This window comes from Streptomyces sp. NPDC050416, assembly GCF_044458845.1.
Classification (GTDB): Bacteria; Actinomycetota; Actinomycetes; order Streptomycetales; family Streptomycetaceae; genus Streptomyces.
Genome location: NZ_JBITII010000019.1, coordinates 1 through 95,812, shown reverse-complemented (window position 1 = coordinate 95,812; position 95,812 = coordinate 1). Strand labels below are relative to the sequence as shown.

Here is a 95,812-nt window from a genome sequence, read left to right as displayed (position 1 = left end):
AGCTCACGCATCGGCGTCCACGGCCCGGGACGGCCCTCGGGATCCTTCAGGACGACATTGGCGGCGACCGCGTCGTGCCCCTCCCGGAACACGGTGGCGGTGACCTCGAACGTCTCTCCCACGACCGCCTTGGCCGGCCGGTTGCCGCTCTCCACGGCCGGCCGGACGTCCCGTACCGGGATACGGCCGATGGCCCGGGTCCTACTCATGGTCCTCACCTCCACCGTGCTCGAAAGCCGGGCCACGGGCCCGGTTCAGGGGACAAGATCTGCGGAAGGCGGCTACCGTCCCGCGGGGGAGCGCCGCTCCGCCGCCGGCGGTCGTCGCCGGACCGCGGTGGCCGGACGGGGCCGTTCGTTCTGTTCCTGCAGACGGGTGGCCTGTGATTCCTGCGCAAAGGCCACCTGCGGGTCCTGCGCATAGGCGACCTGGGTCTGCTCCTGCACAGAGGTGACCTGGTTCGTGCGCAGATACCGCTCGGCCGCGTCCGCCGCCTCCCGCGCGCAGCGCTTGCCCATCAGCACACAGAGCGTGTAGCCGGAGTCCTCGAACGTGGTCCGCACCGTGCGGTCGTTCGGTGCCGCGAGCATCACGCGTTCCCAGGCCCGGTACCGCCGCAACTGCCGGGCGACTTCGGCTTTGGCGGGTAGCAGCATGGCGCCGATCACCTTTCGGGCTTCGAGGGGCACGGTCTCCCGACGGTCGGACGGCGGCCGTACACAGCGGCACGGACCCGTAACGGCGATCGAGTTCTTCACACATGGTGCACGGGTGACGACGCAGCGTCTTGTTGGATCCTCAACAAAAAGCGGCTCAGCCCGGCCGCCCAGGCCCCAAGGCTTGCTCACTTGGGCTCTCAAACACCTCAACTGTGCGCTCGTGTTGCACGAACGGGCTAGCACCCTCAGGCTGATGGTGACTCAGAAGCGATACCTGCTCACGTTCCGTGTTCGGGGCTCGTCCCGCGGGACCGCGGGAGCGAGGAGGAGCTGAGCTTCGCGGTGAGGAGCCGACCGATGAAGACCGCAGTGCCCTGCTACTACCACCTCGACGTGGAAGTCAGCCCGGAACGGGTGGGACAGGTCAGCCGCATTCTGGCCGCTCACCTGAGGTTCTGGGACCTGGACAACCTGATCCAGCCCGTCTGCGGCGGTGCCGAGATGCTGCTCAAGGCCATCGACGAGCACGCCACGGACAAGAACACGTCGATCGAGATGTGGTGGAACGGCCAGCACCTGATCACCGCCATCGGGGACAACGACCGCGCCCTGCGCCCGGACCAGGAACTCCGTAGCTGCCTGGAGCACATCGCGGCGATGAGCGACGGCTGGGGCTGCTGCGCCACCGAGACCGGCAGCAAGGTCATCTGGTTCTCGCAGCGCGCCCGGGCCGGCGAACGCGTCCCGCTGGTGCCGACCGCGCCCGCCCCGCAGGAGAGCGAGGGCCTGGAGGTGCCCCGCGAGGTGCGCGTCGTGCAGTTGGCCGGCCCCGCCAGTACGCCGCGCGAGGTCCTGGAGGAGGCCCGGTGACGCGCCGGCAGACACGGACAGGGGTGTCCGCGTGGAGCGGACGCCCCTACCCGCTGGGTGCGGAGTACGACGGGGAGGGCACCAACTTCGCGCTCTTCAGCGAGGTCGCCGAACGCGTCGAGCTGGTCCTCGTCGACGACGACGGCACCCACACCCGGGTGCCGCTGACCGAGGTCGACGGCTTCGTCTGGCACGGCTACCTCCCCGGTGTCGGACCCGGCCAGCGCTACGGCTACCGCGTGCACGGGCCGTGGGCCCCCACCCTCGGCCACCGCTGCAACCCGGCGAAGCTGCTCCTGGACCCCTACGCACGCGCGGTCGACGGGCAGATCGACAACCACCCCTCGCTCTACGAGCGGAACCCGGACGGCCCCGACCCGGCTGACAGCGCCGGTCACACCATGCTCGGTGTGGTGACCGACCCGGCCTTCGACTGGGGCGACGACGCCCGGCCCTGCCGGCCCTATGCCGACACGGTGATCTACGAGGCGCACGTCAAGGGCCTGACCCGCACCCACCCCGAGGTGCCCGCCGAGCTGCGCGGCACCTACGCCGGACTCGCGCACCCCGCGGCCGTCGAGCACCTCACCTCGCTCGGCGTCACGGCGGTGGAGCTGATGCCGGTGCACCAGTTCGTCCACGACGGCGTGCTGCACGACCGCGGCCTGGCCAACTACTGGGGCTACAACACGATCGGCTTCTTCGCGCCGCACAACGGCTACGCCGCCCACGGCACCCGCGGCCAGCAGGTCGCCGAGTTCAAGTCGATGGTGAAGACCCTGCACGCCGCCGGGCTCGAAGTGATCCTCGACGTGGTCTACAACCACACCGCCGAGGGCAACGAGAAGGGCCCCACCCTGTCCTTCCGCGGCATCGACAACTCCTCGTACTACCGCCTGGTCGACGGCGACTGGGAGCACTACTACGACACCACCGGTACCGGCAACAGCCTGCTGATGCGCCACCCCTACGTACTCCAGCTGATCATGGACTCGCTGCGGTACTGGGTCACCGAGATGCACGTCGACGGCTTCCGGTTCGACCTCGCGGCCACCCTGGCCCGGCAGTTCCACGAGGTGGACAGGCTGTCGGCGTTCTTCGACCTGATCCAGCAGGACCCGGTGATCAGCCGCGTCAAACTGATCGCGGAGCCGTGGGACGTCGGCGAGGGCGGCTACCAGGTGGGCAACTTCCCGCCGCTGTGGTCGGAGTGGAACGGCATGTACCGCGACGCGGTGCGCGACTTCTGGCGCGGTGAGGACCACACGCTCGGCGAGTTCGCCTCCCGGCTCACCGGCTCCTCCGACCTGTACCAGCACAGCCGTCGCCGGCCCCGCGCCAGCGTCAACTTCGTGACCGCGCACGACGGGTTCACCCTGCGCGACCTCGTCTCCTACAACGACAAGCACAACGAGGACAACGGCGAGGACAACCAGGACGGCGAGAGCACCAACCGGTCCTGGAACTGCGGCGCCGAGGGCGCCACCCGCGACCCGGCCGTCCTGGAGCTGCGCGCCCGCCAGCAGCGCAACTTCCTCGCCACGCTGCTGCTCTCCCAGGGCATCCCGATGCTCTGCCACGGCGACGAGCTCGGGCGCACCCAGCGCGGCAACAACAACGCCTACTGCCAGGACAACGAGATCTCCTGGATCGACTGGCGGCTCACCGAGGAGCAGCGCGACCTGCTGGAGTTCACCCGGTACGTCATCCGGCTGCGCACCGGGCACCCCGTGCTGCGCCGGCGCCGCTTCTTCCTCGGCGAGACCATGACCCGCGCCGACCAGCCGCTGCCCGACCTGGTGTGGCTGGCGCCGGACGCCCAGGAGATGACCGACGACGACTGGCAGCGCGGCGACGCGCACTGCGTCGGGGTCTTCCTCAACGGCGACGCCATCGCCGAGCCCGACCCGTGCGGCCGCCCCGTGGTCGACGACTCGTTCCTCCTGCTGTTCAACAGCCACTGGGAGCCGGTCGACTTCCGCCTCCCGGACGCCGCCTACGGCGAACGCTGGACGGCGCTGATCGACACCGCGGCCCCGGAGGGCTCCCCCGACGAGGCGGAGCACAAGGCGGGCACGGTGCTGACGGTCGACGCACGCAGCCTGGTGCTGCTGTCGCGGCCGTCCCGCACCGAGGCCGGGTGACTGACCGACGAAGACCAGGGTTCAGCAGATCGGTCAGCGGCCCCGGCGCGCCGTCACCGTGAACTGCGCGCCGTCGTGGTCGCGCAGCACGGCTTCGTCGCTGCCCTTGGACAGCACGCTGCCGCCGTGCAGCTCCGCGGCCCGGGTGCAGGCCTCGACGTCGTCGACGCTGAAGTGGACCTGCCAGTGCGGCCGGATCGTCGGGTCGGGGGCCGCCTCCAGCGCCCCCGACTCGATCCGCGCCACCACGTCACCGCGGCTGCGCAGTACGACCTCCCCGCCCTCGTAGTGGACCTCGCAGCAGCCGGGGCTCTCCGAGGCCCAGTCGAGGACCTCGCCGTAGAAGATGGCGGCGTCGAAGGCGTCACGCGTGTGCAGCGTGATGAAGGCCGGCTGCGCGTTGCGCCAGGTCTCCCAGTCGGTGAACAGGTCGCCCTCCCAGATCCCGAAGGTCGCCCCGTCCCGGTCGGCCAGCAGCGCCGCCCGCCCCGGCGGCAGCGAGATCGGCCCGACCGCGACCGTGCCCATGCGTTCCTGCACCCGCGCCACCGCGTCGTCCGCGCTCCGCACGGCGAAGTAGGGCGTCCACGCGACCGCCATCTGCCACATGCTGGCCACCCCCGCGATCCCGGCCACCGGCGAGCCGTCCGCCAGCGCGATCCGGAAGCGGTCGCCGAGTTTGGCCGGCCGCCATTGCCAGCCCAGTACAGCCCCGTAGAACTCCTCGGTCGCCTTGACGTCCCTGCTGGTCAGACTCACCCAGCAGGGCGCGCCGAATACGGAGTGTGATGAGACGACGTCCTTGGTGCCGGAGGGGGTGGGCATGTCGTGGTTCATGGCAGTCGCGTCCTGATCTCTTCGGCCTGGCAGCCACCGGAGGAATGACACCAGTGTCCAACCGGAACCCCCGTGGGCGCCTGCCGAGTACCCCGGCGACGGCAGCAAAACGGTGTGGTGGACCGGCCCGGACCGCCCCGGTGGCACCGGGCGGGCCGAGTGACGACGATGGAGGCGTCGGACACTGCGTCAAGGCACTCAAGCACCCCACGAGGCCATGGGGACAGCGGCGCACCGGACCCGGAGGTGACCATGCCCACGGACGGGGGCTCGGAGCGGATCTTCGAGTTGCAGGAAGAAGTCCGGCAACTGAAGGAGGCGGTCGTCTCCCACGCGGTCGTGGACCAGGCGATCGGGATGGTCGTCGTACTCGGCCGGATCTCGCCCGACCAGGGCTGGGCCGTGCTGAAGGAGGTCTCCCAGCACACCAACATCAAGCTGCGCAACGTCGCGGAACTGATCCTCGTCTGGGGGCGCACGGGTGTGATGCCCCGGGAGATACGGGCCGAGCTGGAGGACGCCCTCGACCGCGCCGGGCCGACCCAGATCCCCGAAGCGCCGCCGGAGCAGTGACACTGCCCGGCGGCGCCGAGGTGAGGTCCGGCGGTCACCTGGCCTCGGTCAGCAGCTCCTCGCGAAGATGGGCGAAGCAACTGCTGAGCAGCCGGGAGACGTGCATCTGCGAGATGCCGAGCTGCTCCGCGATGCGGCTCTGCGTCATGCCCTTGAAGAACCGCAGGTAGAGGATGATCCGCTCGCGCTCCGGCAGCGCCTCCAGACAGGGCTTGACGGCCACGCGGTTGACGACCGTGTCGAAGGCCGGGTCGGGCCCGCCGATCGCGTCCCCGAGGGCGTAGCCGTCCGTGCCGGGCATCTCCGCCTCCAGCGACAGGGCGGAGAAGCACTCCAGCGCCTCCATGCCGGTGCGCACCTCGCCCTCGGTGAGATGGGCGTACTCGGCGATCTCGGCGACCGTGGGAGGGCGGCCGGGGGTGGTCTGCGACAGCTCCTTGGCGGCGTGCCGCACGCGGTTGCGCAGGTCCTGAACCCGGCGAGGGACGTGCAGCGTCCACATGTGGTCACGGAAGTGGCGCTTGATCTCGCCGGTGACCGTCGGCACGGCGTAGGCCTCGAAGGCGTTGCCGCGCGCCGGGTCGTAGTGGTCGACGGCCTTGACGAGACCGAGGGCCGCCACCTGGTAGAGGTCCTCCAGGGCCTCGCCACGGCCCCGGAAGCGGACGGCGATCCGCTCGGCCATGGGCAGCCAGGCCTCGACCAGCTCGTCTCGCAGGGCCTTGCGCTCGGGCCCCACGGGCAGCCGCACGAGACGTTCGAACGCCTCGGCGGTGTCGGGAGCGTCGTCGTGGGGGTGCGTTCTGGTGCTGCCGGCGATACGCATGGTGCGCACCTCCCTGAGCAGGTGCCGAAAGGACAGACACCGTGGGAAGCGCGGACTCGGACCTCACGGAGGGCACCGCGGGCCCGGGCGGCTCCCACGGACGTGCCTCCTGTCCGAAGCACTTCATCGCCCATTCCCGGGCGGGGAGACCATGAAACAATTCCGACAATACGCTCATTTGTGATCCCAGGCGTCCCTGAGGACGGCTGCCGTTTCGAGTGCATCCCTTGACCCCGCCTTGGACCGATTACCTCTGTCACAGAGCTAATCTCGGCCGCATGGAGCCGGAGACCTTCGCCGAAGAGCTGGCCGACGCGCTCGTCGGAGTCCAGCGGCTGATGCGACGGCGCCTGCGCCGCGAGATGCCCGACCCCCGGCTGCGCGGCGCCGAGGTGGAGCTGCTGCGCCTGGCCGTGACGCGGCCCGGCATCGGCATCTCCGACGCGGCCAAGGACCTCGGGCTGGCGGCCAACTCGGTGTCGACCCTGGTCAACCAGTTGGTGCGGGCGGGCTATCTGGTCCGCGGGACCGACCCGGCCGACCGCCGGGCCGCCCGGCTGCTGCCCACGCCGGCCGCCGGGACACGGCTGCGCGAGTGGCGCCGCCGCCGCGCCGACCTCGTACGACGCCATGTGTCGCGGCTGGACGAGGCGGACCGCCAGGCCCTGCACGCCGCGATCCCGGCCCTGCGCAAGCTGGCCGGCACCCTGCACGAGGAGGCCGAGGAGTCATGACGCGGGACACCGGACGACAACCGGCCGACGCCGTCGCCTGCACCGGGCTCGTCCACACCTTCGGCGCGACCCGGGCCGTGGACGGACTCGATCTCACGGTCCGGCAGGGCGAGGTCTTCGGGCTGCTCGGCCCCAACGGCGCCGGCAAGACCACTGCCATCCGCTGTCTCACCACCCTGCTGCCGGTACCGGCCGGCACGGTCCGCGTCTTCGGCCACGACGCCGCCGGCGAGCGCATGGCCGTACGCCGGCTGCTCGGATACGTGCCCCAGCAACTCTCGGCGGACGCCGGACTCACCGGGCGGGAGAACGTCGCGCTGTTCGCCCGGGTCTTCGACGTGCCCCGCCGGGAACGCGCCGAACGCGTCGCCCAGGCACTGGCCGCCGTCGACCTCACCGACCCCGCCGACCGGCTCGCCGCCACCTACTCCGGCGGCATGGTCCGCCGGCTCGAACTCGCCCAGGCCCTGGTCAGCGCCCCGCGGCTGCTGATCCTCGACGAGCCCACGATCGGCCTCGACCCGATCGCCCGCACCGGCGTCTGGGACCACATCGAAGCGGTCCGCGCGGCCACCGGCATGACCGTGCTCGTCACCACCCACTCCATGGACGAGGCCGACCAGTACTGCGACCGGGTCGCCCTGATGCACCGCGGCCGGATCCGCGCCCTCGGCACCCCCGCCGAGCTCAGGAAGGGACTCGGCGCCCGCCGCCGCGCCGCGGGCGCGGCCACGGACACGCTGCCCACGCTGGAGGACGTCTTCCGTGACGTGGCGGGCAGCGGTCTCGACGACGAGGCAGGAGATTTCCGCGATGTCCGAAGCACCCGCCGCACCGCACGCCGTGTCGGCTGACCCCGCCCGTGGCCCCGGCATCGATCTGCTGCTCAAGCCCCCGCTACCCCGCGCCGGATGGCGGCTCCTGCCCGCCCGCGTCGGCGCGATGTGCGCGGTCGAACTGCACAAGCTGCGCCACGACCGCACCGAGCTCTACACCCGGGCGGTCCAGCCGGCCCTCTGGCTGCTGATCTTCGGCCAGGCCTTCACCCGCATCAGGGCCATCCCGACCGGCGGCATCCCCTACATCGACTACCTGGCGCCCGGCATCATCGCCCAGTCCGCGATGTTCATCGCCATCTTCTACGGCATCCAGATCATCTGGGAGCGGGACGCCGGCATCCTCAACAAGCTCCTCGTCACGCCGACCCCGCGCTCCGCGCTGATCACCGGCAAGGCCTTCGCGGCGGGCGTCAAGTCGCTCGTCCAGGCGGTCGTGGTCCTCCTCATCGCCGCCCTGCTCGGCGTGGCGCTGACCTGGAACCCGCTGAAACTGCTCGCCGTCGCCGCGATCGTCGTCCTCGGCTCGGCCTTCGTCTCCTGCCTGTCGATGACCATCGCCGGCATCGTCCTCAGCCGCGATCGCCTGATGGGCTTCGGTCAGGCGATCACCATGCCGCTGTTCTTCGGCTCCAACGCCCTGTACCCGGTGTCCGTGATGCCGGGCTGGCTCCAGACGGTCAGCAAGGCCAACCCGCTCAGCTACGAGGTCGACGCCCTGCGCGGGCTCCTCCTGGGCACGCCCCACCACCTGGCCTCCGACTTCGCGGTGCTGCTCGTGGCCGCCGTCCTCGGCGTCACCGCCGCGTCGGCGCTGCTGGGCCGTCTGGCCCGTTGATCTTCACTCGGGGAAGTGATGTGCGGCACGCCGCGGCAAGCGCTTTCTCCGCTTGTTTCCGGATAACTGCTGGGCACGGCTTGATCACCGATGAAATGGGATGAACTGCCAGGCCACAGCGCATTCCGCTCATTTGACAGTGCGCTGAGACCACAGATAGGAAGCAGCTTCCAGAGGTCGAGAGGGGCAGCGTGTACGAGCCGAACGTGGTCGGGGACTGGCAGGAGTACGACGAGCATGCCGGTCTGCGCGTCCGCGTCCACCGTCTGGAACTGGCCGAGCCGCCCCGCGGCCGTGACGACGCCGCGGAGGGGCTGACGTACTTCAGCCTCCGCGTGACCGTCGAGAACCGCGGCAGCCGGCACCTCGGCATCCATCTCGAGGACGGCCAGATCGACGTGCGGATCGGCCCGGACGGGGAGAGTGCCTTCCTCGACTGGCGCAACTCGCAGTTCATCGAGGGCTTCGACGTGTACCCGCTGCGCCGGGCCACCGCCGTGCTGTACGCGGCGGGCGCCGAGGCGTCCCTGAGCCTCGTGGACGTCCAGGTCCAGCTTCGGGTCGAGGAGGAGTGGGCCGACCGCCGGCTGTGGTCGGGCGGCATCGGCGCGCACGAGGGGCCCGCCGGGGCCCAGCAGGGCGCCCTGCGCGACAGCCTGGCGCACCAGGTGAGCGCCTTCCTCCAGGAGCAGGCGGAGGAAGGCACCGCCTGACCCGGTGTCAGCGCGTCCCGGCGGTTAGGGGGCTTCTGATGGACCTCCGCGGCGTCGCGACGCCCGGCACGCCGAGAGCACGCACCGAACGCCGCTCCTTCATCCACGGAGATCCATCAGAAGCCCCCTAGTGCGGGATGCCGTCGATGATCTCGCGGGCACCCTGGCGCAGCAGGGCCACGGCGACCGAGGTGCCGAGCGTGGCCGGGTCGAGCCGGCCCGCCCACTCGTGGGCGTTCAGCCGGGTCTTGCCGTCCGGGGTGAACACACAGGCCCGCAGGGACAGTTCGCCGCTGCGGTCCACCTGCGCGAAGCCGGCGATCGGGCTGTTGCAGTGCCCTTGGAGCACATGCAGGAACATGCGCTCGGCGGTGGTCTCCCGGTGGGTGTCCGGGTCGCCGAGACCGCTCACCGCGTCGATCAGAGCGGCGTCGTCCTCCCGGCACTGGAGCGCCAGCACGCCCGCGCCGATGGGCGGCATCATCGTCTCGGTGGAGAGGATCTCGCTGATCACGTCCTGCCGGCCGATACGCTCCAGGCCGGAGACCGCGAGCAGCAGCGCGTCGGCCTCTCCGGCGGCGAGCTTCGCCAGGCGCCGGTTGGCGTTGCCCCGGAACGGCACGCACTCCAGGTGCGGGTGCGTGGCGGCCAGTTGGGCTACCCGGCGCACCGAGGAGGTGCCGATCCGCGTCCCGGCCGGCAGCTCGTCCAGGGTGAGGCCGCCCGGGTGGATCAGGGCGTCCCGGACGTCGTCCCGCTTGAGGAACGCGGCGAACACCGTCCCCGCCGGGAGCGGCCGGTCGGCGGGCACGTCCTTCACGCAGTGCACGGCGAGATCGGCCTCACCGGCGAGCAGTGCCGCGTCGACCTCCTTGGTGAACGCGCCCTTGCCCTCGACCTTGGACAGATCGCCCATCCACTTGTCGCCGGTGGTCTTCACCGGTACGACCTCGGTGCGCACTCCGGGATGGGCGGCGGCCAGCTCGGCCCGGACTCGCTCCACCTGGGCGAGCGCCATGGGGGAGTCGCGGGAGACGATGCGGATCAGTTCGGGGACGGACATGCCGACACGATAGACCCTCCCGGGGGCACGTACGTGCCGTACCTCCCCCGACCGCCCTTCGGCGTACGTCAGTTCGGAACGAGGGGCTCGCTCAGTTCGACCGCGCGCAGGGCCGCGGCCAGGGCCCGCTCGTCGCCCACGTCGAGGGCGGTGTCGGTGAGCTTGATGACGTGTTCGTCGCCGTGGGCGAGGGCCCGTTCCAGCACCTCCTCGGCCGTGCGGCCGGGCGCGGGGACGTGGGGGAGGGGCTCGGCGTGGGCGTACATGGCGGTGACCGCCGCGGACGCGGTCCACGCCGCGTGCAGGCTCGGTGCCCACAGCTCGCGCGGCAGGGAACCGAGGGTGCGCAGCACGGCGTTGGGCGCCGTCGCCGCGTGCACCAGCATGGTCTCCTCCCCGTGGCCGTGCGTGGCGTACCGGTGGGTCGCGGCCCGGACCAGCTCGGTCAGGCGTGCCCGTGCCGTGTCCGGGTCGGTCACGTCGCCCGCCCACAGCGGCAGCCGCCGTACGGCCGCGAGCCGGTCGGGAAAACCACCCCGGGGACCGGTGATCGGCGGCACGGCGTCCAGGGACCGCGCCGCATCCGGCGCGGCGGGCAGTGCGGCGACGCCGGACACGGGACGGTGCCGGGCCGCCCAGTAGCCCAGGCCGTGGGCGAGTTCGGCGAGCCGCGGCGCGTTCTCGCCGGCTTCCAGCGCCCGTACGGCGTGGCCGACGCGGATCACCGGATGCGTGGAACCGCCGTACAGCCCGGGCAGCAGGCGTGGCCACCAGGCCGCGAGGAGGTCACGCCACGGCAGTTCCGCCAGGGCGTGGCCGAAATACCCGATCCAGTCGGCGGCCCGGCGCGGATCCCCCAGTGCCTCACGCCAGTTGACGTCGGTCACGGGTGCCGCGGGGGTGGGGAAGTCCTCCAGCTTGGGCCGGTACAGGTCCAGCCAGCGGTGCACGGCGCCCGCCTGCCCGTGCGCGGCCAGCGCCTCCACGACCATGGGGGCGTGGTTGGTGAGCCGGCCGAGCCGCTCCGGCCCCGAGGCGTGGAGCCGTTCGAGGGCTTCTTCGAGTGTCCCTGTCGTGTCGTGGGCGTCCATGAGGAGACGCTATGCGGCCGCCCCGCGCCGGCGGATCGGACGCGGGGCGGAGACCGGACCCTGCCGGGGACCTAAGCCCCCGGCAGGAGCGAGCCCGGATCAGGCGTAGGGGTCGAAGGCGATGCCGGAGGGCTTGGCCGACGCGAGGTGGTTGGCGAAGTTGCCGTCCTTCAGGCCGAAGTTGGCGCTGCCGAAGTCGTAGGACGTGAGCTTGTCGCGCACTCCGGCGGGGTAGCCGTTCCAGCCGACCAGCGGCGGGTACTGCCAGGTGCCCTTGTGGTTCTCCGGCGGCTCGTCGTTCGCGTTCGCGAGACGGAAGCAGTGGGTGCTCACGCCGTCCTTGTGGTAGACGATCTTCGGGTGCGTGCCGTCGAAGCGGACCTGCGACGCCGCGTGCACGCTGAACGAACCGTGCGCGGACGTCGAGACGTACTTGACCTGGTTGTCCTGCACGAACACCGCGACGTGCTCGAAGTCGTGCCGGTGGCCTCCGAGGCCGCTGCCCGCCACCGCCTGGTCCTTCTCGAAGTAGAGGGCGTACAGGACGGCGCACCAGCCGTTGTTGCACTTATAGCGCGCGTAGCCGTTGGTGTTGTCCAGGTCCGCGGCGTCGCGGCAGTCGCCGTTGAGGGCGCCGGTCGGGTTGAGCCCGCCGTTGACGGTGCCGTCCGCACCGATGGCGGGCGTGGAGTAGCAGCCGTCGGTGTCGTAGTCGTAGGCGGGCTGGAACGTCTTCTCCAGCGACTCGGCGTTGGCGGGCAGCGCCCGCGGCGGGGCGGCGAAGGCCGTGGCGGGGAAGGCGAGGACGAGGGCGGCGGCGCCGGCCAGTCCGGTGAGCCATCTCCTGCGGGGTGCGAACGGGCGTGACGACACTGCGTCCTCCTCTTGGGCGCAGCCCAACGGCTGTGGGGGGAAAGGGAGGTTCAGCTTCCAGGCTGAACGCGTCCATGCCAAGAGGGAGGTGTGATCCGGTAGGTGAATCGCTGCCCAACAACCGGAGTCCCGGCGCGGTTTCAGACCATGTCGTCCGGGATGTCGGCCGCAGCTTCCTCGGGTGCGAGATCCGGCCGGAGCCGCAGCCAGGACGGCTGCCGCAGCAGGCCCTCCCGGGTGCGGGTGCTGTAGCGGACCTCGCCGACCAGCCGGGGCACGACCCAGTGGGCGCCCGGAGCGCGCGGTGCGGGGTCGAAGGGGCAGACGTCGGTCGCGGCGGCGCGCAGCAGCCCGGCGAGTTCCGTCCGTTCTGCCTCGCTCCAGCCCGTACCCACACTGCCGACGTAACGCAGTCGCCCCGCGGCACGCTGCCCGACCAGCACCGCGCCGGGCAGGCCGGTGAGCCGTCCCCTGCCGGGCTGCCAGCCGCCGACCAGGACGTCCTCGGTGCGCATGTTGCGGATCTTGATCCATGCCCGGGAGCGCACGCCCGGTTCGTACACCGAGTCCAGCCGTTTGCAGACCAGGCCCTCCATGCCGTGCTCGCGTGTGGCGGCCAGAGCCTCGGCGCCGTGGCCCACGATCGCGGCCGGGGTCGACCAGGAGGGTCCGGCGAGGCCGAGGTCCTCCAGCGCCGCGCGGCGCCGCGCGTAGGGCAGCCTGATCAGCGAGTGGTCCCGCAGATGCATCAGGTCGAACAGCACGAGATGGACCGGCACCTCCGCCGCCCGCCGGGCCGCCCTCGCGGGCGCGTGCGCCAGACCCATGCGGGACTGCAGCAACTGGAAGCTCGCCCGGCCCAGTTCGTCCAGGGCCAGGATCTCCCCGTCCAGCACGGCGGGTACGGGGCCCAAGGCGTTTCCCAGCGGTCGCAGTTCGGGATACGCGGCCGTGATGTCCTCCCCGGACCGGGCGCGCAGCAGCACGCTGCCGTCCCCAGGGAGGTAGACCACCACGCGCTGGCCGTCCTGCTTGGTCTCATAGGCCCAGCGCGCGTCCTGCGCGGCGGGCGGCAGGGTGCCGGGCGTGGCGAGCATGGGCGGGATCAGCGGCAGGTCCACGGGTGAGTTGTGGACGTCCCCGCGCCCGGTCACGCGCGTTTGCCGGGTCTTTCCCCTGAACGGCGTCGAGGCGGGCGGCGGCCGCACCGGCACGCCGCGGCGGGCGGGTGCTCGCCCTGGCTCCGCACGCTTCATTACTTGAGTTAGGCAACGAGATGGTAAAGTGGCCCGTATGGCCACACCATCGCTCCCCGATGTCCCCTCCTCGGAAGTGATCGAGATCGAGCGCGCGCTCACCCGTATCACGTACCTGAGCACCCGCGCCCGCCGGCACGACCGGCTGATGGCCCGCGCGGGCGTGCCGCTCGACCGTGCCGCCGTCGCGCTGCTGCGGCAGGTCGCCGACTCCGAGCCGCTGCGGCCGGGGGAGCTCGCCGCCCGGCTGGGAGTGGAGGCCTCACATGTCACGCGCACGGTGCAGCAGTTGCAGAAGTCCGGCTACGTCACCCGCGTGCCCGACCCCGACGACCGCCGCGCCCAGCGCATCGAGCTCACCGACACCGGCCGGGAGGCCATCGCCAAGGTCCGCGAGGCCGGGGTCCGCGGCATGCAGATGGCCCTGTCCGACTGGTCCCCCGAGGAGCTGCGGCAGCTCGCCACGCTCTTCCACCGCATGGTCGACGACTTCCTCGCCCACGCCGTCGACGAGGAGCCCGAGGACCGCTCCGCCCCGGTGAGCCGGGCCTGACCCCCGCGGGTCAGCGTGCGGCCGGGTCGTGCGGATCCGCACGCTCGGCGACCGCCGGTGCTGGCGGTGCGGGCGGCGGCGCACCCCGCCCACCAGGTCCTGGGTGCCTCGCGCAGCCGGTGCCCCGAGCAGGGGCGCGGCGACGCCGCCGACGCTCACCGTCAGCCCGAGCGCGCCCCCGCTCGCGGTGCCCACCCGCCGGGGCAGACAGTCCTGGCCCAGGGGGATGTGCGGCGAGAACGGCACATACAGGCCCGCCGACGCCGGCGCGACGAACAGGTACACCAGCGGCCCCGGCACCAGGACCAGACCGGCCACGGCGAGCACCGTCAGGGCGTGCGACCGGCGCACCACCGTCAGCCGGCCGTACCGCTCGGCCGGCCGCCCCCCCGGCCGGCGTGCCCACCGCACCACCGGCGTAGAGCACGAACCGCGCCGCCGTACCGGCCACCGACGGCATCGGCAGGACCCGGCGAACCGACCTCTCTACCGTCCAGTAATATCGCGCGGCAGGCCATCAGAGGAGAAAACCGTGTCCCGGTCCGAACGCTCGCCCCTGCTGCTCGCCGGCCTGCTGGCCACCGCGGGTATCGCCCACTTCGCCGCCCCACGCCCGTTCGACGCGACCATCCCGAGCGGACTGCCGGGCACGCCCAGGACCTGGACCTACGCCAGCGGAGCCGCCGAGCTCGCGCTGGCCGCGGGCCTGGCGCTGCCGCGTACCCGCAAGACGGCCGCGCTGGCCGCGGCGGCCTTCTTCGTCGGAGTGTTCCCCGCCAACGTGAAGATGGCGGCCGACTGGCGTCACCGCCCCGCGCCGCAGAAGGCCGCGGCCTTCGGACGCCTGCCGCTCCAGCTGCCTCTCGTGCTCTGGGCCCGCGGCGTCGCACGGAACGCCGAGGGCCGGTCATGACCGCCCGCGTGGAGGCCGGGGACACGGTCGAGGACTTCGCCCTGCCCGACGAGACCGGCACCGTCCGCAGCCTGTCCGGGCTGCTCGCCGAGGGGCCGGTCGTGCTCTTCTTCTACCCGGCCGCCCTGACCCCCGGCTGCACCGCCCAGGCCTGCCACTTCCGCGATCTCGCCGCCGAGTTCGCCGCCGTCGGCGCCCGCCCCGTCGGCATAAGCGGCGACACCGTCGAGCGCCAGCAGGAGTTCGCCGGACAGCACGGCCTCGGCATGCCCCTGCTGTCCGACGCCGACGGCACGGTCCGCGAGCGGTTCGGCGTGAAACGCGGCTTCTCCCTGGCCCCGACCAAGCGCACCACGTTCGTCATAGGGCAGGACCACACCGTCCTCGACGTCGTCCGCAGCGAACTGCGCATGAACGCGCACGCCGACCGGGCGCTGGCCGCCCTGCGCGCTCTCCGGAGCTGACACTGTCACGAAAGCTCCGTCGCGGTTGATACAGGGCGGCAAAGGGAGAATCCTGGATGATATGGAGGACGCCTCCGCTGCTGCGATCATCGACGCCCGCGGCACCGTGACGGGGTGGAGCGAGGGCGCACGGCGACTGACCGGCTACCCCGCCGAGGAGGCCGTGGGCCGGTCCGTACGGGAACTGCTCGCCGAGGACGTGCCGTCCGAGGCGCTGTCCGCGCGGTCGGGCACCGTCATGGTGCGGCACCACGACGGCTATCTGGTCGGGCTGCGCGTCGCGGCCTGCGCCGTGACCGGCGGGGACGGGGCACCGGACGGCTACGTGATCACCGCCGAACCGCCCGGCAGCGCCGAGACGTCCCTGGCCGGAAAAGCCTTCCAGCAGGCGTCCATGTCGATGTCCGTGTTCGACACCGACCAGCGCTATCTGCGGCTCAACGACGCCGCCTGCCAGGTGATGGGCGTGTCCGAGGAGACCCTGCTGGGGCGGCCCTTCCCGGAGACCGTCGAGGAGGCCGAGCACAGCCGGGGCTTCAACTGGCACCTCCGCCACGTGGTCGAGACCGGCCGCCCGCTCCGCTACGAGAGCTACACAGGCGCCCCGGCCCTGAACCGGGAGCACGCCTGGGTCACCGAGATGTGGCCGCTGCGCGACCATTCCGGCGAGCTCCTGGGCACCGCTCTCGCCGCGTTCGACAGCACCGAGCAGTACTGGGCGCGCCAGCGGCTGGCCCTGCTCAACGAGGCCGCGGCGGCCATCGGCACCACCCTGGACGTGGTGCGCACGGCCGAGGAGCTGATCGGGGTCGTGGTGCCCCGGTTCGCCGACTTCGCGAGCGTGGACCTGTTCGACTGGGTCCTCGGCGCGGAGGAATCGCCGACCGTGCCCCACGACGAGATCGTGCTGCGCCGCGTCGCCCACGGCTCCGTCACCGAGGGCACCCCGGAAGCCGCCGTCCACCTGGGAGAAGTGGACGCCTATCCGGGGTTCTCCCCCATCGCGCGGGCGATGCGGGAGGGCCGGGCGATCGTCAGCCAGGCGGGGGAGCCGTCCTTCATGCGCTGGGTCGCGGAGCGCAACACACGCGCCCCGCAGGGCAGCCCCTACCGCCGGGGCGTCCACTCGATGATGGCGGTGCCGCTCCGGGCCCGCGGCATCACCCTCGGCGTCGCGGTGGCCGTACGCATCCGGCAGGTGGACGACTACGTCCCCGACGACGCCGTGTTCGCCGAGGAACTCGCCAGCCGGGCCGCGGTCTGCGTCGACAACGCCCGCCGCTTCGCCCGTGAACGCACCACCGCGCTGGCCCTCCAGCACAGCCTGCTGCCGAAGGGGCTGCCCGGCCAGGCAGCCGTCCAGGTCGCCCACCGCTATCTGCCCTCCGGCTCGGCGGCCGGCATCGGGGGCGACTGGTTCGACGTGATCCCGCTGTCCGGCAGCCGGGTGGCGCTCGTCGTCGGTGACGTCGTGGGCCACGGAATCCCCTCCACGGCGACGATGGGCCGGCTGGTCACGGCCGTCCGCACCCTCGCCGACGTGGACCTGCCGCCGGACGAACTCCTCACCCACCTCGACGACCTGGTCACCCATCTCGCGTCGGACGACGACGGCGACGAGGTCGCCGAGCTCGGCGCGACCTGCCTGTACGCCGTCTACGACCCCGTCACACGCCGGCTGAACCTGGCCGCCGCCGGGCACCCCGCCCCCGCCCTGGTGCTGCCCGACGGGTCCGCCCGGCTGATCCCCATGAGCGCGGGGCCCCCGCTGGGCGTCGGGGGGCTGCCGTTCGAGGCGACGGAGCTCCAGCTGCCCGAGGGCTCCGTCGTCGCCCTCTACACCGACGGGCTCATCGAGGACCGCGACCGCGACGTCGACCACACCACGGACGAGCTGTGCCGCGCCCTGACGGTGCCCGCCGACTCGCTCGACGCCCTGTGCGACACCGTGCTGAAAGCCGTACTGCCGGAGGACCCCAGCGACGACGTGGCCCTGCTGCTGGCCCGCACCCGGGCGCTGGGCGCGGACCAGGTCGCCACCTGGGACGTGACGCCCGACCCCGCACAGGTGGCCGCCACCCGCCAGGCCGCCACCGAGCAGCTCACCGCGTGGGGGCTGGACGAGACGGCGTTCGTCACCGAACTCGTCGTCAGCGAACTGGTCACCAACGCCATCCGGTATGGCGCCGCGCCCATCCAGCTCCGGCTGATCCGCGACCAGACCCTCATCTGTGAGGTGTCCGACGGCAGTTCGACCTCCCCGCACCTGCGGCGGGCCCACCAGGACGACGAGGGCGGCCGCGGACTGCTGCTGGTCGCCCAGCTCACCCAGCGGTGGGGCAGCCGGCAGACCACCCGGGGCAAGACCATCTGGTGCGAACAGCCGCTCACGTCGCTGTTCTGATGTCGAGGGGACCGGCCATCGCCGGTCACTCCCCGGCCGCGTCCGAGGCGACCTGGGCGAGGGTGCGCCCGGACATGGCAGAACGCGCCCGGCGCGGATCGGGAGCGCCGTGCGTACGGGCGCCCCCGGCCCGCTTCACCAGCAGCCAGGCCTCCTCCCCGTCACCACTGCCGTCGCCGCGGAACCGGGTCAGGGCGTACTCGCCGCGCAGTTTCGTCCCGCTCAGACGGAACGTGGCGTGTCCCCGCTCCAGGGACTCCGCGAAGTCGACGGGCCGTCCCTTGCGGTCGTGGCTGAGGGGCTCGTACGTGCCGTGGTCCCAGACGATCACCGTGCCGCCGCCGTACTCGCCGCGGGGGATCACGCCCTCGAACTCCTCGTACTCCAGCGGATGGTCCTCCGTGGGCACGGCAAGCCGCTTGTCCTTCGGGTCGGCCGAGGGGCCCTTGGGGATCGACCAGGACTTCAGGACGTCGTCCACCTGCAGCCGGAAGTCGAAGTGCATGGTGCTCGCGTCGTGGATCTGCACCACGAACCTGGGGCGGTCCCCGGCGGACTCCCCGCTGCCCCGGGGCTCCGCGGTCCGGCCGAAGTCGCGCTTGCCGCGGTAGTCCCGCAGCCGGTCCCGCTCAGCCACCTGCGGCTCCTTCCTGCCTCGAGGGCAGACCTCCTCGCGGGCCCCGGGTACCCGTCAGAACTCCTCGTGCACCTCGGGGTCCCCGCCGACCCGCCGCTGCGCCCGGCCGGCGACGGCGGTCATCTCGTCCTCGCTCAGCTCGAAGCCGAACACGTCGAGGTTCTCGCGCTGCCGCTCGGGGTTCGCCGACTTCGGGATCGGCACCGCGCCCAGCTGCGTGTGCCAGCGCAGCACGACCTGCCCGGGCGTCACCCCGTGCGCCTCGGCGATCCGCGCCACGGAGGGGTCCTGAAGCAGGGACGTGCCCCGGCCCAGCGGGCTCCAGCTCTCGGTGAGGACGCCCTTGGCCGCGTGGAAGGCGCGCAGCTCCTCCTGCGGCAGGAACGGGTGCAGCTCGATCTGGTTGACGGAGGGCAGCACCCCGGTCTCCTTCTCCAGCCGCTCGATGTGCCCGGGCGTGAAGTTCGAGACGCCGATGGACCGCACCAGGCCCTCCTCGCGCAGCTTGATCATGGCCTTCCAGGAGTCGACGTACCGGTCCACGCGCGGCAGCGGCCAGTGGATCAGGTACAGGTCGACGTACTCCAGACCCAGACGGGCCCGGGACTCCTCGAAGGAGGCGAGCGTCTCCTCGTAGCCGTGGTGGCGGCCCGGGAGCTTCGTCGTCACGACGATCTCCTCGCGCGGCACCACGCCGGAGGCCACGGCCCGGCCGACCCCCGTCTCGTTGCGGTAGTTCATCGCCGTGTCGATCAGGCGGTAGCCCGCCTCCAGGGCCGAGAGCACCGCCTGCTGCGCCTCGTCGTCGCCGAGCGGCCAGGTGCCCAGGCCCAGGGTGGGGAGCGTCGTGCCGTCGTTGAGCGTGTGCGTCGGGATGCTGATCACCGTCGGACCTTCCCGTTGACTTGTGTGTTCTGCATGTCTCGTCTGGCTGTGTCGTCCCTCCAGCGTCACGGATAGGGTGAGCAATGATCAACCGGACGGGTGGGGATGAGGACGGCGGACGGCATGGGCAGCGCCGAGGAGAAGCCGGCGGCACGAGCGGGACGTCCCACCTCGCGGGACGTCGCCCGGCTCGCCGGCGTGTCGCACACCGCGGTGTCCTTCGTGTTCAACGGCCGCGCCGAGGGCAACCTCTCGCCCGCCACCCAGGAGCGCATCCGGCAGGCCGCGATCCAGCTCGGCTACCGGCCCGACCCCGTCGCCCGCGGTCTGCGCCGCAGCCGTACGGCCGTGATCGGCCTGGTCACCGACGAGATCGCCTCCTCACCGTTCGCCGGGCGGCTGCTGCGCGGCGCCATGGACACCGCCTGGGCCGGCCAGCACCTGGTCCTCACCGTCGACTCCGGCGGCGACCCGGCCAAGGAGGACGCGGCGGTCGCCGAACTCCTCGACCGGCGCGTCGACGGCATCGTCTACGCGGCCATGTCGCTGCGCCGCGTCCGCGTCCCCGAGGGCCTGCACCGCACCCACTCCGTGCTGGCCAACTGCCTGCCCGAGGACGGTTCGCTGCCCGCCGTCATTCCCGCCGAGCGCGCCGGCGGCCGTACGGCGGCCCGGCTGCTGCTGGAGCAGGGGCACCGGCGGGTCGCGTTCGTCGGCGGGCAGGACGACATCGCCTCGGCGGAGCGGCTGCGCGGTTTCCGCGACGCGCTGCGCGCCGAGGGCATCACCGTGCCCAGGGACCGGGTCGTCCGGACCGGAGGCGAGATCTCCGGCGGCTACGAGGGTGCCGTCCGCCTCCTCGACGGCACCTCGGCCGACCTCCGGCCCACCGGGATCTTCACCTACAACGACCGGGTCGCGGCGGGCGTCCTGCACGCCGCGACCCGGCTCGGGATCGCCGTACCCGGCGACCTGTCGGTGGTGGGCTACGACGACCAGGAGCACATGGCCGCGTACCTCACGCCGCCCCTCACCACCGTCGCGCTGCCCCACCGGGAGATGGGCGAGGCCGCCGCCCGGCTCCTGCTCGACTCCATCGTCACCGGCCGGACCCCGCCGGCCACCGTGCGGCGTCTGGCCTGCCCGGTGATCAGCCGTGCGTCGGTGGGACCAGCTCCCATCCGGTGACGGTCGCGTCGGACGGCACCGTCAACTCCCGTATGTCGTCGGGCCGCTCGTAGACGCGCTCGGTGACCATGGCCCGGTCCCCGGCGAACAGCTCGTACAGAGAGCCGTCGACGAGGACGCGGACCGTGAGCTCCTCGCCGGGCGGCGCAGGGACGACGACCGGCGCCCCGGCCTCCGCACGGGGCCAGTCGCCCCGGTCCAGGGTCACGGTGCCCTCGACCGGGTCCAGCCGGACCGTCAGCTCGGTGCCCGAGGCCGAGCGCAGCAGACTCACCGTGGTGTGACCGCGGGCGCTCACCGTCAGGTCGTAGGCCGCCGGCAGCGCGGCCCGGCCCGGCGCGGTGACGAACGGTTCGGCGGCACGCAGCCGGTGCAGCTCCGGGGCGGGGGTCACCCGCAGCGCCCCGTCCGGGTGGACGTCGACGACCCGGGGCGCGGTCAGGACGCCGGCCCAGCCGGCCTCGCCCTGCTCGCGGGCCTCCCACGACCAGCCCCACATCAGGACCCGGTCCGGCTCCTGGAGCACGGCGGGCGCGTAGAAGTCGCGGCCGTGGTCGAGCAGACCGCCCGCCCGGGCGGTAAAGCGCAGGTCCGCATCCAGACGTCCCGTCAGATAGCCGGTGGTCCACGGGTCGCCGTCCCACAGGGACACGACCAGCACCCACTCGCCGCCCCGCGTCGCGAACAGCTGCGGGCACTCCCAGCCGGTCGCCCGGTCGCCGAACACCGCGGCGGCGGCCGGGTCCCGGCCGTCCAGGAGCACACCCGCGAAGCGCCAGCCGGTCAGATCGTCGCAGTCGTACAGCAGGACCGACGGCGTGCCGTCGGCGTGCCCCGCGCCGACCACCGCCCACCGCCGGCCGCCCTGCCGGAAGACGAACGGGTCGCGGAACATCACCACGTCCAGACCCTCGGGCGGGCCCGTCACCACCGGCGCCGGCAGGGGAGTCCAGTCGGTCAGCGCGGGGTCGTCCGGATCCGCCGCCCGGGCCAGACAGATCGTGCCGAGCCCGCTGTGGTCATGGTCGACCCCGGTGTAGACGGCCGTCGGCACGCCCCCGTCGTCGACCACGCACCCGGACCAGCAGCCCGCCTCGTCCGGGCCGCCCGGGGTCGGAGTGAGGGCGATCGGATGGTGCTCCCAGCGGGCGAGGTCGGGGCTGGAGGCATGGCCCCAGTGGACGTTGGCGTGCACCGGGGCGTCGGGGTTGTGCTGGTAGAAGAGGTGGTAGCGGCCGCGCCAGCGGAACGGGCCGTTGGGGTCGTTCATCCAGTTGGCGGGCGGGCGGACCCGGAAACGCGGGGCGTGCGGGTCCTGCGGGGGAGCGGCGAGGCTCAACGGTTGACTCCTGCGGACGTGATGCCCTCACGCAGAGGACGCTGGCCGACGACGAACACGGCGACGGCGGGAATCATGGAGAGGACGACACCGGCGAGCACCACGGAGACGGAGCCGGTGCCGAGGTTGCCCTGGAGGGAGACCAGCCCCAGCGGCAACGTGTAGTTCTCGCCGGAGGTTTCGAGGATCAGCGGACGGAAGAACTCGTTCCAGTGGTAGTTGAAGGCCAGGACGCCGACGATCGCGAGGCCGGGCGCGGCCAGCGGGGCGTACACCGACCGGAACGTCCGCCAGGGGCCGGCACCGTCCAGCATCGCCGCCTCCCCCAGATCCTTGGGCATGCCCAGGAAGTACTGCCGCATCAGGAACGTGCCGAACGCCGTCGGGAAGGCCGGGATGATCAGCCCGAGCAGGGTGTCGGTCAGGCTCATCGACTTCAGGACCAGGAACACCGGCACGATCGTGACCTGCAAGGGCACCATCATCGTCGCCAGGACCAGGGCGAACAGCGGCTTCTTGAAGCGGAACTCCAGGCGGGCGAAGGCGTATCCGGCCAGCCCCGCCGTGATCATCTGGCCGACCGCGATCAGACCCGTGACCAGCGTGGAGTTGAGGGCGAGCAGCCACACGTCGATCTGGCCGAACACCCCCCGGTACGCCTCGGTCGACGGGTCGGAAGGGATGAGCTGCGGCGGCAGGTCGAACGCCTCGGCGGGCGTGCGCAGCGAGGTGGACACCGTCCACACCACCGGGCCGAGCGTGAGCAGGGCGCACACCGTCAGCCCGGCGATCCGCCCCCACGGCGCCAGCCCGTGGCGCGCACGGCTGAAGGACAGGGTTGCTTGGCTCAAGGGACTCACCCGGCTCACTGGTAGTGGACGAAACGCCGGCTGAGCCGGAACTGGAGGGCCGTGACCGCCATGATCAGCACGAACAGCAGCACACCTACCGCGGACGCCTCACCGAAGCGGAGCTGCTCGAACGCGGTCTCGTAGATCACCATCACGACCGTGCGGGTCGAGTCGCCGGGACCGCCGTTGGTCAGGACGTACGGCTGCTCGAAGACCTGGAGCGCGTTGATGATGCCGACCACGGAGGCGACCAGCAGCGTCGGCGACAGCAGCGGCAGCGTGACGGAGAGGTGCTTGCGCAGGCCGGTCGCGCCGTCCAGGGCGGCGGCCTCGTGGATCTCCTTCGGGATGTTGTTCAGACCGCCGACGAACAGCAGGAACGAGAAGCCGAACTGCTGCCAGACGTAGACCAGCACCACGGTGGCCATGGCCGCGTTCTCCGACGTCAGCCACGGCACCGGCGCGATCCCGACGAAGCCCAGCAGCCAGTTGATCACCCCGAAGTCCTGGTTGAACAGGTACTTCATCACCACCGAGATCGACGCGGCGGACAGCACCAGCGGGAAGAAGAACGCCGAGCGGAACACCGACCGCAGCCACCCGGGCATCCGCCCGGTCAGCGTCAGGGCGAGCGCCAGCGCGACGAGCAGTTGCAGCGCCACCGCGAGCACCATGAAGACGAGGGTGTTGCGGAAGGACACCAGCACGGTCTCGTCGCCGAACACCGCGCCGTAGTTGGAGCCGCCGGCGAAGCGCGGCGAGTCGATCACGTTCCAGTGGAAGAGGCTCAGCACCACCGAGCCGACGATGGGCACGACCGTGAAGACGACGATGCCGACGATCGTCGGGGCCAGGAACAGTGTGGCCAGCAGCCGGGTGCCGCGGTCGCGGGCCGAGGGGCGCGGCGCCTTCTCGGCGGGCGGGACCTCGGGCCGTTCGGCTCGGGCGGGCGGTATCCGGGTGTCCGTCATGCGTCACGCTCCATGGCCTTCTCCAGGTCGCCCTGCAACCGGCGCAGCGCGGGACGCACCGAGCGCGAGGAGGCCAGGGCCGTTCCGGTGTGCTTGAGCAGCAGTTGTTCGACCTCGGCGACCTGCGGCGGCGCCGGGATCGGTCCCGTGTCGGGGAACCGGTCGAGGGTGTCGTAGAAGACCTGCCAGTGCTCCGGGCCGGTCTCCTCGTAGCGGCCGGCGGTCAGCATCGAGCGGCGGGCCGGGGTGGTCTGGTTCGTCGTGAACAGCTGGGTCAGGGTGTCCTTGCGGGCCGCGTACTTGATGAACTCCCAGGCCTCTTCCTGCCGTTTGGAGGTGCGCAGCAGCGCGTAGCCCGCCGCGCCGTACTGCATGCGCTGGGTGCGCCAGCGCGGAAAGTACTGCACGTCGAACCCGTCCCGCTCCATCCCCGCCAGGTGCAGGCCGCCCGCCCAGAAACCGCCCGCCGGAGTGACACCGACCCGGCCGGTGGAGAACACGCCGATGAGGTTCTGGCCGTTGCCGCCCTCGGGGCGGGTGCACAGGCCGTCCCGCACGAGCGAGGCGAGATAGTCGTAGACCTCCTCCACCCGGTCGTGCGTGGCCTGCGGCGTCGTCCACCGGAAGCCGCCCCCGCGGCCCGCGCGTTGGCCGGCCGGGTAGAAGGAGTCCCACAGCCACTCGCCACCGGGCGCCTTGGACTCCGCGAGCAGATTGGTGTCGTTCGCGAACAGCCAGGGCACCACACCGCCCCACAGCCGGTTGGTCCAGAAGTAGGGCGTGAAGCGGGCGCCGCTCGCCTGCTTCATGTCCCGCAGCAGTGTCGTGAAGTCGTCGCGGGTCCAGTCGGCCGGCGGGTACTGCGCCCCGGCCCGCCGCAGCACCTGGCGGTTGAGGTACATGTCGGCCGCGTTGAACTCCACCGGCAGCTGGAAGAGGCTGCCCTCGTACATCATCGACTCCACCAGCGACGGATGGACGTCGGCGAAGTACTCCTTCAGCTCGGCCGCGTCCCGCTTCACCCACTTGTCCAGGGCCACGCCGAGCCGCTGCGCGAACAACTGCACGCCCTCGGTGGCCACGTACACCAGGTCCGGCGCGGTGCCCGCGGCCACCTGCGTGAGGATCTTCGCGAAGAAGTCCGACCAGTCCACGGCCTGCACCGCGTTGATCTGGAGCTTGATGTCGGGGTGCAGCTCGCGGAAGCCCTCGCGGAGCGTGCGGATGGCCTCCGGCCCGTAGGCGGGGCCCAGTGTGGCGACGACGAGGGAACCGTCGTCACGTCCGGGGATGTCGGCTCCGGTGAGCCGCTCCCAGCTCGCGGCGGTGCCGCCCAGGGCGGCGGCACCCGCGCCGTAGGCGCCGTACCGCAACAGCCTGCGGCGGGTGAGGTGCGAGTCGGTCATCGTGGGCCCTAACTCGTGTTAGTTGAGGACTGATGCCCCAGATGATGTGAGCGCCGTACAGACGTGTCAAGACCGCGCGACCGCTTGACCTTTAACGAGTTAGGTCCCACAGTCCTGAGGCACATGAGCCACCGTTTCCGACGAGAGGAACCAGGTGTGATGCGCGGGATCACGAGGAGAGCCCTGTTCGCCGGCTCGGCCGTGGGCACGGCCGGCGCGTTGCTGCCCGCCGCGGCGGGCACGGCGGAGGCCAGGCCACGCAACGGCTGCGCGAGCTACCGCGCGGCCTACCACTTCACCGTCCCCGAGCAGTGGAAGAACGACCCGCAGCGCCCGGTCTGGATCGACGGCGCGTACCACTACTACTACCTGCACAACGCCGACTACCTGTCCGGCGCGATCGGCACCGCCTGGCGGCTGGCCACCAGCACCGACCTGGTCTCCTTCACCGACCGGGGGATCGCCGTGCCCAAGGACACCACCCCCAACGGCGACGTCTGGTCGGGCTCCGCGGTGGTCGACACGGAGAACACGGCGGGCTTCGGGGCGGGCGCGGTCGTCGTCCTGGCCACCATGTCGCCGCACGACGGCCCGAGCGACCAGGCGCAGTACCTGTACTACTCCACCGACGGCGGCCGGACGTTCACCCCGCACGGCACCGACCCGGTGCTTGCCAACCCGGGCGTGCGCGACTTCCGCGACCCGAAGGTGATCCGCGACGAGGAACGCGGCCGGTGGGTCATGGCCCTCGCCGAGAACGACAAGGTGGGCTTCTACCACTCCGCCGACCTCAAGTCCTGGACGTACGTGGGCGGCTTCGTCAAGAGCGGCATCGGCGTGCTGGAGTGCCCGGACCTGTTCCGGATCCGCGCCGCGGACGGCACGGCCAAGTGGGTGCTCGGCGTGAGCGCCAACGGCAAGGGAGCCGGGCTGCCCAACACGTACGCGTACTGGACGGGCTCCTTCGACGGCAGCGCCTTCACGGCCGACGCCGAAGAGCCGCAGTGGCTCGACCACGGCTGGGACTGGTACGGGGCCGTCACCTTCGAGAAGCGGACGGCCAACGGCGCCCTCGACGAGCGGACGCGCTACGCGATCGGCTGGCTGAACAACTGGGACTACGCCCACATCACGCCCACCATCGACAGCGACGGCTTCAACGGCACCGACTCGATCGTCCGCGAGATCACGCTGAAGCGCGCGGCCGACGGCACGTACCACCTGGCGTCCCGGCCGGTCGCCGCGCTCGACCGGTATGTCTCCCGCACGGTGCGGCTCGGCGATCTGGCGGTCGAGGGCACCCGCGTGCTCGACTACCGGGGCACCGCCTACGAGCTGACCTGCGAGATCACCTGGGACCTGCTCACGGGTGCGGGAGTGCAGCTGCGGCGCTCCCCGGACGGCGTCCGGCACATCGACGCCGGCGTCCACCGCGACTACGCCTACCTCAACCGCCGCCCCAGCGTGTCACCCGACCTGTCGGGCCGATGGCAGGAGAGCCGGAGCCCCTTCGACCCGGCCCGGCGCACGGTGAGTCTGCGCATCCTGGTCGACCGCACATCCGTGGAGCTGTTTCTCGACGACGGCCGGTACGCGCACGCGTCGGCGGTCTTCCCGTACCTGCTCGACACCGGGCTCGCGCTGTTCACGGTCGACGGGAGGGCGGTGTTCCGGAACACGGTGATCCGGGAGTTCGAGGTGTGAGGGGCGCCGGCGCGGTGTCGCCCCGGGCGGGGATCGCTGTCACGATCTTCCGGTAGGCACGACCTTCCGGTAGGCACGACCACGCCCACGACCAGCGGAGTGCGCATGACGACGGACAGCCCGATGACGGACGAGGCGGTGCGGGACGCCGGGGTGGAGGTGAGGCCGGTCGCCGGGCACATCGGCGCCGAGATCGGCGGGGTCGACCTGGCCGCCGACCTGGACGACACCGTGATCGCCGCGATCAGGGCGGCGGTACTGCGGTGGAAGGTGGTGTTCTTCCGGGGGCAGCGGCTGGACCACGCCGGGCATGTGGCGTTCGCGCGCCGGTTCGGGGAACCGGTCGTGCTGCCGCGGCGCGGCAAGGCCTCGCCCCCGGACTTCCCCGAGATCGAGACGACCGCCGACCGGCTGGAGCTCGGCGGGCGGTTCGGCATGGAGCACGACGAGTGGCTGCGGCGCCGCCGCCACAGCCTGCTGCGCGGCTGGCACTGCGACCACGGCGCCCGTGTCGACCCGCCCGCCGCGACGATCCTGCGCGCCGAGACCGTGCCGCCCTACGGCGGCGACACCACCTGGTCGAATCTCGCGGCGGCCTACGCCGGACTCTCCGCGCCGCTGCGGGAGTTCGTCGACGGCCTGCGGGCCGAGCACCGGCTCGGCGTCGGATACCAGCCCCGCCCCGGCGACGACGCCTACGTCCGCCACCTGCTGGACCGCCAGGTCGCCTCGCTGCACCCCCTGGTGCGCGTCCACCCGGAGACGGGCGAGCGGATCCTCTACGTCAACGGCTACTACGTCGAGCAGATCGCCGGCCTCTCCCGGCCCGAGAGCGCCGCGATCCTGGACCTGCTGCTGGAGCAGGCGGTCCGGCCCGAGTACACGGTCCGGTTCCGCTGGGAGCCGGGCAGCGTGGCGTTCTGGGACAACCGCGCCACGATGCATCTGGCTCCCGGCGACACCGCACACCTCGACCACCCGCGGATCATGCACCGGGTGATGCTCGCCGGGGACGTGCCCGTCGGGGTGGACGGCAGGGCGTCGGAGCCGATCACGGGGACGGCACCCGGCCGCTGGTGACACGAACCGATCCGTGAGTCGCGATGAGTTTCGCGATGTCCCCCGGTCGTACTGTCGAACCCCTTACTCAGGAGGACACCGATGCGCAGCGTGACGTATTCGATGAACGTCTCACTGGACGGCTACATCGTCGGGCCGGACGGCGGCTTCGACTGGACGGAGCCCGACCCGGAGGTCTTCCGCTTCTGGATCGACGAGATCCGGGACGTCGGCGTCCACCTGATGGGACGACGGCTGTACGAGACGATGCTGTACTGGGAAACCGCCGACCAGGATCCCTCGCTCGGCGACGCGGAGCTGGAGTGGGCCGCGCTCTGGAATCCCCTCCCGAAGGTGGTGTTCTCCACCACGCTGTCGGCGGTGCAGGGCCGTGCCCGTCTGGCCTCCGGCGGCCTGGCGGAGGAGATCGAACGGCTGCGGGCCGAGCCGGGGGAGGGCGACATTGCGATCGGCGGCGCGACGCTCGCCGTCCAAGCGGCCGACTTGGACCTGATCGACGAGTACCGGGCCGTGGTCTACCCGGTGCTGGTCGGCGGTGGCATTCCGTTCTTTCCCCGGAGCGAGCGCCGGGTGGATCTCGAACTCGTCGAGACCCGCACCTTCAACTCGGGCGTCCTCTACCTCCGCCACCGCGTGGCGCGCTAGACGCCCGGTCGCCACCCCAGTGCCGGGCCGAGCTTCGTCGCCGTGTCGGTGAGGATCTGGACGTAGTCCTCGTACTCGAAGGTGAAGGGCAGCGCGAAGGCGACCTCGTCCACCTCGCGGAACGCCGCGTGCGCGTGCAGCCGCTCGGCGATCTCCTGCGAGGTCCCCACCAGGTCCGGCGCGAACAGCAGCCGCGCCGGGCCCTGCGGTGTCGCCGTACGGGGCGTGCGCTCGGCGGCGTACTTCTCGTACCGGGCGCGCTGCCCGTGCGAGGCGGAGTCCGTGGGGATGACGACGAGGCCCTGCGAGACGCGGGCGGCCTCGCCGTCGGGGTGGGCGGCGCGGAACGCCCGGATGTGGGAGAGCTGGATCTCGGCGAAGTCGTGGGGCCCGTCGGGGTCTTCTGCCTTCACGACGCTGCTGGTGAGGAGGTTCATGCCGTGCTCGCCGGCCCACCGGGCCGACCGCAGGCTGCCACCGCCGTACCACAGGCGGCGGCCCAGGCCCAGGGAGTGGGGCTGCACCCGGTCGGAGAAGGTCTCGAACCCTTCCGTCCCGCTGAAGTCCGTCGCCGGCTCGCCCCGCACGAAGTCCAGCAGCCGTTCCACCCGCCCGTAGCCGAAGTCCTCGGCATCGGCCGTGTCCGGGTACAGCGCGCCCTTGACCTGGTCGAAGTGCATCGGCGGGCCCACGCTGACGCCCGGGTTGAGCCGGCCCCCGGACAGCAGGTCGACGGTGGCCAGGTCCTCGGCGAGGCGCAGCGGGTTCTCCCAGCCGAGCGGGATGACCGCGGTGCCGAGTTCGATGCGGCGGGTGCGCTGCGAGGCCGCGGACAGGACGGCGACGGGGGAGGAGATGCCGTACTGGAGATGGCGGTGGCGTACCCACGCGCTGTCGAAGCCGAGCCGCTCGCCCAGTTCGATGATCTCCAGCGTGGACTCGTGGCCGCGCCGGGGATCCGCCTCGTCGAACAGCCCGATGGTCAGGAAGCCCAGCTTGCGCAGCGGTCGTGAGGTCGGTGGCACGAGCCCTCCATCGTTGAACCTTCAAGGGTCTACGGCTGTGCCAACCCGGCAGCGGCCCGCACTGTTCCCGCCGCGCCGGTTCCCGCGTGTCAGCGCAGCGGGATCGTCACCTCGTCCTCGACCGGCGGGGCGAGTTCCTGGGCGCGGTTTCCGGTCGCCGCGAAGCAGCGCAGCCGGACCGACTCCGGGGAGACGTCCAGGCGCAGGAAGCACTTGAAGAACGGCGGGCTGTACGTCGCCGAACTCGGGGAGAACAGCGACGTGTAGATCTTGCGCACGGGCAGCCGGAACCGCTTGGCCCGGTCGGGCCGGCGGCCGGTGCCGAGCAGCCCGGCGACCAGCCGGACGCGCCGGGTGACACGGGTGTCCGCGCCCGGGACACGCGTCGGCGGAATGCCCAGGCGCTCGGCGATCACCGCCGTCGCCTCCGCTTCGGTGAGCGTGAAGAAACGGGGCATGCGCAGCCGGCGGCCGTAGAGCCGGCTGTAGAAGGCGAGGGAGTCGCCGCGCAGCGGATAGCAGCGGAAGTCCCGCTCGGTCACGTTCGCGACGTTGACCCGGGGGATGGTGTGGGTGGCGTGCATGAACGCCCCGCCGCCGCCCGCCACCACGTACTGGAGGGTGCGTCCGTCGTCCAGCCGGACCGGGTAGCGCTGGTAGTTGTGGATGTCGCCGCCTATCGCCGCCACGTAGTGGTGCTCCGGGTCGCGGACGATGTCGTCGACGGTGCCGCCCCCTTCGATGGCGCACGGCTCGCGCCTGCCGTCCACGTACAGCGGCGACCCGGTGACCAGGATCTTCGGGCGCGGCCCTCGGGAGACCTCGCGCAGCCAGGCGCCCTGCTCGGCGTCGACGGTGCCCAGCAGGCCCGTGTCGATGCCGATGATCCGCACCGGTCCGGCGTCGATCGCCCAGTACGGACCCGGCTGGACGGCCTGCTGGGCGGGCGCCGAGCGCAACTTCCGGGCCTCGTCCAGGTGATGACCGTCGTCCGGCCGCGGCCGGTGCCACAGCAGGGACCGCAGCCAGGCCCGGGTCAGCGGGCGCGGCCGGGGCTCGGGCGGCAGCGGCGGGGCGTCGTCGCAGAAGACGCGCATGAAGCCGCCGAGGTCCTCGTACCAGTCGTGGTTGCCGGGGATGGCGTAGATCGGCGCCTGGTAGTCCCGGTAGGGGCGGAAGAACTTGGTGCCGTAGTCGTCCGCGCTGCCCACCGGGTAGATCACGTCACTGGCCAGCACGGCGAAGCGGGTGTCCTGACCGGTCTTCAGAAGGCCCGGCACGACGGCGTACTGGGGGTCGTCGCCCTCACCGGTGTCACCGATGACCAGGAATGAGAAGCGGTCCGGGTCGTCGCGCCGGATCACCTTGCCGGCAGGTGCGCCGGCGGCCGCGCGCTGGGCCACCCACCGGCCGCGGGTGCGGCCGGTCGGATCCCCGAGCCAGGAGGCCAGCACGCCGTTGCGGGCGGCCCACAGCATTCTCGGGTCCAGCCAGGAGATCTTCTCGACCTGCCGCGGCATCAACCGCCGGTACGCGCCGCGTTCGCCGGTGCCCCAGCCGGCGCCTTCGGCGGTTTGGCGTGAGGATTCAGACACCGCTGCACCGTAACAATGATCCAAGGCCCCTCCGCAGGCGGGTCGTTCACCGGCCGCGGGCGTGCGAGTCCGTGTCGTGCCAGGACGTGCGCGGCGCGGGAATGGCATCGGCGGAACGGGCCGGGCCCGGCGCGGGGTTCCGGTTCCCGGCCCGCTCGCCGTGGACCAGCAGCGGGTCGAACATGATCACGACTCCGGCGAGCAGCAGGAAGACGACCGGCCCCAGCAGCATCGGCAGCAGCAGCGACAGGGGCGAGTCGCCCTCCCACGTGCCGCCGGCCGTGTCGTGCACATGGACGCTGACGGCGGCCATGCCCGTGTAGTGCATCCCGGACACCGCCACGCCCATCACCAGGCTCGCCCCGAGGCTCGTCAGCAGGCCGCGGATCGTGACGGCCGACCACAGCGCGGCGGTCGCGGCGGCGATGGCGATCAGCACGGACAGCACGACGCCGACCGGGTGGTAGCCGATGTCGCCGTGCAGCCGCATCGCGGCCATGCCCAGGTAGTGCATGGCCGCCACCCCCAGTCCGGTGACGACACCCGCGACCGCCAGGGTGACACGGCCCGGGCCCCGGTAGCCGACGATGAACACGCCGATGCCCACCACGACGACGGCCACGACGAGGCTGAGCACCGTCGTGGCCGCGTCATAACGGACCCGGGTCTCCTCCACGTGGAAGCCGGTCATGGCGATGAAGTGCATCGTCCAGATCCCGCACCCGATGGAGGCGGCGCCTAACGCCAGCCAACCCGGCTTGAAGGACCGCGTGTTCAGCAGCGAGCGCACGATGCACCGCAGCCCCAGCGCCCCTCCCAGACAGGCCATCAGATACGCCGCCACCGGGGTCACCGCACCGTAGCGGAACCCGTCGACCGTGCCCTCCATGAGCAAACTCCCCCCGAGTCATGCCTGATGTTCAGCAAGGTCTACGCGCACGGATCGAGGGAAAGCAAGCCCTTACCGTCGGTAGGACGGCAACTCCTCGGCAACTCCTGTCGACCAGGTGTCGATTGAGGTCAGAATGTGCGCTTCAGCAGGTCGAGCAGAGCCGCCCAGTGCCGCGCGTCGGCCTCCTCGTGGTACGACGCGGTGTCGGACTGCGTGAAACCGTGGGGCGCGCCCGTGTACACCTCGCACCTGTGGCGGACGCCCGCCGCGGTCAGGGCCTCCTCAAGACGCTCGATCTGCTCCCGGGGCAGCGAAGGGTCCTGGTCGGCGTGGCCGAAGTACAGCTCGGCGGTGACGTTGCCGGCCACCAGGTGCGGGCTGTCCGGCGTGTCCGTCGCCAGCCGCCCGCCGTGGAAGCCGGCCGCGGCCGCGACCCGCTCCGGGTAGGTCCCGGCCGTCAGCAGCGACAGGCGCGCCCCCATGCAGTAGCCGGTCAGCGCGAGCGGGCCGTCGGCCACCACGGGCGACTCGGCCAGCCAGTGCAGATAGGCACCCGCGTCCCGCATGGCGCGTTCGGCCGTCAGAGCCCGCATGACCGGCATGATGCGCTCGAAGATCTCCGGCCGCGCCCCCGGGTCGATGAACTCAGGCAGCTCGAACAGCGGGGCGCGGCCGTGCCGGTAGAACACGTTGGGCACCAGCACCGCATAGCCCTCACCGGCCAGCCGGTCGGCCATGGACCGCAGCCGCGGACGCAGACCGAAGGCGTCCATGTAGAGCAGGACCCCCGGGTGGGCGGCCCCGTCCGCGGGACGGGCCAGATACGCGTCGGCGGTGCCGTCCTCGGTGGGGATGTCGACGTCGGTTCCCTGTACGGCGGTCATGACTGGGCTGCCTCTCTGCGGGATCTCGGCCAGGAACCCGTCCGCGTGACCGGGCGGATCACGGGCATCGTGACACGCCCTTCCCGGGGCATTTCGCCCGCCCCCCGCACAGGGCACAGTCGTGAACGCCCGTTGGCGTGCCCTTTACTCGAAGCGTGAGGTGTCGCCCGCGCCGTGCCGCACGATCTCGGCCTCCCCGCCGGAGAAGTCGATCACCGTCGTCGGCTCCGTGCCGCAGTCACCGGAGTCGACCACCCCGTCCAGCACGTGGTCGAGCAGGTCCTTGATCTCCCAGCCCTGCGTCATCGGCTCCTCCTCGCCGGGCAGCAGCAGGGTGCTGGACAGCAGCGGCTCACCGAGCTCGGCGAGCAGGGCCTGGGTGACGACGTGGTCGGGGATGCGCACTCCGACCGTCTTCTTCTTGGGGTGCTGCAGCATGCGCGGCACCTCCTTCGTCGCGGGCAGGATGAACGTGTAGCTGCCCGGCGTCGACGCCTTGATCGCACGGAACACGTCGTTGTCGATCCGCACGAACTGGCCGAGCTGCGCGAAGTCCTGGCACACGAGAGTGAAGTGGTGCCGGTCGTCCAGCTTGCGGATCGTACGGATCCGCTCGATGCCGTCACGGCTGCCCAGACGGCAGCCCAGTGCGTAACACGAGTCCGTGGGGTAGGCGACAAGGGCGTCCGCACGGATGCTGTCGGCGATCTGGCCGATGGTGCGGGGCTGGGGGTTGTCGGGGTGCACGTCGTAGTACTTCGCCATCCGCCGAGCTTATGCCGCCCCGCGCGGTGCGGCCGCGCAGGGCGGGGTGTCGCCCCGCGGGCGGGCGCCCGGCAGGCCCGCCCGGGACGCCCGGGACGCCCGGGACCCCCGGGACGCCCGGGACGCCCGGGACGCCCGGGACGAGAGTGCGGGACGTGTGGGGTAACGTCCCCGACCGGTGCGCCGGAGGCGGCGCGAGCGACGAGGGGAAGGCCGAGGTGGCTGGCCGAGAGGACGGGAACCGGCAGCAGCGGACACCATCCGGGCCGGGGCCGGCGTGGGCGGAGGAACTGCTCGGCCACCTGCGTCCGGCGGGGCGCGACGTGCCCCGGGTCGTGGGCTGGCTCGCCGGCGCCGTGGGCGGGTCCGTGGCCCTTCAGGACGCCGCCGGGAATCTCCTGGCCGGGACCCGGCTCCCGCTGGACGAGGGCCTCGTCACGGACATCACCGCCGGCCGGATCGCCTCCGCCGCCTGGGAGAGCCGGGACCGCCACCAGCGCCTGGTCAGGGTGGAACACCCGTCCCACACCTGCGTCCTGGCCGTCTCCCGCGAGACCCCCTTCGACCGCCGGGCCGCCGACGTGGTCACCCACACCGCCCAGGTGATCGAGCTTCTGCTGACCGCGCGCGAGTCGACCGCGGCCGGGCGCCGGCTCCGGCGGGCCACCTCCGACCTGCGCCTGGCCATCCTGCAACTGCTCATGGTCGAGGACACCATCGCCGCCCGCCGCGTCGCCGCCGGGCTCTGGCCCGGACTGCTCGACGCCGACACGGCGTGCGTGTACGTCGTCGAGTCCGACCCCGCCGAACGCGACCGCATCGCCGAGGAGTGCCTGGCCAGCACCGGCGAGGACGCCCTGGTCGTGCGCTGCCCGGCCATGGACGGCCATGTGATCGTCGTCGGCCCCCGCGACACCACCGGCGAGACCCTGCGGTCCCTGGTCGGCCGGCACCCGGACATCTTCCTCGGCGGGAGCGTCCGGCAGAGCCTCGCCCGGACCGCCACCGCGTACGGACAGGCCGTCAGCGCCCTCGCCGTCGCCCACTTCCGGCCGGACAAGACGGCGGTCTACGCCGAGCGCACCCACCCCGAACGCCTCATGGACCCCGAGGCGCTGCGCGGCTGGACGGCCCGGGTGCTGCGCCCGCTCGACACCCTGCCCCACCACACCCGCGCCGAACTCCTCGCCACCACACGCCTCGGTCTGGAGTTCACCGCCGTCAACGCGGCCAAGGTCCTCGGCGTCAGCCGCAACACCGTTCGCGCCCGCATGGAACGCGTGGAGACCCTGCTCGGCACCGACTTCGCCGACCTCACGGTCCGGGCCGTCGTCCACCTGGCGCTCAACACCCAGATCGGCCTGCCCGACGCCCACGTCCCCGACGGCACGCGGAACTCCCCGCTCCGGCTCTCCGACCTGCTGTCCGGGCCCGCCGTACGCACCTGGGCCCAGGGCCTGCTGGGCCGGCTGGACGCGGACGCCAGGAACCCGCGCCGGACGCTGCGCGGGTGGATCACCGCCGGCGGCAACGCCGAACGGGCCGCGCAGGCCCTGGGCATGCACCCGCAGACGGTGCGCGAGCACGTCCGCAGCGCCGAACCCGTCCTGGAACGCCAACTGCTCGCCGCGGGCACCGACCTGTACGAGGTCGTGCTGGCCCACCTGGCCGTCGGTGACGTAGACCTGCCGGATTTCCGCCGCCTCGGCTGACCGGCCGGGCCGCACGGGCAACCGGTTGGCCAGGTCCCGGCGGGACGAAACCGGGCCATCCGGACTCAGCTGTGCACGGGTGAGCCCTGTTGAGCACGCAACGGGCATCGACGCGATTCACAAGGCCTCGGCCAGGGACGTAAGTTCAGCGCACCGCGGGGGCTCGACCGGAACGGGGGACCGGTCGCGCTCCCGCGTGCCGCCCTGCGAGGCAGCGGCCTCCGGTTGCCTCAGCCGCGCAGCCGCACGGGTATCTCCCGCCATCCGAAGGCGATGAACGACGGCACCTGCCGCAGGCCCTCGTCACCCGCGGCGAGGCTCAGGCCGGGGAACCGGTCGAACAACGCGGGCAGCGCGGTCAGCGCCTCCAGACGGGCCAGCGGCGCCCCGATGCAGCGGTGCACCCCGATCCCGAACGCCAGATGGTCGTCGGCGGCGCGCGTGGCGTCGAAGACGTCGGCGTCCGGCCCGTAGTGCGCCGGGTCGAGCCCCGCGGCGGCATAGGTCGTGATGATGGCGTCACCGGCCGGGACCGTCACATCGCCGACGCTGAGATCGGTGACGGCGAACCGGAGCGGCAGCGACGCGATCGACGGGTGCGCGCGCAGCGTCTCGTCGACGACGGCGTCCCAGCCGATCTCCCCGGACCGGACGGCCGCCAGCTGCTCGGGGCGGCGCAGCAGGGCCACCACCGCGTTGCCGATGAGATTGACGGTGGTCTCGAAACCGGCCCCGATGACCAGCAGCAGCGTGTACAGCAGCTCCTCGTCGCTGAGCCGGTCGCCGTCCTCGTCCCGGACCCGGATCAGCTCGGTGGTCATGTCGTCACCGGGGTGCGCGGTCTTGTGCGCGATCAGCGCGGGCAGCACCGTGCCGATCTGCCGCTGGACGGACGCCGCGTGCTCCGGGCTCGGGTCGGTGGTGTCCATGAGGTCCGCGATCATCCGGGCGGTGTCCTCGCGTAACGCGTCCGGGACGCCGAACAGTTCGCAGATGATCCGCATCGGCAGCGGATGGGCGAACCCCTCCTTGACGTCCACGACTTCGCCGCCGGCCGCGTCGAGCGCGTCCAGCAGCTCCGCGGTGATCGCCTCCACCCGGGGCCGCATCGCCTCGGTGCGCCGGTGCGTGAAGCTCGGCGCCACCAGCTTGCGCAGCCGCGTGTGGTCCGCGCCGTAGGCGGAGAGCATGTTGACCACGCCCACCCAGCCCAGGATCCAGCCCCAGGACGGATGCTCCCCGATCTCGGGCCACAGCCGCCAGTGCAGCCGCGGATCCTTGCTGACCCTCGGGTCGAGGATGAGCTCCTTCAGCGTGTCGTAGCGCGTGGGCGCCCAGGCGGGGATCCCACCGGGCAGCTCCACGGGCACGAGCGGCCCGAGGGCGCGCAGCCGGGCGCTCTCGCCGGGGATGTCGGCGCCGAACGGGTCGAGAGCGATGCGGTCGGTCACGGTCACGGTCGTCCTCCTGGCTGGTCGGGGGAGCGGGGAGAGAAACGGACGGGCAGCGCCGTCAGCGAGCGGTGGAAGGGGCCGGGTCGCCAGGTGAGGCGCTCGCGGGGCAGCACGGGTTCGAGGTCGGGCAGCCACTGCGTGAGCCGCTCGATCGCCTCGGTGGCGATGAGCAGCGTGGGCTGTTTGACCGGGCAGGCGTGCGGCCCTGCCGACCAGGACAGGTGGGAGGCGTCGCCCGGGTGCCGGTCCGCTCCGCGCTCCTGCTCGGTGGCCTGCGCCAGCGCCCCGTACGAGATCACCACCGGCACCGCGGCCCTGATCCACACGCCGTGGAAGGTGACGGGCGTACGGGCGTAGTGGATGCCGTAGTTGGCGAGCGGCGTCTCGTGGTGCAGCACCTCCAGCACCGCGTCCGTCACCGGGCGGGCACCGCTGGTGAGCGTCGAGTAGTAGGCGGGGTTGCCGAGGATCCTGGACAGCGCGTTGGACACCAGGTTCGCCGTCGGCTCGTGTCCCGCGCCGAGCGTGAGGAACACCTGCCAGGTGACCTCCTCGGGCGTCAGCCCCGCCGGATGGTCCAGCAGCCAGCTCGGCAGGTCGTCACCGCGCCGCTCGGTCTTGGCCGCGATCAGCTCCAGCACGTACCCGGCGTACTCCGCCTCGCCCTCCGCCGCCTGGGCGCCGCCCTCGATCAGCTTGCCGAGCGCGGCGTCGAGCCGGTCGCCGGCGGTGTCCGGCAGGCCGAAGAGGCTGTTGAACACCAGCGCCATCAGCGGCCGGGTGAACTCGCCGACCAGGTCGGCCTCGCCCCGCGGCCCGATCCGGCTCACCAGCAGGTGCACCGCCCGGTGCACCCGGTGCCGCAGGTCGTGCGGCTCCACCAGGTCGAAGGCGTCGATCAGCGTGGTGCGGTAGCGGATGTGGGCGGCACCGTCGGCGAACAGGGTGTTGGGCCGCCAGCGCATCATCCCGAGGACGGGGGAGTCGTCGGGGACGGTCGCCTGCCAGGGCCGGGGATCGTGCGAGAACGTCTTCGTGTCGTGCAGCAGGTCCAGTGCCGCCCGCCGGTCCGTGACGACGTACGCCGGTACACCGGGCGCGACTTCCGCCCAGCCGACCGGGCCCTGGGCGCGCAGGGCTTCGTAGTACGGGCGGGGGTCACGGGCGAAGCCGTCCTCCCACAGGCGGACGGGTGCCGCGCGGGAGAAGGCCTGCTCGGCAGGGGACGGGTGGGTCACCGGTACTCCGCGGGTCGGTGGTCGATCAGGTGCTGGACCAGGGCGAGCAGGGCGTCGATCGAGGAGTCCGCCTCCCGCGCGTCGCAGGTCACCATCGGGGTCGTCGGTTCCAGGTCCAGGGCGGCGCGCAACTGCTCGGGCGTGTGGTGCCGGGGCGCGTCCGGGAAGGTGTTGAAGGCGACCGCGTACGGCAGCCCGCTCTCCTCCACCAGCCCGAGCACGTCGAACGAGGCGTCGATCCGGCGCGCGTCGACCAGCACGAGCGCGCCGAGCGCCCCGTGGGCGATGTCGTCCCACAGCGACCGGAACCGCTCCTGGCCGGGCGTGCCGAACAGATACAGCACGATGCCGCCCGGCAGGCTGATCCGGCCGAAGTCGATGGCGACCGTGGTGGTCGACTTGTCCCGGACCCCGGCGAGATCGTCGACCTGTGCAGACGCCTCGGTGAGCTGCTCCTCCGTGTGCAGCGGGCGGATCTCCGAGACCGAGCCGATCAGGGTGGTCTTGCCTACCCCGAAAGGCCCCGTGACCAGGATTTTCACCAGGTCGCGGGCGGTGTCCGGGAGATGGACGCCGTCGCCGCCGGGGGCGTCAACGGTGCTTGAGGTCGCGAAGGCCATCGGCCACTCTCTTCAGCAGGTCGGGGTCGAAGCGCCGGGCGGGCGGGATCGGCGCGCGGGCCAGCACCAGGTCACGGTCGATGAGGTCGGCGGCCAGCACCAGCACGGCGGAGACGGGCAGCCGCAGCAGGGCCGCGGCCTCCACCACCGTCAGCGACCCGTACTCCAGCTCCTCCAGCAGGGCCGCCTGCGCGGCGGGCAGATCTGCGGGAGCCGGCTCGCCGCTGCCGGTGAGGACCGACAGCCGCTCCAGATGGGCACGGCTGGGCCGGGCCACCCCGCCGGTCGACAGATACGCGGGAACCAGGGGACGGCCGCCTCGGCGGCCCGTCATGCCGGCGTGTCGCCGTCGGCACCTCGGGGCCCCGCGGCCATCGCCTTCTCACCCAGCCGCGCGACCTGCGAGTGCACCCGGTGGGCGAGCAGGTCCAGCCGCACCTCGGGGTCGCCGTACGCGGCCACGCAGGTGCCGTGGTCCGTCGGCACGATGAGCACATAGCCGTGGTCCGACTCGATCACGACCTGTCGGATGTCGGCCCGGTCGGTGTCGGCGAACGCCGCCGCCGCGGTACGGCAGGCGCCCTGCACGGTGCTGGTGATGGCGGCGACCCGCTCGGCCGACGGCCGCGACAGCGCGTCGGTGTAGCCGGTCACGAGCCCGTCCCGGGTGAGCAGGACGGCGGCCACGACGTGCGGCACCTCCAGAACCGGTTCGAGCACCCAGGCCGTGTCCCCCGTTGCGCGGCTGGTCATCGAGCCGTTCCCCCTTCGTCGTCGTTCCGGTCTCGGCCGGTGTCGTCGGGCCCGTCGGCCGTGGTCGAGGCCGGGGCACCCTCAGGTACGGCTGGAGGGGCGCCGGTGTTCGGCCGGGCGGCGAAACGTGCGGCCGCCGTGCCGGACTGGAGGGCGCCGAGGGCGGCGGCGGACTCCTCGGGACGCCGCGGGCGGCGCTGCGGTGCGGGTGCGGGCGCGGCGGCCGGGGTGCCCGGCGGGGGCGTGGCCCGGCTGCGGCGACGCCGCTGGGGGAGTCCACCTCTGTCACGGGGGCCGTGGTGGCCGGGGGCCGGGGCGGCGGGCTGGTCCTCCTGGTCCGTGCCGTAGCCGTGATCGTCGGACGGGGTGGAGTCGGCGGCGGTGGGGGTGGACGGCTGCTCGGGCTTCCCGGACGCGGGGGCCGGGGCCGGACCGGGGGCATGGGCCGGGGTGGAAGGGGCAGCAGGCGCGGCAGGGGCGGCCGCGCCCGGCGCGTCGCTGTGGGACTTCTGCACGACACCGGGGGACGGCACGACACCGGTGGACGTGGCGGCGGTACCGCCCGCCGTGTCCCGCTCCGCCCTGCGGGTCGAGCGCGGGGCGCTGGCCGCCGGAGGCAGTTCGTCGGGGTCGATGCGGGTCAGCAGGTGGCTGTCGATCCGCAGCACCGCCCGCACGCCGCCGTACGGGGACGGGGAGGACAGGTCCACGCTCAGATCGAACTGCCGGGTCAGCTGGCCGATGGCGGCGAGTCCCATGCGCGGCGGGTCGCCGAGCTCGGTGAGCAGGATCGGTTCCGAGCCGGCCACCATCCGCTGGGCGCGGGCCCGTTCGTCCTGCGTCATGCCCAGCCCGGCGTCGTCGACGGTGACGCAGACACCGTGGTGGACGGCCTCCAGGTTGACCACGACCTCGGTGTCGGGCGCGGAGTGCCGCAGCGCGTTGTCGAGGAGCTCGGCGACGATGATGGCGACCGGTTCGACGGCGTGGGACACCAGGGCGGTCCCGGCCTGGAGGTGATTGTGGATCCGGACGCGCTGGTAGCCCGCGAGCCGGGCCTGACCGCCCGTCACCGCGTCCACGAGATGGGACTCCTCCCGGGCCAGCCCCACCCAGGCCCCGCACACCACCGCGGCGATCTGCGCGCGCCGCAGCGACTGCTCGTTCTCGTGGTCCAGCTCGAACAGGGTCTGCGCCAACTCGGGGTCGTCATAGCGCTGTTGCAGGCCGCGCAGGGCGTCCTGCAGCCGGTACAGCGCCGCCTGGATCTCCCGCGTGGCCCCGCGCATCCCGGCCTGCGCGGCGGCGTCGATACGGGTGCGCTGCGCGGCGAGTTCGGCGTGCAGCCCCTTCAGCACCTGCTCCAGCGCGAGACCCAGGGGCGACCCGGCGAGCTGCGGACTGAGCGGGCCGGGCACCGCAACATGCGGATGGGCCGCCTGCCGGGCGGCGGCGGGCACGCGCCGTGCCGCCAGGTGCTCGACCTCGGCCGTGAACGCCCGTGTGGTGCCGTCGAGTCGCGCCCGCAGGGCGGCCGTCTTCGCGCGCTGCGCGGCCAGTTGCCGCCGTGAGCGCAGCAACCCGCCGCCGAGGGCGAACGCGGACAGTGTGCCGACGGCGAGACCGCCGACGACCAGGTCCGGTAATTCGATCATCGAGTCGAGTCCAGGGGGAGTCGGGCAGGGCGGAGTCCGAGGTGCTCTGACGAGCCACCCGCAGCACAGTACACACCGTCATCGACCGGTCTCGCACGGTGGAACGGCACTTCGTTCTGAAACTGACCAGCGTCTGTTCGCTTCTGTGGCAACTGTCGGTATTGCCGTACGCAGGAGGGGAGTTGGTGGTCCGTACGGGTCTGACCGCCGGGTCGGCCGCCCGCCCGCCCGGGCTGTGACCGGACGGACACGGAACGTGATGGAGAGGCGCTGTGTGTCCGACCGGAGGACGGGTACCCGTCCGGCGCCTGAAGAGGTCCGCTCCGTGAGAAGGAGGTCCGAATGACCAGTGAGACGGAGACCGGCGGCGTGACCGGTACGCAGGACAAGGACTACAACCTGATCTGGTACGTCGAGGCGTGCCTGAACAACGCCCTGCGTCTGGAGAGCTACATCCAGGACGCGGAGCGCGCCAAGGACACCGAGGTCGCGGATCTGTTCCGCAAGGCCCAGGCGGACAGCCGCAAGGGTGCCGAACTGGGCAAGAACCTCCTGCGCGCACGCCTCAACGGCGGCTGAGGCCCCACCGGGGCTACACGGCCCGGACACCGCCGGCGGGCGGGGTCCGGGCCCTTCGCGCGGCAAGGGGTCAGAGCCGGAAGATCGCGCTCACCCGTTCGGCGAGTTCGTCCTCCGACATCGTGAGGTCGACCGTGACGGCGGGCAGTCGGAGGCGTGCGGTCTCCTCGCGGAGGCGTTCCGTGAACAGGTGGTCCCGTGCGGCGAGGTTGCGGTTGGCTCGCTCCGGGTCACTGGTCCTCTCCGTGAAACCCGCTCCGGGCGTGTCCCGGCTCGTGAACGCGGCCTGCCGGAACCGCGGTGTGGGCAGGAGCCAGACCGCGTGTCCGGGCTCGGTGAGCAGGGGCTGTACGAGGTGCGGCAGCAGGCGGAATCCCTCGACGACGACACACGTCTCCCGCGGCATGCGCAGCAGATCCTCGACGATCAGCCCGAAGCCCTCGCCGCGAAACCAGTGGAACGTCCTGAGCATGGTCTCCGGCGACCGGTTCACCCAGCGCTCGTCCATGTCCATGGCCATGAACTCGTGCAGGAGCGGGGCCTCGTCGGGCGTGGTCCGGCGGGCGTGGTCCCCCATCACGTCGTCGGTCGAGTAGAGACGCCAGCCGTGCCGGTCGGCGAGTCTGCGGGCGATCGTGGACTTGCCCGCGCCGCTCCCGCCCCCGATCCAGTAGACGTGCCGCATGCTTCCTCTCTCCCGTGATCGCGCTCTGATTGTCAGTGGTGGGTGCCACGATGCCGACAGCTCACCATCCCATCCCCGGACGAGAAGGAGCTGATCGTGCGCAGGCCGGTCGAGGGAGAGGTTCATGTGCACTACGGCCAGATCTACGTCGAGACCGATCCGGACAGCTACGGGCCGGGCCTCGAGGAGGCGTTCGCCGGGCAGAGCGCGGGACTGTGCGGGGCGGCGACACCGGGCGCCCTGTGGCTGAACACCGGACTGCACACCGGCTGGGTGGGCTTCACGGTCGAGGTGCACGAGCAGGCGCCGCCGCTGGACCCGGCCTGGGAGGACGTGGCGGAGGTGTCCTTCCGTCCGGTGTCGGCGGACAGCGCGCTGGTCGAATGGGGAGGGGGAGACTCCTGGCAGCTCGGTCTGGAGGAGACCGACTACCGCGTGCGGTACTGCGCCCGGGGCATGGACCAGGCGAGCGAGCGGGACACCCGGATGGACGGCGAGCCCCGACTCGACTGCTACCTCCTGCAGTTCTGGCCCGCCCCGCCCGAGCCGGACCGCGTTCTGAAGCAGACCTCGCAGGTCGCCGCGTACTGGCACCGCTACGCCCGCGAACTGCCGCCGCCTCCCACGCCCGCCGAACGCGCCGAAGCCGAGCGCCGGGCCCGCCTCGCGCAGGAGCGGGCGGAACGGGAACGCCGGCTCGCCTTCGAGCGATGGCAATGGGGCGGACAGCCGCCGAGCCAGGCCCTGCGGGACATTGGCGGCAACGTCCGCGGCCTGCTCGAGTTCGACCCCGGCCTGGTCCACGCCATCGACGCGTCCGGCCCCGCCACTCAGCGTGAGGTGGCCCTGTTCGCGGCTCGCCGGGCGTGTGAAGCGGCCGGTCTCACCGCCCTCGACTGGGTCGCCGACGCGCTCACGGCCCTGGCCGAAGGCCGTCCGCCGCCGCCGCCGTTCGACGACCACGCCCGCATGTGGGAGACCCTGGCCACCGACCCGCGCGTCCCGGACCGGACCGTCGGCCGGGCCGTCCCGCCCGAGCGGCCGCCCTTCCGGCCGCCCGCGTCCCCGGGCACCCCCGTGCCGCAAGCCATAGAGGCCACACAGGCCGTGGTGGGCCCGGCAGCCGCCGTGGCGAAAACGCAGACCTCCGGTTCCGGCTCGTCCGCCGTGGCGAAACCGCAGGTCTCCGGTTCCGGTTCGTCCGCCTCGGCGATACGACCGGTTTCCGGCTCCGACCCGTGTGACGCGGCGAAACCGCAGATGTCCGGTTCCGGCCCGTACGCCTCGGCGATACGACAGGTCTCCGGTTCCAGCCCGTGTGACGCGGCGAAACCGCAGGTCTTCGGCTCCGGCCTGCACGCCATGGCGGTTACCTTCGGTCCACCGGACCCGTCCGTGCGGATGTCGCAGCCGCACATGGCCCTCCCCGCGGTGACCGACGCAGCCGACCCCGACCCGCTCCGGGCGGCTCTCGACGCGGTGTTCGCGGCCGTCGTCACGTACGGCGAGAACCACCCGGCCCTGCTCGCGGAGGTCTGGTCCGGAGTGCGCGGGACCGGCAGGTGACTGAGCCCGCCCCTCCGGGTACCCGGGCGTTCCGCCATGACCGGCCGGGCGGCCGCTCGCGGCGCCGACCCGGTCGGCCGCCGGCCATGAGCCGAAGGAGCCCACGCATATGACGGACGTATCCGGTACCGGTCCCGCTCCGGGCGACGACCGCGAGGTCCTCACCAACCGCCAGGGCCATCCGGTCTACGACAACCAGAACCAGCGCACCATCGGCGCTCGCGGGCCCGCCACGCTGGAGAACTACCAGTTCCTGGAGAAGATCAGCCACTTCGACCGGGAACGCATCCCCGAGCGCGTCGTGCACGCCCGCGGCGTCACCGCCTACGGCCACTTCGAGGCCTACGGCACCTGGGGCGACGAGCCGATCAGCCGCTACACGCGGGCCAAGCTCTTCCAGGAGCGCGGCACACGCACGGACGTGGCCGTCCGCTTCTCCACCGTCATCGGCGGACGCGACTCCTCCGAGGCCGCCCGCGACCCGCGTGGTTTCGCGGTGAAGTTCTACACGGAGGACGGCAACTGGGACCTGGTCGGCAACAACCTCGGCGTCTTCTTCATCCGTGACGCCATCAAGTTCCCGGACGTCATCCACGCCCTCAAGCCGGACCCGGTGACGTTCGAGCAGCAGCCCCGCCGCATCTTCGACTTCATGTCGCAGACGCCCGAGTCCATGCACATGCTGGTCAACCTGTTCAGCCCGCGCGGCATCCCCGCGGACTACCGCCACATGCAGGGCTTCGGCGTCAACACGTACAAGTGGGTCAACGCCGACGGTGACACGAAGCTGGTCAAGTACCACTGGATGCCCAAGCAGGGCGTGCGCAGCATGACCGAGGAGGACGCGGCCAACGTCCAGGCCGATTCCCTCGGCCACGCCACGAAGGACCTCTACGAGGCCGTCGGGCGCGGCGACTACCCGGAGTGGGAGCTGCTCGTCCAGATGATGGACGACCACGACCACCCCGAGCTCGACTTCGACCCGCTGGACGACACCAAGACCTGGCCCGAGCAGGACTTCCCGCCGAAGCCGGTCGGCCGGATGGTGCTGGACCGGATGCCGAAGGACTTCTTCGCCGAGAACGAGCAGATCTCCTTCGGTACCGGCGTCCTCGTCGACGGCCTGGACTTCTCCGACGACAAGATGCTCGTCGGCCGGACCTTCTCCTACAGCGACACCCAGCGCTACCGGGTCGGCCCGAACTACCTCCAGTTGCCCGTCAACCAGGCCAAGAACACGGACGTGCGCACGAACCAGCGTGACGGCCAGATGGCGTACCACGTGGACGGCGGCGGCGAGAACCCGCAGGTCAACTACGAGCCGTCGATCACCGGCGGCCTGCGCGAGGCCCGCTACCCGACCCACGACGAGCAAGGGCCGGTGATCGAGGGGCGGCTCACCCGCAAGCGCATCCCCCGCACCAACGACTACATGCAGGCAGGCCAGCGCTACCTGCTCCTGGAGGACTGGGAGCGCGACGACCTGGTGAAGAACTTCACCGACCTGCTGTCGCAGTGCGACCGGCCCGTCCAGGAACGCATGGTCTGGCACTTCCTGCTGGTCGAGAACGACCTCGGCCTGCGGGTCGGCGAGGGGCTGGGCATCGGCCCCGAGGACGTGGCCGGTCTGGAGCCGCTGGCGAGCCAGGACCTCACGGACGAGGACCGCGAGCGCCTGGCCAACCTGGGCAAGAACCCGCCGCGTGACGTCGAGGGCCTCACCATGACCCACTGCGTACCGGACGAACGGCACGTCGTCACGCGCTGACCGGTCACTCCGCCAGGGCGCTCCGGGCCGCCGCGAGGGCCTGTTCCGCGTAGCTCCGGCCGAACAGCACGGCGTGCACCAGCAGCGGGAACAGCTGGTGCACGCGGACGCGGTCCGCCCAGCCCTCGGCGAGCGGCGCCTCCTGCTGGTAGCCGTCCAGCACCTGATCCAGGTGCGGGCAGCCGAACAGACGCAGCATCGCCAGATCGGTCTCGCGGTGCCCGCCGTGCGCGGCCGGGTCGATCAGCGAGACGTTCCCGTCGGCCGCCCACAGCACGTTGCCGTTCCACAGATCGCCGTGCAGCCGAGCGGGCGGCTCGGCGGGACCCGCCAGCTCCGGCAGCCGCTGGCACAGACGCTCCACGTCGGTCGCCTCGCCGGGGCGGACGGTGCCCTGGTCGACCGCGCGCCGCAGATACGGCAGCACGCGATGCTCGGCGTACCAGCCCGGCCAGTCGGCGCCGGGCTCGTTGCGCATCGGGGCGAGCCCGATGTACGCGTCCGCCGGCCCGTGCGGGGGCGGCGCGCCGAACGCGGGCGCCCCGGCGGCGTGCAGCGCGGCCAGGTCACGGCCGAAGCGGACGGCCGCCTCCCGGCTCGGCCGCCCCTGCCTGACGCGGTCCACGACCAGCCAGTTCCCGTCGTGGCCGTGCACGGCCGGTATCCGCACCGTGCCGGCACCGGCCAGCCAGCGCAGCCCGGCCGCCTCCGCCCGCGCCGCCCCCGGATCGTCGGCGCGCTTGGCGATCACCACCCGCCCGTCGTCGAGCGTGACCTCCGCGAGGGCCCCGGACAGCGGCCGTTCCCCGGTGACCGCCCGTCCGGTGAGCCGGGCCACGACCGCCGCAGGGGTGGTCATACGCGTTCCTCCCTCGGGTCCGAGCTTGATCGAACACCCAGCGTACGACCGCGCCCCCGGTGGCCCGGCACTCAGCCGTCGGACCCGCAATCCACGTCCAGCAACTGGATCGGCCGCGTCGCGTCCAGGTCGACGTACGCCCTGAAGTCCGCCTTGTCGGACCCGCCGTTCCAGTACGTGCTCACCGTCGCCCAGCCGACCCGTGCCGACTGGGCCGTGGTCACCGCGCCGACGTCGATGGACACCGGGATGTTCTGCGCGCACAGCAGAACGTCGAACTCCGGGCTGGCCGCGACCTTCTCCTTCAGCTGCGGCGAGATCCCGTACTTGCGGGCGAAGTCCCCGGGCCCCTGCTCTCCGTAGAAGTCCTCCAGGAACGTGTGGATCTCCTCGGCGGTGTACCGGTCGTCGGCGGTCGACGCGGCAGCGGCCGGAACCGCCGCCGCGCCGATGCCCAGGGCGGCGACACAGCCGACTGCGAACAGGCGCAGGCGGGTCGGGCGCGAGGCGTTGCGGAACATTCTTGATACCCCCGTTGTGGTCTCATCTCCGTGCTTCCCGCGCCGCGGCGGACCGCTCGCCCGGGAAGTCGATCGCAGGTGTAGACCTCTCGTCCCGGCCGCCGTTGCGCCCCGCTCGGGGGCCGTTTCGATTCCGGGACATTCGCCACGCCCCGGTCACGCGGGACGGTGAAATCGCGCCGCCCGCCGACAGAACCGGCCACCGCCGGGGGACCAGTCGGGGTATGACGAGCTCACCGTTCCAGGGCACCATCGCCCTGCCCGCCCCCGTGTGCGAACAGGCCGCACAGCATCTGGAGCAGGCCGCGCACCGGTCCATCGACGGGGCCGCGGTCCCCCTGAAGGCGTTCCGCGAGGCCGCCGACAACGACTTCATCCTCCCCGCGCCGGTCGTCGAGCAGGCGGCGGCCTGCCTGCTGGTCCTGGCCACCGAGACCGCCCAGACCGTGCGGCCCTCCGCGCTGCGCGCCACCATCAGCGTCGCGCTGCAGCTGCGGGACGCCGTGGAACTGTCGCATCAGCCGGCTCTCAGCAGCAGGTTCTGGTAAGCCGGGGCCGACGGCGGAACCTGCGCGTCAGTTCTCGCGGAAGGCGACCTGGACCTGTTTGCGGCGCAGTTCCTCCAGCGTCATGCGCTGCCGTCGGGCCCGTTCGATGAGGTCGTCGAGGTGCCGCGCGTCGAGGCGCGTGTCCGTGGCGGCCAGATCGCGGAGCGTCTGCCAGCCGGCCATCTTGCCCTCCACCCCGAGACCCATCGCCTCCAGCTCCCACAGTGTGCTCAGCGGGGAGCGCCGCACCAGGGTGCCGTTGCTCTTCAGCCGGCCTATCTGCTCGACCGCCCGGCCCGCGTAGACCTTGTAGCGCCGCACCGGGACGTCGAGCCGCCGCATGATGTGGAGCAGACTCGCCCGGTCCTCGGCGATCTCGGCGGCGACCGGGGCCAGGGCGTCGGCGAGCGCCGTACCCCGGCACGAGCGCACCAGATGGCGTATCCGCGCCGTCCCGGCGGTGGCGCCGGCGAGATGGTCGTTGAGGTAGACGCCCAGCAGCGACATGTCGGTGGCCGGAGCACGCCGGGCGCCCGGCGGATCCGTTCGCTGTTCCGTCATGGCAGTGCTCCTGTCCTGCTCCGGCCCGGCCCCGACCCCGCCCGAAGGCCGCCGGACCAGGGGTTCTCCGGACTCTCCGGCTTGCGGAAGCTGATGCGGAGCGGGTGCCCGGGCCCCTCCCGGCGAAACGGGATCGACGTCCCTGCTCACGAGCCCCGCTCCGATGTGGCCGAGGCCACAACCTGGACGAGGCCCCGATCACGTCCGGGTGCGCGGGGCGGCGGCTACCGTCTACGGGCAGATCCCGCTTCCCCACCCTTTCGGACGGCCCGGCAGTGCAAGCAGACCTCTCTCCTGTCATAGCGGCGACCGCCCAGTGGCTGACCCGCGCCTTCCCCGCCTCCGGCGGGGCGCTCGCCTCCGCGCTGTGCGAGATGCAGGCCCGCCAGGCCGTCACGGTCGCGGCGTGGCTCAGGTACCCGACGGAGATGGACGCCGCCCTGGTCGGTGTGGCGGGCCCCGGCGGCTCCGCGCGGCTGGACTGGCTCACCGGCGCCGACGCGTCCCTGGGCGACGACGTGGACGCGCACGCCTGGCGCACCTGGGTGGACGAGGTCGTGGCGAGCTGGGCGGCCAGTCTGCTCACCGACCCGGAGCTCGCCGCCCTGGCGGTGGCCGCGCTCGCCGAGGGCAGCCACAGCACCGGCACACCGGCCGAGTTCCGCCGCCTCGTCGCACCCGACGACAGCGACCAGCGCGCCGCCGCCCTCCTGCGCCACCCCGACCTGCTCGCTCCCGTGGCCGACCTCCACCACGCCCAGCTCCTGGCTCGCCTGCACCCGGGCCGCACGCTGATCGCCTGACACCGGCGGCTCGCCCCTGCCGGGACCCGCGTCGCCGGCCCCGGTGGTCTCCCGGTCTGCGGCGGTGTGCGTAGGCAGGTCTGCGGCGCCGTTGCCTCGCCGCTCCCGGGTGGCCATGTCGGTCACCGGCCTGGGGGCGGCACCCGTCGCCCGGTCCGCGGTGTGCCGGCTCACCGGCCCCCCGGTGGCCGTGTCTCCCGGCCCGCCCGGGCCTGCCGGTCCGCGGTGGTGGTGGCCGGCCCAGCCGCGACGGTCCTGGTCCGCGCGCCCGCGGCGGCAACCGGCCTGGGCGGCACCCGTCGCCCGGTCCGCGGTGGCGGTGGCCGGCCCACCCGCGACGGTCCTGGTCCGCGCGCCCGCCGGCCGCGCGTTTCGCCCGTCGGCCCGAGCCCTGCCCCGCATGCCCCGTCGCAGGCCGGACGAGTACTCTCACCCAAGTTCTCCAGCCCCGCCCCGACCTGCCCGAACAGCCGGTAACCGCAGTCCCTCACCCTCCGTGACTCACCGGTTTGCCGTACGCGGCCGTGCCGCCGTCGCACCGGCGGCGGACGCTGAGCGTGGGCTCGACGGCCTCCGGCCACGTTCGGCGGCGTGAGGCGTACACCGTCGTGCCGGGCCGTGACGCCGCTGACGGAGGAGAGACCGAGATGACCACCGCCCTCTCACGGAGCTGGGAACACGCCGTCGTCACGGGCGGCGCCGGATTCGTCGGCTCCCACCTGTGCGCCGCCCTGCTGGACGCGGGCGCGGCCGTCACCTGCGTGGACGACTTCTGCACCGGCCGGCCCGAGAACATATCCCCGCACATGGAGCGGCCCGGCTTCACGCTCGTGCAGGCCAACGTCGCCGAGGGCCTGCGCATCAAGCGGGCGCCCGACCTCGTCCTGCACTTCGCCTCCCCGGCGTCCCCCGCCGACTACCTGCGACTGCCGCTGCACACCATGGAGACGGGCAGCCTCGGCACCCGCAACGCCCTGGAACTCGCACGGTCCTCCCGCGCCCGCTTCGTCCTCGCGTCCACCTCCGAGGTCTACGGCGACCCGCAGCAGAACCCCCAGGACGAGCGCTACTGGGGCAACGTCAACCCGGTCGGCCCGCGCAGTGTGTACGACGAGGCCAAACGCTTCGGCGAGGCGCTGACCACCGCCCACGCCGACACCCACGGCACCGACACCTGCATCGTGCGGCTGTTCAACACCTACGGCCCCCGGATGCGCGGCCACGACGGACGCGCGGTGCCGACCTTCGTACGGCAGGCCCTGGCCGGCGAGCCCCTCACCGTGACCGGCGACGGCCGCCAGACCCGGTCCCTGTGCTACGTCGACGACACCGTCCGCGGCATCCTGGCGGCGGCCGCCCACGGCATGCGCGGCCCCGTCAACATCGGCAACCCGACCGAGATCACCATGCTCGACCTGGCCCGGCTGGTCGTCGAACTCGCCGGCTCCCCGTCGGAGATCCGCTTCATCGAACGCCCGGTGGACGACCCGGCCGTGCGCTGCCCCGACATCACGCTGGCACGCGACAAGCTCGGCTGGGAGCCGCAGGTGCGCGCCGAGGAAGGGCTGCGGCGCACCATCGCCTGGTTCCGCGAGGACGGAACGGACGACTGACCCGGGCCCGCCCCGGGCCCCGTGCCACGACGGACCCATCCCACCCGCCGAAAGGCCGCCACCCCCATGCGCATCCTCGGAATCAACGCCCTCTTCCACGACCCCGCCGCCGCCCTGGTCATCGACGGGCGGACCGTCGCCGCCGCGGAGGAGGAGCGGTTCTCCCGGCGCAAGCACGGGAAGCGACCCCTGCCGTTCTCCGCCTGGGAGCTGCCCGAGAAGGCCGCCGCCTGGTGCCTCAAGCGGGCCGGGCTGCGCCCGCAGGACCTCGACGCGGTCACCTACTCCTTCGACCCGGCGCTCGCCCGGCCCGCCGAGGACATGGGCCTGGACGACCCGTGGGACCACCTGCGGCTGATCTACGCCCGTGAGGCGCCCGGATTCCTGCGGACGGCCCTGCCCGGGCTCGCCCCCGGCATCGTCCGCTTCGTGCCCCACCACATGGCCCACGCCGCCTCCGGCGCCTTCGCCGCACCGGACGCCGGCGACTCCTCCGTCCTGGTCCTGGACGGCCGCGGCGAACGCGCCTCCCATCTCGCCGCACGCCGCGTGGGGGACCGGCTGGAGGCGCTGCACGCACAGGACCTGCCGCACTCGCTCGGCCTCGTCTACGAGGAACTCACCGAACACCTCGGCTTCCTGCGCTCCTCCGACGAGTTCAAGGTGATGGCGCTCGCCTCCCACGGCACCCCGCGCATGCTCACCGAACTGCGCCGCCACGTGTACCCGACCGGCGACGGCGGCTTCCACGCCACCGGCGTGCCGTGGCGGGAGCTGTGCGCGCCGCGCGGCGCCGACGAACCGTGGACGCAGGACCACGCCGACGTCGCCGCCAGCGCCCAGGCCGTGCTGGAGGAGACCCTGCTCGACCTCGTGCGCTGGCTGCACGGCCGTACCCACGACCGGGTGCTCACCCTCGCCGGCGGCGTCGCCCTCAACTGCGTCGCCAACTCCCGTATCGCACGCGAGGGCCCCTTCTCGCGGGTGTGGGTGCAGCCCGCCGCCGGAGACGCCGGCACCGCCCTGGGCGGCGCCCTGCTGCTGTCCGCCGGCGAGGGCGACGAACCGGAGCCCATGACCGGCGCCGACCTCGGCCGGGACTGGTCCGACGCGGAGCTCGGAGCCTGGCTGAAGACGGCCGCCGTGCCCTTCGAACGGCCCCCGGACATCGCCGCCACCGTCGCCCGCGCCCTCGCCGACAACGCGATCGTCGCCTGGTTCCAGGGCCGCTCCGAATACGGCCCCCGGGCGCTCGGCCACCGCTCCCTGCTCGCCCACCCCGGGCACGCGGGCAACCTCGAACGGCTCAACGACGTCAAGGGCCGCGAGCAGTTCCGGCCCGTCGCCCCGATGGTCCTCGCCGACCGCGCCGCCGACATCTTCGACGGCCCGCTGCCCAGCCCGTACATGCTGTTCGTGCACGACGTCGCGAAGGAGTGGCGGGACCGCATCCCGGCCGTCGTGCACGTCGACGGCACCGCCCGCATCCAGACCGTCGACCCGGCCCGCGAACCGCTCGTGGCCCGCATGCTCGGCGAGTTCGAGCACCTCACCGGGCTGCCCGTCGTCGTCAACACCAGCCTCAACACCGCCGGCCGGCCCATGGTCGACGACCCGCGCGACGCCCTGGAGTGCTTCGGCTCCGCGCCCGTCGACCTGCTGGCCATCGGCCCGTACGCCGTCCGCCGCGGCGACCTGTTCCGTTCCGAGGACGCCGGAGGCCTGCGATGACCGAGCCCGACGCCCGCACCCGGGACGCCGAGTACGCCGTCGTCGTCCCGACCCTCGGCAGGCCCGGTCTGCGCGTGTGCCTGCACGCCCTGGCCGCGGCGAGCGGACCGGGGCCGGTCCGGGTGGTCCTCGTCGACGACCGGCCCGGCCCGGCCCGCCCGCCCCTCACCGCCGACATCCCGCCGTCCCTGCGCTCGCGCACCATCGTCGTACCCGGCGGGGCGCGCGGCCCCGCCGCCGCCCGCAACCTCGGCTGGCGGGCGGCCGGTGACGTGCCCTGGATCGTCTTCCTCGACGACGACGTCGTCCCCGGACCCACCTGGGGCGACGACCTGACGCTCGACCTGTCCGCGGCGACCGAGCGGACCGCCGGGATCACCGCCCGCATCAAGGTGCCGCTGCCCGCCGACCGCCGCCCCACCGACTGGGAACGCAACACGGCCTCACTCGCCGGCGCCCGCTGGATCACCGCCGACATGGCGTACCGCCGGGCAGCGCTGGCCGCCGTCGGCGGATTCGACGAACGCTTCCGGCGGGCCTTCCGGGAGGACGCCGACCTCGCCCTGCGCGTCCTCGACGCCGGCTGGACCCTCACCACGGGCCGGCGCACCACCACCCACCCCGTGCGGCCGGCCGGGCGCTGGACCTCCGTCCGTCTCCAGGCCGGTAACGCCGACGACGTGCTGATGACCCGGCTGCACGGCCGCCACTGGTGGCGCCGGGCGGAGGCGCCCCGCGGCCGGCTGCCCCTGCACCTCGCCCTGACCGGGGCGGGAGTGACGGCGCTCGGCTGCGCCCTGCTCGGCCGGCACCGGCCGGCCGGTGCCTGCGGCGCCGCATGGCTGGCCGGCACGGCCGAGTTCGCCCTGGCCCGGATCCTGCCCGGGCCGCGCACCCGCGACGAGGTGCTCACCATGGCCGTGACCAGCGCACTCATCCCGCCGACCGCGACCTGGCACTGGCTGCGCGGGCGACTCGCGCACCGCACGGCCCGGCCGCTCACCCCGCCCGGGACCGGTGAACCGGCGTCCGCGCCCCGCCCGATGGCCAGGGAACGGCTGCGGTCATGACCCGCCCCACCGGCCCATGGCTGCTGTCCGGGCCGTACGGCTCCACCGGCGTACGGCAGCCCCCGCACGCGCACGCGCACGGGCCCGGCGGCCCGCTCCCCGCGGCTGTCCTCTTCGACCGCGACGGCACGCTGGTCGCCGACGTCCCCTACAACGGGGACCCGGCGCGGGTCGCGCTCATGCCCGGCGCGCGGGAGGCCGTCGACGCCATGCGCGCCGCCGGGATTCCCGCCGGCGTCGTGACCAACCAGTCGGGCATGGCCCGTGGGCTGCTGACCCCTCGCCAGGTCGAGGACGTACGCCTGCGCGTGGAGGAGCTGCTCGGGCCGTTCGCCGTCTGGGCCGTGTGCCCGCACGGGCCGGGGGAGGGCTGCGGCTGCCGCAAGCCCGCCCCCGGACTGATCCTGGCCGCGTGCCGCCGGCTCGGTGTGCCGCCCGCACGCGCCGTCGTCATCGGCGACATCGGGGCCGACGTGGAGGCCGCGCGCGCCGCCGGGGCCCGCGGCATCCTGGTCCCCACGCCCGTCACCCGCCCCGAGGAGACCGCGGCGGCCGACACCACGGCAGCCGACCTGCTCGCCGCCGTCCGCCTCGCCCTCGACCCGGCCCCCGTCGCCGCGCAGGCGGGACCGCCACGACCGGATCCCGGTAGGGCGACGGGGGAGTGGCGGAGCAGCCCGGCCGCGCCGGCAGCCGTACCGCGCCGCCACCGGGCCGCGCCGGCAGCGGTACCGCGCGGTCACCCCGCCCTGCCGACGGGGGAGCCGCGATGACCCCCTTCCGTTCCCGTAGCCGACTGCCCCGGACCCTCGTCGTCCGCCTCGACAGCGCCGGAGACGTGCTCCTGGCCGGACCCGCCGTGCGGGCCGTCGCGGCCGGATCCTCGTACACGGCGCTGCTGTGCGGGCCGCAGGGCGCCGCGGCGGGGCGGATGCTGCCCGGGGCGGACGACGTACTGACCTACGACGCCCCCTGGGTCGGGCTGGAGCCGCCGCCGGTCACGCGGGCTGCCACCCGCCGGCTGATGGAGACGCTCACGGCGGGCCGCTTCGACCGGGCGCTCGTCCTCGTGTCGTACCACCAGAGCCCCCTGCCGATCGCCCTGCTGCTGAGACTCGCCGGGATCGGCTGGACCGCCGCCGACAGCGAGGACTACCCGGGCGCACTGCTCGACCTGCGGCACCGCCGACCCCCGCACCGCCACGAGGCCCTGGCCGCCCTCGACCTTGCCCGCGCCGCCGGCTACACCCTGCCGCCCGGCGAAGACGGCCGGCTGCGCGTCACACCGCCGCCCCCCACCACCCACCTCACCGGTCCCGAGCCGTACGTCGTCGTCCACCCCGGCGCCGCCGTCCCCGCCCGCGCCTGGACCCCCGGCCGGGCCGCACGGGCCGTCGCCGCCCTGTCCGCCGAGGGATACCGGGTCGTCGTCACCGGGAGCCGCGCCGAACGGGACCTGACCGCACGCGTCGCCGGACGGCACGCCCTGGACCTCGGCGGCGCCACCGACCTGCCGCACCTGGCCGGAGTCCTCGCCGGGGCGCGGGCCGTGGTGGCCGGGAACACCGGCCCCGCCCATCTCGCCGCCGCCGTCGGCACCCCCGTCGTCAGCCTCTTCGCACCGGTCGTGCCGGCCGAACGGTGGGCCCCCTACGGCGTACCGCACGTCCTGCTCGGCGACCGGCACGCCGCGTGCGCGGACACCCGGGCCCGGCACTGTCCCGTGCCGGGACACCCCTGCCTGGACGGCATCGCCGACGCCGAGGTGCTCGCCGCCGTGGCGGCCCTCACGGACGACCCGGCGGACCAGGGAGAACAGACGGAGCGAGGAGCGGCCGTATGAACATCCTGCTGTGGCACGTGCACGGCTCCTGGACGACCGCGTTCGTCCAGGGCCCGCACACCTACGTCGTCCCCGTCACCCCGGGCCGCGACCCGGACGGCCTCGGACGGGCCCGCACCTTCTCCTGGCCCGCCTCGGTCCGCGAAGCCACCCCTGAGGAACTCCGCGACACGCCCGTCGACCTGGTCGTCCTGCAACGCCCGCACGAACTCGAACTGGCCGAGCGGTGGCTCGGCGGACGCCGACCCGGCCGGGACGTGCCCGCGCTGTACCTGGAGCACAACGCGCCCGACGGCGCCGTACCGGACACCCGGCATCCGTGCGCCGACCGCGACGACCTGACGATCGTGCACGTCACGCACTTCAACCGGCTGTTCTGGGACTGCGGCACCACCCGCACCGAGGTCGTCGAACACGGCATCGTCGACCCCGGCCACCGCTACACCGGCCGGCTCGCCCGCGCCGCCGTCGTCGTCAACGAACCCGTGCGACGCGCCCGGTACACCGGCACGGACCTGCTGCCCGCCCTGGCCGAGGCGGTGCCGCTCGACGTGTTCGGCATGGGCACCGAGGGTCTGGCCGGCCGGCTCGGCCTGCCACCGGACCGGTGCCGCACCGCCGACCTGCCGCAGAGCGAACTGCACACGGCGCTGGCCGAACGCCGCATGTACCTGCACCCGGTGCGCTGGACCTCCCTCGGCCTGTCCCTGCTGGAGGCGATGCACCTCGGCCTGCCCGTCCTGGCCCTCGCCACCACCGGCGCCGTCGAGGCCGTCCCGCCCGGCGCGGGCACCCTCTCCACCCGCCCCGACGTCCTGGCCCGCGTCGCCCGCCGCTACCTCCACGAACCCGAGGCCGCGGCCGCGGACGGAGCCCGGGCCCGGCAGGCGGCCCTCGAACGCTACGGGCTCAAGCGCTTCCTGGCCGACTGGGAGCGCCTGATCACGGAGGTGTGCTCATGACCCCGTCCCTCAGCCCCTTCCCCACCGGGCCGCTCGGCGGTGACCCCCTCGACCCGGGCGTCCTCGCGATCGCTCTCGTCTCGGAGCACGCGAGTCCCCTCGCCGCGCTCGGCGGGGTCGACGCCGGCGGCCAGAACGTCCACGTCGCCTGCCTCGCCGGGGCGCTCGCCGACCGCGGTCACCGCGTCACCGTCTACACCCGCCGTGACGCGCCCGACCTGCCCTCCCGGGTGGAGCTGCGCGACGGTGTCGAGGTGCACCACGTCCCCGCCGGACCGGCCGAACCGCTCCCCAAGGACGAACTCCAGCCGCACATGGGCGAGTTCGGCCGCTACCTGGCACGCTGCTGGCGTACCCGGGCCCCCGACCTCGTGCACTCGCACTACTGGATGTCGGGCCTGGCCGCGCTCCGGGCGACCCGCGCGCACGGGCTGCCCCTGCTGCACACGTACCACGCCCTCGGCACCGTGAAGCGACGGCACCAGCGCCACGCCGACACCAGCCCGCCCGAGCGGATCCCCAGCGAGATCGAGATCGGGCTGGGCTGCGACCGCGTCGTCGCCACCTGCCGGGACGAGGCCGCCGAACTGACCCGCATGGGCATACCCCCGCACAAGATCGGCATCGTGCCGTGCGGCGTCGACCCCGACCGGTTCACCCCCAAGGGCCCGGCCGCGCCGCGCGGACCGTACCCGCACCGGCTGCTCCAGCTGGGCCGACTGGTGCCGCGCAAGGGCGCCGCGGTGGCCGTCGCCGCGCTGGCCCGGCTGCCCGGCACCGAACTCGTCATCGTCGGCGGGCCGCCCGCCGACCGGCTCGACGGCGACCCGGAGGTGCGGCGGCTGCGCGGCATCGCCCGGGACGCCGGTGTCGCCGACCGGGTCCGCTTCACCGGCGCCGTGCCCAGCGAGGAGGTGCCGCCGCTGCTGCGCTCCGCCGACGTCGTGGTGTGCCCCGCCGACTACGAGCCCTTCGGCATCGTCCCGCTGGAGGCCATGGCGTGCGGCGTGCCGGTCGTCGCCAGCGCGGTCGGCGGGCAGCTCGACACCGTCGCCGACCCCGGCACCGGACGGCTGGTGCCGCCCCGCGACCCGGAGGCCCTGGCCCGCGCCGTCGCCGGCCTGCTCGCCGACCCGGCGGCCCGCGAGGCGTGCGGGGCGGCCGGCCGCCGCCGGGTCCTGAGCCGCTACGGCTGGGGCCAGGTCGCCGCGGCCACCGAGACCGCCTACTGCGAGGTCCTCGACGCCGAGCCCGCCGCGACGGGGGCCGGCTGAATCGGTCCGTCGACGCCCCGCCGGCCACAGTCGAACGCCTGTCCCCGACCGACCGGCCGTAACCGGCGCCCGTCCCCGACCCGCCGGCCGCGGCCGACGCCCGAAGACCGAAGGAGGTGCGGGTCCGCCACCGTCCACCGGGCGGCGGCACGCCCGAACAGCATGAGCGAACACCCTGCACACCCCGCGCTCGATGCCGCCCGCCTGCACTGCCGGTCCCTGGACGAGGCACTCGGCCGGTTCCGCGGGCACGGCCTCGAACGGATCGCGGACTGGGGCAGCCGGCTCGCCGACGTCCTCACCGGCGGCGGGCGCCTGCTCGCCGCGGGCAACGGGGGCAGCGCCGCCCAGGCCCAGCACCTCACCGCCGAACTGGTCGGCCGCTACCGCCAGGAGCGCCGCGCCTACTCCGCGCTCGCCCTGCACGCCGAGACCTCCAGCGTCACCGCCATCGGCAACGACTACGGCTTCGACCACGTCTACGCCCGCCAGGTCAGCGCCCACGGCCGCCCCGGCGACATCCTGATGCTGCTGTCCACATCCGGCCGCAGCGCCAACCTCATCGCCGCTGCCGTGACCGCCCGGCAGGCCGGACTGCGCGTCTGGGCGCTCACCGGGCGCGGCCCGAACCCGCTCGCGGAAGCCGCCCACGAAGCCCTGTGCGTCGACGCCACCAGCACCGCGAACGTCCAGGAGATCCACCTCGTCGCCATCCACCTGCTCTGCGAGTGCTTCGACACGGCCGTGTCCACACCGCTCGCACGGCGCACGGTCCTCACTCACGGGAGCACCTCATGACCGGACCGGAACCGCTCGCGGTCGTCGGGGACGTCCTCCTCGACGAGGACATCGAAGGCGTCTCCACCCGGCTCTCCCCGGACGCCCCCGCCCCCGTCGTCGACGTCACCGGCGACCGGCGGCACCCCGGAGGAGCCGGACTGGCCGCAGCCCTCGCCGCCCGCGGAGGCCGGGACGTGGTCCTGGTGACGGCGCTCGGCGACGACGAGGCCAGCGAGGCCGTACGGCGTGACCTGCGCGGCCGGGTCCGGCTGCTGGAGCTCCCTCTCAAGGGCACCCTGCCGGTCAAGACCCGCGTTCTCGCGGGCGGCCGGCCCGTCGTCCGCATCGACCGGGGCGGCGGCACCCCCGGCGAACCCGACGGCGCGGTCCGGGAGGCCCTGGCGAACGCCCGCGCCATCCTGGTCGCCGACTACGGACGCCACACCGCCGGCGCCCTGCGGCCGTACCTGGAGGAGATCGCCCGCCGCACACCCCTGGTGTGGGACCCGCACCCCCAGGGCGACCCGCCCGTGCCCGGAGCCCGGCTCGTCACCCCCAACGCGGCGGAGGCACGAGCCCTGTACCCGGGCTCCGGAGGGACGTCACTGGGCGCGTACGCCGAGCGCGGGACGCGGCTCGCGGAGCGCTGGCGCGCCGCCGGAGTCGCCGTCACCCTCGGTGACCGCGGGGTGCTGCTGGCCCGGCCCGGCTCCGGTACGCCGATGCTCGTCCCCCTGCCCTACCGGGCCGCCGGGGACCCGTGCGGCGCGGGCGACTGCTTCGCCGCGACGACGGCGGCGGCCCTCGCCGACGGCCTGCTCCCCGAGGAGGCGCTGCAACGGGCCGTCGCCGAGGCCGCCGCGTTCGTCGCGGCCGGCGGCGCGGGCAACCCCGACCTGTGGCGGACCGAGTCGCCGCCCGGCCCCGCGGACGACGCGGCGACCGACGCGTTCGGGCTCGCGGAGAGCGTCCGGGCCCGCGGCGGCACCGTGGTCGCCACCGGCGGCTGCTTCGACCTGGTGCACGCCGGTCACGTCGGCCTGCTGGAGAGCGCCCGGCGCATCGGCGACTGCCTCATCGTGTGCCTGAACTCCGACGCGTCCGTCACCCGCCGCAAGGGCCCGGGCCGCCCGCTCAACCCGGCGGCGGACCGCGCCCGCGTCCTTGCCGCGCTCGGCAGCGTCGACGCCGTCGTGGTCTTCGAGGAGGACACCCCCGAGGCGGTACTGGCCCGGCTGCGCCCGGACGTCTGGGTCAAGGGCGGCGACTACTCCGTCCAGGACCTGCCCGAGGCCGAGACGCTGCGCACCTGGGGCGGCCAGGCCGTGGTCCTGCCCTACCTCGACGGCCGCTCCACGACCCTGCTGACCCGCCGGGCGGCGAAGGCGGCGACGACGGCCCTGCGGCCGTCGGGCTCCTGAGGTGCCCGGTCAGGCCGCCGTGCTGAGCGCCGACTGCCCGTGGACGTCGCCCTCCTCCGTCCGGATCATCACCGGCGTGGTGGCGCGGCGCTCCCGCAGCAGGTAGCCCGCGCCGATCGAGCCGGCGATGAGCAGTCCGCCGGTGACGAGGGCGCCACGGGCGCCGGCCAGTTCCATGAGGAGGCCGAGCGCGGGCGGGCCGCCCAGGCTCCACACCGTGCCGATGCTGCCCCACACGCCCAGCACACGACCCCGCAGATGGGCGGGCGGGTCGGTCTGGAGGACGGCCGTGCCGGCGGTGTCGGAGACGGACTCCACCACGGCCATCGGCAGCACCAGCAAGATCAGCACCGCGAGCGACGGCGACAGCCCCGCCACCACCTGGAGCAGCCCCCCGGCCGCCGCCAGCGCCCCCACGAGCCGCACGGACGGCCGGCGCAGCCGGGCGCCGAGGAGCGCGCCGAGGATGCCGCCGACGGCGAGCACGGTCGAGACGGTGCCGAACGAACCGGCGCCACCCGCGAGCGGCCCGGTGACGAGCACGGCCAGGGTGAGTCCGTAGTTGCGGCCGAACACCGCGCTGATCCCGGTCACCCCGGCGAGCGCCATCAGCCGCGGTCGGCGCGCGAAGAAGGCCAGCCCTTCGCGCACGGACATGTCCGAGCCGGTGCGCTTCGGGCCCGCGGCGACCTCCCGCACCGCCCCGGGAGCCGGCCGCAGGAACGGAATGACCAAGGCCACGAACAGGAACGACACGCCGTTCGCGAAGTAGGCCGCGGACGTGCCGAGGAATCCCACGGCCACACCGGCCATGGCCGCTCCCACGAGCCTGCCGGACTGGTGCACCAGCGCCCCGACCCCGATGGCCGAGGGCACGTCCTCCGCCGGGACGAGATCGTTGCCCAGCAGCGCGCACGCCGGGTTGTCGACGGTCGCCACGACACCCGTGAGGGCGGCCAGCACCATCAGGGAGGTCATGTCGAGCTGGTCCAGAGCCACGAGGACGGCCGTCGTGAAGGCGATCGCGCCGAGCAGCGCCTGGCTCACGGTCGCCGTCAGCTTGCGGGGCCACCGGTCGACGGCCGCGCCGCCGAGGACGCTCATCAGCAGGGCGGGGGCCGCCTGCACGGACATGGACAGCCCCGTCGCGGCGGCGGAGCCGGTGATCTGCAGGACCAGCAGGTTCTGCACCGTGAGCTGCATCCACGTGCCGGCGTTCGACACGAAGTTCGCGGCGGACCACCAGCGCATGCTGCGGTACCGCAGCGACCGCCAGGGCGAGCGCGAGACGGGCAGGGCAGGGGAGGGCGACGAAGACACAGTGCGGTACTCGCAAGACGAGTCCGAGGACTCAGGAGGAGGGGGACGAGGGAAACGAGAAGCACCGGCTGCGCTGCGCGGTGGCTCCCCTCGCCGGGTACGGCGCCGACCATCGTGGCAGAGGGAACCCCCGAGTCGGTTCCGTTCACACCTCGTCCGCTTCCTTCACACTTCCCAACCACCTCTGGGGCGGGGGCATTTGGGGTGGCGAGTGTGGTTGATCACAGTTGTCGATCACGGGCCTCGCCGTGGCGGCCGTCACGTGACGGCCGCCACAGGAGGCAGCGCAAAGGGCCCGTCGCCGAAGCGACGGGCCCTTCTCGCTGTCTTCTCTACTCGGACTTGCCGCGACCGGTCAGCGCGTCGCGCAGCCGGTCGACCATGCCGGTGCCCGGAGCCAGGAGCTTGTTCGCCGGAGGCTTGTCGGGAGCGGCCGGGTGCGGCCGGGTCGGGGCGGTCTTCTTCGCCTTCCGGACCTTCTCGCCCAGCTCGTTGAGCGCATCCGCCGGACAGGCCTGCCGCAGGGCCGGGAAGAGATTGCCTTCCTCGTCGGCGATGTGCGAGCGGATCTCGCTCATCAGCATGCCCATCAGCCGGTCGAAGTCCGGGTCGCCCGCGTCACAGCCCTCCAGGTCCTTCATGATCCGCTCGGCCGTGGCGTGGTCCTCGAGCTCCCGGTCGGCGAGGGTGTCCCCGTTGGCCACGTGCTCGCGCACGGCCGGGTAGAGGTAGGCCTCCTCGGCCACCGAGTGCCGCACCAGCTCGATCGTGACCTGGTCCGCGTACATCTTGCGGTCCTTGTGACCGGACGGCAGCCCCTCGATCTTGCCGAACATCTCCTCGACTTCGCGGTGATCGGTCACCAGCTCGTCGATGACGTTTCCTCCGTGTCCCATGTCCTTCACCTCCAGCCCCCGGGTCCCCAGGGCCCCAGGGGGCTAACGCGCGGTCGGATCGCCCCCGGATGTACGTCAGACCGGGAGCTTGGCCCGGACTCGCCCGGCCGCCGCGGCCGGGCCCGTGGTGGCACGGACGGAGCGCCGCACCAGGCCCGCGTCCCGCCGCAGGCCACGGGCGGCGTGGCTGCCGCGCCACACCACCGAAGGGCGGGCGCCGGTGTCGTCTGCGGCGATCAGAAGCCCGCCCAGCATGGACATGTTCTTGAAGAAGTGGATCCGCTGCTGGGCCCGCTCCGAGGGATCCTCCGCCTCCCAGAAGCGGTGCCCCGCCAGCGTCGTCGGCACCAGCGTGGCCGCGATGGCGAGCGCGGCCGGACGCGGCATGCGCCCGGTGGCCAGCATCAGCCCGGCCACGACCTGCACGGCGCCGTTCAGCCGTACGACCTGCTCGGTGCGGTCGGGCAGCGCCGAGACGCGTTCGGTGACCGGTTGGACGACAGGCTCGGCGGCCGGGGCGGCGGACTCCGGGTCGCGGACGGAGTTCAGGCCGCCCGTGAGGAACATCGAGGCCAGCATGGGACGGCCGAGTACGCGCAACAGACTCATGGCCCTCTCCAGGGTGTCGGTGGGTACAGCGCTCGCCGGGTTCCCCGCCCGGGGCGGAAGCACTCACCCCGTTCACGCCGCCCGGTGCCGCGCCCAGGCCCGCGCGCGCAGCTCCTCGGACAGCAGGACGTCAACGGCGGTGCACGCGAGGGCCTCCGTGGCGGCGAGCAGCACCTCGCGGGCCCGGGGCGAGGCGGCGGCCTCCGCGAACTCCGGGGTGTGGTCGGAGCCATCCTCGTCCATGATCGCGACGAACGGGTGGATGGCGGGCACCCGCGTGCTGACGTTCCCGATGTCGGACGAGCCCAGGTACACCCCGGGCACGGGCGGCGACAGAGGGATCCCCGCCCGGGACAGATGCGCGGCGAACCGCTCGGACAGCGTCTCGCTGTCCCGGAAGTGCTCGTAGCGCACGGTGGCCCGCTCCACCTCGGCGGTCGTGCCCGTGGCCCGGGCCACCCCGGCGGCACACTCCCGCAACCGCTCCGTGAGGTCCTCCAGCGCCGGAGTCGTGGCCGCGCGCAGACCGAACAGGCCCTCGGCGTACTCGGGGACGATGTTCGTGGCGACGCCGCCCTGGGTGACGATGCCCTGCACGTGCGAACCCTCCGGCAGCCGCCGCCCCAGCAGGGCCAGCACGTTGAACAGCTGCACCAGCGCCGCGAGCGCGTCGATGCCCTCTGTCGGGTTTCCCGTGGGGTGCGCGGCCCGGCCGTGGAAGGCCACGCGGTACTGCACCTGCGCGGTCAGCGGCGCACGCGCCCAGCTGTGGACGCCCGGATGGAACATCAGCGCCGCGTCGACGCCGTCGAACACCCCTGCCTCCACCTCCAGGGCCTTGCCGCCGCCGCCCTCCTCGGCGGGCGTGCCCACCGCCAGCACCGACCCGGCCGCCTCCTCCGCCACGGCCCTCACCGCCAGCGCGGCTCCCAGACCCGCCGCCGCGATGAGGTTGTGGCCGCACGCGTGACCGAGGCCGGGCAGGGCGTCGTACTCCAGCAGCAGCGCCACGGCGGGCCGGCCCTCGCCCGAGCGCGCCGTGAACGCGGTCGGCATCCCCGCCACGCCGCGCTCCACGACGAAACCGGCCCGCTCCAGCTCACCCGACAGCACCGCGGCCGCCCGGTGCTCGGCGAAGGCGTACTCGGGCTCGGCGTGCAGCAGGCAGGCCACGCCCCACAACGCGTCGGCCCGCGCCGCCACCTCCCCCCGGACGGCTTGGTGCACGTCATCGAGCGTGCGCTCCACAGGAACCTCCCCGGCGTCGGCGGCAGTGTGTCCCCGACCGGGTTTCACCGCCGGGTGCGGCGACACTCGCGGCGTGTCCGGGTGGTGAGGCGGTGCCGTTGGGTGGGCACTGCCGGGTGTGCGGCGGCACTTGCGGCGTGTCCGGGTGGTGAGGCGGTGCCGTTGGGGCGGGCACTGCCGGGTGTGCGGCGGCACTCGCGGCGTGTCCGGGTGGTGAGGCGGTGCCGTTGGGTGGGCACTGCCGGGTGTTCGGCGGCACTCGCGGCGTGTCCGGGTGGTGAGGCGGTGCCGTTGGGCGGGCACCGCCCGGGTGCCGCGACAGCACGGCGTTTCGACCCGTGCCGGAGTGCAACACGGTCGGTGTACCCGCCGGGCCGCGACAGCGTGGACGCCGCGGCGGCGGCCGGGCGGGCCGGACCTGGGAGGAACCATGGACCACTCGCGCGTGCCCGTCCTGGAGGCGCTGGAGGACTTCCGGCGCCGTGGCGACATCGCCTACGGCCCGCCGGGCCACAAGCAGGGCAGGGGAGTGGACCCCCGGGTGGCGGAGATCGTCGGGCTCGACGTGTTCCGGTCCGACGTGCTTTCCCTCAACGGCCTCGACGACCGCCGCCAGTCGCAGGGCGTCCTCAGCCGGGCCCAGGACCTGATGGCGGACGCGGTCGGCGCCGAGCAGGCGTTCTTCTCCACCTGCGGCAGCTCCCTGTCCGTGAAGACCGCCATGCTGGCCGCGGCCGGGCCGGGCGAGAAGCTCCTGCTGTCGCGCAACGCCCACAAGTCGGTCGTCGCGGCCGTCGTCGTCAACGGCGTCGAACCGATCTGGGTGCACCCGAAGTTCGACACCGAACGGCACCTGGCCCACCCGCCCGAGCCCGAGGACGTCCGCCGGCGGCTCCGGGAACACCCCGACGCCAAGGGCATGCTGCTCATCACGCCCACCGACTGGGGCTCCTGCGCGGACATCGGGGGAGTGGCCCGGGTGTGCCACGAGTTCGACGTGCCCGTCATCGTCGACGAGGCCTGGGGCGCCCATCTGCCGTTCCACCCCGGCCTGCCCGCCTGGGGCATGGACGCCGAGGCCGACCTGGTCGTGACGAGCGTGCACAAGATGGGCGGGGCCGTGGAACAGAGCTCCGTCTTCCACCTCCAGTACGACCGCGTCTCGCCCGAGGCCCTCAAACAGCGCGAGGACCTGCTCGGCACCACCAGCGCCTCCTCCCTCGTGTACGCCACGCTCGACGGCTGGCGCCGCCAGATGGTCGAACAGGGGCACGAGCTCCTGGACGCCGCCATCCGCCGGGCCGAACGCATCCGGGCGGCGGTCGCCGAGCTGCCGGGTCTGCGGCCCATGGGCCGCGAGATCGTGGAGGAGGGGCTCGCCGCCGACCTCGATCCGCTCAAGCTCGTCATCGACGTACGCAAGCTCGGCATCAGCGGCATGCAGGCCGCGGAGTGGCTGCGCACCCACCGGCACGTGGACGTCGGGGGCTCGGACACCTGCCGCATCAGCGCCTCGATCACGCACGCGGACGACGACGAGACCGAGACGGTCCTGGTGGACGCCCTGGCCGAGCTCGTCGAGCGGGCGGACACCATCGAGCGGCGGCCGCCGGTCCACCTGCCCGAGCCCTCGGCGCTGGAGCTGGAGCAGGCCATGCTGCCCCGCGAGGCGTTCTTCGCCCCGGTCGAACACGTGCCCGCCGAGCGGGCCGCGGGACGGATCGCCGCGGAGATGATCAGCCCCTACCCGCCGGGCGTGCCCGTCGTGGCACCCGGCGAGGTCGTCACCGACGAGGTCCTGGACTACCTGCGCAGCGGTGTCGAGCACGGGGTCCTCATCCCCGACGCGGCGGACTCCTCCGTCCGCACCCTGCGCGTGGTGGCACGAGGGTCAACCACTCATCCCTGAGATTTGGAAAAGTCATTTAAAGGTCGAGCTCGACGGCGTCTACCGCGACAGCCGTGAGTGCGCAGCGCTGGCGCTGCAGTCGGAGGTGACCAAGCTGCTGCTGTCACCGCCCACACCGCGCCCGAAGAAGGGCTGAACGCACAGACAGGAGTAGCACACGCGAGCGGCCGCCCCGGTGGCGGTCGACGGGGAAGCCGAGGGCCTCGCCATCGCGGCCGTACGCGTGCGAGAGCCGACGCGCTGCTGCCCAGCACGCTTCCGCACACCCAACCCCTGCCCGACGAACTCGCCGTCGCAGCGTGCGCCGCATGCCCCAGTACCACCCCACCCTGGTCGCCGCCTTCGCCTCGGTCCTCGCCACCTCCCGGTCCCTGTCCCGGCCGGCCCACGCCTCATGACGGTCCGTCGGCCGCCCCCGTGGGCGTGGCCGGGCGAACCACTAGAAGTCGAAGACGAGGGGGACGGATACGCGTGCCGCGGCGGGGGAGGGGCCCCAGTCCCGGATGACGCGTCCGCGGGCCCGTCGACGGCGGCAGCCCCGGCCCTGCGCGTCCCGCCCACGGACGTACGCCCGGACGATCAGCGGCTCGCCGGCGCCGTCGCCGCGTCCGACGCCCCCGACGCCGTCTTCGCCTTCTCCCGGCGCGGTGCCGCACCCTGCTCAGCGGCGGCACCGCGCCGCCCCCGCCGCTGCCCCGCCCCCGGCCTGGATCACGGTGGCCCCGGCCTCGTAGACCCGGCCCGCGGCCCACGGCTGCGCCACGGGCGTTGTCCTGCGGCGCGCTGGCGCCGGGGAGTCGGCCTCCGCGGTCTTCAGGGTGAGGCCGAACTCGCTGAGCAGCGGGTTGATGGGCTGGAAGAACGTAGTGCCGCCGCTCTTGCAGTCACCGGTGCCGCCGGAGGTCACGCCCTGCGCCTGGACACCCGCGACGTACGGCCCGCCGGAGTCGCCGGGCTCGGCGCACACCGTCGTCTGGGTCAGCCCGTCCACCTTGCCCTCGGCGTAGCTGACGCTGGTGTCGTGCTGCTCGACCTTGCCGCAGTGCCAGCCGGTGGTCGACCCGGAGCGGCAGACGGCCGCCCCGACGAGAGCCTGGACGGAGCCGGTGATCTCCACCTTCTTGTCGCCCTCGCCCTTCACGTTCGGCGTGGCGTTCCACTGGTCGTTGACGGCCACCCACGACATGTCCTTGCCGGGGAACGTGGAGGCCTGGAACGTGCCCTGCTCCGCCTTGTCGAACCCGGTCGTCCTGGCGCCCTGCTTGCCGCAGTGTCCCGCCGAGGCGAAGCCCTCCTGCTCGCCCTTGGTGACGGAGAAGCCCACCGAGCAGCGGGCGGTGCCGTCGGTGTAGTAGGCGTCGCCGCCGGTGACGTCCGGCATGAGCCGCGGCCGGTTCGCCGTCACCTTGACGTCCACGCTCTTGCCGTCGAGCCCCGCGGCCTTGACGAACGTCGCAGCCGCCGCCTTGTTCCCGGCCTGCACCACGACCCGGTTCGCCGGGACGTCGACGTACCACAGGGGCGTGTCCCGGGTGCTGACCCGGGCCGCGGCCGCGTCCAGCTTCCGCTTCACCGCTGTCAGGTCGCGCAGCGACTTCTTCACAACGGCCGCCTTCGCGCCCTGCGCCTTGATGGTGGCCACGTCCGCGGTGTCCGTGGTCGCCACGACGAGCTCCTGCGACGTCGTGCCCCGCAGCCAGGCCCCCGCGAACCGGTCGCCCAGGGCGTTGCGCAGCCGCCCGGCCCGGGTGCCCGCCTCCGCCTCGTTGACCAGCCGCCGCGACGCCTGGGCCGGGGTCAGCCCGAGATCCCGCTCCATGGCGCGCAGCACCGGAGCCGACGGCCGGTCGGCGCCGAGCGTCTGGGCGGCGGCGGGCGGCGGGCCGGCCGCCGGGTTGGGCTCGGCCGCCACGGCCGAGGGGAGCCCGGTGGCGACGAGCGCGCCGATCGCGGTCAGGGCCGCCCGGCGGCCGGTGACGGCGTGTCTGTGGACCATGCGTGGTGTCTCCTTCGTTCACGGATGTAACTGCCGCAAAGCCCGAGGCTTTGCCTGAACGGCCTTGCCTGAACGGTCTTGCGTGATGTCCACGGCGGCCCCGTTTCGCGCTTTGGTGCGGCGAAGGGCGCCAAGTGCAGCACGGCGGCAGCCCCTCGTCTCAGGCGGAGTTCAGACCGGGCGAACCCACCTCCGTGACGAAGGACGCGGTCGTCGTGATGGTGCCGCCCGGCCTGGTGATGGCCGAGACGGTGCGGAAGTCGACCTGGGCGGTGTCGCGGCCCAGCTCGACCCGGACGTAGCCGCGCCTGACGTCGACGTGCACGCTGTGGGCGTACTCGGGGTGGGCGGTGGCGACCCCGCTCTGCTCGACGAGGAGGAACCACTCGTCCATGGCCATTTCCCAGGAGACGACGACCCGCTGCCGACCCAGGCCGCCGTCCTCCGCGAGCGGCTCGGGAGCGAGCCGGGTCCAGATCAGCACCGAGTCGGGCAACGGGTCCCCGGAGGCCACGCCGAGGGTGAACGGGTCGTCGGTGATCCGCGCCGCGTCGAGCTCGGGGGCGGCGCTGGCACCGCGGGCCGGCCGGTTGGTGGATAAGGCGAGCATGGCCGCCGCCGCGGTGACGGTCAGGAAGCGGCGGCGGGCGACATGCGGTGCCGCGGTGCGCAGTACGGCGTCGTGCGGGGAGAAGGCATGCTCGGACGGTGGTCCTTGACGGCCCGTCAGCGCCATCTGATGTCCTCTCGTACGGGGCGCGGAGCAAGCATGCTAAGCAGGCGAAATGCCTGAAAACGGCACGACTTGTGCGGCGTTCACACCAGAGGCGGTAGGGCCCGTACGGTGCGGGAGAGGAACCGGGCACACGAAGACCGCCGCCGGCGTCGGCCGGCGGCGGAGGGGGATTCGGCTGTCTAGCGGGCCGCGGGTGCGGCGGCCCCGGTGGTGGCTGCGTGCTCGTGGACGGGCAGGTGGTAGACGTGGAAGGCCCGCCCGATGACCGGCTGGGCGACGTTGCGCACCCGCACGCCGCCGCTCGTCATGCCGTGTTCCGTACCGGCGTGCGCGTGACCGTGCACGGCGAGGTCGGCGCCGGCGGTGTCGATCGCCTCGGCCAGCAGATAGCTGCCCAGGAACGGATAGATCTCCAACGGCTCGCCCGCCAGCGTGTCCGGGACGGGGGAGAAGTGGGTCAGGGCGATCCGCGCGTCACAGCCCTCCTCGCCCAACTGCTCCAGGGACGTGCGCAGGCCGTCGGCGCACCGGCGCGAGTACCTGACGAACTCCTTCATGACCGGCTCGCCGAACTCCCCGGCGCAGCGGCCGACGAAGCCGCCGCCGAACCCCTTGGTGCCGGCCACGCCGATCCGCGTCCCGCCGCTCGTCACGACCGTGCCCTGCCCCTCCAGGACGTGGGCGCCGGCGTCCCGGAGGATGGCCGTGACCTCGTCGGGCCGGTCGTCGTGATGGTCGTGGTTGCCCAGTACGGCGACCACCGGGACCCCGAGGTCCCGGATCTCCCGGGCCACCACCCGGGCCTCCTCTGGGGTGCCGTGCCGGGTCAGGTCGCCGGCCAGCAGCAGGAGGTCGGCGCACTCGGGCAGGGTCTCGAAGGCGGGGCGGAGCAGGCCCTGGTCGCCGGGCCCCAGGTGGATGTCTCCGACGGCTGCGATGCGGATCATGCCAGTTCCTCCGCGTGGTCGGGGGAGGACGTCTCGGTGACCACGAGGTCGCTGTGCACCGGGAACCCGGCGAGCTCCTCGTGGACCGTGCGCAGAATCTCGTCGCGGCAGGGCGCCGAGGGCACGGTGCCGGTGAGCAGCACCGTCTGGCCGCGGGCCTCGACCCGGACGCCCAGTTCACCGAGCTCACCGGAGGCGAGGCGCTCCTGGACGTGGGCGATCCGGTAGTCCAGGTTCTGCTCCGGCTCCCCGCCGCCCGTGTGCTGTGAGCCGTGGGTAGTCATGGTGTTCCTTCCGCATCAGACGGCATCAGATGACGTTCAGGCGCTCCAGGAGGAAGAAGAAGGCGGCGGGCATGGGTGCGTCCCCGCACTCGCGCCGCACCCGCTCCCAGTCGACCTTCTCCCGCAGGGCACGCGCGATGGGCAGGGCCGCGCCGAAGTCGCAGTGGTGCTCGGAGAAGGCGGCGATCAGGCTCCACAGCAGGTCGGTCGGGGCCAGTACGGGCATGCGCACCGAGTCGACCGAGACCTCCTCCGCTCGCTCCAGCATGTCCGCGCCGACCGGCTGGTGCGCCAGCTCGAAGATGATGTCCACCGGCTGGCCGAAGCACGTGGCCTTGATCAGCCAGTCCTCCGGCGGGCTGTAGACCGTCAGCCCGGCCTCGCGGAGCGTGGCCGCCACCGCGTCCGCGTCCTCGGGACGGATGGCGAAGTCGACGTCGTGCTGGAGGTTCTTCTCGCCGCCGTGCGCGTACGCGGCCACGCTCCCCGCCAGCGCGAACAGATGCCCCTTGCGTTTCAGCACGGCACCGACCTGCTTGGCCGCCTCCAGGATCGCCTGGTTGCGGTCCAGGGGCAGCTCCTGTGGCGGCTCGTCGGCCTGCGGGTCCTGTGGTGGCGCGGGCGGCGCGGGCTCGGGCTGGTCCGGGGTCGGCCGGAAATCGGGGATTCCCGGTCGCCGGACGAGCGTCGCGTCATCACCGTTCTGCGTCATGACCACTCCATTCGCCGAACCGGACACCCGCCGCCGCGCGGCGTCCGGACCCGTGACGGCCTTGCGTGCCTGCTCTGAGTACCCGGAGCGGTGCCCCCGACACGGCAGGTCTACGAGGAGCACCGTGCCGAGACCCGCTTGTCGCGGGCAGGGCGCGACGGGCTGCCCGGGCCCCGCCTGGCCCCGCCGAAACAGGTCGCTGCCGTCCGCCTCCGGCCCGGGGCGGACCACGTCCGGTGGCGGTCCGGGCCCGCGCTGGTGCCGCTGGCATGGCGTCGAAGCACCACCCCGGCATGAAGGAGCATCCCGTGAACAAGCTGCCGTAGGCCCTGCTCACCGCCCTGGTCCCGGCGGCGGTCGCCGCGCCCGTGCACGCCGCCACGACCCGCCCGGCGGACGTCACCGCGAGCCAGCGCATCGCCAGTGGCGGCGTGATCATCATCTCCGCCGTGGGCGACGGATCGCACTCGTACACCAAGCGCTGCGTGGGTGGCATCCACGACGGCGAGACCGTCCTGCGGGACATCGACTGAGACCCGGCAGCGGCCTCGGCCGAACAAGACAAGCGCTCGCTCCAGCAAAGGCGGAATATGGGGGAAAGAGCTGGGAAACCGGTTGAAGCCGCTGGACAACGCGCTTGTGGAGGCCGCCATGAACCAGGAGACATCACGTTCGCCCGATCTTCCGCAGCCGTTGCGGGCCGTCGCCTCCGGGCTGCGGCACCTGCCGGGCGCGGAGCAGGTGGGCAAGGTGGCCGAAGACGCCCTGGACCGGATCGGCGCGGTGTCGCCGCGCGGCCGCCGGATGGCCGTCTACGCCGGTGCCGGAGTGCTCGGCGTGGCCGGAGTCGTGGAGTGGCCGGTGGCGCTGACCGGCGCGGCCGTCGCCTGGCTGACCCAGCCGAAGCCGGGACAGCGACCCGACGGCGCGTCGGGGGACGGCGGCGCGCAGACCGCCGGAGCCGGTGAACACCGCGCCGGCGTCCAGGTCGTGCCGGACGACGAGGGCACCTCCTCGTACGGCCCCGGCGACAAACTCGCCTCCTCCCACTACCGGCACGACCGCCCGGAACACCACGTCCACGAACAGCCCGCCAAGGTGGGCGACACCGTCACCGCCTCCGCGCTGAAGCAGGTCGCCGAGGCCACCGCGCACCACGACCCGCACGGCGAGGAGCCGGACCGAGAGCAGGCACACCGGCACGGACACGACAGCCGGCCCACCGGCTGAGTCGGGACAACAGGAGATGCTCACACGCTTCGACGTCGCCCCGCTCGTAGGGGCCATGGCCGGGGCGGCGGCAGGCGCCGCCCGCAGCACCGCCCAGGGAGTGACGTCCGTCTACGACACCACGCGGCGCGTCCGCAACGTCGCGCGCAACGCCCTGTCCGGCGGACAGCACTGGAAGGCGGGGCAGCGCGTCCACATCGCCCTGCGGCGGCCCGACGGCGACATCGGCGGCATCGCCCGCAAGCTCGCCGGGGAACTCCTCGACCACCCGGACGTCGTCGCGGCGTACTGGGACGAGGGACTGTCCCGCCTGGTGATCACCGCGGCCGAGGACGCCGTCACCGACCGCGTCAGCGAGCACGCCACCGCGCTCGCCACCCGCCTCGGCCTGACCGAGGGCGCCGACCCGGAGGCCCAGGAAACCAGCCACCCCGGCGACCCCGGCGAGGTGCGCCTCACCGCGGCGGCGATCCTGCTGGACGCCGCCGGGGCCGCCGGTGCCCTGGCCGGCCGGTCCCTGCGCCTGCCGCCCACCTCACGCATCGTCACCGCCACCGTCACGCTGCTGCGGGAGAACCCCCGCTTCCGGGCCCTGCTGCGGCAACGGCTCGGCACCCACGGCATGGAACTCGCCCTCGCAGCCGCCAACGCCGCCACGCACGGCGTCGGCCAGACCCCGCTGGCGCTCGTGCTCGACGGCCTGCTGCGCAGCAGCCATCTGACCGAAGCCGTGGCCAGGGCCGCGGCCTTCGAGGCACTGCACGACGACATCTGCCACGAGCAGCGCACCAGCCTGCCCTGCCCTCCGGACACCCGGCCGCCGCTCAAGGTGACGCCCGCGCAGGAGTACGCCTCCCACGCCAGCACCGGCAGCCTCGCCGGCGCCGCCGCCACCCTCCTCGTCACACACTCCGCGAGGGAAGCGGCCGAAGCCGTCCTCGCCGGCTCCCCCAAGGCGGCCCGGTACGGACCGGCCGCCTTCAACGCGACCCTCGGCACCTTCCTCGCCCGGGCCGGAATCCTCGTGCGCAGCGCGGAGCGCCTGCGCCAGCTGGAGATCGCCGACGCCCTCGTCCTGCACGCCGACGCCCTGCGCAGCCGGCGACAGGACGCCCAAGGTGACGTGGACGGGCTGCCCGACGACCCGGTGCATCCCTTCGCCGAGGCCGTCCTCGACGCCGCCCGCCGGGCAGGACTGCACGTCGTGATCGCAGGCGGCTCCGACCTGAGGGACATCACCCGGCTCGCCGACGAGGTCGCACCCGGCGCCAAGCCGTTCGGTGACGTCGTACGGGCCCTCCAGGACGACGGGCACGTCGTGGTGACCGTCGCCCGCCTCGACGGGTCCGGCGACGGACACGTGGCGGCCGGACTGCCCGCCGGCGATGTGGCGATCGCCCTCACCGACGGCCGCGCGGCCGTCTCCTGGGGCGCCGACGCGCTGGCCCCGGGCGGACTCGCCGACGTCTGGCGGCTGCTCACGGCGATCCCGGCGGCCCGGCGTGTCGGACGCCGCTCGCAGACCCTGGCCCGCGCGGGGGCGGCCCTCTCGGGGCTCCTGGTCGCGCGCGGCGGGCAGCCCCCGGGCCGCAGGCTGCTGTGGCCCCTCACCCGGCACGCCCCCGTCAACATCGCCGCCGCGAACGCCCTGCTCGCGGGCTGGCTCGAAGCCGTCCGGGTGGCCCGGGCCACCCCGCCCCCGCCCCGGCTGCACATACCCTGGCATGCCCTGGAGCCCCACGAGGCCCGTGCCCGACTGGGACGCGTCGACCAGGACGGGGAGCCCACCGGCCTCGCCCTGCTCGCCGACCGTTCGCGGCAGCAAGCCGCTCGCCTCGTCCGCCACCCGGCCGTGGCGCCCGTCCGCTGGACCTGGCAGGCCGCCGGTGCCGTACGCCGCGAACTCGACGATCCGCTCACCCCCGTCCTGGCCACGGGCGCTGTCGCCTCGGCGCTGCTCGGCTCGCTCGTCGACGCGCTGCTGGTCGTCGGCGCCATGGACCTCAACGCCGTGACCGGCGGACTCCAGCGGATGCGCGCCGAACAGGCACTGGCCCGGCTGGCCGCCCGGCAGCAGCCCAAGGCCCGCAAGCGGGACGGCCGCAGGCGCACCGTCACCGTCGACGCCGCCCGGCTGCGCCCCGGCGACGAGATCACCCTCGGCGCCGGCGACGTCGTACCGGCCGACGCCCGGCTGCTCGACGTCGACGGTCTCGAGGTCGACGAGTCGGCGCTCACCGGCGAGTCCCTGCCGGTCGGCAAGACCGTCGAGGCCACCCCCGGCCTGCCGGTGGCCCAGCGCACCTGCATGGTGTTCGAGGGCACCACCGTCGTGGCCGGCCGCGCCACCGCCCTCGTCGTCGACACCGGCGACCAGACCGAGGCGGGCCGCGCCGTCACGCTCGCCGCCCGCACGCCGCCGCCCGCCGGCGTACAGGCCCGGCTCCAGGAACTGACCCGCAAGGCCCTGCCGGTGACCTTCACCGGCGGCGCGGCCGTGACCGGGCTGTCCCTGCTGCGCGGCAGCCCCGTACGACGCGCCGTCAGCGGCGGTGTCGCGGTCGCGGTCGCCGCCGTACCGGAGGGGCTCCCGCTCGTCGCGACCGTCGCGCAGATGGCCGCCGCTCGCCGGCTGTCCCGGCGCGGCGTCCTGGTCCGCACCCCGCGCACCCTGGAGGCGCTCGGGCGCGTCGACACCGTCTGCTTCGACAAGACCGGCACCCTCACAGAGAACAAACTGCGCCTGATCCGCGTCGCCACCGCCGACGGCACCGTCCTGCCCGTGGAGTCCGAACAGGCCGTACCGCTCCTGCGCCTGGCCGCCCGCGCGTGCCCGCAGGAGGAGACGGGCCAGGGCCGCCGTGTCGCGCACGCCACCGACGAGGCCGTCCTCGACGTCGCCCCGCCCGACCAGGGCTGGACACCGACCGGCGAGCTGCCCTTCGAGACGCGGCGCGGCTACGCCGCGGCGGTCGGCCGTGACGGCGACCCGGACTTCGGCGAACTCCTCGTCGTCAAGGGCGCCCCGGAGACGATCCTGCCCGCCTGCCGGGACCTCCCCGACGGCACCACCGACACCGCCCACGAACTGGCGGGACAGGGACTGCGCGTCCTCGCCGTCGCCCGGCGCCCCTGCCGGGCCGGAGACGCCGACGCCGAACTCGACGCGCCGCTCGCGGACCTGGAGTTCAGCGGTTTCGTCGCCCTCGCCGACGTGCCCCGCGAGACCTCGCACGCCCTGCTCGCGTCGCTGCGCAGCTCCGGCATCCTGCCCGTCATGCTCACCGGCGACCACCCGGAGACCGCCCGCGCCATCGCCCTGCAACTGGGCTGGCCGGAGGAGACCGAGGCGGTGACCGGGGACGAACTCGTCGCCATGGAGCGCAGCGAGCGCGTCCGGGTGCTGCGCGGCGCGGGCGTCATCGCCCGGGTCGCACCCGAGCAGAAACTGCACGTCGTGGAGGCCCTGCAACAGGCCGGACGGGTCGTGGCCATGGCCGGTGACGGAGCCAACGACGCCGCCGCCATCCGCGCCGCCGACGTCGGGGTCGGCATCGAGTCCCGCGGCTCCGCGGCCGCCCGCAACGCCGCCGACCTCGTCCTCACCTCCGGCGATCTCTCCGTCCTGGTGGACGCGGTCGCCGAGGGCCGCGCCCTGTGGCGCAGCGTCGCCGACGCGGTGAGCATCCTCATCGGCGGCAACGCCGGCGAGGTCGGCTTCAGCGTCCTCGGCACCCTGCTGGCCGGCGCCTCGCCCCTGTCGACGCGACAGCTGCTGCTGGTCAACCTGCTCACCGACATGTTCCCGGCCATGGCGGTGGCGGTCACGCCGAGCAACGACCCCTCGACGGCGGAACACGCCGCGACCGGCCCGATGGGCCTCAACGTCCTCGGCGCGCCGCTGCTGCGCTCCATCCGGCGCAGGGGCATCACCACCTGCCTCGGCGCGGTCACGGCGTACCTCATCGGCCGCCTCACCCCCGGCACCGAACGACGGTCCACCACCATGGCCCTGTGCGGCGTGGTCGGCGCCCAGCTCGTGCAGACCCTCTCCGGCCGGCGCCACAGCCCGCTGGTGTGGGTCACGGCCCTCGGCTCCGCCGCCGTACTCGCCGCCCTCGTCCAGACGCCCGGCGTCAGCCACTTCTTCGGCTGCACGCCGCTGGGACCCGTGGGCTGGGCCGGCGTGGCACTGGCCATCGCCCTCTCGGTGCTGGCCCCGCGCCTGGAGCGCCTCCAGGCGGTCCACGCCCTCTACGACGCCGCGGCACGACTGGCCCTGCGCCTCAACGACCTGACCCAGGAGGTCCGGGAACGGCTGCAGAGCGGGACGGCCCGGCCGGCGGCGGCGTAGCGGGCGACGAGAGGGCCAAGACAGCCCGGACAGGAGCCCGGACAGAAGGCGGCCGCCACCACGATCAGTGGTGGCGGCCGCCTTTCTCGCTGATCAGACGCTGATCAGACCTCGCCGCGCCAGGCCCCGGTCTCCGTCCCCCGGGCCTCCATGAACTGCTTGAACCGCCGCAGATCACCGGAGACCTGCCGCTTCACGAACCCGAGCTTGTCGCCCACGGTCTCGGCCACGCCACTGGGGTCGAACTCCATCTGGAGCATGACCTTGGTCGTGTCGTCATGGATCCGGTGAAAGGTCACCACTCCGGCCTGCCTGGCCTCGCCGTTCACGGTGGTCCAGGCGACCCGCTCGTCGGGGATCTGCTCGGTGATCTCCGCGTCGAACTCCCGCTCCTGGCCGCCGACCTTCGTCACCCAGTGCGTCAGGGTGTCCGTGCGCTGTTCGATCCGCTCCACGCCGTCCATGAACTGGGGGAAGTCCTCGAACTGCGTCCACTGGTTGTACGCGGTGTGCACGGGGACGCGGACCTCGATGGATTCCTCTACCTGTGACAAGGCGGTACCTTCCTTTCTCGTACGGAGAGCGACGGACGGGTACCAGTTCTCGCGCCGGACACTCATGGTCGTCACGACTTGTAAGGTCGGTCGACGTGGCCACCTTGCTGATCGTCCATCACACTCCCTCGCCCAACTGCCAGGCGATGTTCGAAGCCGTCGTCTCCGGGGCGAGCGACCCCGAGATCGAGGACGTCCGGGTCGTCCGCGTGCCGGCGCTCGCCGCCACCGCCTCCGACGTCCTCGCCGCCGACGGCTACCTCCTCGGGACCCCCGCCAACCTCGGCTACATGTCGGGCGCCCTGAAGCACTTCTTCGACCAGGTCTACTACCCGTGCCTCGACGCGACCCGCGGCCGGCCCTTCGGGTACTGGGTGCATGGCGGGAACGACGTCACCGGGGCCGTGCGGGGCATCGAGTCGATCACGACGGGCCTCGGCTGGCGCCGTGCCGCCGAGGCCGTGACGGTGACCGGCGAGCCCGGCAAGGACGACGTCGAGAAGTGCTGGGAACTGGGCGCGACGGTCGCCGCCGGACTCATGGGCTGAACGGATCAGGTCCCTTCCATGCGGCGCCGGTCCTGTTCGTCCCACTTGCGGGTGTCACGCGGCTGCGTGTACGGCTCCGCCTCGGGCGGATGACCACCGGCGATGGCCCGCTGCCGGACCGTCTCGGCGTCGAACTCCAGGCCCAGCAGGATCGCCAGGTTCGTGATCCACAGCCACACCAGGAAGACGATGACGCCGGCCATCGTGCCGTATGTCTTGTTGTACGAGGCGAAGTTGGCCACGTAGACCGCGAAGCCGGCCGAGGCGATCATCCAGATCAGCAGCGCCAGCAGACTGCCCGGCGTGATCCAGCGGAACCCCTTCACCTTGGCGTTCGGGGTCGCCCAGTACAGGATCGCGATCATGATCGTGACCAGCACCACGAGAGCGGGCCACTTCGCGATCGACCAGACCGTCAGCGCGGTGTCCCCGATCCCGAGCGTGGTTCCGACCTGCCGGGCCAGTCCGCCCGTGAAGACCACGATCAGCGCGCTGATCACGGCCAGCACCATCAGCACGACCGTCACGGCCACCCGCACCGGCAGCAGCTTCCACACCGGCCGTCCCTCGGGCATGTCGTAGACGGCGTTGGCGGAGCGGATGAACGCCGCCACGTAGCCGGAGGCCGACCACACTGCGAGGAGGAGACCGACGATCGCCATCAGCGAGCCGATCCCGGCGTTGCCCTGCAACTGCTCGACGGCCCGGGTGATGATGTCGCGGGCCGAGCCGGGGGCGAGCTGCTGGACGTTGTCGAGCACCTTGTCGGTGGTCGACTTGCCGGTGATGCCCAGCAGCGACACCAGCACCAGCAGCGCCGGGAACAGCGCCAGCACCCCGTAGTACGTGAGGGCCGCCGCCCGGTCGGCCAGCTCGTCGTCCTTGAACTCCCTAAGGCTCCCCTTCAGCACCGCACCCCACGACTTCCGGGGGAGCTCACTCGGGCTGTCCGGCGCGGCACGCTCCACTTCGGGCCCCGGACCGGGCTCCTGGTCCGGCCTGGGGCCGGACCTCTCCGCGGCCGGAGCGGCAGCCCGGGCCGGGGCGGAGTCCCGAGGCGGTGCCTCGCTCGCGTGATGTTCTTTTCGTCCCGGAATATGCAGCTTCACCATGAGAGCCGGGTAACCCCGAGCCGTGCGGTTAAGCCGCGCTCGGCGGAGACCGTCCGTGGCCGACTCGCCCTGCGGGGCCCCCGCCGCTCCAGCCTCTCCGGTCGGATTGAGGGAGCGCTCCCAGAACGGGCACGATGCTAGGCATGACCACGCTCCCCGTCATCCGCCCGTACCGCTCCGAAGACCGTCCGGCCCTCGACGACATCTGCGTCCGCACCGCGCACAACGGCCAGGACAGCCGCCCTCACTACACGGACCCCGGCATCTTCCCGGTCACCTTCGCGGCTCCGTACGTCCATCTGGAGCCCGACCTGGCGTTCGTGCTGGACGACGGGCAGGAGCGGGCGGTCGGTTACATCCTCGGCACGGCCGACACCGCGCGCTTCGCCGAGGCCTTCCGCAGCACATGGCTGCCCCTGGTCGCCGACCGCTACCCGAAGCCCCCGGAGCCGCCCCGCACTCCGGACGAGGCGATGGCGGCACTGCTGCACAACCCCGAGCGGATGGTGCTGCCCGAACTCGCGGCCTGCCCCGCCCACCTGCACATCGACCTGCTGCCCGAGTGGCAGGGGAGCGGCCATGGCCGCCGTCTGATGCGGACGTTCCTCGCGTCCCTCCAGGGCAGGGGAGTGCCGGCCGTCCACCTGGCCATGGCGACCGCCAACACCCGGGCCAGGGCCTTCTACGACCGCATGGGCTTCCATGAACTCGACGTCCCCGAGCCCGGCTCGGCCACCTACCTCGGCCGTACCACGAAGGAACTCGACCGGCTCTGAAGACCCTCTCGAACGCTTCGAACGCATCGAACGCGCCAGGGGACACGGAAGTGGCGCAAACGCACGTTGCCGACCCCGGCCATCCGGCGCAGCCTGGGCTTGCGGGAGCGCTCCCACGCAGGCGCTCCCGCACCCCCACGGAACGACATCGAGAGCACTGCAACCCCCACATTCGAAAGAGGGAGATCATGGATTGTCATGGTCATGCTCGTAGAATCCGCTCCCGTCTGACGCTCGCCCTGAGTGTCCTGGTCGCCACGCTCCTCAGCCTCATCCCCTGGAGCGGCACCGCCGTCGCGCACGGCTCGGTCGTCGACCCGGCCTCCCGCAACTACGGCTGCTGGCTGCGCTGGGGCAGCGACTTCCAGAACCCCGCGATGGCGCAGCAGGACCCCATGTGCTGGCAGGCGTGGCAGGACAACCCCAACGCCATGTGGAACTGGAACGGCCTGTACCGCAACGGCTCGGGCGGCAACTTCCAGGCCGTGGTCCCCGACGGCCAGCTGTGCAGCGGCGGACGCACCGAGGGCGGCCGGTACAACTCCCTGGACACGGTGGGCGCCTGGAAGACGACCGACGTCACGGGCGACTTCACCGTGAAGCTGTACGACCAGGCCAGCCACGGCGCCGACTACTTCCTCGTGTACGTCACACGGCAGGGCTTCGACCCCGCCACCCAGCCGCTGACGTGGAACGACCTCCGGCTCGTCGCACGCACCGGCAAGTACGCGCCCAGCCAGAACTACGAGATCCCCGTGAGCACTTCGGGCCTGAGCGGCCGGCACGTCGTCTACACGGTCTGGCAGGCGTCGCACATGGACCAGACCTACTTCCTGTGCAGTGACGTGAACTTCCGCTGACCTGCGGTTCCCCGCCGGTCCACGAGACCGGCGGGGTCCGGGTGTTTGGCGGCTTCATGAGAGTTCTCCGAAAATTTTCGAGACACGTGAACACGCCGGTGCTCCCGTACGTATGGGGCGAGGGGATTTTCATGCCCGGTTCGCCACAAGCGCAGGAGAGCACCCTTGGGACGCAACACGCGAAGACGCCCTACCGGCCCACGACGCGCGACCTTCGCCGCATTCGCACTGATCCTCGGCGGAGGCGGCCTGATGGCCGCGAACGTCTACGCCTCCGCGACCGACGGCGGTTCGGGCGGTGACTCCGCCCAGACGCGGTCCGGTACGGGGGTCCGGACCGCCGGCTCCACGATCGACTGCCCCGACGTCGGCAGCAAGCTGACCTCGGTCCCCGAGCAGGCGCGGGGGGAGGTCGACAAGGAACTCGCCCTCCTGGACGAGCAGATAGCCAAGGCTTACCAGCGTCTGAGCGAGTCCGCGCAGCAGGTGCAGCAGGACTCCGGCTTCGCCGACAACGCGATCATGAACCCGCTGAAGGACAAGCGGGCCGCGGCCCTCGAACGCATCGCGATCGCCATCGACCGGGTGGGGGACCGCCCCGAAGGGCTCGAGGCCCTCGCCGCCTGCACCGTGCGGGACTCCGGCAACCAGGCCCCCGCGCAGGGCGAGGGCCAGGACGGCAACGGCGGCCAACAGGCCGGCCAGGAGCAGGACCAGGGGCAGGACGGCCAGGAGGAGGGCGACGGCCAGGGTGCCAACGGCGGACAGGCGGGCAACGGCCCGGTCGCCGCCGACTTCGCGCCCATCACCAGCGTCCAGCCGAACGCCGGCAGCCCGCGTCAGGGGACGAAGGCCTCCCGGGGCTCCTTCGCCACCGACTGCGGCGTGAACGAGAACGGCCTGTTCAACTCCGACAACATCATCGCCGCCCCGGGCGTCACCAACGGCGCCCACCACTTCCACGACTACGTCGGGAACCAGGCCAACAACGCCTTCGCCAGCGACCAGGACCTCGCCGACGCCAAGACCAGTTGTGTCGACCAGGGCGACAAGTCCTCCTACTACTGGCCCGTGCTGCGCCTGCAGAACGGCACCCAGGAGCAGGACGCCAAGTCGCCCGGCGGCGGCATCGAGGGCAACGCCGGCGAGATCGTGACGCCGAAGCAGGTCACGCTGACCTTCGTGGGGAACCCGCAGGGCAAGGTCACCGAGATGCCGCGGCTGCTGCGCATCATCACCGGTGACGCCAAGTCGTTCGTCAACGGCCCGGCCAACGCCAACGCGTCCTGGAGCTGCACGGGCTTCGAGGACCGGCAGCTGAAGGACAAGTACCCGCTGTGCCCGCAGGGCAGCGACGTGGTGCGCACCTTCAGGTTCCAGAGCTGCTGGGACGGCCGCAACATCGACAGCGCCAACCACCGCACCCACGTGGCGTTCACGGACGCCGCCGGCAACTGCCCGTCCGGCTTCCGGCCCATCCCGCAGCTGGTCCAGCGCATCGTCTACGACGTCGACGCGCCGAGCCTGGAGGACGGCGGCCGTACGACACCGCTGTTCGCGGTGGACTCCTTCCCGGAGCAGCTGCACAAGCCGGTCACCGACCACGGCGACTTCATCAACGTCTTCGACGAGGACCTGATGCGGGAGATGGCCGACTGCATCAACGACGGCCGCACGTGCGGCGCCGGAGCGGAAGCCGAACCGGGTGACAACCCGGAGGAGGAGCCGCAGGAGCAGCCGACGAAGACCCCCGCGGAGCCGACGAAGGCCCCCGAGGCCCCGCAGGAGCAGCCCACCCGCACCCCGGACGCGCAGGACGGCAACGCGGGCGGAAAGCCCGTCGACGCGGGTGACGGCGACGGCGGGAAGGACCAGGCCGCCAAGCCCCCGGCGACGAACAAGCCGGCCCCCGGGCAGGAGCAGCCGAAGGAGCCGGAGCAGGGCGGTTCGCCCACGGCCGCGCAGCGCACCGACGAGCCGGAGGTGTTCGCGACGCCCACGCCCGAAGGCGGCACCGCGAACGCCGGTGAGCAGGGCGGCTCGAAGGACGACACCGGCGAGGACACGGACGGTCTCGGCCAGTCCCAGGCCGTCGGAACGGCGACCAGCGCCGCTCCCACCCCGTCGGTCCCGTCCCGTACCGAGCCCCAGGCGGTCGGCAGCGGCGGTCTCGCCGACACCGGCGCCCAGCTCTGGCCGGCCGCGGCGGGCGCCGTCCTGGTCATCGCGGGCTTTGTCGTCCTGCGCCGCGTCAGGCGAGGCTGACCGACGGCACCGGCACGACCGGCGAACGGCGGCGGGATCCGGCCCGGATCCCGCCGCCGTCGCGCGTGGCCGGTCGTCCGCCATCCTTCGTCGGCCGCCGAACCGCTCGTCCTCTAGCGTGATCCCATGAACATGACCAGGAAGGCCGGACGCGGCGGTGCCGCCGGCGGAGCAGCACGGTGACGCCGGCCGAGATGGCGGCCGTGTTCGCCGCCGGTACGGGCGCGGGCGCCGTCAACGCCGTCGTCGGCTCGGGCACGCTGATCACCTTCCCGGTCCTGCTCGCCACCGGCCTGCCCCCCGTCACCGCAACGGTGTCCAACGGGCTCGGCCTGGTCCCCGGCTCCATCAGCGCGGCCATCGGATACCGCGAGGAACTCCGCGGGCAGCGACGCCGCGTCCTGCTGCTCGGCATCGGTGCCGTACTGGGCGGCCTCGCGGGAGCCGTGCTGCTGCTGACCCTGCCCGCATCCGCCTTCGAGCGGATCGTGCCGGTCCTCGTGAGCCTCGCCCTCGTCCTGGTCGCCTGCCAGCCGTTGATTTCCAAGTGGGTGCGCCGCCGTCGCCCGGAAGGCGGTCCCGTCCGTCGGGACGGCGGTCCGCTGCTGTTCACCGGCCTGACGCTCGCCAGCGTCTACGGCGGCTATTTCTCCGCCGCGCAGGGCATCATCTACGTCTCCCTGATGGGCATGCTGCTCGACGACACGCTCCAGCGGCTCAACGCCGTCAAGAACGTGCTGGCCGCCGTCGTCAACACCGTCGCCGCCGTACTCTTCCTCTTCTTCGCGGAGTTCGACTGGACGGCCGTCCTGCTCATCGCCGTGGGTTCCGCACTGGGCGGCCTGATCGGAGCCAGGACGGGCCGCCGCTTCAGCCCCGCCGTGCTGCGCACCCTGATCGTGTCGGTCGGCACGGTCGCCCTGGTCCACCTGGTGCTCAACTGAGCCCACCGCCTAGGACCGTCCGCCCTCGGCGTCGATGTGCGGCAGCATCCGGTCCAGCCACCGCGGGGCCCACCAGGCGTGCCGTCCCAGCAGCGTCATCACGGCCGGCACCATGAGCAGGCGCACGACGGTGGCGTCGATCAGCACGCTGACGGCCAGCCCCAGTCCGAGCATCTTGACCACGATGCTGTCGCCGACGATGAACGCCGCGAACACGCTCACCATGATCAGCGCGGCGCAGGTGATGACCCGGGCCGTGATCTCCAGGGCGTGCGCGACCGAGGCCTTGGCGTCCCCGGTGCGCAGCCACGCCTCGTGGACCCGGGACAGCAGGAAGATCTCGTAGTCCATGCTGAGGCCGAAGATGATGGCGAACATCATCATCGGCACATAACTCTCGATGGGCACCGTGCCGTTGACGCCGAGGGCGGGGCCGCCCCAGCCCCACTGGAACACCGCGACGACCACGCCGTACGAGGCGGTGATCGACAGGATGTTCAGGACAGCGGCCTTCACGGCGACGAGCAGCCCCCGGAACACGGCCAGGATGATCAGGAACGCCAGGGCCACCACCACGGCGATGATCACCGCCAGCCGGGAGGCGACGATGTCGCGGAAGTCGACCTGCGCCGCCGTCGTGCCCGTGACGTACCCCTTGGCGTCCGTCCCCCGGACGGCGTCCGGCAGCGTGTCGTCGACCAGACGGTTGGCCAGGTCCGTGGTCGTGGCGCTCTGCGGAGACGACGTCGAGTAGACCGTGCCGATCAGGACGTCCCCGTCCTGGGTGGCCGTCAAGGGCGTGACGACGGCGGCGCCCTGGACCGAATCGAGCGTCTGCTGGGCCTTCGAGGCCAGATCGGAGCGCTGTGAGTCCGGTACTCCCGTCTGGTCGATGACGGCCGTCAGCGGACCGTTGGACCCGGGTCCGAACGCGTCGGTCATCAGGTCGTACGCCCGCCGGTCGGTGAAGGACGTCGGGTCGGCGCCGTCACCGATGTGGCCGAGCCGGATGGACAGCACCGGGATCGCCAGGACGACGATCACCGCGACACCCGCCGCCAGGAACCACAGCGGCCGGCGCTCCACCCGCTGCGCGTAACGGTGCCAGGTGCCCTGCGCATCACCCGCGCCTGTGTCGGTCTCGGCGACGGGGCGGCGCACCCGGTAGCGGTCGATGTGCCGGCCGAGGAGGCCGAGCAGTGCCGGGACCAGGGTGAGCGCGCCGGTGACGGCCGAGACGACCGTGACGGCGGCGGCGAACCCGAGCTTGGCGATGAACGAGACCCCCGATGCGGACAGGCCCGCCAGGGCGATGATCACGGTGCAGCCGGAGACGAGGACGGCGCGGCCGCTGGTGGCGGCCGCCTGCCCGGCGGCCCGCACCGGGTCCGCCCCGTCGAGGAGGTTCTGCCGGTGACGGGTGATCAGGAACAGGGCGTAGTCGATCCCGACGCCCAGCCCGATCATCGTGGCCAGCGTCGGTGAGACGGTCGCGAAGGTGAACGCGGCGGCCAGCAGCCCGAGGATCGCGAGCCCGGCGACGACGCTGATCAGCGCGGTCAGCAGCGGGACACCGGCGGCGATCACGCTCCCGAACCCGACCAGCAGCACGACGACGGCCACCCCGAACCCGATCAGCTCGCTCACCCGGTCGTCGGCGGCCGGCCGGGCGAGCTCGCCGAGCGGTCCGCCGTACTCCACCTCCGCCCCGGCCGAACGCAGCGGCTGGACGGCGTCGTCGACCCCGTTCAGATAGTCGTCGCCGAGGGTCGACGGCTGCACGTCGAAGCGGACGGTGATGTAGGCCGTCTTCCCGTTGTCCGACAACGGCCCCACGTTCTGCTGCGACTGGCCGGAGGACGAACCCGAGGCGGAGAGCGGGTTCTGGGCCGACAGGACGTGCGGCAGCTTCTCCAGATCGGCGACCGCGGTGGACATCCGGGAGCTCAGAGCGGACAGGGACTGGCCGTCGTCGTGCAGCACGATCTGGCTGCTGTAGCCGCCGGCCTGCGGATCGTGCTTCTTCAGCACGTCCAGGCCCTTCTGTGACTGCGCCTGGGGCAGGGTGAAGTTGTCGGAGTAGGTGCCGCCGACCGAGCGGCTGACGACCTGGAGGGCCACCAACGCCACGAGCCAGGCGATGACGACGACCACGAAGTGGCGTGCGCACCACTCGCCCAGCCTCCGCAGCAGACCCGCCCGCGCGGCCTTCTCGTCCCCTGCACCGGTGCGGGTGTGCGGCATGGCCGTGGGCTCCTGTGTGGGACGGGACGTACGACGCCGTCCATTAGATGCGCGCGGGATCACTCCGGCATGCCGGACACGGCGTCACCACGCTCCTCCGGGCGGCCGTTCCCCCGGATGGTGGCCGCCGGGGGAGTGCGGCCGCCAGCGGGGATCACCGGCGGCCCGCCTCTGCCCGGCCGCGTCAGCGCCCCGGACCCGAGGGCGACGCCGAGGCCGACCAGCGCGCTGCCCGCCGCCTGGGCGAGACCGTAGGAGCCCGTGCCGACGAGCGGTGCGGTGCAGGCCGCCGCGACCGGGATGAGGCCGGAGAACAGGGTGGCGCGTTCCGCTCCGATCCGCTGCATGCCCATGTACCAGCACACGAACCCGACCACTGTGACCACCACCGCCTGCCACAGCAGGGCCCGGGTCTCGACGGTGTCCGGACGCCGCAGCCACCCGGTGCCGTCGGCGAGCAGCCCGGCCGCCGCCGACTCCAGCGCGGCGACCGCGCACACCGTGGCGGACAGCAGCCGGGGACCGAGGGGCCGCAGTACGGGCACGGCGAGCACGGCGAACCCGACCTCTCCCGCCAGGGCGCACATGGAGAAGGCGATGCCCGCGCCGTCGGTGCGCCCCCAGCCCTGGACGGCGCAGGCACCGACGGCCACGAGCAACGCCCCGTACAGCACGGCCCGTTGGGGCCGACGTCCGTCCAGGAGGGGCACGAGCACCGCGACCACCACCGGGGCACAGCCCACGAACACGCCCGGTACCGCAGGCTCCGCCGTGCGCTCCGCGGCGATGACGGCCAGGTTGAATCCGACCATGCCGACCGCGGCGAGCAGCGCGAGCCGGATCCACTGACGGGGTGTCAGCGCCCGCAGCCGGGCGGCGGCGCCCTTGCCGGCCAGCGGCACGAGCAGCAGACAGGCCAGCCCGTACCGCAGGAACTGGCCGCCCGCGTACGGGTAGTCGCCCAGGACGCTGTTGGCCGTGAAGGACCCTCCGACGAGGACGCAGGCGAGCGCGGCGAGAAGGGCGCCGCGCGTGGTGGTGGCGTTCATACGGGCGACGCTAGGCAGCCGGGCGGCCCGGGAAGGGGTCCACTTCGGTGCCTGCTTGGTGGACCAATCCCCGCCCGGGCCGCGACGGGTCAGCCGATGTGGTAGCTGTCGCCGTAGACCTTCCAGTCCAGCGGCGGGTCGAGATCGAGGTTGCGCTTGCGCAGGAAGACCCGCTGCGCCGTGTCGACCCTGCTGGTGTCGCTGTGTGCCTCCTCCTGCTTCATGGCCCACACGCGTGCGTCCAGGAAGGCGTCGAGGTACGTCACTTCGTCACCGCCCCACGCCGGCGGGTTCGCCGTGCGCAGCGCCCGCTTGCGGATGTTGCGGAAGCTCAGGGGGTCGTTGCCGTCGCCGTGCATGACGATGGCGTCGTAGTAGGCGAACTGGCCGAGCGCCCGCAGCCCGTCCGCCTTCCCCTGCCGGACCGCCGGGCCGAAGTACACCCGGTCGCGCTCGTCGTCCTGGGCGCGGCGGAACTCGGCGTCGCGGGCCGCCCTGCGCCAGTCGCCGGGGAAGCCGGGGTCGAGCCCGTCGTGCGAGTCGGAACCGCCGACCCTGCGCAGCGCCGGCAGGTACTTCGCCAGGACGTTGCCCGGTTTGCGGTCGGTGTACAGCTCGACGAGGTCGAGCATGTCGCCGGTGCCGGAACAGAACCCGATGATGCCGGCGGTGTAGCCGCGGCCGTCGCCGATGTCCTCGATGTACTGGTACTGCGCCTTCCAGTCGAGCGAGGAGTTCTCCGCGCTCGACACGAGCTGCATGGCGATCTCCTTCGTCGCCGGATCGTCGAGCCCGGCCGCACGGACGGACGCCGTGGCGTGGGGCGGCTTCAGGAACGGGGCGGCGGCGAGGGTCGCGCCGAACATCGCCAGAACGGTGCGGCGCGCTGCCGGGGTCGAGGGGTGTCTCACGGGGCCTCCAAGCAGGGTGGGGGTTGGGAGAGCTGGCCGTGCGGAACTGACAGGAAGGTTTACTATCATTGGCGTCGTGCAAGGGAAACAGCCGAGCGGAAAGTTCGTAGGGTCGAACAAGCGGCCCTCGCGGGAACCATGAGCCCGGCTCGCACGTCAACTCATTGCCCAGGGAGGCCGATCGGTCGTAGGAGACCAGCCGGAGAGGGGAATCGCCGTGGACGACGCGACGTCGCAGCGGAGCAGCGAGGCGGAGGCCGCAGCACGCCGGGCCCGGTTCGGGACACTGCCGGAGCCGGTGCGCCTGGAGGACACGGTCGAGGAACGGGCCGCCGGCGCGCCGGACCCGGCGCGCACCGCGTACAACCAGGACGAGTGGCTCGTGCGCTACTGCTTGTGAGACGCCGCGGACGCTACGAGCGGCTCCGCGCCCCCAGGCCGCGCAGCCACCGCACGACGTCGTCCGCGTCCTGGGCCCGGGCGATGTCGAGCGGGGTCAGGCTGTCATAGCCGCACCAGTCGATGTCCGCGCCGCGCCCGTGGAGGTACTGCGCGGTGGGCAGGTGACCGCCGTGGCAGGCGCCCCAGAAGGCGCTGGTGATCTCGTCGGGCGCGGGCGGCTCAGCGGCCTCGACATACGCCCGGACCCGGTCCAGCAGGCCGAGCGTGGCGGCGTCCTGGAGGGTGGTGCGAGCGCCGTGCTCGACGAGCCGGTGCGCGGCACGCCACTGGCCGAAGGCGCGGGCGTCGGCGAGCGGTGTGCCGCCGGCGATCACCGCACCCGGGGCCTCGATGTCGGCCCCGGCGGCGATGAGCGCGTCCAGGACGGGCACGTCGTTGTTGCTGGCCGCCCAGTGCAGCGGCGTCTCCTCGTGCGCACCGCCGAAGCGGGCGTTGGGATCGGCCCCGGCGGCGACCAGCGCGGCGATCACCGCGGGGCCGTGCGGGTAGTGACCGGGCCAGTCGGTCGCGATGTGCAGCAGACTGCGCGTGCCCTTGCCGTCCTCGCCGTGCTCGGTGACGCGGACGGAGGCCAGACCGGGATGCTCTGCCAGCAGCTGCCCCAGCCCGGGCAGATCACCGCCCCGGATCGCCTCGGTGACGGCGACGGCCAGTGGATCCTGCGATGTCAGCGTCTGCAAGGCCGGCCTCCCGGTCGCCGTCGAGACCTCCGATTCTGCCAGCACGACACGCCACCGGGCCGCGCTTTTCGGCATGCCGCCGGGCTACGCCCTTCGTCACGCCGTCCGACGAGCGCTTCGGCACACCGTCCGGCGAGCGCCCTGGCGCGCCGCCCTGCCCCGCTCCGCCCGGCCAGGCCTTCCGGTACGCCGCCCGGCCAGTTCCCCGAACGCTCCGCCTGGCGAGCGCCAGGCGCGCCGTCCGGCCAGCGCTCCGCCACCCCGCCCTCCGGTACGCCGCCCGCCCACGTCCTGCGGCGTCGCGCGGCCTTCTGCGTCCCCGGCCGATGACGTGGGCCAGTGCTCCGGCGCGCCGCCCGACTAGTGCTCCGGCGCGCCGCCCGGCGAGCGTTCCGCCTGGCCAGGCCCTTCGGTATGCCGCCCGCCCGCGTCCTGCGGCGTCGCGCGGCCTTCTGCGTCCCCGGTCGATGACGTGGGCCAGTGCTCCGGCGCGCCGCCCGGCGAGCGCCCTGGCACGCCGCCCGGCCAGCGCTCCGCCCGACCCCGCCCTCCGGTATGCCGCCTGCCCGCGTCCTGCGGCGCTGCGCGGCCTTCTGCGTCCCCGGTCGATGACGTGGGCCAGTGCTCCGGTGCGCCGCCCGGCGAGCGCCCTGGCACGCCGCCCGGCCAGCGCTCCGCCCGACCCCGCCCTCCGGTACGCCGCCCGCCCACGTCCTGCGGCGCCGCGCGGCCTTCTGCGGCCCGGCCCGATGACATGGGCCAGCGCTCCAGCGCACCATCCGGCCAGCGCTCCGGCGCACCGTCCGGTCACACCCACGGGTACACCGCCCGCCCAAGCTCTCCGGCGCACCGTCCGGCCAGCCCTCCGGCACATCACCCGCCCGTGCCCTCCGGCGCACCACCCGCCCGCGCCCTCCAGCACACCGCTCCTCCGCGCCCTCCGGCACAGCGCCTTCCCACGCCCTCCGGCCCCCCGGCCCGGCCCATTCGCGCCCCGGCCCGATGACGTGCCCCCGCGCCGCGCGAGGCGTAGCGTCCGGGTAAGAGCGGGAGGACATCATGCCCGGGAGCGACGAGCTGCTCAGGGGCGTCGGATCGCTGGACGACGCCCTGGGGGTGGCCCTGGCCGACACCGTGCGCGGTACCGGCGCCTCGATCGGCGGCCTCTACCTGATCGAGGAGGCGGAGCCGGTGTTGCGCCTGGTGGCGCTGTGCGGTCTGCCCGTGGCGTTCACCGCCCCGTGGCAGCGCCTGCCGCTGACGGCACCCGTCCCGGTCGCCGACGCCGTCCGCGACGACGTCCTGGTCTGCGTCGGCAGCCAGGACGAGATGGCCCGCCGCTATCCGCGGGCCGCCGCCGTCCTGCCGTACCCGTTCGCCCTGGCCGCGGCCCCGCTGAGCGGCGTCCGGCGCTGCTGGGGCGGCGTCGTGCTGATGTGGCCCGCCGCGCACCCCCGTATCGCCACGGCCCGGGAACGCGGCGACATCACCGCCAGCGCCCGCCGCATGGCCCGCCTGCTGGACGACGCCTCCCGGCCGCCCACCCTGCCGGACCAGCCGCGCGTCGTCCCCGTCGACGCCGCGCACCACCCCGTGCAGACCGGCCTGGCCGCCGCCGACTACCTCGAACGCCTCCCCGAGGGCGCCCTCGGCCTCGACCTGGAGGGCCGCATCACCTTCGCCACCGCCACCGCCGCCCGCCTCCTCGGCCGCCGCGCCGACCGGCTGCTGGGCACCCGGCCCTGGCAGTCTCTGTCCTGGCTGGACGACCCCGTCCACGAGGACCACTACCGCACCGCGGTCGTCAGCCGCGCCCCGGTGTCCTTCACCGCGCTCCGCCCGCCGGACCGGTGGCTGACCTTCCACCTCTACCCCGACACCAGCGGCATCAGCGTCCGCGTCGTCCCGGGGGCGGAACAGACCGAGCCCCCGTCACCGCCCGCCGCCGCACGGCCGTCCGCGGCCGCACCGACGGGACGCCTCTACCAACTCGTGCACCTCGCCGCCGCGCTCACCGAGACGGTGACCGTGCGCGACCTCGTGTCGCTGATCGCCCACCAGATCCTGCCCGCCTTCGGCGCCCAGGGCCTCGTGCTGTCCGCCGCCGAGGCCGGCCGCCTCAAGATCACCGGCCACCACGGCTACCCGGCCGACGTCATGGAGCGCCTGGACGCCCTGTCACTGGACACCGACCTCACCCCAGCCGGCCAGGTCCTCGCCAGCGGCGCTCCCGCCTTCTTCGCCGACCCGGCCGAGATGGCCGGCACCTACCCCAGGGCACCCCAGATCAGCGGCAAACAGGCCTGGGCGTTCCTCCCGCTGATCATCTCGGGCCGGCCGGTCGGTTGCTGCATCCTGTCCTACGACCACCCGCATACCTTCACGGCCGACGAACGCGCCGTCCTCACCTCGCTGTCCGGCCTGATCGCCCAGGCCCTCGACCGCGCCCGCCTCTACGACGCCCAGCAGCGACTCGTCCACGAACTGCAACGCGCCCTGCTGCCCCGGGCCCTGCCGCACCTGCCCGGTCTCGACGTCGCCGCCCGCTATCTGCCCGCAGGACACGCCGACGTCGGCGGCGACTTCTTCGACGTCCTGCGCCTGGACGACACGACCGCGGCCGCCGTCATCGGCGACGTCGAAGGCCACAGCATCGCCGCCGCCGCGCTCATGGGCCAGGTCCGCACCGCCATCCATGCCCACGCCACCGCGGGCGCCGCACCTGGCGAGGTCCTCGCCCGCACCAACCGGCTGCTGGCCGACCTCGACTCCGAACTGCTCGTCTCCTGCCTCTACGCCCACCTCGACCTGGCACACCACCGGGTGGCCCTCGCCAGCGCGGGCCACGTGCCCCCGCTGCTGCGCCCCGCCCACGCCACCGCCGGCGTCCTCGACGTCGAACCCGGCCCGCTGCTGGGCATCGACACCGGCGCCACCTACCCGGTCACCACCGCGCCCCTGCCGCCCGGCACCACCCTCGCCCTGTACACCGACGGCCTCGTCGAGCTCCCCGGCACCGACACGACCCGGACCACCTCCGACCTGGCCGGGCATCTCAACGCCGGCGACGGCCACGACCTGGAACGGCTCATCGACAGGCTCGTCCACCACACGACCCACACCGGACAGCACGCCGACGACGTCACGGTGCTCCTGCTGCGCACCTCCCACCCCGACGGCGGCCCGGCGTGAGGTCGCCGCAGCGCTAGGGCCTGTCGTTTGGATCACGCCGCAAACGCGGGGTCTGGCACGCGCGTCTGCGGCGTTGTCGTCGGTTGCCGATGCTCCGCATCGACGCCCTCCTCCGCCTTGCAGCTGCACGCACCAGACCCCGCTCACCGGCGCTGATCAGCGCTGCCGGTTCCCTGCGACCTGATCCAAACGACAGGCCTTAGGTCAGGTCTGGCCGGGAGCGTCGACGCGGACGCGCTGGGCGACGTCGCGCAGCTTGATGTTGTGGTGCTGGGAGATGCGCCGCAGCACGTCGAAGGCCTGGTCCTCGCTCAGCCGGTGACGCTCCATGAGGATCCCCATGGCCTCCCCGATGGCGTGCCGGGTCTCCAGGGCGTGCTCGAGCTGGTCGACTGTGCGGGCGGTGGCCAGCGCGACGGCGGCGTGGGAGGCGAGCAGCCAGCCCGCGGCCTCGATGTCCTTGCCGAAGGCCCCCGGCCGGCGTGAGTACATGTTGAGGGCGCCGAAGTCCTCGTCGCCGGTGTAGAGCAGCACGCCGGTCATGCTGCCGATCCCGAGGTCGCGGGCCGCCTGGGAGAACCGCGGCCAGGACGGCTGCGGCTTCGTCATGTCGGCGATGCGGAACAGCCGCTCGCCGTCCACGCGCCGGGCCGCGTCGAAGCACGGTCCCTCGCCCAGCTCGCCCTGCAGCCGGTCGGACTCCTCGACCATGTCTCCGCAGACGGAGAGCGTCACGGCCTTGCCCTTGGACACCGCCAGGATCCCGGCCGCGTCACAGCCCTCGACCAGCTTCACGGCGGCTGCCGAGATTTCGTCCAGCGTCGCCTGCACCGAGTCCTGCGCCACCAGATCGCGGGCGAGCATCGCCATCTGCTCGGCGTACCGCTGCCATTCCACCGCCACCACCGCCTCGCTCGCCCGTCCCGCCCACCGTACCCCGCGCCACGCCGCGCACACCGGTCGCGTGCGTCGGCAGCCCGGTCGTTCAGCGATACGCCGTCAGCAGCAGCGCCACGTCGTCGGGCCGCTCCCGGGCGCGGCGGGCCGTGCGCACCAGCCGGTCGGCGAGCTGCTCCACCGAGTCCGCCGGGGTGTCGGCGAGGCAGCGGCGGACCTCCTCGATGCCCGTCTCGATGTCGCTGCCGGGCTGCTCAACGAGCCCGTCGGTGTACAGGGCCAGGACGCTGCCGGGAGCCAGTGTCAGCTCCGTGACGGGATAGTCCGCGTCGAGCTGCACGCCCAGCATGACGCCGCCCGCGAGATCCAGCGTCTCCGCGTGCCCGTCGGGATGGCGCAGCAGCGGCGGGGGATGCCCGGCCCGCACGGCGAACGCCCGCCCCGTACGCGGGTCCAGCTCGATGTAGCAGCAGGTGGCGCAGACGTCCGCCTCCAGCTCGGACAGGTGCCGGTTGGTGTGCGTGATGACCTCCTGCGGCGGCCACTCGCTCGCCGCGAAGGCGTGCACGGCACTGCGCAGCTGGCCCATCACCGCGGCGGCGCCGACACTGTGGCCCTCGACGTCCCCGATGACCAGGGCCACCCCGCGCCCTGTGGTGATCACGTCGTACCAGTCGCCGCCGATGGCCATGCCCTGGGTGCCGGGCAGATAGCGGCCGGTGGTGCGCAGCCCCTCGACGGCGGGCAGCCGGTGCGGCAGCAGCCCCTCCTGAAGACCGCGGGCGACGGCGGACTCGGCGTCGTAGAGCCGCGCCCGCTCCAGCGCCTGTGCGGCCAGCCCGCTCAGCGCGGTGAGCGCGGAACGCTCGTCGGGCGTGAACCGGTGCGGGGTGTCCCAGCCGAGGATGCACGAGCCGACGGGATGCCCCGAGGCGATCAGCGGCAGGAACGACCAGGCGCTCATCCGGTCCAGGGTGATGCCCGGGTAGGCGACGGAGAGGTCCTCGGGCGACTCGAAGAACAGCGGCAGCCGCGTGGTCAGCGCGTGCACACCGGGCAGCTGCGTGTCGAGGGTGACCCCCTCGAACGGGGCGAGGAAGCCCTCGGGATAGCCCGACTCCCACAGCAGGTACATCCGGCCCTCGCGGACCGTGTACAGGGCGAGCTCCCGGACGCCGAACGCGGGCAGCAACTGCTCGGACACGGCCCGGCACACGTCCTCGACGGTCACCGCCTCGGTGAGCACGCTCGCCATCTGCACCACGTGGTACAGCGCCCCGGCACGCGCCGCCGTGACCGGCCCGGGCGGCGGCGCCACGGCCCCCGGTACGGGACCGGCGGCGGACCCCGCCTCGCGCGCCGCCTCGGCCTCGCTGGGCGGCCGGGCCGGCCGGACCCGGCCCGTCAGCCCGTGCACGTCCGGGTACAGCACGAAGCTCAGCCAGTTCCCGGCGGGATGCCGCACGAGGAAGGACACCTGCTCCTGCGACAGCATCGCCGCCCGGTAGCGGTCCTCGTACGCCGGATCCCGGAGCCAGGTGATCACCTCCCACGGATAGCGGCCCAGGAGCGCCTCCCGGCCGCCGCCCAGCAGTTCCTCGCAGCGGTGGTTGGCGTACGTCACGCGGCCGTCCTGGTCCAGGGAGAAGACACCGTCGGGCAGCCGCTCGGCGGCCTCGGCCGCCCTGAGCCCGCTGACGGCGTCGACGAGGGCCCCCGCCAGGATCCGGCCGGACTCGGCGCCGCCGCGCACGAGATGCCCCCACAGCTCGACGGGCCGGTAGCCGGCCTCCGCCTCGCCCGCGGAGTCGTCCCGCACCCGGAAGTGTCGGGACCTGACCCGGCCGAGCGTGAGCGCGTCGTGCCGGCACGCGCGCAGTTCGTGCAGGTCCTCGGGGCTGACCCGGGCCACGATCTCCGCCATCGTGCCGCCGAAGTCCGCCCGGCCGATGCCGAGGAGGGCGAGCGCCTCGTCGTCCGCCGTGCACCGGTCGCTGTCCAGGTCCCAGTCGATGAGCCCGACCCGGACGGGATGGACGGCGGGCGTGGGCAGCCGCACGCCCACCGGTTCGCCGTCGTACTCGACCCGGTCAGCGGCCGATTCCGCGGCCGATTCCGCGCCCGCCCGGCCGGCGGCGAGGCGGGTCAGACACTCCTCCATGGCCTGTCCGGCCGGGCGCAGCGCCGGCTCCACGGCCTCCGCTTCGATCGGCGACCGGGCGGCCGAACGCAGGACGACCAGGACACCCACGGTCTCGTCGCCGATCCGGACGGGCCGGTAGGCCGAGCCGAAGGAGTACGGCAGCCCGGCGGTGAAGTGCGGGAAGCGCACCATGGTGGCGCGCTCGTCCGGCAGCCACAGCGTCTCGCCGCGCCGGTAGGCCTCCGCCATGGGCAGCGCACCGCCCACCGGCACCCGCCACCAGGTCCTCAGCAGCGACCGGGGCACCCCGGTCACCATCGCGAGCACGAGCGAACGCCGGTCGCGGGAGCGCAGGTAGACCAGTCCGCCGTAGCCCCCGAGGTCCCGTACGGCCTCGATCAGCGCAGCGGTCAGGGCATCCTCGATCCAGCCGGTGTCCCCGGTCCGGGACCGGCCGTCACCACCGCCCCGGCGCCGGCCATCGGGTGACCGCGACCCGTCCGGTACGGCGGTTGACTCATCCATCTCGCGTCCTCCCGGTACGGACGCACCGGACCCCATCGCTCCCCACCAGGATGTGCCATGGTCGGCGGTCCGGCGCGGTGGGTGCAACCTTTCGGTCCGTCCGGACGTCTCACCCCATACCAGCAACACATGAGCCTCGGGGGCGGTAATGGTACGAATCAGAACAGCATGCGCGACTCTCGCGCTCGTCGGCGCCACGGTGGGCGTGGCAGCGGTCCCGGCCGGTGCCGCACCGGTCGCCGCCCGGGCAGCCGCCCAGGCCACGGCCTGTCCGACCGGCTGGGGAAGCCTCCCCAAGACCGACACCAGTGGCACGACCGCGCCGGTGAAGGACATCCGGACCGGTCGTCACACCTGCTTCGACCGGATGGTCATCGACGTGCCCGGCGGGGGCGGCGACATCGGCTACTCGGTCCGCTACGTCGACCGGCTCTACCAGGACGGCTCGGGCCGGGAGATACCCGTGGCCGGCGGAGCCGTCCTCGAGGTCCGGGTCGTAGCGCCCGCCTACGACCCGGAGACCGGCGCCGCCACGTATCCCGGCCGGGTCGCGCGCCCGCTGCCGGGCGTGGACCTCACCGGCTACCGCACCTTCCGGGACACCCGGTTCGCCGGCAGCTTCGAGGGCGAGACCCAGATCGGGCTCGGCGTCCGCGCCCGGCTGCCCTTCCGGGTGCTGCAGCTCGACGGCCGCGTCGTCGTGGACGTCGCCCACAACTGGACCGGCACGAGCTGACCGCGGTGCGCCCCGCGCCCCCGAGCCGGGCGCCCGGCCGGGCCGGGCGCAGTGACCGCGCCGCCGCCCCACCCCCACCACTGCCCGCGCCGCCGCGGCCGGCCGGAGGCGCCGCGGGCGCACGAATCCGCGGGCGGCCCGGG

General features: G+C 73.1%; 87 protein-coding genes and 2 pseudogenes. 42 read left to right on the top strand and 47 right to left on the bottom strand.

Going from position 1 to position 95,812, the window contains the following annotated elements; all coding sequences use genetic code 11:
- A partial coding sequence (locus ACIBL4_RS38705) for a maltotransferase domain-containing protein (protein ID WP_037821625.1) occupies positions 1-209 on the bottom strand: 209 nt, incomplete at its 3' end.
- A gap of 72 nt (positions 210-281) precedes the next feature.
- Positions 282-656, bottom strand: a complete 375-nt coding sequence (locus ACIBL4_RS38700) for a DUF5133 domain-containing protein (RefSeq protein WP_399416510.1) — start codon at positions 654-656, stop codon at positions 282-284.
- Positions 657-1,016: 360 nt separating this feature from the next.
- Between ACIBL4_RS38700 and ACIBL4_RS38695 the strand changes: the two genes are divergently transcribed.
- Positions 1,017-1,529, top strand: a complete 513-nt coding sequence (locus ACIBL4_RS38695) for a pep a2 (RefSeq protein WP_399416509.1) — start codon at positions 1,017-1,019, stop codon at positions 1,527-1,529.
- Positions 1,526-3,673, top strand: coding sequence for a glycogen debranching protein GlgX (glgX, locus tag ACIBL4_RS38690; RefSeq protein ID WP_399416508.1), 2,148 nt, complete (start codon positions 1,526-1,528; stop codon positions 3,671-3,673). Before ACIBL4_RS38695 ends, glgX begins: the two co-directional genes overlap by 4 nt.
- A 33-nt stretch (positions 3,674-3,706) precedes the next feature.
- On the opposite strand, the gene ACIBL4_RS38685 is transcribed toward glgX, so the two are convergent.
- Complete coding sequence (locus ACIBL4_RS38685) at positions 3,707-4,510, bottom strand: VOC family protein (protein WP_399416507.1); 804 nt, start codon at positions 4,508-4,510, stop codon at positions 3,707-3,709.
- A gap of 252 nt (positions 4,511-4,762) precedes the next feature.
- On the opposite strand from ACIBL4_RS38685, the gene ACIBL4_RS38680 reads away from it, so the two are divergent.
- Positions 4,763-5,083 (top strand): ANTAR domain-containing protein, encoded by a 321-nt coding sequence (locus tag ACIBL4_RS38680; protein ID WP_174523400.1) that lies wholly within the window; start codon positions 4,763-4,765, stop codon positions 5,081-5,083.
- 34 nt (positions 5,084-5,117) lie between these two features.
- Here ACIBL4_RS38680 and ACIBL4_RS38675 read toward each other — a convergent pair whose 3' ends face one another.
- On the bottom strand, positions 5,118-5,909 hold the full coding sequence (locus ACIBL4_RS38675) for an RNA polymerase sigma factor SigF (protein WP_399416506.1): 792 nt from the start codon (positions 5,907-5,909) through the stop codon (positions 5,118-5,120).
- Between the two features lie 278 nt (positions 5,910-6,187).
- Between ACIBL4_RS38675 and ACIBL4_RS38670 the strand changes: the two genes are divergently transcribed.
- The 4 genes from ACIBL4_RS38670 to ACIBL4_RS38655 all read left to right on the top strand — a co-directional run bounded on the left by ACIBL4_RS38670 (position 6,188) and on the right by ACIBL4_RS38655 (position 9,030).
- Positions 6,188-6,643, top strand: a complete 456-nt coding sequence (locus ACIBL4_RS38670; RefSeq protein ID WP_399416505.1) for a MarR family winged helix-turn-helix transcriptional regulator — start codon at positions 6,188-6,190, stop codon at positions 6,641-6,643.
- Entirely contained in the window at positions 6,640-7,497 is an 858-nt protein-coding gene (locus ACIBL4_RS38665) for an ABC transporter ATP-binding protein (protein WP_399416503.1), read from the top strand. Before ACIBL4_RS38670 ends, ACIBL4_RS38665 begins: the two co-directional genes overlap by 4 nt.
- Complete coding sequence (locus ACIBL4_RS38660; RefSeq protein WP_399416502.1) at positions 7,457-8,317, top strand: ABC transporter permease; 861 nt, start codon at positions 7,457-7,459, stop codon at positions 8,315-8,317. The genes ACIBL4_RS38665 and ACIBL4_RS38660 overlap by 41 nt, the downstream gene beginning before the upstream one ends.
- Before the next feature lie 191 nt (positions 8,318-8,508).
- Positions 8,509-9,030 carry a hypothetical protein gene (locus ACIBL4_RS38655; RefSeq protein ID WP_399416501.1) on the top strand — a complete coding sequence of 174 codons (522 nt, stop codon included), beginning with the start codon at positions 8,509-8,511 and terminating at the stop codon, positions 9,028-9,030.
- Positions 9,031-9,157: 127 nt separating this feature from the next.
- Here ACIBL4_RS38655 and hemC read toward each other — a convergent pair whose 3' ends face one another.
- From hemC to ACIBL4_RS38635, 4 genes are all read right to left on the bottom strand, one after another.
- Positions 9,158-10,093, bottom strand: a complete 936-nt coding sequence (gene hemC / locus ACIBL4_RS38650; protein ID WP_356928880.1) for a hydroxymethylbilane synthase — start codon at positions 10,091-10,093, stop codon at positions 9,158-9,160.
- 68 nt (positions 10,094-10,161) lie between these two features.
- The gene (locus ACIBL4_RS38645) at positions 10,162-11,184 is read right to left on the bottom strand and encodes a questin oxidase family protein (protein ID WP_399416500.1); all 1,023 of its coding nucleotides are present in this window, start codon (positions 11,182-11,184) and stop codon (positions 10,162-10,164) included.
- A gap of 99 nt (positions 11,185-11,283) precedes the next feature.
- Positions 11,284-12,057 carry an NPP1 family protein gene (locus tag ACIBL4_RS38640; RefSeq protein ID WP_399416499.1) on the bottom strand — a complete coding sequence of 258 codons (774 nt, stop codon included), beginning with the start codon at positions 12,055-12,057 and terminating at the stop codon, positions 11,284-11,286.
- A 140-nt stretch (positions 12,058-12,197) separates the two neighbouring features.
- Positions 12,198-13,178, bottom strand: a complete 981-nt coding sequence (locus ACIBL4_RS38635; RefSeq protein ID WP_399416498.1) for an ATP-dependent DNA ligase — start codon at positions 13,176-13,178, stop codon at positions 12,198-12,200.
- Between the two features lie 172 nt (positions 13,179-13,350).
- On the opposite strand from ACIBL4_RS38635, the gene ACIBL4_RS38630 reads away from it, so the two are divergent.
- A complete protein-coding gene (locus tag ACIBL4_RS38630) occupies positions 13,351-13,866 on the top strand; it encodes a MarR family winged helix-turn-helix transcriptional regulator (protein WP_399416497.1) in 516 nt (171 codons plus the stop codon).
- 114 nt (positions 13,867-13,980) lie between these two features.
- On the opposite strand, the pseudogene ACIBL4_RS38625 reads toward ACIBL4_RS38630, so the two are convergent.
- Positions 13,981-14,317, bottom strand: a pseudogene (locus tag ACIBL4_RS38625) (MFS transporter); the annotation flags it as partial.
- A gap of 81 nt (positions 14,318-14,398) precedes the next feature.
- On the opposite strand from ACIBL4_RS38625, the gene ACIBL4_RS38620 reads away from it, so the two are divergent.
- The 3 genes from ACIBL4_RS38620 (at position 14,399) to ACIBL4_RS38610 (ending at position 17,647) form a co-directional block, all read left to right on the top strand.
- Positions 14,399-14,779 carry a DoxX family protein gene (locus ACIBL4_RS38620; protein WP_399416496.1) on the top strand — a complete coding sequence of 127 codons (381 nt, stop codon included), beginning with the start codon at positions 14,399-14,401 and terminating at the stop codon, positions 14,777-14,779.
- The gene (locus tag ACIBL4_RS38615; protein WP_399416495.1) at positions 14,776-15,243 is read left to right on the top strand and encodes a peroxiredoxin; all 468 of its coding nucleotides are present in this window, start codon (positions 14,776-14,778) and stop codon (positions 15,241-15,243) included. Before ACIBL4_RS38620 ends, ACIBL4_RS38615 begins: the two co-directional genes overlap by 4 nt.
- 61 nt (positions 15,244-15,304) lie before the next feature.
- On the top strand, positions 15,305-17,647 hold the full coding sequence (locus tag ACIBL4_RS38610) for a SpoIIE family protein phosphatase (protein WP_399416494.1): 2,343 nt from the start codon (positions 15,305-15,307) through the stop codon (positions 17,645-17,647).
- Positions 17,648-17,672: 25 nt separating this feature from the next.
- On the opposite strand, the gene ACIBL4_RS38605 is transcribed toward ACIBL4_RS38610, so the two are convergent.
- Entirely contained in the window at positions 17,673-18,284 is a 612-nt protein-coding gene (locus ACIBL4_RS38605; RefSeq protein WP_399416493.1) for a DNA polymerase ligase N-terminal domain-containing protein, read from the bottom strand.
- 54 nt (positions 18,285-18,338) lie between these two features.
- Positions 18,339-19,169, bottom strand: coding sequence for an aldo/keto reductase (locus tag ACIBL4_RS38600; protein ID WP_399416491.1), 831 nt, complete (start codon positions 19,167-19,169; stop codon positions 18,339-18,341).
- A 123-nt stretch (positions 19,170-19,292) separates the two neighbouring features.
- On the opposite strand from ACIBL4_RS38600, the gene ACIBL4_RS38595 reads away from it, so the two are divergent.
- Positions 19,293-20,357: a LacI family DNA-binding transcriptional regulator gene (locus ACIBL4_RS38595; protein ID WP_399416490.1), complete on the top strand. Its 1,065-nt coding sequence runs from the start codon at positions 19,293-19,295 to the stop codon at positions 20,355-20,357.
- Here the strand turns inward: ACIBL4_RS38595 and ACIBL4_RS38590 are convergent.
- Genes ACIBL4_RS38590 through ACIBL4_RS38575 form a run of 4 tightly spaced genes read right to left on the bottom strand, consistent with a single transcriptional unit; the run spans position 20,320 to position 24,924 of the window.
- Entirely contained in the window at positions 20,320-21,696 is a 1,377-nt protein-coding gene (locus ACIBL4_RS38590) for a glycoside hydrolase family 32 protein (protein WP_399416489.1), read from the bottom strand. The two genes, ACIBL4_RS38595 and ACIBL4_RS38590, sit on opposite strands and share 38 nt — an antisense overlap.
- Positions 21,693-22,547: a carbohydrate ABC transporter permease gene (locus ACIBL4_RS38585; protein WP_399416488.1), complete on the bottom strand. Its 855-nt coding sequence runs from the start codon at positions 22,545-22,547 to the stop codon at positions 21,693-21,695. The genes ACIBL4_RS38590 and ACIBL4_RS38585 overlap by 4 nt, the downstream gene beginning before the upstream one ends.
- 14 nt (positions 22,548-22,561) lie before the next feature.
- The gene (locus ACIBL4_RS38580) at positions 22,562-23,518 is read right to left on the bottom strand and encodes a carbohydrate ABC transporter permease (RefSeq protein WP_399416487.1); all 957 of its coding nucleotides are present in this window, start codon (positions 23,516-23,518) and stop codon (positions 22,562-22,564) included.
- Complete coding sequence (locus ACIBL4_RS38575; protein WP_399416486.1) at positions 23,515-24,924, bottom strand: extracellular solute-binding protein; 1,410 nt, start codon at positions 24,922-24,924, stop codon at positions 23,515-23,517. The genes ACIBL4_RS38580 and ACIBL4_RS38575 overlap by 4 nt, the downstream gene beginning before the upstream one ends.
- 159 nt (positions 24,925-25,083) lie before the next feature.
- Here ACIBL4_RS38575 and ACIBL4_RS38570 point away from each other — a divergent pair, with 159 nt between their 5' ends.
- The 3 genes from ACIBL4_RS38570 to ACIBL4_RS38560 all read left to right on the top strand — a co-directional run bounded on the left by ACIBL4_RS38570 (position 25,084) and on the right by ACIBL4_RS38560 (position 28,353).
- Positions 25,084-26,628: a glycoside hydrolase family 32 protein gene (locus ACIBL4_RS38570; protein ID WP_399416485.1), complete on the top strand. Its 1,545-nt coding sequence runs from the start codon at positions 25,084-25,086 to the stop codon at positions 26,626-26,628.
- A 105-nt stretch (positions 26,629-26,733) separates the two neighbouring features.
- Positions 26,734-27,708, top strand: a complete 975-nt coding sequence (locus tag ACIBL4_RS38565; RefSeq protein WP_399416484.1) for a TauD/TfdA dioxygenase family protein — start codon at positions 26,734-26,736, stop codon at positions 27,706-27,708.
- Between the two features lie 81 nt (positions 27,709-27,789).
- On the top strand, positions 27,790-28,353 hold the full coding sequence (locus tag ACIBL4_RS38560; protein ID WP_399416483.1) for a dihydrofolate reductase family protein: 564 nt from the start codon (positions 27,790-27,792) through the stop codon (positions 28,351-28,353).
- On the opposite strand, the gene ACIBL4_RS38555 is transcribed toward ACIBL4_RS38560, so the two are convergent.
- The 5 genes from ACIBL4_RS38555 to ACIBL4_RS38535 all read right to left on the bottom strand — a co-directional run bounded on the left by ACIBL4_RS38555 (position 28,350) and on the right by ACIBL4_RS38535 (position 33,514).
- Entirely contained in the window at positions 28,350-29,378 is a 1,029-nt protein-coding gene (locus ACIBL4_RS38555) for an LLM class flavin-dependent oxidoreductase (protein WP_399416482.1), read from the bottom strand. The genes ACIBL4_RS38560 and ACIBL4_RS38555 overlap by 4 nt on opposite strands.
- A gap of 89 nt (positions 29,379-29,467) precedes the next feature.
- Positions 29,468-30,973 carry a metallophosphoesterase family protein gene (locus ACIBL4_RS38550; protein ID WP_399416481.1) on the bottom strand — a complete coding sequence of 502 codons (1,506 nt, stop codon included), beginning with the start codon at positions 30,971-30,973 and terminating at the stop codon, positions 29,468-29,470.
- A gap of 46 nt (positions 30,974-31,019) precedes the next feature.
- Entirely contained in the window at positions 31,020-31,862 is an 843-nt protein-coding gene (locus ACIBL4_RS38545; protein ID WP_399416480.1) for an MHYT domain-containing protein, read from the bottom strand.
- Between the two features lie 131 nt (positions 31,863-31,993).
- A complete protein-coding gene (locus ACIBL4_RS38540) occupies positions 31,994-32,749 on the bottom strand; it encodes a dienelactone hydrolase family protein (RefSeq protein ID WP_399416479.1) in 756 nt (251 codons plus the stop codon).
- A gap of 144 nt (positions 32,750-32,893) precedes the next feature.
- Positions 32,894-33,514, bottom strand: a complete 621-nt coding sequence (locus ACIBL4_RS38535; RefSeq protein WP_243377919.1) for an L-threonylcarbamoyladenylate synthase — start codon at positions 33,512-33,514, stop codon at positions 32,894-32,896.
- Between the two features lie 218 nt (positions 33,515-33,732).
- On the opposite strand from ACIBL4_RS38535, the gene ACIBL4_RS38530 reads away from it, so the two are divergent.
- Complete coding sequence (locus tag ACIBL4_RS38530) at positions 33,733-35,226, top strand: helix-turn-helix domain-containing protein (protein WP_399416478.1); 1,494 nt, start codon at positions 33,733-33,735, stop codon at positions 35,224-35,226.
- Between the two features lie 230 nt (positions 35,227-35,456).
- Here ACIBL4_RS38530 and ACIBL4_RS38525 read toward each other — a convergent pair whose 3' ends face one another.
- The 6 genes from ACIBL4_RS38525 to ACIBL4_RS38500 are packed head-to-tail and all read right to left on the bottom strand — an operon-like array spanning position 35,457 to position 40,946.
- The gene (locus ACIBL4_RS38525) at positions 35,457-36,683 is read right to left on the bottom strand and encodes a cytochrome P450 (RefSeq protein ID WP_399416477.1); all 1,227 of its coding nucleotides are present in this window, start codon (positions 36,681-36,683) and stop codon (positions 35,457-35,459) included.
- Positions 36,680-37,918, bottom strand: coding sequence for a cytochrome P450 (locus tag ACIBL4_RS38520; RefSeq protein ID WP_399416476.1), 1,239 nt, complete (start codon positions 37,916-37,918; stop codon positions 36,680-36,682). Before ACIBL4_RS38520 ends, ACIBL4_RS38525 begins: the two co-directional genes overlap by 4 nt.
- On the bottom strand, positions 37,915-38,538 hold the full coding sequence (locus tag ACIBL4_RS38515; RefSeq protein ID WP_399416475.1) for a GTP-binding protein: 624 nt from the start codon (positions 38,536-38,538) through the stop codon (positions 37,915-37,917). The genes ACIBL4_RS38520 and ACIBL4_RS38515 overlap by 4 nt, the downstream gene beginning before the upstream one ends.
- Positions 38,510-38,872, bottom strand: a complete 363-nt coding sequence (locus ACIBL4_RS38510; protein WP_059416629.1) for a DUF742 domain-containing protein — start codon at positions 38,870-38,872, stop codon at positions 38,510-38,512. The genes ACIBL4_RS38515 and ACIBL4_RS38510 overlap by 29 nt, the downstream gene beginning before the upstream one ends.
- Positions 38,869-39,291: a roadblock/LC7 domain-containing protein gene (locus tag ACIBL4_RS38505; protein WP_356928909.1), complete on the bottom strand. Its 423-nt coding sequence runs from the start codon at positions 39,289-39,291 to the stop codon at positions 38,869-38,871. The genes ACIBL4_RS38510 and ACIBL4_RS38505 overlap by 4 nt, the downstream gene beginning before the upstream one ends.
- Positions 39,288-40,946, bottom strand: coding sequence for a sensor histidine kinase (locus ACIBL4_RS38500; protein WP_399416474.1), 1,659 nt, complete (start codon positions 40,944-40,946; stop codon positions 39,288-39,290). Before ACIBL4_RS38500 ends, ACIBL4_RS38505 begins: the two co-directional genes overlap by 4 nt.
- A 342-nt stretch (positions 40,947-41,288) precedes the next feature.
- Between ACIBL4_RS38500 and ACIBL4_RS38495 the strand changes: the two genes are divergently transcribed.
- Complete coding sequence (locus tag ACIBL4_RS38495; RefSeq protein WP_020276938.1) at positions 41,289-41,525, top strand: hypothetical protein; 237 nt, start codon at positions 41,289-41,291, stop codon at positions 41,523-41,525.
- A gap of 70 nt (positions 41,526-41,595) precedes the next feature.
- Here the strand turns inward: ACIBL4_RS38495 and ACIBL4_RS38490 are convergent, their stop codons facing one another.
- Positions 41,596-42,210, bottom strand: a complete 615-nt coding sequence (locus ACIBL4_RS38490; protein ID WP_399416473.1) for a hypothetical protein — start codon at positions 42,208-42,210, stop codon at positions 41,596-41,598.
- Between the two features lie 96 nt (positions 42,211-42,306).
- Between ACIBL4_RS38490 and ACIBL4_RS38485 the strand changes: the two genes are divergently transcribed.
- Together ACIBL4_RS38485 and ACIBL4_RS38480 are read left to right on the top strand one after the other, a co-directional pair.
- Positions 42,307-43,776, top strand: a complete 1,470-nt coding sequence (locus ACIBL4_RS38485; RefSeq protein ID WP_399416472.1) for a hypothetical protein — start codon at positions 42,307-42,309, stop codon at positions 43,774-43,776.
- A 109-nt stretch (positions 43,777-43,885) separates the two neighbouring features.
- The gene (locus ACIBL4_RS38480; RefSeq protein WP_399416471.1) at positions 43,886-45,544 is read left to right on the top strand and encodes a catalase; all 1,659 of its coding nucleotides are present in this window, start codon (positions 43,886-43,888) and stop codon (positions 45,542-45,544) included.
- 4 nt (positions 45,545-45,548) lie between these two features.
- Here ACIBL4_RS38480 and ACIBL4_RS38475 read toward each other — a convergent pair whose 3' ends face one another.
- Together ACIBL4_RS38475 and ACIBL4_RS38470 are read right to left on the bottom strand one after the other, a co-directional pair.
- Entirely contained in the window at positions 45,549-46,403 is an 855-nt protein-coding gene (locus ACIBL4_RS38475; RefSeq protein WP_399416469.1) for a fructosamine kinase family protein, read from the bottom strand.
- Between the two features lie 71 nt (positions 46,404-46,474).
- Entirely contained in the window at positions 46,475-46,924 is a 450-nt protein-coding gene (locus ACIBL4_RS38470) for a hypothetical protein (protein ID WP_399416468.1), read from the bottom strand.
- Between the two features lie 224 nt (positions 46,925-47,148).
- Between ACIBL4_RS38470 and ACIBL4_RS38465 the strand changes: the two genes are divergently transcribed.
- Positions 47,149-47,472: a hypothetical protein gene (locus ACIBL4_RS38465; RefSeq protein ID WP_399416467.1), complete on the top strand. Its 324-nt coding sequence runs from the start codon at positions 47,149-47,151 to the stop codon at positions 47,470-47,472.
- Between the two features lie 27 nt (positions 47,473-47,499).
- On the opposite strand, the gene ACIBL4_RS38460 is transcribed toward ACIBL4_RS38465, so the two are convergent.
- A complete protein-coding gene (locus tag ACIBL4_RS38460) occupies positions 47,500-48,033 on the bottom strand; it encodes a hypothetical protein (RefSeq protein ID WP_399416466.1) in 534 nt (177 codons plus the stop codon).
- 275 nt (positions 48,034-48,308) lie between these two features.
- Here ACIBL4_RS38460 and ACIBL4_RS38455 point away from each other — a divergent pair, with 275 nt between their 5' ends.
- The 10 genes from ACIBL4_RS38455 to rfaE2 all read left to right on the top strand — a co-directional run bounded on the left by ACIBL4_RS38455 (position 48,309) and on the right by rfaE2 (position 59,530).
- Positions 48,309-48,836, top strand: a complete 528-nt coding sequence (locus tag ACIBL4_RS38455) for a hypothetical protein (RefSeq protein ID WP_399416465.1) — start codon at positions 48,309-48,311, stop codon at positions 48,834-48,836.
- 647 nt (positions 48,837-49,483) lie between these two features.
- The gene (locus ACIBL4_RS38450) at positions 49,484-50,449 is read left to right on the top strand and encodes an NAD-dependent epimerase/dehydratase family protein (protein WP_399416464.1); all 966 of its coding nucleotides are present in this window, start codon (positions 49,484-49,486) and stop codon (positions 50,447-50,449) included.
- A gap of 66 nt (positions 50,450-50,515) precedes the next feature.
- Entirely contained in the window at positions 50,516-52,180 is a 1,665-nt protein-coding gene (locus ACIBL4_RS38445) for a carbamoyltransferase (protein ID WP_399416463.1), read from the top strand.
- A complete protein-coding gene (locus ACIBL4_RS38440) occupies positions 52,177-53,250 on the top strand; it encodes a glycosyltransferase family 2 protein (protein WP_399416462.1) in 1,074 nt (357 codons plus the stop codon). The genes ACIBL4_RS38445 and ACIBL4_RS38440 overlap by 4 nt, the downstream gene beginning before the upstream one ends.
- A complete protein-coding gene (locus ACIBL4_RS38435; RefSeq protein ID WP_399416460.1) occupies positions 53,247-54,023 on the top strand; it encodes a D-glycero-alpha-D-manno-heptose-1,7-bisphosphate 7-phosphatase in 777 nt (258 codons plus the stop codon). Before ACIBL4_RS38440 ends, ACIBL4_RS38435 begins: the two co-directional genes overlap by 4 nt.
- A complete protein-coding gene (locus tag ACIBL4_RS38430; RefSeq protein ID WP_399416459.1) occupies positions 54,020-55,093 on the top strand; it encodes a glycosyltransferase family 9 protein in 1,074 nt (357 codons plus the stop codon). Before ACIBL4_RS38435 ends, ACIBL4_RS38430 begins: the two co-directional genes overlap by 4 nt.
- Positions 55,090-56,055, top strand: a complete 966-nt coding sequence (locus ACIBL4_RS38425) for a glycosyltransferase (RefSeq protein WP_399416458.1) — start codon at positions 55,090-55,092, stop codon at positions 56,053-56,055. The genes ACIBL4_RS38430 and ACIBL4_RS38425 overlap by 4 nt, the downstream gene beginning before the upstream one ends.
- Positions 56,052-57,329, top strand: coding sequence for a glycosyltransferase (locus ACIBL4_RS38420; RefSeq protein ID WP_399416457.1), 1,278 nt, complete (start codon positions 56,052-56,054; stop codon positions 57,327-57,329). Before ACIBL4_RS38425 ends, ACIBL4_RS38420 begins: the two co-directional genes overlap by 4 nt.
- 162 nt (positions 57,330-57,491) lie before the next feature.
- Positions 57,492-58,127, top strand: a complete 636-nt coding sequence (locus tag ACIBL4_RS38415; protein ID WP_399416456.1) for an SIS domain-containing protein — start codon at positions 57,492-57,494, stop codon at positions 58,125-58,127.
- Positions 58,124-59,530 (top strand): D-glycero-beta-D-manno-heptose 1-phosphate adenylyltransferase, encoded by a 1,407-nt coding sequence (gene rfaE2 / locus ACIBL4_RS38410; RefSeq protein ID WP_399416455.1) that lies wholly within the window; start codon positions 58,124-58,126, stop codon positions 59,528-59,530. Before ACIBL4_RS38415 ends, rfaE2 begins: the two co-directional genes overlap by 4 nt.
- Before the next feature lie 9 nt (positions 59,531-59,539).
- Here rfaE2 and ACIBL4_RS38405 read toward each other — a convergent pair whose 3' ends face one another.
- From ACIBL4_RS38405 to ACIBL4_RS38390, 4 genes are all read right to left on the bottom strand, one after another.
- Positions 59,540-60,826, bottom strand: coding sequence for an MFS transporter (locus ACIBL4_RS38405; RefSeq protein ID WP_399416514.1), 1,287 nt, complete (start codon positions 60,824-60,826; stop codon positions 59,540-59,542).
- 356 nt (positions 60,827-61,182) lie between these two features.
- Positions 61,183-61,746, bottom strand: coding sequence for a hemerythrin domain-containing protein (locus ACIBL4_RS38400; protein ID WP_399416454.1), 564 nt, complete (start codon positions 61,744-61,746; stop codon positions 61,183-61,185).
- Between the two features lie 75 nt (positions 61,747-61,821).
- The gene (locus ACIBL4_RS38395; RefSeq protein ID WP_399416453.1) at positions 61,822-62,355 is read right to left on the bottom strand and encodes a DoxX family protein; all 534 of its coding nucleotides are present in this window, start codon (positions 62,353-62,355) and stop codon (positions 61,822-61,824) included.
- Positions 62,356-62,427: 72 nt separating this feature from the next.
- Complete coding sequence (locus ACIBL4_RS38390) at positions 62,428-63,603, bottom strand: amidohydrolase (protein WP_399416452.1); 1,176 nt, start codon at positions 63,601-63,603, stop codon at positions 62,428-62,430.
- A 430-nt stretch (positions 63,604-64,033) separates the two neighbouring features.
- Between ACIBL4_RS38390 and ACIBL4_RS38385 the strand changes: the two genes are divergently transcribed.
- The gene (locus ACIBL4_RS38385; protein ID WP_399416451.1) at positions 64,034-65,512 is read left to right on the top strand and encodes an aminotransferase class I/II-fold pyridoxal phosphate-dependent enzyme; all 1,479 of its coding nucleotides are present in this window, start codon (positions 64,034-64,036) and stop codon (positions 65,510-65,512) included.
- Positions 65,513-66,173: 661 nt separating this feature from the next.
- Here ACIBL4_RS38385 and ACIBL4_RS38380 read toward each other — a convergent pair.
- The 5 genes and pseudogenes from ACIBL4_RS38380 to ACIBL4_RS38360 form a co-directional block, all read right to left on the bottom strand.
- Entirely contained in the window at positions 66,174-67,508 is a 1,335-nt protein-coding gene (locus ACIBL4_RS38380; protein WP_399416450.1) for a S1 family peptidase, read from the bottom strand.
- Positions 67,509-67,815: 307 nt separating this feature from the next.
- Positions 67,816-68,244, bottom strand: a pseudogene (locus ACIBL4_RS38375) (PhoD-like phosphatase N-terminal domain-containing protein); the annotation flags it as partial.
- 179 nt (positions 68,245-68,423) lie between these two features.
- Positions 68,424-69,191, bottom strand: a complete 768-nt coding sequence (locus tag ACIBL4_RS38370; protein ID WP_399416449.1) for a metallophosphoesterase — start codon at positions 69,189-69,191, stop codon at positions 68,424-68,426.
- Positions 69,188-69,475, bottom strand: coding sequence for a BON domain-containing protein (locus ACIBL4_RS38365; protein WP_399416448.1), 288 nt, complete (start codon positions 69,473-69,475; stop codon positions 69,188-69,190). The genes ACIBL4_RS38370 and ACIBL4_RS38365 overlap by 4 nt, the downstream gene beginning before the upstream one ends.
- A gap of 25 nt (positions 69,476-69,500) precedes the next feature.
- Entirely contained in the window at positions 69,501-70,187 is a 687-nt protein-coding gene (locus ACIBL4_RS38360) for a nucleotidyltransferase family protein (RefSeq protein WP_399416447.1), read from the bottom strand.
- Positions 70,188-70,555: 368 nt separating this feature from the next.
- Here ACIBL4_RS38360 and ACIBL4_RS38355 point away from each other — a divergent pair, with 368 nt between their 5' ends.
- The 3 genes from ACIBL4_RS38355 to ACIBL4_RS38345 all read left to right on the top strand — a co-directional run bounded on the left by ACIBL4_RS38355 (position 70,556) and on the right by ACIBL4_RS38345 (position 75,771).
- Positions 70,556-70,720: a hypothetical protein gene (locus ACIBL4_RS38355; protein ID WP_399416446.1), complete on the top strand. Its 165-nt coding sequence runs from the start codon at positions 70,556-70,558 to the stop codon at positions 70,718-70,720.
- Between the two features lie 118 nt (positions 70,721-70,838).
- Positions 70,839-71,417 (top strand): hypothetical protein, encoded by a 579-nt coding sequence (locus ACIBL4_RS38350; protein ID WP_399416445.1) that lies wholly within the window; start codon positions 70,839-70,841, stop codon positions 71,415-71,417.
- Between the two features lie 16 nt (positions 71,418-71,433).
- Positions 71,434-75,771, top strand: a complete 4,338-nt coding sequence (locus ACIBL4_RS38345; protein ID WP_399416444.1) for an HAD-IC family P-type ATPase — start codon at positions 71,434-71,436, stop codon at positions 75,769-75,771.
- A 104-nt stretch (positions 75,772-75,875) separates the two neighbouring features.
- On the opposite strand, the gene ACIBL4_RS38340 is transcribed toward ACIBL4_RS38345, so the two are convergent.
- Positions 75,876-76,325 (bottom strand): SRPBCC family protein, encoded by a 450-nt coding sequence (locus ACIBL4_RS38340; RefSeq protein ID WP_399416442.1) that lies wholly within the window; start codon positions 76,323-76,325, stop codon positions 75,876-75,878.
- Positions 76,326-76,420: 95 nt separating this feature from the next.
- On the opposite strand from ACIBL4_RS38340, the gene ACIBL4_RS38335 reads away from it, so the two are divergent.
- A complete protein-coding gene (locus ACIBL4_RS38335; RefSeq protein ID WP_399416441.1) occupies positions 76,421-76,873 on the top strand; it encodes a flavodoxin family protein in 453 nt (150 codons plus the stop codon).
- A 5-nt stretch (positions 76,874-76,878) separates the two neighbouring features.
- Here ACIBL4_RS38335 and ACIBL4_RS38330 read toward each other — a convergent pair whose 3' ends face one another.
- Complete coding sequence (locus tag ACIBL4_RS38330) at positions 76,879-77,985, bottom strand: YihY/virulence factor BrkB family protein (RefSeq protein ID WP_399416440.1); 1,107 nt, start codon at positions 77,983-77,985, stop codon at positions 76,879-76,881.
- A gap of 143 nt (positions 77,986-78,128) precedes the next feature.
- Here ACIBL4_RS38330 and ACIBL4_RS38325 point away from each other — a divergent pair, with 143 nt between their 5' ends.
- The 4 genes from ACIBL4_RS38325 to ACIBL4_RS38310 all read left to right on the top strand — a co-directional run bounded on the left by ACIBL4_RS38325 (position 78,129) and on the right by ACIBL4_RS38310 (position 82,830).
- Positions 78,129-78,761 carry a GNAT family N-acetyltransferase gene (locus ACIBL4_RS38325; protein WP_399416439.1) on the top strand — a complete coding sequence of 211 codons (633 nt, stop codon included), beginning with the start codon at positions 78,129-78,131 and terminating at the stop codon, positions 78,759-78,761.
- A 188-nt stretch (positions 78,762-78,949) separates the two neighbouring features.
- Positions 78,950-79,621, top strand: coding sequence for a lytic polysaccharide monooxygenase (locus tag ACIBL4_RS38320; RefSeq protein ID WP_399416438.1), 672 nt, complete (start codon positions 78,950-78,952; stop codon positions 79,619-79,621).
- Between the two features lie 252 nt (positions 79,622-79,873).
- Positions 79,874-81,886 (top strand): DUF1996 domain-containing protein, encoded by a 2,013-nt coding sequence (locus ACIBL4_RS38315; RefSeq protein ID WP_399416437.1) that lies wholly within the window; start codon positions 79,874-79,876, stop codon positions 81,884-81,886.
- Between the two features lie 194 nt (positions 81,887-82,080).
- Positions 82,081-82,830, top strand: coding sequence for a sulfite exporter TauE/SafE family protein (locus tag ACIBL4_RS38310; RefSeq protein WP_399416513.1), 750 nt, complete (start codon positions 82,081-82,083; stop codon positions 82,828-82,830).
- Between the two features lie 9 nt (positions 82,831-82,839).
- Here the strand turns inward: ACIBL4_RS38310 and ACIBL4_RS38305 are convergent, their stop codons facing one another.
- The 3 genes from ACIBL4_RS38305 to ACIBL4_RS38295 all read right to left on the bottom strand — a co-directional run bounded on the left by ACIBL4_RS38305 (position 82,840) and on the right by ACIBL4_RS38295 (position 86,989).
- The gene (locus ACIBL4_RS38305; protein ID WP_399416436.1) at positions 82,840-85,074 is read right to left on the bottom strand and encodes an MMPL family transporter; all 2,235 of its coding nucleotides are present in this window, start codon (positions 85,072-85,074) and stop codon (positions 82,840-82,842) included.
- Between the two features lie 59 nt (positions 85,075-85,133).
- Positions 85,134-86,123 carry a DMT family transporter gene (locus tag ACIBL4_RS38300; RefSeq protein ID WP_399416435.1) on the bottom strand — a complete coding sequence of 330 codons (990 nt, stop codon included), beginning with the start codon at positions 86,121-86,123 and terminating at the stop codon, positions 85,134-85,136.
- A gap of 89 nt (positions 86,124-86,212) precedes the next feature.
- The gene (locus tag ACIBL4_RS38295) at positions 86,213-86,989 is read right to left on the bottom strand and encodes a chitosanase (protein ID WP_399416512.1); all 777 of its coding nucleotides are present in this window, start codon (positions 86,987-86,989) and stop codon (positions 86,213-86,215) included.
- 262 nt (positions 86,990-87,251) lie between these two features.
- Here ACIBL4_RS38295 and ACIBL4_RS38290 point away from each other — a divergent pair, with 262 nt between their 5' ends.
- Entirely contained in the window at positions 87,252-87,434 is a 183-nt protein-coding gene (locus tag ACIBL4_RS38290; protein WP_399416434.1) for a hypothetical protein, read from the top strand.
- A gap of 13 nt (positions 87,435-87,447) precedes the next feature.
- On the opposite strand, the gene ACIBL4_RS38285 is transcribed toward ACIBL4_RS38290, so the two are convergent.
- Complete coding sequence (locus ACIBL4_RS38285) at positions 87,448-88,176, bottom strand: ankyrin repeat domain-containing protein (protein WP_399416433.1); 729 nt, start codon at positions 88,174-88,176, stop codon at positions 87,448-87,450.
- Positions 88,177-89,235: 1,059 nt separating this feature from the next.
- On the opposite strand from ACIBL4_RS38285, the gene ACIBL4_RS38280 reads away from it, so the two are divergent.
- A complete protein-coding gene (locus tag ACIBL4_RS38280) occupies positions 89,236-91,368 on the top strand; it encodes a SpoIIE family protein phosphatase (RefSeq protein WP_399416431.1) in 2,133 nt (710 codons plus the stop codon).
- Positions 91,369-91,572: 204 nt separating this feature from the next.
- Here ACIBL4_RS38280 and ACIBL4_RS38275 read toward each other — a convergent pair whose 3' ends face one another.
- Positions 91,573-92,238 (bottom strand): ANTAR domain-containing protein, encoded by a 666-nt coding sequence (locus tag ACIBL4_RS38275; RefSeq protein WP_399416511.1) that lies wholly within the window; start codon positions 92,236-92,238, stop codon positions 91,573-91,575.
- Positions 92,239-92,353: 115 nt separating this feature from the next.
- Complete coding sequence (locus ACIBL4_RS38270) at positions 92,354-94,933, bottom strand: SpoIIE family protein phosphatase (RefSeq protein ID WP_399416430.1); 2,580 nt, start codon at positions 94,931-94,933, stop codon at positions 92,354-92,356.
- 148 nt (positions 94,934-95,081) lie between these two features.
- Between ACIBL4_RS38270 and ACIBL4_RS38265 the strand changes: the two genes are divergently transcribed.
- The gene (locus ACIBL4_RS38265) at positions 95,082-95,669 is read left to right on the top strand and encodes a hypothetical protein (RefSeq protein WP_399416429.1); all 588 of its coding nucleotides are present in this window, start codon (positions 95,082-95,084) and stop codon (positions 95,667-95,669) included.
- The last annotated feature ends 143 nt before the right edge of the window (positions 95,670-95,812 follow it).

What these genes read in the sequence shown, in the direction of transcription:
- ACIBL4_RS38700 (WP_399416510.1), bottom strand. Translation starts at nt 656, where the DNA reads ATGCTGCTACCCGCCAAAGCCGAAGTCGCCCGGCAGTTGCGGCGGTAC.
- ACIBL4_RS38695 (WP_399416509.1), top strand. Translation starts at nt 1,017, where the DNA reads ATGAAGACCGCAGTGCCCTGCTACTACCACCTCGACGTGGAAGTCAGC.
- ACIBL4_RS38685 (WP_399416507.1), bottom strand. Translation starts at nt 4,510, where the DNA reads ATGAACCACGACATGCCCACCCCCTCCGGCACCAAGGACGTCGTCTCA.
- ACIBL4_RS38680 (WP_174523400.1), top strand. Translation starts at nt 4,763, where the DNA reads ATGCCCACGGACGGGGGCTCGGAGCGGATCTTCGAGTTGCAGGAAGAA.
- ACIBL4_RS38675 (WP_399416506.1), bottom strand. Translation starts at nt 5,909, where the DNA reads ATGCGTATCGCCGGCAGCACCAGAACGCACCCCCACGACGACGCTCCC.
- ACIBL4_RS38670 (WP_399416505.1), top strand. Translation starts at nt 6,188, where the DNA reads ATGGAGCCGGAGACCTTCGCCGAAGAGCTGGCCGACGCGCTCGTCGGA.
- ACIBL4_RS38665 (WP_399416503.1), top strand. Translation starts at nt 6,640, where the DNA reads ATGACGCGGGACACCGGACGACAACCGGCCGACGCCGTCGCCTGCACC.
- ACIBL4_RS38660 (WP_399416502.1), top strand. Translation starts at nt 7,457, where the DNA reads ATGTCCGAAGCACCCGCCGCACCGCACGCCGTGTCGGCTGACCCCGCC.
- hemC (WP_356928880.1), bottom strand. Translation starts at nt 10,093, where the DNA reads ATGTCCGTCCCCGAACTGATCCGCATCGTCTCCCGCGACTCCCCCATG.
- ACIBL4_RS38645 (WP_399416500.1), bottom strand. Translation starts at nt 11,184, where the DNA reads ATGGACGCCCACGACACGACAGGGACACTCGAAGAAGCCCTCGAACGG.
- ACIBL4_RS38630 (WP_399416497.1), top strand. Translation starts at nt 13,351, where the DNA reads ATGGCCACACCATCGCTCCCCGATGTCCCCTCCTCGGAAGTGATCGAG.
- ACIBL4_RS38615 (WP_399416495.1), top strand. Translation starts at nt 14,776, where the DNA reads ATGACCGCCCGCGTGGAGGCCGGGGACACGGTCGAGGACTTCGCCCTG.
- ACIBL4_RS38610 (WP_399416494.1), top strand. Translation starts at nt 15,305, where the DNA reads ATGGAGGACGCCTCCGCTGCTGCGATCATCGACGCCCGCGGCACCGTG.
- ACIBL4_RS38595 (WP_399416490.1), top strand. Translation starts at nt 19,293, where the DNA reads ATGGGCAGCGCCGAGGAGAAGCCGGCGGCACGAGCGGGACGTCCCACC.
- ACIBL4_RS38580 (WP_399416487.1), bottom strand. Translation starts at nt 23,518, where the DNA reads ATGACGGACACCCGGATACCGCCCGCCCGAGCCGAACGGCCCGAGGTC.
- ACIBL4_RS38575 (WP_399416486.1), bottom strand. Translation starts at nt 24,924, where the DNA reads ATGACCGACTCGCACCTCACCCGCCGCAGGCTGTTGCGGTACGGCGCC.
- ACIBL4_RS38570 (WP_399416485.1), top strand. Translation starts at nt 25,084, where the DNA reads ATGCGCGGGATCACGAGGAGAGCCCTGTTCGCCGGCTCGGCCGTGGGC.
- ACIBL4_RS38565 (WP_399416484.1), top strand. Translation starts at nt 26,734, where the DNA reads ATGACGACGGACAGCCCGATGACGGACGAGGCGGTGCGGGACGCCGGG.
- ACIBL4_RS38560 (WP_399416483.1), top strand. Translation starts at nt 27,790, where the DNA reads ATGCGCAGCGTGACGTATTCGATGAACGTCTCACTGGACGGCTACATC.
- ACIBL4_RS38545 (WP_399416480.1), bottom strand. Translation starts at nt 31,862, where the DNA reads ATGGAGGGCACGGTCGACGGGTTCCGCTACGGTGCGGTGACCCCGGTG.
- ACIBL4_RS38540 (WP_399416479.1), bottom strand. Translation starts at nt 32,749, where the DNA reads ATGACCGCCGTACAGGGAACCGACGTCGACATCCCCACCGAGGACGGC.
- ACIBL4_RS38535 (WP_243377919.1), bottom strand. Translation starts at nt 33,514, where the DNA reads ATGGCGAAGTACTACGACGTGCACCCCGACAACCCCCAGCCCCGCACC.
- ACIBL4_RS38515 (WP_399416475.1), bottom strand. Translation starts at nt 38,538, where the DNA reads ATGGCCTTCGCGACCTCAAGCACCGTTGACGCCCCCGGCGGCGACGGC.
- ACIBL4_RS38510 (WP_059416629.1), bottom strand. Translation starts at nt 38,872, where the DNA reads ATGACGGGCCGCCGAGGCGGCCGTCCCCTGGTTCCCGCGTATCTGTCG.
- ACIBL4_RS38505 (WP_356928909.1), bottom strand. Translation starts at nt 39,291, where the DNA reads ATGACCAGCCGCGCAACGGGGGACACGGCCTGGGTGCTCGAACCGGTT.
- ACIBL4_RS38500 (WP_399416474.1), bottom strand. Translation starts at nt 40,946, where the DNA reads ATGATCGAATTACCGGACCTGGTCGTCGGCGGTCTCGCCGTCGGCACA.
- ACIBL4_RS38495 (WP_020276938.1), top strand. Translation starts at nt 41,289, where the DNA reads ATGACCAGTGAGACGGAGACCGGCGGCGTGACCGGTACGCAGGACAAG.
- ACIBL4_RS38490 (WP_399416473.1), bottom strand. Translation starts at nt 42,210, where the DNA reads ATGCGGCACGTCTACTGGATCGGGGGCGGGAGCGGCGCGGGCAAGTCC.
- ACIBL4_RS38480 (WP_399416471.1), top strand. Translation starts at nt 43,886, where the DNA reads ATGACGGACGTATCCGGTACCGGTCCCGCTCCGGGCGACGACCGCGAG.
- ACIBL4_RS38475 (WP_399416469.1), bottom strand. Translation starts at nt 46,403, where the DNA reads ATGACCACCCCTGCGGCGGTCGTGGCCCGGCTCACCGGACGGGCGGTC.
- ACIBL4_RS38470 (WP_399416468.1), bottom strand. Translation starts at nt 46,924, where the DNA reads ATGTTCCGCAACGCCTCGCGCCCGACCCGCCTGCGCCTGTTCGCAGTC.
- ACIBL4_RS38465 (WP_399416467.1), top strand. Translation starts at nt 47,149, where the DNA reads ATGACGAGCTCACCGTTCCAGGGCACCATCGCCCTGCCCGCCCCCGTG.
- ACIBL4_RS38460 (WP_399416466.1), bottom strand. Translation starts at nt 48,033, where the DNA reads ATGACGGAACAGCGAACGGATCCGCCGGGCGCCCGGCGTGCTCCGGCC.
- ACIBL4_RS38450 (WP_399416464.1), top strand. Translation starts at nt 49,484, where the DNA reads ATGACCACCGCCCTCTCACGGAGCTGGGAACACGCCGTCGTCACGGGC.
- ACIBL4_RS38445 (WP_399416463.1), top strand. Translation starts at nt 50,516, where the DNA reads ATGCGCATCCTCGGAATCAACGCCCTCTTCCACGACCCCGCCGCCGCC.
- ACIBL4_RS38440 (WP_399416462.1), top strand. Translation starts at nt 52,177, where the DNA reads ATGACCGAGCCCGACGCCCGCACCCGGGACGCCGAGTACGCCGTCGTC.
- ACIBL4_RS38435 (WP_399416460.1), top strand. Translation starts at nt 53,247, where the DNA reads ATGACCCGCCCCACCGGCCCATGGCTGCTGTCCGGGCCGTACGGCTCC.
- ACIBL4_RS38430 (WP_399416459.1), top strand. Translation starts at nt 54,020, where the DNA reads ATGACCCCCTTCCGTTCCCGTAGCCGACTGCCCCGGACCCTCGTCGTC.
- ACIBL4_RS38425 (WP_399416458.1), top strand. Translation starts at nt 55,090, where the DNA reads ATGAACATCCTGCTGTGGCACGTGCACGGCTCCTGGACGACCGCGTTC.
- ACIBL4_RS38420 (WP_399416457.1), top strand. Translation starts at nt 56,052, where the DNA reads ATGACCCCGTCCCTCAGCCCCTTCCCCACCGGGCCGCTCGGCGGTGAC.
- ACIBL4_RS38415 (WP_399416456.1), top strand. Translation starts at nt 57,492, where the DNA reads ATGAGCGAACACCCTGCACACCCCGCGCTCGATGCCGCCCGCCTGCAC.
- rfaE2 (WP_399416455.1), top strand. Translation starts at nt 58,124, where the DNA reads ATGACCGGACCGGAACCGCTCGCGGTCGTCGGGGACGTCCTCCTCGAC.
- ACIBL4_RS38400 (WP_399416454.1), bottom strand. Translation starts at nt 61,746, where the DNA reads ATGGGACACGGAGGAAACGTCATCGACGAGCTGGTGACCGATCACCGC.
- ACIBL4_RS38395 (WP_399416453.1), bottom strand. Translation starts at nt 62,355, where the DNA reads ATGAGTCTGTTGCGCGTACTCGGCCGTCCCATGCTGGCCTCGATGTTC.
- ACIBL4_RS38385 (WP_399416451.1), top strand. Translation starts at nt 64,034, where the DNA reads ATGGACCACTCGCGCGTGCCCGTCCTGGAGGCGCTGGAGGACTTCCGG.
- ACIBL4_RS38380 (WP_399416450.1), bottom strand. Translation starts at nt 67,508, where the DNA reads ATGGTCCACAGACACGCCGTCACCGGCCGCCGGGCGGCCCTGACCGCG.
- ACIBL4_RS38370 (WP_399416449.1), bottom strand. Translation starts at nt 69,191, where the DNA reads ATGATCCGCATCGCAGCCGTCGGAGACATCCACCTGGGGCCCGGCGAC.
- ACIBL4_RS38365 (WP_399416448.1), bottom strand. Translation starts at nt 69,475, where the DNA reads ATGACTACCCACGGCTCACAGCACACGGGCGGCGGGGAGCCGGAGCAG.
- ACIBL4_RS38360 (WP_399416447.1), bottom strand. Translation starts at nt 70,187, where the DNA reads ATGACGCAGAACGGTGATGACGCGACGCTCGTCCGGCGACCGGGAATC.
- ACIBL4_RS38350 (WP_399416445.1), top strand. Translation starts at nt 70,839, where the DNA reads ATGAACCAGGAGACATCACGTTCGCCCGATCTTCCGCAGCCGTTGCGG.
- ACIBL4_RS38345 (WP_399416444.1), top strand. Translation starts at nt 71,434, where the DNA reads ATGCTCACACGCTTCGACGTCGCCCCGCTCGTAGGGGCCATGGCCGGG.
- ACIBL4_RS38330 (WP_399416440.1), bottom strand. Translation starts at nt 77,985, where the DNA reads ATGGTGAAGCTGCATATTCCGGGACGAAAAGAACATCACGCGAGCGAG.
- ACIBL4_RS38325 (WP_399416439.1), top strand. Translation starts at nt 78,129, where the DNA reads ATGACCACGCTCCCCGTCATCCGCCCGTACCGCTCCGAAGACCGTCCG.
- ACIBL4_RS38320 (WP_399416438.1), top strand. Translation starts at nt 78,950, where the DNA reads ATGGATTGTCATGGTCATGCTCGTAGAATCCGCTCCCGTCTGACGCTC.
- ACIBL4_RS38315 (WP_399416437.1), top strand. Translation starts at nt 79,874, where the DNA reads ATGGCCGCGAACGTCTACGCCTCCGCGACCGACGGCGGTTCGGGCGGT.
- ACIBL4_RS38310 (WP_399416513.1), top strand. Translation starts at nt 82,081, where the DNA reads ATGGCGGCCGTGTTCGCCGCCGGTACGGGCGCGGGCGCCGTCAACGCC.
- ACIBL4_RS38305 (WP_399416436.1), bottom strand. Translation starts at nt 85,074, where the DNA reads ATGCCGCACACCCGCACCGGTGCAGGGGACGAGAAGGCCGCGCGGGCG.
- ACIBL4_RS38300 (WP_399416435.1), bottom strand. Translation starts at nt 86,123, where the DNA reads ATGAACGCCACCACCACGCGCGGCGCCCTTCTCGCCGCGCTCGCCTGC.
- ACIBL4_RS38295 (WP_399416512.1), bottom strand. Translation starts at nt 86,989, where the DNA reads ATGTTCGGCGCGACCCTCGCCGCCGCCCCGTTCCTGAAGCCGCCCCAC.
- ACIBL4_RS38280 (WP_399416431.1), top strand. Translation starts at nt 89,236, where the DNA reads ATGCCCGGGAGCGACGAGCTGCTCAGGGGCGTCGGATCGCTGGACGAC.
- ACIBL4_RS38275 (WP_399416511.1), bottom strand. Translation starts at nt 92,238, where the DNA reads ATGGCGATGCTCGCCCGCGATCTGGTGGCGCAGGACTCGGTGCAGGCG.
- ACIBL4_RS38270 (WP_399416430.1), bottom strand. Translation starts at nt 94,933, where the DNA reads ATGGATGAGTCAACCGCCGTACCGGACGGGTCGCGGTCACCCGATGGC.
- ACIBL4_RS38265 (WP_399416429.1), top strand. Translation starts at nt 95,082, where the DNA reads ATGGTACGAATCAGAACAGCATGCGCGACTCTCGCGCTCGTCGGCGCC.